Origin of the sequence: Saliniferula longa (assembly GCF_050789285.1) — a bacterium.
GTDB lineage: Bacteria > Pseudomonadota > Alphaproteobacteria > Rhodobacterales > Rhodobacteraceae > CAVPWP01.
Window position 1 is genome coordinate 383,723 of record NZ_JBOUVX010000003.1, and the last position, 108,390, is coordinate 492,112.

Annotated in this window: 111 protein-coding genes, 1 tRNA gene and 1 pseudogene (1 of these 113 running past the window's edge); 50 read left to right on the plus strand and 63 right to left on the minus strand. The window is 69.0% G+C overall.

Annotated features, from left to right (window positions below):
* The 3 genes from ACRDNQ_RS14905 to ACRDNQ_RS14915 form a co-directional block, all read left to right on the plus strand.
* Positions 1-610, plus strand: the 3' portion of a protein-coding gene (locus ACRDNQ_RS14905; RefSeq protein WP_431829482.1) for a glutamine synthetase family protein. Its footprint begins 752 nt before the window's first position; only the last 610 of its 1,362 coding nucleotides appear in the window; its start codon lies off the left edge, out of view; the stop codon is at positions 608-610.
* A gap of 69 nt (positions 611-679) precedes the next feature.
* A complete protein-coding gene (locus tag ACRDNQ_RS14910) occupies positions 680-1,987 on the plus strand; it encodes an NAD(P)/FAD-dependent oxidoreductase (protein ID WP_431829483.1) in 1,308 nt (435 codons plus the stop codon).
* 138 nt (positions 1,988-2,125) lie between these two features.
* Positions 2,126-3,325, plus strand: a complete 1,200-nt coding sequence (locus tag ACRDNQ_RS14915; protein ID WP_431829801.1) for a DegT/DnrJ/EryC1/StrS family aminotransferase — start codon at positions 2,126-2,128, stop codon at positions 3,323-3,325.
* Here the strand turns inward: ACRDNQ_RS14915 and ACRDNQ_RS14920 are convergent.
* Positions 3,299-4,264, minus strand: coding sequence for a LysR family transcriptional regulator (locus ACRDNQ_RS14920; protein ID WP_431829484.1), 966 nt, complete (start codon positions 4,262-4,264; stop codon positions 3,299-3,301). The genes ACRDNQ_RS14915 and ACRDNQ_RS14920 overlap by 27 nt on opposite strands.
* A gap of 93 nt (positions 4,265-4,357) precedes the next feature.
* Here ACRDNQ_RS14920 and ACRDNQ_RS14925 point away from each other — a divergent pair, with 93 nt between their 5' ends.
* On the plus strand, positions 4,358-4,762 hold the full coding sequence (locus ACRDNQ_RS14925) for a GFA family protein (protein WP_431829485.1): 405 nt from the start codon (positions 4,358-4,360) through the stop codon (positions 4,760-4,762).
* Positions 4,763-4,766: 4 nt separating this feature from the next.
* On the opposite strand, the gene phaR is transcribed toward ACRDNQ_RS14925, so the two are convergent.
* The 3 genes from phaR to phaC form a co-directional block, all read right to left on the minus strand.
* Complete coding sequence (phaR, locus tag ACRDNQ_RS14930; protein ID WP_431829486.1) at positions 4,767-5,327, minus strand: polyhydroxyalkanoate synthesis repressor PhaR; 561 nt, start codon at positions 5,325-5,327, stop codon at positions 4,767-4,769.
* A 137-nt stretch (positions 5,328-5,464) separates the two neighbouring features.
* Positions 5,465-5,914, minus strand: coding sequence for a phasin, PhaP (locus ACRDNQ_RS14935; RefSeq protein ID WP_431829487.1), 450 nt, complete (start codon positions 5,912-5,914; stop codon positions 5,465-5,467).
* A 129-nt stretch (positions 5,915-6,043) separates the two neighbouring features.
* The gene (gene phaC, locus ACRDNQ_RS14940) at positions 6,044-7,855 is read right to left on the minus strand and encodes a class I poly(R)-hydroxyalkanoic acid synthase (RefSeq protein ID WP_431829488.1); all 1,812 of its coding nucleotides are present in this window, start codon (positions 7,853-7,855) and stop codon (positions 6,044-6,046) included.
* Between the two features lie 132 nt (positions 7,856-7,987).
* Here phaC and phaZ point away from each other — a divergent pair, with 132 nt between their 5' ends.
* A complete protein-coding gene (gene phaZ / locus ACRDNQ_RS14945) occupies positions 7,988-9,256 on the plus strand; it encodes a polyhydroxyalkanoate depolymerase (protein ID WP_431829489.1) in 1,269 nt (422 codons plus the stop codon).
* Positions 9,257-9,275: 19 nt separating this feature from the next.
* On the opposite strand, the gene ACRDNQ_RS14950 is transcribed toward phaZ, so the two are convergent.
* The 3 genes from ACRDNQ_RS14950 to ACRDNQ_RS14960 all read right to left on the minus strand — a co-directional run bounded on the left by ACRDNQ_RS14950 (position 9,276) and on the right by ACRDNQ_RS14960 (position 11,651).
* Positions 9,276-10,535: a SulP family inorganic anion transporter gene (locus ACRDNQ_RS14950; protein WP_431829490.1), complete on the minus strand. Its 1,260-nt coding sequence runs from the start codon at positions 10,533-10,535 to the stop codon at positions 9,276-9,278.
* Positions 10,536-10,624: 89 nt separating this feature from the next.
* Positions 10,625-11,335 carry an alpha/beta fold hydrolase gene (locus ACRDNQ_RS14955; RefSeq protein WP_431829491.1) on the minus strand — a complete coding sequence of 237 codons (711 nt, stop codon included), beginning with the start codon at positions 11,333-11,335 and terminating at the stop codon, positions 10,625-10,627.
* Positions 11,336-11,372: 37 nt separating this feature from the next.
* Entirely contained in the window at positions 11,373-11,651 is a 279-nt protein-coding gene (locus ACRDNQ_RS14960; RefSeq protein ID WP_431829492.1) for a DUF3572 domain-containing protein, read from the minus strand.
* 114 nt (positions 11,652-11,765) lie between these two features.
* On the opposite strand from ACRDNQ_RS14960, the gene ACRDNQ_RS14965 reads away from it, so the two are divergent.
* Complete coding sequence (locus ACRDNQ_RS14965; RefSeq protein WP_431829493.1) at positions 11,766-13,169, plus strand: diguanylate cyclase; 1,404 nt, start codon at positions 11,766-11,768, stop codon at positions 13,167-13,169.
* 38 nt (positions 13,170-13,207) lie between these two features.
* Here ACRDNQ_RS14965 and ACRDNQ_RS14970 read toward each other — a convergent pair whose 3' ends face one another.
* From ACRDNQ_RS14970 to ACRDNQ_RS14985, 4 genes are all read right to left on the minus strand, one after another.
* Entirely contained in the window at positions 13,208-13,726 is a 519-nt protein-coding gene (locus tag ACRDNQ_RS14970; RefSeq protein ID WP_431829494.1) for a periplasmic heavy metal sensor, read from the minus strand.
* A gap of 3 nt (positions 13,727-13,729) precedes the next feature.
* The gene (locus tag ACRDNQ_RS14975) at positions 13,730-14,140 is read right to left on the minus strand and encodes a dihydroorotate dehydrogenase (RefSeq protein ID WP_431829495.1); all 411 of its coding nucleotides are present in this window, start codon (positions 14,138-14,140) and stop codon (positions 13,730-13,732) included.
* The gene (locus ACRDNQ_RS14980) at positions 14,133-14,720 is read right to left on the minus strand and encodes an RNA polymerase sigma factor (protein WP_431829802.1); all 588 of its coding nucleotides are present in this window, start codon (positions 14,718-14,720) and stop codon (positions 14,133-14,135) included. The genes ACRDNQ_RS14975 and ACRDNQ_RS14980 overlap by 8 nt, the downstream gene beginning before the upstream one ends.
* Before the next feature lie 77 nt (positions 14,721-14,797).
* On the minus strand, positions 14,798-15,394 hold the full coding sequence (locus ACRDNQ_RS14985) for an EF-hand domain-containing protein (RefSeq protein ID WP_431829496.1): 597 nt from the start codon (positions 15,392-15,394) through the stop codon (positions 14,798-14,800).
* Between the two features lie 248 nt (positions 15,395-15,642).
* On the opposite strand from ACRDNQ_RS14985, the gene ACRDNQ_RS14990 reads away from it, so the two are divergent.
* Positions 15,643-15,990: a DUF983 domain-containing protein gene (locus ACRDNQ_RS14990; protein WP_431829803.1), complete on the plus strand. Its 348-nt coding sequence runs from the start codon at positions 15,643-15,645 to the stop codon at positions 15,988-15,990.
* The gene (locus tag ACRDNQ_RS14995) at positions 15,962-16,693 is read left to right on the plus strand and encodes an NUDIX hydrolase (RefSeq protein WP_431829497.1); all 732 of its coding nucleotides are present in this window, start codon (positions 15,962-15,964) and stop codon (positions 16,691-16,693) included. The genes ACRDNQ_RS14990 and ACRDNQ_RS14995 overlap by 29 nt, the downstream gene beginning before the upstream one ends.
* Before the next feature lie 9 nt (positions 16,694-16,702).
* Here ACRDNQ_RS14995 and ACRDNQ_RS15000 read toward each other — a convergent pair whose 3' ends face one another.
* The 4 genes from ACRDNQ_RS15000 to ACRDNQ_RS15015 form a co-directional block, all read right to left on the minus strand.
* Entirely contained in the window at positions 16,703-17,605 is a 903-nt protein-coding gene (locus tag ACRDNQ_RS15000) for an EamA family transporter (protein WP_431829498.1), read from the minus strand.
* Positions 17,606-17,676: 71 nt separating this feature from the next.
* Complete coding sequence (locus ACRDNQ_RS15005) at positions 17,677-18,222, minus strand: lipocalin family protein (RefSeq protein ID WP_431829499.1); 546 nt, start codon at positions 18,220-18,222, stop codon at positions 17,677-17,679.
* A 15-nt stretch (positions 18,223-18,237) separates the two neighbouring features.
* Positions 18,238-18,588 carry a hypothetical protein gene (locus tag ACRDNQ_RS15010; RefSeq protein ID WP_431829500.1) on the minus strand — a complete coding sequence of 117 codons (351 nt, stop codon included), beginning with the start codon at positions 18,586-18,588 and terminating at the stop codon, positions 18,238-18,240.
* Between the two features lie 104 nt (positions 18,589-18,692).
* On the minus strand, positions 18,693-19,736 hold the full coding sequence (locus tag ACRDNQ_RS15015) for an aldo/keto reductase (RefSeq protein WP_431829501.1): 1,044 nt from the start codon (positions 19,734-19,736) through the stop codon (positions 18,693-18,695).
* 136 nt (positions 19,737-19,872) lie between these two features.
* On the opposite strand from ACRDNQ_RS15015, the gene ACRDNQ_RS15020 reads away from it, so the two are divergent.
* The 5 genes from ACRDNQ_RS15020 (at position 19,873) to ACRDNQ_RS15040 (ending at position 24,766) form a co-directional block, all read left to right on the plus strand.
* The gene (locus tag ACRDNQ_RS15020; protein WP_431829502.1) at positions 19,873-20,499 is read left to right on the plus strand and encodes an ImuA family protein; all 627 of its coding nucleotides are present in this window, start codon (positions 19,873-19,875) and stop codon (positions 20,497-20,499) included.
* Between the two features lie 179 nt (positions 20,500-20,678).
* The gene (locus ACRDNQ_RS15025) at positions 20,679-21,248 is read left to right on the plus strand and encodes a YceI family protein (protein ID WP_431829503.1); all 570 of its coding nucleotides are present in this window, start codon (positions 20,679-20,681) and stop codon (positions 21,246-21,248) included.
* Positions 21,249-21,319: 71 nt separating this feature from the next.
* Positions 21,320-22,612 (plus strand): MFS transporter, encoded by a 1,293-nt coding sequence (locus tag ACRDNQ_RS15030; RefSeq protein WP_431829504.1) that lies wholly within the window; start codon positions 21,320-21,322, stop codon positions 22,610-22,612.
* 68 nt (positions 22,613-22,680) lie between these two features.
* Positions 22,681-24,399: a methionine--tRNA ligase gene (gene metG / locus ACRDNQ_RS15035; protein WP_431829505.1), complete on the plus strand. Its 1,719-nt coding sequence runs from the start codon at positions 22,681-22,683 to the stop codon at positions 24,397-24,399.
* A 73-nt stretch (positions 24,400-24,472) separates the two neighbouring features.
* Entirely contained in the window at positions 24,473-24,766 is a 294-nt protein-coding gene (locus ACRDNQ_RS15040) for a hypothetical protein (protein ID WP_431829506.1), read from the plus strand.
* A 37-nt stretch (positions 24,767-24,803) separates the two neighbouring features.
* Here the strand turns inward: ACRDNQ_RS15040 and ACRDNQ_RS15045 are convergent, their stop codons facing one another.
* Positions 24,804-26,774 carry a hypothetical protein gene (locus ACRDNQ_RS15045; protein ID WP_431829507.1) on the minus strand — a complete coding sequence of 657 codons (1,971 nt, stop codon included), beginning with the start codon at positions 26,772-26,774 and terminating at the stop codon, positions 24,804-24,806.
* Between the two features lie 232 nt (positions 26,775-27,006).
* Here ACRDNQ_RS15045 and ACRDNQ_RS15050 point away from each other — a divergent pair, with 232 nt between their 5' ends.
* Positions 27,007-28,566 (plus strand): ATP-binding protein, encoded by a 1,560-nt coding sequence (locus ACRDNQ_RS15050; RefSeq protein WP_431829508.1) that lies wholly within the window; start codon positions 27,007-27,009, stop codon positions 28,564-28,566.
* 33 nt (positions 28,567-28,599) lie between these two features.
* On the opposite strand, the gene ACRDNQ_RS15055 is transcribed toward ACRDNQ_RS15050, so the two are convergent.
* Together ACRDNQ_RS15055 and ACRDNQ_RS15060 are read right to left on the minus strand one after the other, a co-directional pair.
* A tRNA-Leu gene (locus ACRDNQ_RS15055) sits at positions 28,600-28,686 on the minus strand.
* A 105-nt stretch (positions 28,687-28,791) separates the two neighbouring features.
* Positions 28,792-29,337, minus strand: a complete 546-nt coding sequence (locus tag ACRDNQ_RS15060; RefSeq protein WP_431829509.1) for a tetratricopeptide repeat protein — start codon at positions 29,335-29,337, stop codon at positions 28,792-28,794.
* Positions 29,338-29,478: 141 nt separating this feature from the next.
* Here ACRDNQ_RS15060 and ACRDNQ_RS15065 point away from each other — a divergent pair, with 141 nt between their 5' ends.
* Both ACRDNQ_RS15065 and ACRDNQ_RS15070 read left to right on the plus strand, forming a co-directional pair.
* Positions 29,479-30,216, plus strand: a complete 738-nt coding sequence (locus tag ACRDNQ_RS15065) for a rhomboid family intramembrane serine protease (RefSeq protein WP_431829510.1) — start codon at positions 29,479-29,481, stop codon at positions 30,214-30,216.
* Positions 30,213-30,611 (plus strand): GFA family protein, encoded by a 399-nt coding sequence (locus tag ACRDNQ_RS15070; protein ID WP_431829511.1) that lies wholly within the window; start codon positions 30,213-30,215, stop codon positions 30,609-30,611. Before ACRDNQ_RS15065 ends, ACRDNQ_RS15070 begins: the two co-directional genes overlap by 4 nt.
* Before the next feature lie 20 nt (positions 30,612-30,631).
* Here the strand turns inward: ACRDNQ_RS15070 and ACRDNQ_RS15075 are convergent, their stop codons facing one another.
* Positions 30,632-31,420 (minus strand): inositol monophosphatase family protein, encoded by a 789-nt coding sequence (locus ACRDNQ_RS15075; protein ID WP_431829512.1) that lies wholly within the window; start codon positions 31,418-31,420, stop codon positions 30,632-30,634.
* 224 nt (positions 31,421-31,644) lie between these two features.
* On the opposite strand from ACRDNQ_RS15075, the gene ACRDNQ_RS15080 reads away from it, so the two are divergent.
* The 4 genes from ACRDNQ_RS15080 (at position 31,645) to ACRDNQ_RS15095 (ending at position 34,601) form a co-directional block, all read left to right on the plus strand.
* On the plus strand, positions 31,645-31,812 hold the full coding sequence (locus tag ACRDNQ_RS15080; protein ID WP_431829513.1) for a carbohydrate-binding module family 14 protein: 168 nt from the start codon (positions 31,645-31,647) through the stop codon (positions 31,810-31,812).
* A gap of 94 nt (positions 31,813-31,906) precedes the next feature.
* Complete coding sequence (locus tag ACRDNQ_RS15085; RefSeq protein WP_431829514.1) at positions 31,907-32,443, plus strand: tetratricopeptide repeat protein; 537 nt, start codon at positions 31,907-31,909, stop codon at positions 32,441-32,443.
* Positions 32,444-32,603: 160 nt separating this feature from the next.
* Positions 32,604-33,608: a flagellar motor switch protein FliG gene (locus ACRDNQ_RS15090; protein WP_431829515.1), complete on the plus strand. Its 1,005-nt coding sequence runs from the start codon at positions 32,604-32,606 to the stop codon at positions 33,606-33,608.
* A gap of 117 nt (positions 33,609-33,725) precedes the next feature.
* Positions 33,726-34,601, plus strand: coding sequence for a lysophospholipid acyltransferase family protein (locus ACRDNQ_RS15095; protein WP_431829516.1), 876 nt, complete (start codon positions 33,726-33,728; stop codon positions 34,599-34,601).
* Between the two features lie 23 nt (positions 34,602-34,624).
* Here the strand turns inward: ACRDNQ_RS15095 and ACRDNQ_RS15100 are convergent, their stop codons facing one another.
* On the minus strand, positions 34,625-35,320 hold the full coding sequence (locus tag ACRDNQ_RS15100; protein WP_431829517.1) for a DUF1223 domain-containing protein: 696 nt from the start codon (positions 35,318-35,320) through the stop codon (positions 34,625-34,627).
* Positions 35,321-35,553: 233 nt separating this feature from the next.
* On the opposite strand from ACRDNQ_RS15100, the gene acnA reads away from it, so the two are divergent.
* A complete protein-coding gene (acnA, locus tag ACRDNQ_RS15105; RefSeq protein ID WP_431829518.1) occupies positions 35,554-38,301 on the plus strand; it encodes an aconitate hydratase AcnA in 2,748 nt (915 codons plus the stop codon).
* Positions 38,302-38,392: 91 nt separating this feature from the next.
* On the opposite strand, the gene ACRDNQ_RS15110 is transcribed toward acnA, so the two are convergent.
* Entirely contained in the window at positions 38,393-39,217 is an 825-nt protein-coding gene (locus ACRDNQ_RS15110; RefSeq protein ID WP_431829519.1) for a sulfite exporter TauE/SafE family protein, read from the minus strand.
* A 103-nt stretch (positions 39,218-39,320) separates the two neighbouring features.
* Positions 39,321-40,322: a tRNA dihydrouridine(20/20a) synthase DusA gene (gene dusA, locus ACRDNQ_RS15115; RefSeq protein WP_431829520.1), complete on the minus strand. Its 1,002-nt coding sequence runs from the start codon at positions 40,320-40,322 to the stop codon at positions 39,321-39,323.
* Between the two features lie 211 nt (positions 40,323-40,533).
* Here dusA and ACRDNQ_RS15120 point away from each other — a divergent pair, with 211 nt between their 5' ends.
* The 5 genes from ACRDNQ_RS15120 (at position 40,534) to ACRDNQ_RS15140 (ending at position 44,143) form a co-directional block, all read left to right on the plus strand.
* The gene (locus ACRDNQ_RS15120) at positions 40,534-41,538 is read left to right on the plus strand and encodes an AraC family transcriptional regulator (protein WP_431829521.1); all 1,005 of its coding nucleotides are present in this window, start codon (positions 40,534-40,536) and stop codon (positions 41,536-41,538) included.
* Between the two features lie 109 nt (positions 41,539-41,647).
* Positions 41,648-42,475 carry an NAD(P)H-binding protein gene (locus ACRDNQ_RS15125; RefSeq protein WP_431829522.1) on the plus strand — a complete coding sequence of 276 codons (828 nt, stop codon included), beginning with the start codon at positions 41,648-41,650 and terminating at the stop codon, positions 42,473-42,475.
* Between the two features lie 34 nt (positions 42,476-42,509).
* Positions 42,510-42,926, plus strand: a complete 417-nt coding sequence (locus tag ACRDNQ_RS15130) for a DUF4345 domain-containing protein (protein WP_431829523.1) — start codon at positions 42,510-42,512, stop codon at positions 42,924-42,926.
* Between the two features lie 70 nt (positions 42,927-42,996).
* Positions 42,997-43,506, plus strand: a complete 510-nt coding sequence (locus ACRDNQ_RS15135) for an anthrone oxygenase family protein (RefSeq protein ID WP_431829524.1) — start codon at positions 42,997-42,999, stop codon at positions 43,504-43,506.
* Positions 43,507-43,633: 127 nt separating this feature from the next.
* Entirely contained in the window at positions 43,634-44,143 is a 510-nt protein-coding gene (locus ACRDNQ_RS15140; protein ID WP_431829525.1) for an AAA family ATPase, read from the plus strand.
* Between the two features lie 124 nt (positions 44,144-44,267).
* Here ACRDNQ_RS15140 and ACRDNQ_RS15145 read toward each other — a convergent pair whose 3' ends face one another.
* The 7 genes from ACRDNQ_RS15145 to ACRDNQ_RS15175 form a co-directional block, all read right to left on the minus strand.
* On the minus strand, positions 44,268-45,278 hold the full coding sequence (locus tag ACRDNQ_RS15145) for an alpha/beta fold hydrolase (protein ID WP_431829526.1): 1,011 nt from the start codon (positions 45,276-45,278) through the stop codon (positions 44,268-44,270).
* Positions 45,279-45,299: 21 nt separating this feature from the next.
* Entirely contained in the window at positions 45,300-45,962 is a 663-nt protein-coding gene (locus ACRDNQ_RS15150; RefSeq protein ID WP_431829527.1) for a hypothetical protein, read from the minus strand.
* A gap of 25 nt (positions 45,963-45,987) precedes the next feature.
* Entirely contained in the window at positions 45,988-46,842 is an 855-nt protein-coding gene (locus ACRDNQ_RS15155; RefSeq protein WP_431829528.1) for an SDR family oxidoreductase, read from the minus strand.
* A gap of 25 nt (positions 46,843-46,867) precedes the next feature.
* Positions 46,868-47,242 carry a hypothetical protein gene (locus tag ACRDNQ_RS15160; RefSeq protein WP_431829529.1) on the minus strand — a complete coding sequence of 125 codons (375 nt, stop codon included), beginning with the start codon at positions 47,240-47,242 and terminating at the stop codon, positions 46,868-46,870.
* A 44-nt stretch (positions 47,243-47,286) separates the two neighbouring features.
* Positions 47,287-47,481, minus strand: coding sequence for a hypothetical protein (locus ACRDNQ_RS15165; RefSeq protein ID WP_431829530.1), 195 nt, complete (start codon positions 47,479-47,481; stop codon positions 47,287-47,289).
* 35 nt (positions 47,482-47,516) lie between these two features.
* Positions 47,517-47,879: a glycine zipper family protein gene (locus tag ACRDNQ_RS15170; protein ID WP_431829531.1), complete on the minus strand. Its 363-nt coding sequence runs from the start codon at positions 47,877-47,879 to the stop codon at positions 47,517-47,519.
* A 96-nt stretch (positions 47,880-47,975) separates the two neighbouring features.
* Positions 47,976-48,965, minus strand: coding sequence for a GlxA family transcriptional regulator (locus ACRDNQ_RS15175; protein WP_431829532.1), 990 nt, complete (start codon positions 48,963-48,965; stop codon positions 47,976-47,978).
* A gap of 350 nt (positions 48,966-49,315) precedes the next feature.
* On the opposite strand from ACRDNQ_RS15175, the gene ACRDNQ_RS15180 reads away from it, so the two are divergent.
* Positions 49,316-50,833 (plus strand): malonate--CoA ligase, encoded by a 1,518-nt coding sequence (locus tag ACRDNQ_RS15180; protein WP_431829533.1) that lies wholly within the window; start codon positions 49,316-49,318, stop codon positions 50,831-50,833.
* A gap of 27 nt (positions 50,834-50,860) precedes the next feature.
* On the opposite strand, the gene ACRDNQ_RS15185 is transcribed toward ACRDNQ_RS15180, so the two are convergent.
* Positions 50,861-53,371 carry a cation:proton antiporter gene (locus ACRDNQ_RS15185; RefSeq protein WP_431829534.1) on the minus strand — a complete coding sequence of 837 codons (2,511 nt, stop codon included), beginning with the start codon at positions 53,369-53,371 and terminating at the stop codon, positions 50,861-50,863.
* Between the two features lie 674 nt (positions 53,372-54,045).
* Between ACRDNQ_RS15185 and ACRDNQ_RS15190 the strand changes: the two genes are divergently transcribed.
* The 5 genes from ACRDNQ_RS15190 (at position 54,046) to ACRDNQ_RS15210 (ending at position 61,047) form a co-directional block, all read left to right on the plus strand.
* A complete protein-coding gene (locus ACRDNQ_RS15190; RefSeq protein WP_431829535.1) occupies positions 54,046-55,257 on the plus strand; it encodes an ABC transporter substrate-binding protein in 1,212 nt (403 codons plus the stop codon).
* Between the two features lie 135 nt (positions 55,258-55,392).
* Positions 55,393-57,060 carry an ABC transporter permease gene (locus ACRDNQ_RS15195; protein WP_431829804.1) on the plus strand — a complete coding sequence of 556 codons (1,668 nt, stop codon included), beginning with the start codon at positions 55,393-55,395 and terminating at the stop codon, positions 57,058-57,060.
* Complete coding sequence (locus tag ACRDNQ_RS15200; protein WP_431829536.1) at positions 57,053-57,697, plus strand: ATP-binding cassette domain-containing protein; 645 nt, start codon at positions 57,053-57,055, stop codon at positions 57,695-57,697. The genes ACRDNQ_RS15195 and ACRDNQ_RS15200 overlap by 8 nt, the downstream gene beginning before the upstream one ends.
* A gap of 167 nt (positions 57,698-57,864) precedes the next feature.
* On the plus strand, positions 57,865-58,440 hold the full coding sequence (locus ACRDNQ_RS15205) for a hypothetical protein (RefSeq protein WP_431829537.1): 576 nt from the start codon (positions 57,865-57,867) through the stop codon (positions 58,438-58,440).
* Positions 58,441-58,470: 30 nt separating this feature from the next.
* Positions 58,471-61,047, plus strand: a complete 2,577-nt coding sequence (locus ACRDNQ_RS15210) for a methyl-accepting chemotaxis protein (RefSeq protein WP_431829538.1) — start codon at positions 58,471-58,473, stop codon at positions 61,045-61,047.
* A gap of 58 nt (positions 61,048-61,105) precedes the next feature.
* On the opposite strand, the gene ACRDNQ_RS15215 is transcribed toward ACRDNQ_RS15210, so the two are convergent.
* Entirely contained in the window at positions 61,106-62,392 is a 1,287-nt protein-coding gene (locus tag ACRDNQ_RS15215) for a urate hydroxylase PuuD (protein WP_431829539.1), read from the minus strand.
* Positions 62,392-62,748 (minus strand): hydroxyisourate hydrolase, encoded by a 357-nt coding sequence (gene uraH, locus ACRDNQ_RS15220; RefSeq protein ID WP_431829540.1) that lies wholly within the window; start codon positions 62,746-62,748, stop codon positions 62,392-62,394. The genes ACRDNQ_RS15215 and uraH overlap by 1 nt, the downstream gene beginning before the upstream one ends.
* A 70-nt stretch (positions 62,749-62,818) precedes the next feature.
* Between uraH and puuE the strand changes: the two genes are divergently transcribed.
* The 3 genes from puuE to ACRDNQ_RS15235 are packed head-to-tail and all read left to right on the plus strand — an operon-like array spanning position 62,819 to position 66,165.
* The gene (puuE, locus tag ACRDNQ_RS15225; RefSeq protein ID WP_431829541.1) at positions 62,819-64,231 is read left to right on the plus strand and encodes an allantoinase PuuE; all 1,413 of its coding nucleotides are present in this window, start codon (positions 62,819-62,821) and stop codon (positions 64,229-64,231) included.
* A complete protein-coding gene (locus ACRDNQ_RS15230) occupies positions 64,228-64,719 on the plus strand; it encodes an ureidoglycolate lyase (RefSeq protein ID WP_431829542.1) in 492 nt (163 codons plus the stop codon). The genes puuE and ACRDNQ_RS15230 overlap by 4 nt, the downstream gene beginning before the upstream one ends.
* 3 nt (positions 64,720-64,722) lie before the next feature.
* On the plus strand, positions 64,723-66,165 hold the full coding sequence (locus ACRDNQ_RS15235) for an aldehyde dehydrogenase family protein (RefSeq protein WP_431829543.1): 1,443 nt from the start codon (positions 64,723-64,725) through the stop codon (positions 66,163-66,165).
* 1 nt (position 66,166) lies between these two features.
* Here ACRDNQ_RS15235 and ACRDNQ_RS15240 read toward each other — a convergent pair whose 3' ends face one another.
* The 3 genes from ACRDNQ_RS15240 to ACRDNQ_RS15250 all read right to left on the minus strand — a co-directional run bounded on the left by ACRDNQ_RS15240 (position 66,167) and on the right by ACRDNQ_RS15250 (position 68,918).
* Positions 66,167-66,991, minus strand: coding sequence for a bifunctional allantoicase/(S)-ureidoglycine aminohydrolase (locus ACRDNQ_RS15240; protein ID WP_431829544.1), 825 nt, complete (start codon positions 66,989-66,991; stop codon positions 66,167-66,169).
* Between the two features lie 116 nt (positions 66,992-67,107).
* Positions 67,108-68,208: a Gfo/Idh/MocA family protein gene (locus tag ACRDNQ_RS15245; RefSeq protein WP_431829545.1), complete on the minus strand. Its 1,101-nt coding sequence runs from the start codon at positions 68,206-68,208 to the stop codon at positions 67,108-67,110.
* 8 nt (positions 68,209-68,216) lie between these two features.
* Positions 68,217-68,918 (minus strand): GntR family transcriptional regulator, encoded by a 702-nt coding sequence (locus ACRDNQ_RS15250; RefSeq protein WP_431829546.1) that lies wholly within the window; start codon positions 68,916-68,918, stop codon positions 68,217-68,219.
* A gap of 91 nt (positions 68,919-69,009) precedes the next feature.
* On the opposite strand from ACRDNQ_RS15250, the gene ACRDNQ_RS15255 reads away from it, so the two are divergent.
* The 7 genes from ACRDNQ_RS15255 (at position 69,010) to ACRDNQ_RS15285 (ending at position 75,139) form a co-directional block, all read left to right on the plus strand.
* Positions 69,010-70,167 (plus strand): LLM class flavin-dependent oxidoreductase, encoded by a 1,158-nt coding sequence (locus tag ACRDNQ_RS15255; protein WP_431829547.1) that lies wholly within the window; start codon positions 69,010-69,012, stop codon positions 70,165-70,167.
* The gene (locus tag ACRDNQ_RS15260) at positions 70,167-71,054 is read left to right on the plus strand and encodes an aldo/keto reductase (RefSeq protein ID WP_431829548.1); all 888 of its coding nucleotides are present in this window, start codon (positions 70,167-70,169) and stop codon (positions 71,052-71,054) included. The genes ACRDNQ_RS15255 and ACRDNQ_RS15260 overlap by 1 nt, the downstream gene beginning before the upstream one ends.
* 2 nt (positions 71,055-71,056) lie before the next feature.
* On the plus strand, positions 71,057-71,578 hold the full coding sequence (locus ACRDNQ_RS15265) for a flavin reductase family protein (protein ID WP_431829549.1): 522 nt from the start codon (positions 71,057-71,059) through the stop codon (positions 71,576-71,578).
* Positions 71,579-71,670: 92 nt separating this feature from the next.
* Entirely contained in the window at positions 71,671-72,264 is a 594-nt protein-coding gene (locus ACRDNQ_RS15270; protein WP_431829550.1) for a TRAP transporter small permease, read from the plus strand.
* A gap of 4 nt (positions 72,265-72,268) precedes the next feature.
* Positions 72,269-73,741, plus strand: a complete 1,473-nt coding sequence (locus ACRDNQ_RS15275; protein WP_431829551.1) for a TRAP transporter large permease — start codon at positions 72,269-72,271, stop codon at positions 73,739-73,741.
* A gap of 36 nt (positions 73,742-73,777) precedes the next feature.
* Positions 73,778-74,842: a TRAP transporter substrate-binding protein gene (locus ACRDNQ_RS15280; RefSeq protein WP_431829552.1), complete on the plus strand. Its 1,065-nt coding sequence runs from the start codon at positions 73,778-73,780 to the stop codon at positions 74,840-74,842.
* 171 nt (positions 74,843-75,013) lie between these two features.
* Positions 75,014-75,139 (plus strand): hypothetical protein, encoded by a 126-nt coding sequence (locus tag ACRDNQ_RS15285; protein WP_431829553.1) that lies wholly within the window; start codon positions 75,014-75,016, stop codon positions 75,137-75,139.
* Positions 75,140-75,149: 10 nt separating this feature from the next.
* Here the strand turns inward: ACRDNQ_RS15285 and ACRDNQ_RS15290 are convergent, their stop codons facing one another.
* The 10 genes from ACRDNQ_RS15290 to yajC are packed head-to-tail and all read right to left on the minus strand — an operon-like array spanning position 75,150 to position 82,020.
* Complete coding sequence (locus ACRDNQ_RS15290) at positions 75,150-75,698, minus strand: DsbE family thiol:disulfide interchange protein (RefSeq protein ID WP_431829554.1); 549 nt, start codon at positions 75,696-75,698, stop codon at positions 75,150-75,152.
* Positions 75,691-75,843: a heme exporter protein CcmD gene (gene ccmD, locus ACRDNQ_RS15295; protein ID WP_431829555.1), complete on the minus strand. Its 153-nt coding sequence runs from the start codon at positions 75,841-75,843 to the stop codon at positions 75,691-75,693. Before ccmD ends, ACRDNQ_RS15290 begins: the two co-directional genes overlap by 8 nt.
* Positions 75,843-76,571, minus strand: a complete 729-nt coding sequence (locus tag ACRDNQ_RS15300) for a heme ABC transporter permease (RefSeq protein ID WP_431829556.1) — start codon at positions 76,569-76,571, stop codon at positions 75,843-75,845. The genes ccmD and ACRDNQ_RS15300 overlap by 1 nt, the downstream gene beginning before the upstream one ends.
* A gap of 55 nt (positions 76,572-76,626) precedes the next feature.
* Positions 76,627-77,283 carry a heme exporter protein CcmB gene (gene ccmB, locus ACRDNQ_RS15305; protein ID WP_431829557.1) on the minus strand — a complete coding sequence of 219 codons (657 nt, stop codon included), beginning with the start codon at positions 77,281-77,283 and terminating at the stop codon, positions 76,627-76,629.
* On the minus strand, positions 77,280-77,915 hold the full coding sequence (gene ccmA / locus ACRDNQ_RS15310) for a heme ABC exporter ATP-binding protein CcmA (protein ID WP_431829558.1): 636 nt from the start codon (positions 77,913-77,915) through the stop codon (positions 77,280-77,282). The genes ccmB and ccmA overlap by 4 nt, the downstream gene beginning before the upstream one ends.
* A gap of 14 nt (positions 77,916-77,929) precedes the next feature.
* Positions 77,930-78,283: an Mth938-like domain-containing protein gene (locus ACRDNQ_RS15315; RefSeq protein ID WP_431829559.1), complete on the minus strand. Its 354-nt coding sequence runs from the start codon at positions 78,281-78,283 to the stop codon at positions 77,930-77,932.
* A gap of 14 nt (positions 78,284-78,297) precedes the next feature.
* Positions 78,298-79,050, minus strand: coding sequence for a sulfite exporter TauE/SafE family protein (locus ACRDNQ_RS15320; RefSeq protein WP_431829560.1), 753 nt, complete (start codon positions 79,048-79,050; stop codon positions 78,298-78,300).
* Positions 79,043-80,011, minus strand: coding sequence for a protein translocase subunit SecF (gene secF, locus ACRDNQ_RS15325; protein ID WP_431829561.1), 969 nt, complete (start codon positions 80,009-80,011; stop codon positions 79,043-79,045). The genes ACRDNQ_RS15320 and secF overlap by 8 nt, the downstream gene beginning before the upstream one ends.
* Positions 80,012-80,015: 4 nt before the next feature.
* Positions 80,016-81,677 (minus strand): protein translocase subunit SecD, encoded by a 1,662-nt coding sequence (secD, locus tag ACRDNQ_RS15330; RefSeq protein WP_431829562.1) that lies wholly within the window; start codon positions 81,675-81,677, stop codon positions 80,016-80,018.
* Between the two features lie 16 nt (positions 81,678-81,693).
* On the minus strand, positions 81,694-82,020 hold the full coding sequence (gene yajC / locus ACRDNQ_RS15335) for a preprotein translocase subunit YajC (protein WP_431829563.1): 327 nt from the start codon (positions 82,018-82,020) through the stop codon (positions 81,694-81,696).
* Between the two features lie 206 nt (positions 82,021-82,226).
* Here yajC and serS point away from each other — a divergent pair, with 206 nt between their 5' ends.
* Positions 82,227-83,519, plus strand: coding sequence for a serine--tRNA ligase (gene serS / locus ACRDNQ_RS15340; protein ID WP_431829564.1), 1,293 nt, complete (start codon positions 82,227-82,229; stop codon positions 83,517-83,519).
* A gap of 34 nt (positions 83,520-83,553) precedes the next feature.
* On the opposite strand, the gene ACRDNQ_RS15345 is transcribed toward serS, so the two are convergent.
* From ACRDNQ_RS15345 to ACRDNQ_RS15385, 9 genes and pseudogenes are all read right to left on the minus strand, one after another.
* Complete coding sequence (locus tag ACRDNQ_RS15345) at positions 83,554-84,072, minus strand: DUF3299 domain-containing protein (protein WP_431829565.1); 519 nt, start codon at positions 84,070-84,072, stop codon at positions 83,554-83,556.
* Between the two features lie 10 nt (positions 84,073-84,082).
* Positions 84,083-85,120 (minus strand): hypothetical protein, encoded by a 1,038-nt coding sequence (locus tag ACRDNQ_RS15350; protein ID WP_431829566.1) that lies wholly within the window; start codon positions 85,118-85,120, stop codon positions 84,083-84,085.
* Positions 85,121-85,163: 43 nt separating this feature from the next.
* A complete protein-coding gene (locus ACRDNQ_RS15355; protein ID WP_431829567.1) occupies positions 85,164-86,417 on the minus strand; it encodes an ABC transporter permease in 1,254 nt (417 codons plus the stop codon).
* Positions 86,414-87,031: an ABC transporter ATP-binding protein gene (locus ACRDNQ_RS15360; RefSeq protein ID WP_431829568.1), complete on the minus strand. Its 618-nt coding sequence runs from the start codon at positions 87,029-87,031 to the stop codon at positions 86,414-86,416. Before ACRDNQ_RS15360 ends, ACRDNQ_RS15355 begins: the two co-directional genes overlap by 4 nt.
* A gap of 74 nt (positions 87,032-87,105) precedes the next feature.
* Positions 87,106-87,711: a DUF2796 domain-containing protein gene (locus tag ACRDNQ_RS15365; protein ID WP_431829569.1), complete on the minus strand. Its 606-nt coding sequence runs from the start codon at positions 87,709-87,711 to the stop codon at positions 87,106-87,108.
* Between the two features lie 96 nt (positions 87,712-87,807).
* A pseudogene (locus ACRDNQ_RS15370) lies at positions 87,808-88,623 on the minus strand (ABC transporter permease); the annotation flags it as partial.
* A 43-nt stretch (positions 88,624-88,666) separates the two neighbouring features.
* Positions 88,667-90,292, minus strand: a complete 1,626-nt coding sequence (locus ACRDNQ_RS15375) for an ABC transporter permease (RefSeq protein ID WP_431829805.1) — start codon at positions 90,290-90,292, stop codon at positions 88,667-88,669.
* 105 nt (positions 90,293-90,397) lie between these two features.
* Positions 90,398-91,507: an extracellular solute-binding protein gene (locus ACRDNQ_RS15380; RefSeq protein WP_431829570.1), complete on the minus strand. Its 1,110-nt coding sequence runs from the start codon at positions 91,505-91,507 to the stop codon at positions 90,398-90,400.
* Positions 91,508-91,580: 73 nt separating this feature from the next.
* Positions 91,581-92,687 carry an ABC transporter ATP-binding protein gene (locus tag ACRDNQ_RS15385; protein WP_431829571.1) on the minus strand — a complete coding sequence of 369 codons (1,107 nt, stop codon included), beginning with the start codon at positions 92,685-92,687 and terminating at the stop codon, positions 91,581-91,583.
* A 202-nt stretch (positions 92,688-92,889) separates the two neighbouring features.
* Between ACRDNQ_RS15385 and ACRDNQ_RS15390 the strand changes: the two genes are divergently transcribed.
* Positions 92,890-94,074, plus strand: coding sequence for a M24 family metallopeptidase (locus ACRDNQ_RS15390; protein ID WP_431829572.1), 1,185 nt, complete (start codon positions 92,890-92,892; stop codon positions 94,072-94,074).
* Positions 94,075-94,076: 2 nt separating this feature from the next.
* On the plus strand, positions 94,077-95,240 hold the full coding sequence (gene argE / locus ACRDNQ_RS15395) for an acetylornithine deacetylase (protein ID WP_431829573.1): 1,164 nt from the start codon (positions 94,077-94,079) through the stop codon (positions 95,238-95,240).
* Between the two features lie 2 nt (positions 95,241-95,242).
* Here argE and ACRDNQ_RS15400 read toward each other — a convergent pair whose 3' ends face one another.
* From ACRDNQ_RS15400 to ACRDNQ_RS15425, 6 genes are all read right to left on the minus strand, one after another.
* On the minus strand, positions 95,243-96,247 hold the full coding sequence (locus ACRDNQ_RS15400) for an ABC transporter ATP-binding protein (protein WP_431829574.1): 1,005 nt from the start codon (positions 96,245-96,247) through the stop codon (positions 95,243-95,245).
* A gap of 10 nt (positions 96,248-96,257) precedes the next feature.
* Positions 96,258-97,274: a Gfo/Idh/MocA family protein gene (locus ACRDNQ_RS15405; protein WP_431829575.1), complete on the minus strand. Its 1,017-nt coding sequence runs from the start codon at positions 97,272-97,274 to the stop codon at positions 96,258-96,260.
* Positions 97,271-98,110, minus strand: coding sequence for a carbohydrate ABC transporter permease (locus tag ACRDNQ_RS15410; RefSeq protein WP_431829576.1), 840 nt, complete (start codon positions 98,108-98,110; stop codon positions 97,271-97,273). The genes ACRDNQ_RS15405 and ACRDNQ_RS15410 overlap by 4 nt, the downstream gene beginning before the upstream one ends.
* A gap of 13 nt (positions 98,111-98,123) precedes the next feature.
* Complete coding sequence (locus ACRDNQ_RS15415) at positions 98,124-99,038, minus strand: carbohydrate ABC transporter permease (protein ID WP_431829577.1); 915 nt, start codon at positions 99,036-99,038, stop codon at positions 98,124-98,126.
* 95 nt (positions 99,039-99,133) lie between these two features.
* The gene (locus ACRDNQ_RS15420; RefSeq protein WP_431829578.1) at positions 99,134-100,390 is read right to left on the minus strand and encodes an ABC transporter substrate-binding protein; all 1,257 of its coding nucleotides are present in this window, start codon (positions 100,388-100,390) and stop codon (positions 99,134-99,136) included.
* A 35-nt stretch (positions 100,391-100,425) separates the two neighbouring features.
* Positions 100,426-101,319 carry an N-acetylmuramic acid 6-phosphate etherase gene (locus tag ACRDNQ_RS15425; RefSeq protein ID WP_431829579.1) on the minus strand — a complete coding sequence of 298 codons (894 nt, stop codon included), beginning with the start codon at positions 101,317-101,319 and terminating at the stop codon, positions 100,426-100,428.
* A 178-nt stretch (positions 101,320-101,497) separates the two neighbouring features.
* Between ACRDNQ_RS15425 and ACRDNQ_RS15430 the strand changes: the two genes are divergently transcribed.
* The 4 genes from ACRDNQ_RS15430 to nagA are packed head-to-tail and all read left to right on the plus strand — an operon-like array spanning position 101,498 to position 105,281.
* Entirely contained in the window at positions 101,498-102,346 is an 849-nt protein-coding gene (locus tag ACRDNQ_RS15430; protein WP_431829580.1) for a glucosamine kinase nucleotide-binding domain-containing protein, read from the plus strand.
* The gene (locus ACRDNQ_RS15435; protein WP_431829581.1) at positions 102,343-103,101 is read left to right on the plus strand and encodes a GntR family transcriptional regulator; all 759 of its coding nucleotides are present in this window, start codon (positions 102,343-102,345) and stop codon (positions 103,099-103,101) included. Before ACRDNQ_RS15430 ends, ACRDNQ_RS15435 begins: the two co-directional genes overlap by 4 nt.
* Before the next feature lie 9 nt (positions 103,102-103,110).
* The gene (locus ACRDNQ_RS15440) at positions 103,111-104,142 is read left to right on the plus strand and encodes an SIS domain-containing protein (RefSeq protein ID WP_431829582.1); all 1,032 of its coding nucleotides are present in this window, start codon (positions 103,111-103,113) and stop codon (positions 104,140-104,142) included.
* Positions 104,139-105,281 carry an N-acetylglucosamine-6-phosphate deacetylase gene (nagA, locus tag ACRDNQ_RS15445; protein WP_431829583.1) on the plus strand — a complete coding sequence of 381 codons (1,143 nt, stop codon included), beginning with the start codon at positions 104,139-104,141 and terminating at the stop codon, positions 105,279-105,281. The genes ACRDNQ_RS15440 and nagA overlap by 4 nt, the downstream gene beginning before the upstream one ends.
* 19 nt (positions 105,282-105,300) lie before the next feature.
* On the opposite strand, the gene ACRDNQ_RS15450 is transcribed toward nagA, so the two are convergent.
* Positions 105,301-106,449, minus strand: coding sequence for an alpha-D-ribose 1-methylphosphonate 5-triphosphate diphosphatase (locus tag ACRDNQ_RS15450; RefSeq protein ID WP_431829584.1), 1,149 nt, complete (start codon positions 106,447-106,449; stop codon positions 105,301-105,303).
* A 50-nt stretch (positions 106,450-106,499) separates the two neighbouring features.
* On the opposite strand from ACRDNQ_RS15450, the gene ACRDNQ_RS15455 reads away from it, so the two are divergent.
* On the plus strand, positions 106,500-107,180 hold the full coding sequence (locus tag ACRDNQ_RS15455) for a DUF1045 domain-containing protein (RefSeq protein WP_431829585.1): 681 nt from the start codon (positions 106,500-106,502) through the stop codon (positions 107,178-107,180).
* On the opposite strand, the gene phnN is transcribed toward ACRDNQ_RS15455, so the two are convergent.
* The gene (phnN, locus tag ACRDNQ_RS15460) at positions 107,147-107,707 is read right to left on the minus strand and encodes a phosphonate metabolism protein/1,5-bisphosphokinase (PRPP-forming) PhnN (RefSeq protein WP_431829586.1); all 561 of its coding nucleotides are present in this window, start codon (positions 107,705-107,707) and stop codon (positions 107,147-107,149) included. The genes ACRDNQ_RS15455 and phnN overlap by 34 nt on opposite strands.
* Positions 107,704-108,384, minus strand: coding sequence for a phosphonate C-P lyase system protein PhnL (phnL, locus tag ACRDNQ_RS15465; protein ID WP_431829587.1), 681 nt, complete (start codon positions 108,382-108,384; stop codon positions 107,704-107,706). Before phnL ends, phnN begins: the two co-directional genes overlap by 4 nt.
* Between the last annotated feature and the right edge of the window lie 6 nt (positions 108,385-108,390).

Consider the following 108,390-nt stretch of genomic DNA (forward strand, 5'->3'; position numbering starts at 1 on the left):
ACCCATCGAGGGCGAACCGGGAAGCGCCATGCACGTCCACCATTCGGTGGTCGACAAGGCCACCGGCAAGAACATCTTCGCCGGGCCGCAGGGCGGCGAGACGGATGCCTTCTTCCACTTCATCGGAGGGTTGCAGACGCATCTGCCGCAGGTGATCGCGGTGCTGGCGCCCTACGTGAACAGTTACCGCCGCTATGTGAAGGACCATGCCGCCCCGATCAACCTGGCCTGGGGGCGCGATAACCGGACGACGGGCCTGCGTATCCCGATCTCGGAACCCGAGGGCCGCCGTGTCGAGAACCGGCTGGCAGGCATGGACTGCAACCCCTACCTCGGCATCGCGGCCTCGCTCGCCTGCGGCTATCTCGGTCTGATGAACGACATCTGGCCGACGCAATCCTTCAAGGGCGACGCCTACGACGGCGGCGAGGAAGAACTGCCGAAGGTCATGCACGACGCGCTCGATCTCTTCGCCGAGGCCAAGGAAATCCGCGAGATCCTCGACCCCGAGTTCTGCCGTGTCTACGAGATCGTGAAACGCACCGAGTATGACGAGTTCCTTCAGGTCATCAGCCCCTGGGAACGCGAACATCTGCTGCTGAACGTCTGACCCCTAGCCCTTGCCGCCCCGGCGGCGGGGGCGCTGCACCGAAACAAAGCCAAAGCCGGGTCCCGCGCCATGACTGCCCTTTTCCGCAACGACAAACCCGGGGAATACCCCGACAGCTGGTACACCGCCTCGACCGAGATCCCGCCCGAGCGACCATCGCTGAAGGGCGAGGTCACGGCGGATGTCTGCGTGATCGGCGCGGGCTTCACCGGGTTGTCGGCGGCGCTTTATCTGGCCGAACGCGGCCTGTCGGTCACCGTGCTCGAGGCGCATCGCGCGGGCTTCGGCGCCTCGGGGCGCAACGGCGGGCAGGTCGGATCGGGCTTCAACAAGGGCCAGCGCTGGATCGAGGCGAAGGTCGGCCGTGACGCCGCGCGCGCACTTTGGGACATGGCAGAGGCGGCTAAGGCGCAGGTGCGCGACCTGTCGGCGAAGCACGCGCCCGAGGCGCGCTATCTTCCCGGCGTCGCGCACGGCGAATACTCGGCCTCCGAGGCGGGCGAGGTACGTGCAGAAATCGAACATCTGCATCGCGCCTACGGCTACGACCAGGTCGATATCCTGTCGCAATCCGACATCCAGGCGCTTGTGAAGACGAAGCTCTACAAGGGTGGCGTGCTGGACCGGGGCGCGGGCCACATCCACCCGCTGCGCTATGCCTTGGGCCTTGCGCGCGCAGCCGAGGCGGCCGGTGCCACGATCCTCGAACGCTCGCCCGTGACCGAGGTGGTGCATGGCACGCCCAGCCGGATCTACACCGCCGGGGGCACCGTGCTGGCGCAGCACGTCATCTTCGCCGGCAACGGCTATCTGCCCGCGAACCTCGAGCGCCGGATCTCGGCGCGCGTCATGCCGATCAACAGCTTCATCGCCGCGACCGAACCGCTGGGCGACCGCTGGACCGAGATCCTTGCCCGCGACATCGCGGTGGCGGATTCGAAGTTCGTCGTGAACTACTACCGCATGTCCGAGGATCGCCGCTTCCTGTTCGGCGGGCGCGAAAGCTACACCCTTGGTTTTCCCAGCGACATCACCACGAAACTGCGTGAGCGCATGGTCACGCTTTTCCCACAGCTTGGCGACGTGAAGATCGACTATGTCTGGGGCGGCACGCTGGGCATCACGATGACGCGCGTGCCGGCGGTGATGCGCGTTGCGCCGAACGCGATGGCGGCCGCGGGATTCTCAGGCCATGGCGTGGCGCTGTCGGGGTTCGCCGGGCGGGTGATGGCCGAGGCGATCGCCGGTCAGGCCGAACGCTTCGACATCCTGTCGAAGCTGCCCACGCCGCCCTTCCCGGGGGGATCGGCCCTGAGGGCGCCGCTGCTGACGCTGGCGATGACATGGTATTCCCTGCGCGACCGCCTGGGCGTCTGACCGGCACGCCCTTCTTCCCCCTTGCCTGACGGGCGTCGCCGCGCGGCGGCGTCATCGACGTGTTACAACAAAAGTTTCGCCTTTGCCGGCGCAATGGGCTACGTTTTTCCCGAAGAACAGTTTCGGGAAATCGAAAAGATGAGCAGCCTGCCGAACACCTACGACGCCGAACCCATCCCCGACGCCGCGCGGGCCGAGGTGGAGCGCCTGCTGCAGTCGGGCGACCTCTTCCGCTATACCGCGCCGGGGGACGCGCCGGTGGCGCTGCTCGAACGCGAGTTCGCCGATCTTCTGGGCGTGGATTACGCGCTTGCGGTGGCGTCCTGTTCGGCGGCGCTGTTCTTGTCGATGAAGGCGCTCGACCTGCCGCGCGGCACGAAGGTGCTGATCCCCGCCTTCACCTTCGCCGCCGTGCCCTCGTCCGTCCTGCATGCCGAATGCGAGCCGGTGCTGGTCGAAGTGGGCGAGAACTACCGCATCGACATGGCCGACTTCGCCGCGAAACTGACCCCCGACATCGGCGCCGTCCTCATCAGCCACATGCGCGGCCACACCTCGGACATGGACGCGATCATGGCGCTGTGCGAATCCGCGGGGGTGCCCGTGATCGAGGACGCGGCCCATTCCTTGGGCACCACCTGGGGCGGGCGCACCATCGGCACCATCGGCCGCATCGGCTGCTTTTCGTTCCAGTCCTACAAGCTTCTGAACGCGGGCGAAGGCGGCATCCTCGTCACCGACGACGCCGACCTCATGGCGCGCGCGGTGATCATGTCGGGCGCGTACGAGCATAACTGGAAGAAGCACCCGGTCCTGCACGAAGCCTTCGCGCGGTGGCAGAACAGGCTGCCGCTTTACAACACGCGGCTCAACAACCTGTCGGCGGCAGTGATCCGCCCGCAACTGCCCGAGCTTGCGCGCCGCATCCGCGACGGCCGGCGCAACCACGACCACGTCGCCGCGCGCCTGAACACCTCGCCCTGGCTGCACGTTCCCGAGAAGCTTGCACCCGAGGAGCGCGCCCCCGACTCGATCCAGTTCAACCTTGTCGGCGTCTCGGACGACGACACGCTGGCCTTCCAGGAGACCGCGAAGGCGCGCGGCGTGCCGGTTCAGGTCTTCGGGATGAGCACCGACAACGCCCGCGCCTTCTGGAACTGGCAGTTCCTTGGCGCCCTGCCCGAGCTTCCTCGGACGCGCGCCATGCTGATGCGCGCCTGCGACGCACGCCTGCCCGCGCGGCTGACGCTGGCCGACTGCGATGCCATTGCCGGGGCGCTGATCGCCGCGGCGGACGAGGTCATGGGCGCCTCACAGAACGCGAAAGCTGTCGCCTAGCCAGGGCATCCGGCCCAGCGCGGGGCGCACGATCAGGTCGGCCAACAGCGGCCGGAGGCGCCCGGCCACGCGCCCAGGCAGGTCCAGAAGCACCTCGCGCCGCGCAGTCAGCGAGATCGTGCGGCTGAGCGGCGCGAACGGCAGCGGAAGGACATCGGCCCGGTCGCGGAACCGCCCCGCCCGCAGGAAGCCCAGCGGGGTCAAGATCGTCCAGCCCGCGCCTTCGGCCACCATCGCCATGATCGCGTGATAGCTGTCGAGTTCGAAGCGGTGGCTCAGCGTCAGGTTCTGGCGCGACAGGTGTCCCGCGATCTGGCGCCCCATGTAGTGCCGCGCGGTGTACTGAATGAGCGGCAGCGCCTGCAGCGTGGCAAGAAGATCCGCCCCTTCCGCCACGGCGCCCTTCGGCACGGCGGCGACGAAGGGTTCCTCGAACAGGGGATGGACTTCCATCCACTCGGCCGCGGGGCCAAGATCGGCGGCGACGATCACGTCAAGCGTGCGCGCTTCGAGCAGATCGTAAAGCCGGTGGCTGGCCCCGGTTTCCAGCAGAAAGCGCGTGGCCGGCAGGTCGTCTGCAAGCCCGGAAAGCAGCGCCGGCGTTACGTCGGCGTCGAAATCCTCGATCACGCCAAGGTTGAAGCGCGACAGCCGCGCGAGATCGCGCATCGCCAGCTCGGCGCGCGCCTCGGCCGCTTCGTTCAGAATCGCCTGGGCGCGGGCGCGGAAAAGCTGGCCGGCAGGCGTGACCATCAGCGGCCGCCCCCCGCGATCGAGAAGCGTCGCGCCCAGCGCGGCCTCGAGGTTGCTCAGCTGCTGGCTGACCGAAGAAGGGCTGACGCCCAGTCGCCGCGCCGCAGCCGAGATCGAGCCTTCCTCGACCGCCGCCGCGAAGACCTCGATGCCCCAGAGGGTGACCTTGCCCGGTGTGTCGACCATTCGGTGCCTGCCTCCGCCGCCACGCTAGTCGTATTGACCGGGGCCGGCAACGCCGCGCAGACTGCCGGCGCGAACTGACGCGGAACCGACCCGATGCCCCAGACCCATGGCCGATGCCTGTGCGGCGCCGTCCGTTTCACCTTCGATCCCGCGGGGGTCGTCGACGCCTCGCACTGTCACTGCGAAAGCTGCCGCAGGGCCTGTTCGGCGCCGATCACCACCACGCTTGCGATCCGCGACACGGCCTGGCGCTGGGTCGGCGCGGAGCCAGCCGAGTTCCGGTCGTCGCCCGGGGTCGTGCGGATGTTCTGCAGCACCTGCGGCTCACCCATGGCGTATCGCTCGGCCGCGTTCCCCGGCGAGACGGGGTTCTACGCGGCCTGCCTCGAGGATCCGGCGGAATTCACCCCGCAAAGCCACACCTTCTGGGCCGAGCGTCTGCCCTGGCTTCGGCTGGCCGACGACCTGCCGAAACACGCAGGCATGCCGGGGGACTAGGCCGCTATGTACGGCCGATCTTCGCAAGCTGCGCCTGTAGGTCGGCAAGCTGCTTGCGGATTTCTCCAAGATCATCCGATTTGGGGGCGGCGTCGGCCTCGTCGTCGTCAGCCGCGGGGCCGGAGTTCCAGTTCGCCATGCCCCCGGTCATGGCCTTCAGGAAGGCCTCCTGCTGCGCGCGCATCGCGTCGAAGGCGGGCACGCCGGTCATCGGCTTGGTGAGGTTTTCCATCATCTTCGCCTGCCCCTCGCGCAGCATCTCGAAGCTCATCGCAAGGAATTGCGGCACCACCGACTGCGCCTGCGTGGTGTAGCTGCGCACAAGGTCCGTCAGCACGTCGAGCGGCAGCACGTTCTCGCCACGGCTTTCGTGCTCGGCGATGATCTGAAGCAGGTATTGCCGGGTGAGGTCGTCGCCCGACTTCAGGTCGACGATCTGGACTTCGCGGCCGGCCCGGATGAAGCCGGCGATATCCTCGAGCGTCACGTAGTCGCTGGTTTCGGTGTTGTAGAGGCGCCGGCTGGCGTAGCGCTTGATGAGAAGAGGCGCGTTGGCGTCGGACAAATCCGTCTTCCTTCTTGTCGCGGTGCAGCGAAGCTTACGCGCGGCCCGCACAAAAAGAAAGGGCGGGCTCGGAGAGCCCGCCCAAGGATGATGCCGACAGGGAGGAGGCCGGCGATCAGATCCTGGTCACCACCTACTCACTTGGCAGCGGCAGCAGCTTTCTTGGCGGCGGCGGTCACGTCGGCGGTCGCCTTCTTGACGGCGGCGGTCGCGTCCTCGCTGATGTCCTTGCCGGTGGCGAGCATCAGTTCGACCGTCTCCATCTGGACCTTCTTCGCGACTTCGGCGAAGGCGGCCATGTTCTCGGCGGCCATTTCGGCCTGGGCCGAGGCGAAATCGGTCATCGCCTTGCCGTAGTCAGCCGGCTCTTCCTTGACGGCGGTGACGGTCGACAGCTTGGCAAGCGTGTCCTTCGTCCACTTCGCGGAAATCTCGGTCGACTTCTCGGCGGCCTCGAAGGCCACTTTCGACATCTTGTCGGCAAGGGCGGCCTGCGTCTTGAAGGCGTCCTGCATCGCGGACATGTCAACCGGGAACGCGCCCATCATGTCCTTCATCATCTTGGTGTAGTCTTGGGTCTTCGCCATTGTCTTCGCTCCACGATCCTGCGGGACCGGGCCCGCGTTTCTGCATCTGCGAAGAATATGCCTCCTGCGCCGCAGCATTTCAAGAGGGAAAATGCTGCAGTGCAGAAAATCTCTGCGGACCCTTGGAAATCAGGACTTCGGAACCTCGACCACATAGGAACCGGGCGCGTCGGCCAGGGGTTTGTGCCGGGCGTCGCCGGGCTGCCGGGCGGGAACCCGCTTGCCCGACCGCGCCTCAAGCCACGCGCCCCAGCGCGGCCACCACGATCCTTCGTGGAAGGCGGCCCCCGCGCGCCAGTCATCATGCGACAGCGTCAGGTCGTCGTTCGTGTAGTGGCCGTATTTCTTCTTGGACGGCGGGTTGATGATCCCCGCGATGTGGCCCGACTCCGACAGGATGAAGGTCTTGTCGTCCGACCCCATCTGCCGGATGCCGTCATAGCTCGATTTCCAGGCCGCGATGTGGTCGGTCTCGCAGGCGATCGCGCACAGCGGCACGTCGACATCGCCGATGCGCAACGTCTCGCCGCAGAAGTCGACGCCCTCGGGGCTGGCGAAGCGGTTCTCCTGACACAGCCAGCGCAGGTATTCCATCGCCATGCGCGCGGGCAGGTTCGTGCCGTCGCCATTCCAGAACAGCAGGTCGAAGGCGGGCGGCGCCTCGCCCATCATGTAGCTGCGGATGGCGGGCGTGTAGATCAGGTCGTTCGAGCGCAGGAAACTGAAGGTCCGGCTCATGAAGAAGGACGACAGGATGCCCCGGTCGGACACCTCGCGCTCGATCCCGTCGACGAAATCGTCGTCGAGGAACACGCCCACCTCGCCCTGGTCGCTGAAGTCGGTGAGCGTGGTGAAGAAGGTGGCGCTTTTCACCGACTTGTCCTTGCGCTTCTTCAGAAGCGACAGCACCAGCGACAGCGTGGTGCCCGCGATGCAGTAGCCCACCACGTTGACCTTCGCTTCCCCGGTGATCGCCTTCACCTCGTCGATGGCGGCCAGATAGCCCTCCTCGACATAGGTATCGAGTCCCACGTCGCGATAGCTCGGGTCGGGGTTCTTCCAGCTGACCACGAACAGCGTGAAGCCCTGATCGACGATCCAGCGGATCAGGCTGTTCTGCGGCTTGAGGTCCATGATGTAGAACTTGTTGATCCAGGGCGGGAAGATCACCAGGGGCGTCTTGTGCACGGTCTCGGTGCGCGGCGCGTACTGGATCAGCTCGAACATGCGGTTGCGGAAGACGACCTTGCCTTCGGTCGTGGCGATGTTGCCGCCGACCTGGAAGGCGTCCTTGTCGGCCAGCGTCACCAGCAGATCGCCATCGTTCGACTCGATGTCGCGCACCAGGTTCTGAAGGCCCTTCACAAGGCTTTCGCCCTCGGTCTCGACGGCCTTGGCAAGGGCTTCGGGGTTGGTGCCCAGGAAATTCGCCGGGCTGAACATGTCCATCAACTGACGGCTGAAATACTCGACCCGCTTGCGGTCCTTGTCGTCAAGCCCCTCGAGATCGGCCACGGCGTTGGCGATGGCTTCGGAGGAAAACAGGTACTGCTGCTTGAGGTAGTTGAAGTAGGGGTGCGTTTCCCACAGCGGGTTGGCGAAGCGGCGGTCCTTGGGGCTGCGGTCCTCGGGCGCGGCGATCTTGCCCTGCGCAAGCGTGTGCTGCGCCTCGACCGCGTGCTTGAGCGCCTTGCCCCAGTACGAGATCTGGTGCTCGAGTATCTTCGAGGGGTTGGCCATCATCTCGGCCATGTAGGCGGCGGCGGCCTTCATCATCAGGTCGTGGCTGGGGGCCTGAAGGCTGTGGTCCACCTGCTTCTTGTGCGCGATCGCATTGACCAGCCGTTGCGACAGTTCCTCGATCAGGACAAGGTTCTCGGCCAGCCGATCGGCGTGGCCGGGGTCCGAAGTGTCAACCTTACCCGTTTCTTCAGTTGTCATATTCGGCCTTCCGGATTACTTTGCGCCTGCAGCATCACATATGTGATCGCCATGTGTGGTGCCCGAGTTTACCGTCGCGACTTCCGGGGGGCAAAGCGACTTTTGCGCCGGGGCGTCCCGGGAAGGAGACCCATGCGCTACATGCTCACGTACGACTTCATGGAGTCGATGCGCAACACCAATCAATGGCTCGGCGCAAGCGCCAAGGCCATGGCCTCCTACCCTGCGACGGGCCTCGTGCCGCATCCGGCGTTCCAGCTGATGCGCGCCTGGGGCGAGGTGACCGAGCGCGCGTTCGAACGGATGGTCGCCAAACCCGACTGGAACGTCTCGATCGTGGTGGGCGAGGACGGGCGCGATCACCTTGTCCAGATCCAGACCGAAGTGTCGCGCCCCTTCGGGGACCTGATCCGGTTCCGCGTGACCGGACGGCCCGAAAAACCGCGCCGCGTGCTGCTGGTGGCGCCGATGTCGGGCCATTACGCGACCCTTCTGCGGTCGACCGTCAAAAGCCTTCTGGTCGACTGCGAGGTCTGGGTCACCGACTGGCACAACGCCCGCGACATTCCCGTCAGTGCCGGCAAGTTCGACATCGAGGACTACACCCTCTACCTGATGGACTTCATGCGCCACATGGGCCCCGACACCCACGTGATCGCGATCTGCCAGCCCGCGCCGCTTGCTCTGGCCGCGACCGCCTACCTGGCCGAGCTTGAACCCGACGCGCAGCCCCGCACGCTGACGCTGATCGGCGGGCCGATCGACCCCGACGCTGCCCCGACGGATGTCACCGACTTCGGGCGCCGGGTGACCATGGGCCAGCTCGAACACCTTGCGCTGCAGCGCGTGGGCTTCAAGTACCCCGGCGTCGGGCGTATGGTCTATCCGGGCCTTGCCCAGTTGACGTCGTTCGTATCGATGAACGCCGAGACCCATTCCAAGGCCTTCTTTGAACAGATCGTCCGCGTCGCCAAGGGCGAGGCGTCCGAGAACGACCGCCACAACAAGTTCTACGACGAATACCTCGCCGTGATGGACATGACCGCCGAGTTCTACCTGTCGACGGTCGAGCGTATCTTCAAGGAACGCGAGATTGCCCGGAACCGCTTCATCGTGGCCGGCCACCAGGTCGACATCGGCAAGATCAACTCGGTCGCCGTCAAGGTCGTCGAGGGCGAGAAGGACGATATCTCGGCCCCCGGCCAGTGCCTAGCCGCGCTTGACCTCTGCACCGGCCTGCCCCCCGAGAAGAAGGCGTTTCACCGCGAACCCGGCGCCGGGCACTATGGCATCTTCGCCGGCCGCAGCTGGCGAAACAACATCCGGCCGCTGGTGCTCAACTTCATCGACGCCAATTCCGGCGGTCCGCGCCGGGGCGGCCCCTTCAAGGTCGTCGGCTGACAGCGCGCGGGCGCGCGCCTCAGCGTTCCGGTGGGGTCCAGTCCGCCGGCGGAACGCCCCGCCTGCGCAGACGCAGCGCAAGGCCCAGCGCCACCCCGACGCCGATCGCCACCGTCAGGTCGGCCAGCACGGTCAGCACCAGCGTCAGCCCCATCAGCACCTGATCGGACCGACGGTCCTTCAGATAGCCGCGCCAGCGGTGCGGCTCGCTCATGTTCCAGGCGGTCAGGATCAGCAGCGCGGCCAGCGCCGGCATGGCCAGTTGCCCCGCCAGCGGCGAAGCCACAAGCAGGATGACAAGGATCGCAAGCGCATGGACGATGCCCGCGACCGGGCTGCGTGCGCCCGCGCGGATGTTGGTGGCCGTGCGCGCGATGGCGCCGGTCGCGGGCAGGCCGGCGAACAGCGCCGAGCCGATGTTCGCCGCGCCCTGGGCCAGGATCTCGGCGTTGGGGCGGTGGCGGTCGTCGATCATGCGGTCGGCGACCATGGCCGACAGAAGCGATTCGACGCCGGCGAGAAAGGCGATGATCAGGGCTGAAGGCAAAAGCTCGACCAGCCGCGCCGGGGTGATCTCGGGCAGGGCCGGCGCGGGAAGCCGGGCGGGCAGATCGCCGAAGCGCGACACGATGGTGTCGACCGGCAGCGCCATCAGCGCCACGGCGGCCGAGGTCAGCCCCACCGCCACGATCAGGCCCGGCAGGCGCGGCGCGGCGCGGCGGAAGACGACGATCAGAACCATCGTCACCAGGCCGACCGCCAGTGCCGCCGGCACGGTCTGGCCACGCGCCTCCCACAGGGCGGCAAGCTTGGGCAGGACCTCGGCCGGAACGTCGGCCCCGATGCCCAGAAGGTCCCTCAGCTGGCTCGTCGCGATGATGACGGCGATCCCGATGGTAAAGCCGTTGATGACCGGTTCGGGGACATAGCTCACCAGCCGCCCCGCCTTCAGAAACCCCGCGACGACGAGGATCACCCCGGCCATCAGCGTGGCCAGCACGAGCCCGTCATAACCGTATTCGGCGATCACCCCGAACACGACCACGATGAAGGCGCCGGTGGGCCCGCCGATCTGCACCCGGCTGCCCCCCAGAAGCGAAATCAGGAACCCCGCGACGATCGCCGTGACAAGCCCGGTGGCAGGTTCCGCGCCCGAGGCGATGGCGATCGCAAGGCTGAGCGGCAGCGCGACCATCGCCACGGTCAGCCCGGCGAAGACATCGGCCGCGAAGTCCGACGCCCGATAGCCGGGAAGCGTGCTCAGGATCTTGGGTTTCATGACGTCCGAAGGGTGGCGGCGCCGAAGGATTGTGCGAAAGCTTTCCCCGGATTGGCGGGGCATTACAAGAGGTCCCGCCGACGCCGGCGCTACTTCAGCAGAAGCGTTCCCGACAGCCAGCGTCGCAGCGCCTCGGTTGTCGCGTCAGGCTCCTCGAGCGTCGGCAGATGCCCGGCATCCTCGAGAATCTCGAGCGTCGCCCCCGGCACGAGGCCCGCCATCAGGTCGTGCCGCCGCACCGGACACAGCCCGTCGTGCCGCCCGCACAGGATCAGCGTCGGCACCTTCACGCCGCGCAGCGTCCGCTGCTGGTCGGGCCGGCGCTGCAGCGCGCGCGACTGGCGCACATAGACCCCGGGTCCCAGATCCAGCGCCATCTGCATCACGGACTTCAGCACCCTGGCCCGGCCGGGCCCTGGCGCAAGGTAGGCGGGCTTCATGTCCTCGGCCATGACTTCGGCCAGGCGCCCCGCCTTCGCGCGGGCGATCTGCGGTTCGCGGGCGGCGGCCTGCACCGGCGTCTCGCTCAGCGGCGTGGTGTCCATCAGCGCAAGCCGCGTCACCCGCATCGGCACCCGCCGCATGATCTCCATCGCGACGATCCCACCCATCGACAGGCCCGCCAGCGCGAATTTCGGCGGCGCGTGAAAGATGATCTGGTCGGCCATCGCTTCCACGGTGTCGGCACCGGTGAGGGCAGCGACCTGAACCGCACGCTCGCGCGACAGGGCCGCGATCTGCGCCGCGTAAAGACGCGCGTCGCACATCATGCCGGGAACAAGCAACAGCGGTTCGACCATCAGACGGCCCCCGCCCTGCCAAGGCGCCCCGCGCCGGTCATGTCCAATGCACGCTGTCGCCGCCCGGCAACGCCGCGCGCGCAGCGGCCGGTTCGGTGAAGGCGCGTCCCGTCGCGCGGCAGAAGCCGATCACCCAGGCATCGTCCATCAACAGGAAATCAAGGACCGAGGCCAGGAAGTCCGGCGTGTCGGCACGGCCGCGCAGGTCTGCGGGCGAGGCGCCCGTCGCGCCAAGAAAGACGCCCAGAAGGTCCTCCTGCGCCGCGATCCACGCCAGCGCCTCGGCGGCCAGCGTCTCGGCTCCCTCGCGCGTCATTGCCCTGCCCCTTTCCGGCCCAGGCGGTCGTGCCGCCGGTCGAAATCCATTCTTAACCTTTGTCAGCAAATGCTGAAGCAAACCAGATCAATTGGAGTCAAATCGGGTAAAGCGATGGCCGGCCGCATCCTCATCGTCGACGACCAGACCGGCGGGCGGCTTTGCCTGCGCGTCCGGCTGACCGAGGCACGCTATGACGTGACCGCGGCCGCGTCGGGTGCCGAGGCGCTTGCCGCGCTGGCCTCGGCGCCCGCCGACCTTGCGATCGTCGATGCCACACTGGGCGATGTGCCCGCGGCCGAGCTTTGCCGGCGGATGAAGGCCGACCCGGGCCTGCGCGACATTCCGGTGCTGATCCTGTCGGACAGCCGCGACCGCGCGGGCCGGATCGCGGCGCTTCGCGCCGGCGCCGAGGATGTCATGGCGAAGCCCGTTCTCGACGCCGCGTTGCTGGCGCGGGTGCGCAGTCTGTTGCGTGTGCGCGAGACGCGCAGCGAAACCCGGCGGCGCGACCAGACCGCCGCCGGCTTCGGCTTTGCCGAAGCGCCCGCCTCCTTCGAGGACCCCGGCCGCATCGCGCTGGTCGCGGCCGACGCCGCCACCGGCGACAGATGGCGTGACGGGCTTGGCGGCCTTGTCCCGGACCGGGTCGAGATGCTGTCGCCCGACGCCGCGCTGGACGAGGCGGACCGCGCGCGGGCGGCCGACGCCTTCGTGATCGACGCGGACCTGCCCCGCCCGGGCGGCGGGCTGTCGCTTGTCACCGATCTGCGCAGCCGCCCGGGCACGCGGCACGCCGCGATCCTCTTCGCCCATCGCGACGAGGATGCTGGCGCGGGCGCCGCGGCGCTTGATCTTGGCGCCAACGACCTTCTTCCGGTGCATGCCGATCCGGCCGAGATCGCGATCCGCCTGCGCGCCCAGCTTGACCGCAAGCGCGAATCCGACCGCCTGCGCCGCACCGTCGAGGATGGCCTGCGGCTGGCCGCCACCGACGCGCTGACCGGCCTTTTCAACCGGCGCTACGCGCTGGCCTATCTTGACCGGGTCGCGCGCGAGGCGGCGACGCGGGGCCAGCCCTATGCCGTGATGCTCGCCGACCTCGATCACTTCAAGCGCGTCAACGACACGCTCGGCCACGCCGCGGGCGATGTGGTGCTGCGCACCGTGGCCACGCGCATCCGCGACGCGCTGCGCGGCGCCGACATGGTCGCCCGGCTTGGCGGAGAGGAATTCCTGATCGTGATGCCCGAGACCGATTTCGCGCGCGCGCTGCCCGCAGCCGAACGGCTGTGCCGCGCGGTGGCCGACCAGCCGGTGCCACTTGCCCAGGGCGCGGGCGCGCAGGCCGCAAGCGTCCGGGTCACGGTCAGCATCGGGGTGGCCGTCGGCGGCGGGCCGGGCAGCGATCTGTTCGAGACGCCGCACGCGCTGATCGAAAAGGCGGACCGCGCGCTTTACCGAGCCAAGGCGCAGGGGCGAAACACCGTCACCGCCGACCGTCCCGAGGCGGCCTGAGGCGGCCTGAGGGACGTGTCCGGCCGGCCCGGCGGCCCTCAGTCGCCGTCAGAGTCGCGACGGGGGCCGCGGCGCAACGACGCTTCAAGCCGGTCGGCGAAGGCGGCACGCGCCTCGGGCGTCATCTGCGCCAGCTGTTCGACCAGCAACCGCTCGCCGATCATCTGCCGTTCGGTCGCCGCGCTGCGCTGCAACTGAAGAAGCGACTGCACCGCGAAGGGGTCGAAGGGATCGGCCCGCAGCGCGCCCAGAAGCGCCTCGAAGCGCAGGCGCAGCTCCTCGCGGTTCTGGCGCAGGGGTTCGTCCTCGCGCCGAAAGGCCTGGAACAGCGCGCGGCGATCGGCCGGCTCCAGGGCGCGGACGAAGGGCGTGGCGCCGATGTCGCGCGCGGCCTGGTCGATCCGGTCGTTGCGCGGCCCTTCGGGCGACAGCCAGGCGCCGCCGACAATCCCGAGGATCAGAAGATTGAGACCCAGCGAAGCGACAAGCGCCAGCTTGACCCAGCGCGCGGTCGGGGCGGTCTGTCGGGCGGTCTGCGAGGTCGGATCAGTGGCCATGGATCATCCGTTCCATTCGTCGGCGGCGACATAGCCGGGAAGAAGCCCGCCCAGGTCATAGGTGGCCTCGTCCGTCCCGGTGCCAAGCGTCATCGCGCCAAGGTGGGGCTGGGCATACCCGATCCACAGGCCCGCGACCGTCGCGGTGGCCAGACCCGCCACCGCCGGCCAGCCGCCGATCGCCGCCAGCCAGTCCCCCAACCAGACCCCCGACCGGCCCTGCCGGCCATTGGCACGCGCGGATGCCGGCCCGGGTCGTGCCCGCGCGGCGGCCGTCGCTTCGGCCTCGGCCGCGATGCGCGCCAGCAGGTCCACGCCCGGTTCGGGGCGCTGCGCGCGCGCGGCGGCGAAGAAGTGGTCGAGGTCCGCCGCGTCCGGCCCCGGTGCGCCTTCGTTCTGCGGTCGATCAGTCATCGTCATACCCCAATTCGGCCTTGCGACCTTCGAGCAGCGCCTGAAGCGCGCGTTTGCCCCGCGCCGTCAGACTTTCCACGGCCTCGACGCCGATGTCCATCACGGCGGCGATTTCGGGGTTGGTGAGCCCCTCGAGATGCCGCAGCACCACCGCCTCGCGCTGGCGATCGGGCAAGCGCAGAAGCGCCGCCTGAAGCGCCGCCGCCCGGTCGGCCTCGGCCAGCCGCGCCAGGGCGCCCGGATCGGGCGCGGGCGGGTCGGCGATCGCGTCGATCGGCAGCGTCCGGCCCGAACGGCGAAGCCGGTCGGTGCACAGGTTCGAGACCACGCGGTAGAGCCAGGTCGTCACCTTCGCCTCGCCCTGCCGCCAGTCGGGCGCGATCCGCCAGAGCCGCAGCATGGCCTCCTGCGCCACGTCCTCGGCCTCGGCCCGGTCGCCCAGCATGCGCGCGGCATGGGCCAGGGCGCGCGGGGTCAGGCGCAGCGTCAGCGCGCGGGCCGCGGCGACGTCGCCGTTGCCATAGGCCACCAGAAGCGCCTCGTCGGGCGCCCCGTCCAGCGCATCGTAGGACATCACCATGATCCGCGCTGCGTAGCCCGTCCGCCCGGTTCCCGCAATCGGCAGCGCGCGGCCCCAGCCCCGCGCCGCCGTCCCGCTCAGTTGCGGTGCCACCAGCCGCCATGGCCGTCGCCGCGGCCGTTGCCGTCGCCGCGGCCGTGGCCGCGACCCTCGCGCATTTCGGCCATGCGATCGGCCATGGCCTCGAATTCCGCGGCCGAGACCGCACCGTCGCCATCGGCGTCAAGCCGGGTCAGGATGCGCGCGCTCGGGCCGCTCCCGCGGGCCTCGAGCGCATCGCGGCCCAGCAGGCCATCGCCGTCGGCGTCGAGCGTGTCGAACATCGTGCCGGCCCGCTCGGCCGCGCGCGCGCTGGCCTCGGCCATGAATTCGGCGCGGCTGACCTGCCCGTCGCCGTCGGTGTCGAGCGCGGCAAAGCGTTCGGCCCGGCGCTGCTCGAAATCCTCGACGGTCAGCATGCCGTCGGCATTGGCGTCGAAGTCGGCGAAGCCGGGCCGGTCGCCCATGGCACCCATATCGCCCATCGCCCCCATGGACCCCATGCCGCCCATCATCCCCCGGTCGTCGGCCGAGGCCGCGGTGACGGCCAGGCTTCCGGCGGCAAGCGCCGTGACCGTGAGGATCATCAGAATGTCGGATTTCTTCATCGTCATCTCCAGTGTCTGTACTGACATCGCCGGCGGCGCATCGCCCGCCGATCTGAAGAGTCAAACGCGGCAGCCCGGGGAATCCGTCGCGCGACGGCGAAGTTTTTTGCGACATCGCGCCGCAAGGACACTTCGCGGGGTTTCGCCCGCGGCGCAGATGAATATGTCTGCGGCACTGGAAAGGCAGGCCCCCGATGTATGACGAGACCCGCGCCCTCGCGGCCGACCCGGCGCAGGACGATCCGCAGGCGGACACCCGCCGCGCACGCCCCGCTATGCTGCGCGGCTGGCGGCGCCGCTGTCCCGCATGCGGCCAGGGCCCGCTGCTGAAGGGCTATCTCAAGGTGCGCGACACCTGCCCGGTCTGCGGCGAGGCGTTCCACCACCACCGTGCCGACGATGGCCCGGCCTACCTGACGATCCTGATCGTCGGCCATCTCATGGCGCCGGTCCTGAAGATCGCCTATACCTCGTTCGAGCCCGATCCCCTGATCCTTGCCACCTCGCTTTCGGTTGGCTGCATCGCGGTGTCGCTCTACCTGTTGCCGCGCCTGAAGGGCGCGATCGTCGGCCTCCAGTGGGCCAAACGCATGCATGGCTTCGGGGGCGAGACGGCCTTGTGAGGCCCGCGGGAAGGAAGCCGTCTTGCCCAATACCGAGGTCCGCGACGCCGCAACCGTGATTCTCGTCCGCGACGCGGACGCGCGGCCGTCTGTTCTGATGGGCCAGCGCGGCAAGGCCGCGGCCTTCATGCCCGAGAAGTTCGTCTTTCCGGGGGGCGCGCTCGATCCCTCCGACGTGGCCGTGCCGCTGGTCGCGCCGCTTGCACCGGGCTGCGCGGCGCGGCTGGCCGACGGCTGCGCGCCGGACCTGGCCACGGCCCTGCCGGCCACCGCGATCCGCGAGTTGTGGGAGGAAACCGGCCTTGTCCTTGGCGCGTCCGGGGTCTGGGACGCGCCGCCACCCGGCTGGGCCGGCTTTGCCGCGACCGGCCACCGGCCCTCGGCACGGGGACTGTCCTTCGTCTTCCGCGCGATCACGCCGCCAGGCCGCCCGCGCCGCTTCGACGCGCGCTTCTTTCTTGCCGATGCCTCGGCGGTCCGGGGCGACCCCGACGACTTCTCGCGCGCCACGGACGAGCTTTCGGCGCTCCAGTGGGTCCCGATCGCCGAGGCGCGCCGGTTCGACCTGCCCTTCATCACCCGCGTCGTGCTGGCCGAGGTCGCGGCCCGGTTGCCCGACCTCAGGCCGCCAGCGACCGTGCCCTTCTTCCGCAACGACGACGAGGAAAGCCTGTTTCTTCGGATCGGCGGCACAGCCCCCTAGACCGGCACTTCAGGCGAGCGCCACCAGCACTACGACCGAGAGCGCCAGAAGCGCCATCCCGGCGGTTTCCCGCGCCCCGATCCGCTCGCCGAAAAGAAGGACCGAGGCGAGGATCGAGAAGATCAGCTCGACCTGGCCGAGGGCAAAGACATAGGCCGCGCTTTGCAGGGCGAAGGCCGCGAACCAGCCGTAGCTGCCCAGAACCGACAGCAGCCCGACAAGCGCTACGATGCGCCAGGCGGCAAGGACCTTCGTCACCTGACCGGGCTCGCGCCAGCGCATCCAGCCGACCATGACCAGGGTCTGGAAGGCCGTGACCAGCGCCATCGTCACCCCCGCCCGAAGGGCTACGTCGCCCGCCGGCAGCGCCAGCACCGCCCCGCGATAGCCCACTGCCGAGATCGCGAAGAACACGCCCGACGCCAGCCCCAGCGCGGCCGCGCGGTTGGTGATGCGGGCAGGCCAGCGCCCCGTCGCGCCGGGCGTCTCGGACAGAAGCAGAACCGCAACGAAGCCAAGACCAAGCGCCGCCGCCCCGACCGGCGACACCGCGTCGCCAAGGACAAGAAATCCCGCAAGCGCGGTCAGCATCACCTCGGTCTTCTTGAAGGCGATGCCGACGGCGAAATTGCGTTCGGCGAAAATCGCCACCACGCACATCGTGGCAAGGATCTGCGCCAACCCGCCGACCAGCGCGAAGCCCCAGAACCGGGGCGGGGTCGCCGGCAACGCCTGCCCGGTCGCCGCCGCGTAGGCCAGGATCCCCAGACCCACCGCGGGCGCCGAGAAGACGAAGCGCGCCAGCGTCGCGCCCGAGGTCGACAGGCCGGTGGCCTTGAGGTGGCGCTGCGCCATGAAGCGCAGCGTCTGCGCCGCGGCCGCGGCGATGGTGATCGGGATCCAGGCGTCCATCCCCGCCTCTTGCCACGGGCGCCTGCCCTGCGACAGGCGTTTCCCGTCGGTCGGGCGTCAGGGCTGGGGCGTCAGGGTTGGGGCGTCGTCCGCAGCTGTGACAGGTCGTAGCCGTTGAACTCGAGGATCCGGCGCGCCGCCTCAAGCCGGTCGGGCGGGATCTCCGGGTCCCGGTTCAGGATCCAGCCCGCCCGTCCCGAGGGCGTGCCCACCACCGCCGTGCGGTAGTCGGCATCGACCCAGAGCACCCAGTAGGGCGCGTTCACGAAGGGCACGCTGTCGAATCTGACCTCAAGCCGGCCGGGGCCGACCACGATCGCCTCGCCCGCGATCTGGCGAACGGGCCCGTTCACGACCCCTTCGCGGCAGGTGTTCAGCACGCCCAGCGTGCCGTCCGGGCGCGGGGTGTAGTCCGCTGTCGTCGCCACGCAGCCTTCCTGGAAGGGCACGGGGAAGCGGGCGATCTCGTACCAGCGCCCGGCATAGCGCGCGACGTCAAGGCTTGCCACGGACGAAATCGGCACGCTGGTATCGCGAAAGCCCTGCACGTTGGCGCAGGCGGCAAGCAGCGCCAGCGCAAGGGCGGACAGGATGGTGGCCGGTCGGAACGGGGACATGGGTCCCTCCCCTTGTCAGTCGATGCAGAGCGTCTGCGCAACGCCGTCCGAATTCAAGACCTCGTGGCAGCCGAAGAACGGCGTCACCGGCGCACAGGTGCGCGAGCGTGCCAGGCACAGCCCCCTGCAATCGCCGTCCGAGGCGCAGAACTGGTTGGCGTCGGGCGTCACCCGGTAACAGACGAAGGCGCCCGACTTGCCGCCCACGCCCCAGCGGCCGCCCTCGGCCTCGCATTCGGACTTGAGGCGGGTGGCGAGGTTCGGGTCGAAGGTTCCCGGCGCGGTCGTCGCCGGATCGTCCGACCGGCAGGACGCCAGAACCAGGGCCAGAAGGCCCAGCACAAGGGCGCGCGTCACGATTCCCATCTACGGTCCTCCACGCCCCCCAGGCGGGTCGTCCGTCTGCGCGCAGCGAACGCGATTCGGCGCGCCACGGCAAGGGCCCCCGGAGACGGCGCGGCGGACGCGGGTCAGAACGGAAGCGGATGCGCCCGATGCGCGGCCTCGATCTCGGCCAGCACCTCGGGCGACAGACCCATGGCCTCGGCCCCAAGCTGCTCGGCAAGCTGCGCGGCCGTGGTCGCCCCCAGGATCGGGATGATCGGGAAGGGCCGGGTCAGGCACCAGGCGATCGCCATCCGCACCGGATCAAGTCCGTGCCGCGCCGCGATGCCAAGATAGGCGTCGACCGCACCGAACACGCGGTCGGTCTTGCGCCCTCCCAGATCGCCATTCGTGGCCATGCGCGAGGCCGCGGGCACCGCCCCGTTCTGGTACTTGCCGGTCAGAAGTCCCGCCGCCAGCGGCGAATAGGCCAGAAGCGTGATGTCCTCGGCCAGGCAGGTCTCGGCCATGTCGGTGTCGTAAAGCCGGCAGAGAAGCGAATACTCGTTCTGCATCGCTGCGATCCGCGGCCCGCCCGTGGCCCCGGCCGCGCGCAGCCATTCCATCGTGCCCCAGGCGGTCTCGTTCGACAGGCCGAAGGCGCGGATCTTGCCCTCGGCGACAAGGTCCTTCAGCGTCTCCATCACCGCGACCATGTTGGCGCGGATCGCCGGAATGTCGCGGCCGCGCGCGTCGAAACCCCACATCTGGCGGAAATGGTACGACCCGCGGTTCGGCCAGTGCAGCTGGTAGAGATCGACGTAGTCGGTCCTGAGCCGCCGCAGCGAGGCGTCAAGCGCCGCGCGCACAGCCGCCGGCGTGACGTCCTGCCCCTGCCGGACGAAGGCCGCGTTGCGGCCGGTGATCTTGGTCGCGATCACCCAGTCGTCCCGCCGTCCGGTCTTCGCGATCCAGGACCCGACGATGGCCTCGGTCACGCCGACGGTCTCGGCGCGGACCGGGTTCACCGGGTACATCTCGGCGGTGTCCATGAAGGTGATGCCATGATCGAGCGCCATGTCGATCTGGCGGTGGGCGTCGTCCTCGCCGGTCTGGTTGCCCCAGGTCATGGTGCCAAGGCAGATCTCGGTCACCTCGATGCCGGTCCGGCCGAGTGTCGTCGTCTTCATGCTGTCCCTCGTGTCCTGCTTGTCCTGCGCGTCGCGGTCGCGGTCGCGGTCTCGGTCGCGGCGGACCCTAGCGGCCGGACACTGGAAGGCAAGGGAAAGACTTGAGAACATAAAGTGAACATTCTATCCTCCAGTCATGCCCCGTCACGCGGCCCCTCACCTTGTCGAACGCTCGGCCCGCCATCCGGCGGTGGCCGCCGCCCCGGCCCAGCGGCTTCTGGGCGCGCTGACCCTCGCCCCCGGCCGGGTGCACGAATTCTGCGGCCCTGCCCGACGCACGTTGGCACTGGCGCTGGCCCGGGCGACGACCGGGCCGGTGGTCTGGATCGCCCCGGCCTGGACGCCCGACCGCCTGAACCCCGAAGGCGTGCTGTCCTTCCTCGATCCCGGGCGGCTGCTTCTGGTCAGCCCGCGCCGGGCCGAGGACCTGCTGTGGTCGATGGAAGAGACGCTGCGCGCAGGCGCCGTGCCGCTTGTCGTGGCCGACCTGCCCGCGCCCCCCGCCCTGACCCCGGTCCGCCGTCTCCAGCTTGCCGCTGAAACCGGCGCGGCCGAGGGGGGGCTGGTGCCGCTGGGGCTGCTTCTGACCCCCGGTCGGGGTGGCGCGGCGGGGGCCGAAAGCCGGTGGGAGATCCGCCCCCGCCATCAGGGCACGACGCGGGCGGCACGGGCCTGGGCGCTTTACCGCCGCCGCGCGCGCACCGCGCCCGAGGCCGACTGGACGCTGTGCTGGGGCGCGGACGGCTTGCAGCTCGCGCCCTAGCGCGCCGTCCGCCTCCGGCGGAGGTATTTGGGGCCAGAAGACCTTCCGAAACGCCCTCGGCTTCTTCTGGCGGAAAATACCTCGGGGGTCCGGGGGCAGCGCCCCCGGCCCTTTCCCCTCCGCGCGCCGCTCACCGAAAGATGAACGACGTCGCCCCGCCGCGGCGCTAGAGTGCACCGATGCGGCTGCTCCTCGTCCTTGCCCTTCTTCTTTCCACGGCGCTTGCCGCCGCCGCGGACCCCGTGCCCTACCGCCTGCAGCCCGAACTTTCGACCGTCGGCTTCGCCTATGTCATGGCCGGGCAGCCGGTGAACGGGCGCATGCCGGTGGAAAGCGCGGAGATCGTGCTCGATTTCGACCGGCCCGCGAACAGCCGTGTCGCCGCGGTGATGCGGGCTGACCAGGCTGACGCGGGACCCGACTACGCGACGCTGGCGATGAAGGGCCCCGAGGTGCTCGACGCCGCGCGGTTTCCCGCCATCAGCTTCCGCTCGACCGGCGTCACCGAGACGCCCACCGGCGCGCTGGTGGACGGCGAGATCACGATCCGCGGCGTCACGCAGCCCATCCAGCTTCAGGCCCAGTTCTTCCGACAGCAGGGAACCGAGGCGGGCGACCGCAACCGGATGTCGATCGTCCTGAAGGGCGCGCTGAGCCGGCAGGCCTTCGGCGCGGCGGGCTTCGGCGGGCTTGTGGGCGACCGCATCGACCTGACCATCCTCGCCCGGATCGAACGCGCCGCGGGCTGACCGCCCGAACGCGGCGCTTGCGCCGGGTCGCGCTTCCGGGGCACACCGGGCGCAGGACCTTCCGGCGACACATGCGACTGCTGCTTTCCTTTTCCGCCCTCTTCCTGTCGGTCGCACTCCTGCAGCTTGGCGTGGGCGGCATCGCGCCGCTCGACGCGTTGTCGGGGGTCGCGCTCGACTTCACCACGACGCAGATCGGCCTTCTGGGCTCGGCCCATTTCGTGGGCTTCTTCCTGGGCTGCTGGTGGGCGCCCCGGCTGATGGGCGATGTCGGCCATTCCCGCGCCTTCGCCGCCTTCGTCACCTTCGGCACGATCGGCACGCTGACGCACATGATCTTCGTCGATCCCTATGCCTGGGCCCTTATGCGGATGCTCACGGGCTTCTGCGTCGCGGGTTGCTACACGATCATCGAAAGCTGGCTTCAGGCCCGCGTCACGAACGAGACGCGCGGCCGCGCCATGGGCACCTACCGTGTCGTCGATATCCTGGCCTCGCTTGGCGCGCAGCTTCTGATCGGGGTGCTCGAACCGGCCGCCTACGTCTCGTACAACGTGCTTGCGATCTTCTGCTGCGCCGCCATGCTGCCGTTCGCGCTGACCCGTGTGCGCGAACCCGAAACGCCCCCGGCCCCCCGCCTGCGCCCGCGCCTGGCCTGGGACCGGTCACCCCTGGCGTCGGCCGGGGTGATCGTCTCGGGCGTCACTACCTCCGCGTTCCGGATGGTCGGGCCGGTCTACGGGATCGAGGTGGGGCTCAGCGCCGACCAGATCGCCCTCTTCCTTGCCGCCTTCGTGGCCGGCGGCGCGCTCAGCCAGTACCCCGCGGGCTGGGCGGCGGACGCCTACGACCGGCGCTGGGTGCTGATCTGGCTGTCGATCCTGGCAACCGCATCCTGCGCGGTGACGGTGCTAGTCAGCGGGGCCGGGACGCTGCCCGTGTTCGCGGCGGCCGCGTTGTTCGGCGCGACGACCTTTCCGATCTACTCGGTCGCGACGGCCCATGCCCATGACTTCGCGGAAAGCCACGAACGGGTCGAGCTTTCGGCCGCGCTCATGTTCCTCTACGCGGTTGGCGCCATCGCCTCGCCGCTGGTGGTGTCGGGCCTCATCGCCACGTTCGGGCCCGGGGCGATGTTCGCCTTCGTCTCGGCCGCGCATCTCCTGCTGATCGTCTTCGGGCTTCTGCGCATGCGCCAGCGTCCGGCCGCGACGCGCACGCGCTATGTCTATTCGCCGCGGACCTCGTTCGTGATCGGCCGGCTGCTGGGCCGCCAGCGGGAAGAGCCCGCCCGCGGCGCCCCGCCGCCGGACGACGAACCGCCCGCGGCGCCGGGGGGTGGCAGGGGTCAAGGTCGGGGGTGACGGGCGGGGGTGACGGGCCGCGCGGCTTGGGCTAAGGAACCGCCCTGTCAGCATCAGGCAAGGGCCCCATGGCACGCATCCTCATCACCTCGGCGATCCCCTACATCAACGGGATCAAGCATCTGGGCAATCTTGTCGGCAGCCAGCTGCCCGCCGACCTTTATGCCCGCTACATGCGCGGCCGCGGCCACGAGGTGCTGTTTCTCTGCGCCACAGACGAGCACGGCACCCCGGCCGAGCTTGCCGCCGCGAAGGCCGGACTGCCGGTGGCGGAGTACTGCGCGCGGATGCACGAGGTCCAGAAAGAGCTGTCCGAGGGCTTTCGGCTGAGCTTCGACAAGTTCGGACGCTCGTCAAGCCCGCAGAACCACCGCCTGACCCAGCATTTCGCCGGCCGGCTCGCCGACAACGGACTGATCGGGGAAGTGATCGAAAAGCAGGTCTATTCGGTGGCCGACGGCCGCTTCCTGCCCGACCGCTACATCGAGGGCACCTGCCCCAACTGCGGCTATGACAAGGCGCGCGGCGACCAGTGCGAGAACTGCACCAAGCAGCTTGACCCCACCGACCTGATCAACCCGCGCTCGGCCATCTCGGGATCGACCGACCTCGAGGTTCGTGAGACGAAGCACCTCTACCTGCGCCAGTCGGCGCTGCGCAGGGACCTGTCGGACTGGATCGACAGCAAGACCGACTGGCCGATCCTGACCACCTCGATCGCCCGCAAGTGGCTGGACGACGGCGCCGGGCTTCAGGACCGCGGGATCACGCGCGATCTCGACTGGGGCATCCCGGTCAGGCGCGGCGACGCGGACTGGCCGGGGATGGAGGGGAAGGTCTTCTACGTCTGGTTCGACGCGCCGATCGAATACATCGCCTGCGCGAAGGAATGGTCCGATGAACAGGGCCGCCCCGACGCCGACTGGGAGCGCTGGTGGCGCACCGACAAGGGCGCGGACGACGTGCGTTACGTCCAGTTCATGGGCAAGGACAACGTGCCCTTCCACACCCTGAGCTTTCCCGCCACGATCATCGGATCTAGCGAGCCGTGGAAGCTTGTCGATTACATCAAGTCGTTCAACTACCTCAATTACGACGGCGGCCAGTTCTCGACCAGCCAGGGCCGCGGCGTCTTCATGGACCAGGCCCTGTCGATCCTGCCCGCCGACTATTGGCGCTGGTGGCTTCTGAGCCATGCCCCCGAAAGCTCGGACAGCGAATTCACCTGGGAAAACTTCCAGGCCAGCGTGAACAAGGACCTTGCCGACGTCCTGGGCAACTTCGTCAGCCGGGTGACCAAGTTCTGCCGCTCGAAGTTCGGCGAAGAGGTGCCGGCGGGCGGCGCGTGGGGCGACGAGGAGGCCGCCCTGATCGACCGGCTGAAGACCGAGCTTGCGGCCTACGAAGGCCACATGGAGGCGATCGAGGTGCGCAAGGCGGCCGCATCGCTGCGGGCGCTTTGGGTGCTGGGCAACGAATACCTGCAATCCGCCGCGCCCTGGACGGCGGTCAAGACCGACCCGGATCGGGCGGCGGCGATCACGCGGCTCGCGCTCAATCTCATCCGCTTCTACGCGGTGATCTCGCGCCCGTTCATCCCCGACGCGTCCGACGCGATGCTGGCGGCGATGCAGACCGACGATGCGGACTGGCCCGAGGATGTGGACACGGCGCTGACCGCGCTGCCCCCGGGCCACGCCTTCACCGTGCCCGAGGTGCTGTTTCGCAAGATCACCGACGAGGAACGCGCCGACTGGCAGTCGCGCTTCGCGGGCGTGCGGACCTGACCCCGGCTTGGGACTTGGGCTTTTTGTCCGCCGGTGCTATGCCTGACCGGTCAAACGTGAAGGGAACACCGGCATGAGGCGCAGCCTGGCAATCATTGCCCTTGCCCTTGCGATGCCGTCGCAAACGGTCGCGCAGGCAGGGTCTGAGGACGCACTCGAGCGCGCACGCGCGGTCGACGCCTGCGCGGGGCGCCCGGTGCTGTCGGCAGAATATGCCGAGGGCGGGCGTCTCAACGTGACCTGCGGCGAAGGCGACGGCGGCGGCGGTGGCCTGTCCGCGGGGGGCGGAGGCGCGATCCTTGGCGTGCTGCTTCTTCTTGGCCTCGCGGCCGGGGGCGGCGGCGGGTCGTCGGACGCAACCAACTGAGACGGCCTGGCACGGCGCGCACCGTGCCCGCGTCACGTCACGGCCAGGCGCAGCGCCCATCCACGATCGGAACGCGGATCGCGCCCGGCGTTCCGGGCTCTCCGCGCCAGCAGTAGCCAACGGGCTGCGGCGGCGGAGGCGGCGCCGGTGCGGGCGCGGGTGCGGGCGCGGCGCGCACCGCGACCGGGGCGCGGACCGGCTCGGGCGCAGGCGCGGGTTCCCCCTTGAGCCAGACCTCGACGGTTCCCTCGGGCGGCTGCGGCCGGAACCCGGTGAAATCGCGCGCGGGCCCGCCCACCGCATCGGCGATCAGCGCAGCGGCGGCGGCATCCTCGGGGTGGTAGAAGCGCACTTGCGTCTGGCGGATCGTGACCCCGACCTGGGCCGGGTCGCGGCTGAGGTATCCGGTCGCCCCGATCCGTTCCAGCACCGCATCTGCCCCACCCGGCGCCGCGTCGCGCGGGACCAGGATGTGCACAAGCACTGCATCTGCCCGCGGCGGCGGAACGGCAGCCGGCGCGGCCGCGGGCGTGTCGGCGGGCCCGTCCGGCGCGGCTGAAGAGGCCACCGCCTCGGGCTGTGTCTCCTCTGGCCGGGCCTCATCTACTAGCGCCGGGGCGGCGGTCGGCAGGGGCGCAGGGGCGTCGACCGACAGCGCGGGGGCGGCCTCGGCGATGGGCGCCGCGACGGGGGAGAGGGCCAACGGCCGGGGCGCGGGAAGGGCCAGGGTGAGCGGTGCAAGTTCGGGCGCTGCGTCGCCCTCGGGCAGCCCCGCGAAGGCGGCAGGAACCAGCGCCGCGACGACACCGCCGGCCGGATCGGGCAGCCGGGCCGGGATCGCCTCGGCCAACGGCGGGACAAGCGCGGCAGACCCCGTGGGCGTGGCTTGCGGCGCGGCGGCTGAAGGGCGGGCAAGGCCCACGACCTCTGCTCCGTCCGGCACCTGGGGTCCCGGCCGCGCCGACGGCGCACTGACCTGCGCGCGCACCCCCAGCCCCGCGAGGACCGGATCATCGGGCGGCAGAAGCGGTGGCGGCGCGAAACTGCGCGGGGCGCGCGCATCGACCAGGCCGGCCAGCGCTCCGGCGACCGAGGGCTCGGCTGCGGGAGGTGCGCCCAGAGCAATCGCATTCAGCGCCGCAAGGTCGATCGCGCGCGGCGGATCAAGCACGACCTCGGGTTGCGGGGTCGCCTCGTCCTGAAGAGAGGCCGCTTCGGTGGGCTGAGCGGCAGGCGAAGCGGGGGGCGCACTGACCGGCGGCGCGGGCGGCGGGGTCATCACCGGCTCGGCCGCCTCGGCCAAGGGCGCGGGCGCGGGCGTTGCGGCGGTAGGTGCCGTCACCGGGGCATCGGCGCCGCCCGACGGCTGGGCGGCATCAGGTCCCAGACCCGCCTCACCGCCCATGAAAAGCACCCCAAGCGCCACGAGACCGCCGATGGCAAAGCCTCCGACAAGCGCAAGAGGGCCGACCCGCCGCCGGCGGGCAAGCGTTTGGGTCTCGGGATCGGGCGCGCGCTCCACCGGGAACTCCAGCGGTAGCGGCGGCTGCGTCTGCGGCGTTCCCGAGGCCGCCGCGACCGCCGACTCGAAGCTTGACGCGGGCCGGTCGGGGGCATCGGGGGCATCGGAGTCGGGCAGCGCCTCGGGCGACCTGGGCACAAGACGCAGGACACGGCTCGCGGGCTGGGCGGGTGGCGCCGGCGGTTGCCCCTGGACCTGCGTGGGAACCTGCACCGGGTCCTGCACGCTCGGCTGCGGAGCGGCATCCGAGGGAACATCGGCAGCGGGGCCCAGCGGCCCCGCGCCCTCGTCCTCCCAGGGACGGCGCGAGATCAGGGTCTGCCCCGGAGCCTCGCCGCGCGCCCGCTTTTCGGACAGCACCTGCGCCCGCCGCGCCCGTGCCGCCTCGAGCCGCTTGTCCCAGCGCGCCTGGCGCAGCGGGTCGTCGTCCGCCCGCCGGTCGGACGGGCGCTGCCGGATCACGCGCGAGATCTTGTCGTCGGACATAACCAAAGCTCCGGGCGTCCGTGCCCCCGGGAACGTTCAGCGCCTGCCGCCGCCGGTCCCCACGACGTCTGCCCATCATGCGTCAAAGCCGTGGCCGATGACAATCGGCCAGCGTCGCCGACGGCCCCTCGCCTGCGACAATCTTCCACCCACGCGCCGGGAAGAATTACCTTGGGTTGTAGGTGTTAAACTCACTATACTTCCGATTGTATTTCGGCAGCGGATCATGGTCGTGCCCGACAAACTCATCGACTACTGGGCCTCGACCCCGGGCGCCGGCGGGGCGTTCCCTGCGTTCCTCGCCTCGGCGCCAGTCTTCATGGAAGTGCTGGCACCGGACGGGACCATCCTTGCCGTCAGCTATTTCTGGGCCGCGTTCCTGGGCCATACACCCGACGAGATGCTGGGACGACCCGGCACGGCCTTCCTTGGCGAAGGCCAAACCACCTGGACGCCCCGGTTCGACGCAAGCGGGCATTGCCACGACGTCCCGCTCGACGCCCGCCGCAAGGACGGCACCATTGTCCCGATGCTGTTCTCGGCCACGAAGATATCGGACGCCGAAGGCCGGCACCTGCACAGCGTCGCGATCCTGTTCGACAATTCGCGCGCCAAGGCCGTGGAACGCGAACTCGTGCGCACGGCGCGGGCCGCCGAAGAGGCAAGCCGCGCCAAGTCGCGCTTCCTTGCCGCGATGAGCCACGAGATCCGAACGCCCATGAACGCGATCATGGGGTTCGCGCAACTTCTGCGGCTGTCCTCGCTTGACGCCAAGCGCACCTCGCATGTCGACGCGATCCTGAAGGCGGGCGGCGTGCTGATGAACCTGCTGACCGATCTTCTGGACCTCAGCCATCTCGAGGAGGGGCGGATGCGCATCGACGCCCGTCCCATCGACCTTTTCGTGCTGATCGACCAGATCGCCGACTGGTGGCATTCAAGCGCGCAGAACAAGGGACTGAAGCTGTCGGTCACGGTCGACCGCGCCCTGCCCCGCTTCGTGCGGGCCGACCCGACCCGGTTGCAGCAGGTGCTCAACAACTTCCTTGGCAACGCCGTGAAGTTCACCGAGACCGGCCATGTCGCGCTGAAGGTCGACCAGGTCGCGCGCGACGGCGATGCGACGCGCCTTCGCTTCGAGGTCGAGGACACCGGCCCTGGCATGACGCCCGACCAGATCGACCGCCTGTTCAAGCCCTTCGTGCAGATCGAGACCGACTTCGGCAAGGATCGCGGAGGCTGGGGGCTTGGCCTGTCGATCTGCGCCAATATCGCGCGCCGCCTCGACGCCGAGATCGGCGTGACCAGCACCCCCGGCGAAGGATCGGTGTTCTTCTTCGAGGTGACCTTGCCCCTGGCGCCGACGGCCGCCCCGGACCGGGCCGAACCCGTGCCCCCGCAGAAACGCGCCACGCGTCCCCTGTCGGTGCTTCTGGCCGAGGACGATATCCTGAACCAGGCGATGATGCGCGACTTCCTCGAGGGGCTTGGGCACAAGGTCACGATCGCCTCGAACGGGTTCCAGGCGGTCGAGGCGGCCATGCGCACGCCCTACGACCTGATCCTGATGGATGTCATGATGCCGGGCATGGACGGCGTCAGTGCCGCCGAACAGATCCGCGCGGGCGAGGCGCCGATGTGCGACGTTCCGATCATCGCCTGCAGCGCCCATGTCGGCGACGAGGCGCAAGAGAAATACGCCCGCGTCGGCATGCACGACTTCCTGCCCAAGCCGATCGACCGGCACCGGCTCGAGGCGGCTCTCGACCGCGTCGCGCGCGCCGCCGGATAGGTCCGGCGCGACCCGGCTGCAGACGCGGCCCCTTGGTGCGGGCGGTGGGACTTGAACCCACACGGGGTTGCCCCCTCCGGATTTTAAGTCCGGTATGTCTACCGATTCCATCACGCCCGCACGGCGCGGGGTTGGCGCGCGCCCCGACCGGGCGCTGTGCGAACCGCTTCGGCGTGGGTAAGTCAGCGGGACGGGGCGTGGCAAGCCCCGTGGCCTCCGGTGCCGCTAGAGTTCTTCACCGGGCGGCTCGTCCAGAAGTGCACGTTCGCTGAGCCAGGGGTTGAGCTCAAGCGCCTCTCGCAGAACCTCCTGCCCGGCCCGAAGTTCGCCTAGGCCGAAAAGCGTCATCGCCTTCCCGGACATCGCCGCCACGTGGCGCGGCGCCCGCTCGAGCGCCAGGTCGAGGTCGGCCAGCGCCAGCCGGTAGTTTCCTTGCAGGAAGTTGGCGAAGGCGCGCTGGTTGTAGCCTTCGGCATAGTCCGGGCAATAGGCGACAAGATCGTCCAGCGCCGCGACCGCCCCGGGGTAGTCGGCCCTGCGGATGCGCGCCATGCCCTGGTCGAGCATTTCTTGCGCGCGGGCGTCGGGGGCCTGTGTCCAGAGCGCCCACATGCGCTCGGCGACGGGCCGCGCGAACCGTTCGGTGGGCGCCGCGCGCGCCTCGTCGATCAGGCTGTCGAGATCGGCGGCGATATCCGGCGCGGGGGGGCACGCCTCGGCCAGCGCCGGGGCGGCGGCAAGAAGGGCAAGAGCCGTCAGGACCGCTTTCATGCCCGAAAGGGTGGCACGGCGCGCGCGGCTGTCAAGTCCGCGCGATCAGAGGCGACAAGAAGGGACTCAGGGGCTAAGTCTGGACGAAGCGCCGGGCAAGGCCCTGCCCCGCGTGCCCCGCCTTCAGACCACGGACCAGCGATGTTCCCGATCCGCGACCACAACCCCTCGCAGCGCCGGCCCCTGGTGACCTACGCGCTGATCGGGCTCAACGTTCTGGTGTTCCTGTCCTATGTCTCGCTCTTCGGCGATGCCCGGGCGCTGAACGAATTCTTCTATACCTGGGGGCTTGTCCCGGCCTGGGTCGGCGAGGTGCCGGGGACCATGCTGACCTCGATGTTCCTGCACGGAGGGTTCATGCACCTGGCCGGCAACATGCTGTTCCTGTGGGTCTTCGGCGACAACATGGAAGACCGCATGGGGCACGTTGGCTTTCTTGCCTTCTACCTGGCCGGCGGGCTTGGCGCGGCGGCCATCCAGATCCTTGCGGACCCCGCTTCGACGATTCCGATGGTCGGGGCCTCGGGCGCGATCGCGGCGGTTCTGGGTGGCTATCTGCTCTTGTTTCCAAAGGCGAGGGTGGATGTGCTGTTCTTTTTCGTCGTGATCATCCGGGTGGTGCCGATCCCGGCGGCCTTCGTGCTGGGCGCGTGGTTCGGGATCCAGATCCTGGGCGGCCTCGGGGCGCCAAGCGACGAGGGCGGCGTGGCCTACTGGGCGCACACCGGGGGCTTCGCGGCCGGGCTTCTGCTGACGCTCCCGGTCTGGCTGCGCCTTGGCGGCCCGGCCTTCTGGCGGCGGACGCAGGGACATCCCGCCCACCCCGAGGCACACTACCGCTGGCAGCGCACCGGCGTGCCACGGGTGCCCCGGCGATGACTGACCGCCCTGCCCCGAAGCCGCACCCCGTCCGCGTCACCTGCCACTGCGGCGGGGTGGTGATCGAGGCGCGGCTGTCGGCGGGGCTGTCCACGGCGCGGCGCTGCGACTGTTCGTACTGCCGGCGGCGCGGGACGGTCGTCGTCTCGGCCCCGCTCGACGGACTGCGCGTGGTGCGGGGCTCCGAACGCCTGACGCTTTACCAGTGGGGAACGATGACGGCCGAGCATTACTTCTGCGCGGTCTGCGGCACCCATACCCACCACCGCCGAAGGTCGAACCCGAACGAATACGGCGTGAACCTGGGCGCGATCGAGGGCGTGAACCCGCGCGACCTTGGGCCGATCCCCTGGGCCGACGGGGTCAACCACCCTTCCGACAGGACGCCCGGCTGACACCGCGCGCCCCCGGCGGATCACGCGTTGCGGATCACCTTGGCGAAGGCGTCGAAGACCTGCGCGTTCGCGGCGACGATCTCGCCATCCCCAAGCATCGAGGCCCCGGCCCGGATCGGCTCGGCCAGTCCGCCGGCCTCGCGCACGATCAAAAGCCCAGCGGCCAGGTCCCAGGCGTGCACGCCGCGCTCCCAGTAGCCGTCAAGGCGGCCGGCGGCGACATAGGCCAAGTCAAGCGCCGCCGCCCCCCAGCGCCGCACCCCTGCCGTCGCCGGCAGAAGCCGCGCGAGGTCCTGAAGCGTCGCCGGAAGGTCGGTCCGGCCGCCGAAGGGCAGGCCCGTGGCGAAGATCGACTCGATCAGGTGGCGGCGGTCCGAGACGCGCAGCCGGCTTTCGTTCAGCCAGGCGCCCGCGCCCTTCTCGGCCACGAACATCTCGTCCTTGGCCGGATCGAAGACCACCGCGGACACGATCTCGCCCTTGTGTTCCAGGGCGATCGACACGCCCCAATGGGGCAGGCCGTGCAGGAAGTTCGTGGTCCCGTCGAGCGGATCGACGATCCAGCGCCGGGTGGGATCGGTGCCGGGGATTTCGCCCTCTTCCTCGGCCAGCCAGCCATAGTTCGGGCGCGCGCCCAGAAGCTCGTCCTTCAGGGTCTTCTCGGCGGCGATGTCGGCGCGGCTGACGAAGTCGCCCGCGCCTTTCGAGGACACCTGCAGGTTCTCGACCTCGCGGAAGTCCTTGACAAGGCCACGGCCCGCCTTGCGCGCGGCCTTGATCATGATGTTGAGGTTCGCGCTGCCCTGCATGGGTCGTCTCCGCCGAAGATCAGGGCGCGCGTATACGCGGACTGACCGCCGAAGCCAAGGGCCGGCGCGCCGGAGGCGGGCCCGAGAGGGTGGCGGCGGGGCGGCAGAGGGGCGTTGGGGGGCGGGCTGCCAGGACGGCGGCGTTTCGCTTCTGCCTAATCTACGGGCTTTGACCTTTGTCGGGGCAGTGCTACCTTCGGATGCGTGCAACAGGAGAGAGACCTATGAAGATCAAATTGCTTCTGGCCGCTCTGGCCATAAGTGCCGCACCCAGCCTTGCGATCGCCCAGTGCAGTGCCGGGAAGGCCCACGAAACCACCGCGATGTCCTGTGTCGAAGGCTTGACCTGGGACGCGGCGACGCAGGCCTGCGTGCCTGTGACCAGCAGCTGAGACCTGCCCGCCACCATCGGATCGGGCGGCGTCCTGCCGCCCTTTTCTTTTGGCCGCGCCTTTCATCCCTGATGCCCCATCCCGGAGCCCTTCGATGCGTTCTGCCCTGATCGCCCTTGCCCTCGCCCTGCCCTCGGCCGCCCTTGCCGTGGGAACCGAAGACGGCACCAGCCCACCGACGCCGACCGAAACGACGCAACGCTGCGCCGAAGGTCAGATCTGGGACGCCGACGCGCAAAGCTGCGTGGCGCCGAAGGACGCGCGTCTGGACGACGACACCCGCTACGACGCGGTGCGCGAGCTTGCCTATGCGGGCCGCTACGACGAAGCGCTCGCGGTGCTGGCCGCGATGACCGACCAGACCGAAGGGCGCGTGCTGACCTACCTGGGCTTCGTCCATCGCCGCCTGGGCGAGGTCGACACCGGCATGGCCTACTACCGGCAGGCGCTGGCGGCGGACCCCGACAACCTTCTGGCGCGGTCCTACATGGGGCAGGCGCTGGTCGAAGCGGGCGACACCCCGGCCGCCCACGTCCAGCTGGCCGAGATCCAGGCCCGCGGCGGCAGCGGAAGCTGGGCCGAGATCGCGCTGGCGCGGGCGATTTCCGAAGGGCGCACCTTCGGCTACTGAACCGGCGTTGGGGCTTCGTTAAGCCTGATCTGCCACAGGTCAGGCAGCAGGAAGGACGCCCAAGCCGATGTCAGCGATGCCGCCCAACGATCTGATTCTGTCCGGCGCAGGTTCCGCCCCTGCCCTGTCGCAGCCGTTGGCTCAGACGCTGTCGCAGGGGATGCCGCAGACAACGCCCCTGTCGCGCCGGCGCAAGGCGGCGATCGTGGTGCGGTTCCTGCTGTCCCAGGGTCACAAGCTGCCGCTGGGCGGCTTGCCGCAGGACCTCCAGATCGCGCTGACGCACGAGCTTGCCGGGATGCGGGCGATCGACCGCGCCACGCTTGACGCGGTGATCGCCGAATTCGTGGACGAGGTCGATCATCTGGGCCTGGCCTTCCCCTCGGGCATCGACCACGCGCTCGACATCCTCGACGGCTCCATCAGCGAGGCGGCGGCGGCCCGGGTCCGGCACGAGGCCGGCCTCGACACCCGCCGCGACCCGTGGGAGCGGATCACCGATCTTGACCCCGCCGCCCTTCTGCCCGTGCTGGACTCCGAAAGCGTCGAGGTGGCGGCGGTGGTGCTGTCGAAGCTCAAGGTCTCGAAGGCGGCCGAGCTTCTGGGGATGCTGCCGGGCGAACGGGCGCGCCGCATCACCTACGCGGTGTCGCGCACCGGCGCGGTCGGTCCGGCCACGGTCCGGCGGATCGGTGAGGCACTTCTTGCCCAGCTCGATGCCGAACGCGCCAGCGCCTTCGCCGAGGGGCCGGTCGACCGAGTCGGCGCGATCCTGAACTTCGCCCCCGCGACCACGCGCGAAGAGGTGCTGAGCGGCCTCGACGAGACCGACGGCGTCTTCGCCGAAAAGGTGCGCCGGGCGATCTTCACCTTCGCCAACATCCCCGCCCGGATCGACGCGCGCGACGTGCCCCGGATCCTGCGCGACATCGACCAGACGGCACTGGCCCGCGCCATCGCCGCCTCGGTCGAGGCCGACTCGGCGACGGCCGAATTCCTGCTGGGCCACATGTCCCAGCGGATGGCCGACGCCCTGCGCGAGGCGGCCGCCGAGACACCGCCGATGACGCCGGCCGAGGCCGATGCCGCGAAGGTCGAGGTCGTGCGGGTGATCCGCGCGCTGGAAGCCGCGGGCGAGGTGTTCCTGCTGGCCGAGGACGGCTGAGCGCACGCCTGGGGCCACGCCTGAGCGCCCTGCGCGCGGGCGCGCCGCTTGTGGGAGGGGGCCGAAGCCACTAAGTGCTCGGGTCACGTCAACCTTGCCCGAGGGCGCGCCCCCCGTATGGCCGACACCAGGCCCACCCTTGCCGACCGTATGACCGACGCCGCCGCGCGCGGGCTGATCGGGCTTGGCCGGCTGCTGCCCTACCGACGCCGGGTTCCGGTGATGGGTTGGATCACCAGCCGGCTTCTTGCACCGCTCACCGGCTGGAACCGGCGCGTGCGCAAGAACCTGGCCCTGATCCTGCCCGACCTGGCGCCGGCCGACGTGCGCCGCATCTGCCGCGAGGCCACCGGAAACGGCGGCCGTCTGATCATCGAAACCTATTCCGGCGCCGAGATGGCCGCCAATGTCGGCGCGGTGCCGATGGTCGGGCCGGGGGCACCGGCGCTGCTTGACGCCTGCGCGTCGGACCGGGCGGTGCTGATCGTGAGCGGTCATTTCGGCAACTACGAGGCGATCGCGGTCGCGCTGAAGCAGGCCGGGCACGAGATGGCGGTGCTTTACCGGCCGATGAAGAACCGGCTGTTCAACGCGCATTATGTCAAGGCGCTCGAGGATTACGCCGCGCCACCGATCCCGACCGACCGCCGCGGCATCACCCAGGTCGTGCGCATCCTGCGCGACGGCGGGACGATCGGCATCCTGATCGACCTGCGCAACAGTTCGGGCGCGCCGCTGCAGTTCATGGGACACACCGCACTGACCTCGACCGCGGCGGCGGAATGGGCTGTGAAGTACAACGCCCTGCTTGTGCCGGCCTATGGCATCCGGCAGCCCGACGGGATCGGATTCGAGGTCTTCGTCGACACCCCCGTCCCGCATTCCGACGATCCCGCCGCGATGACCCAGGCGCTGAACGACAGCCTGGAACGGCAGGTCCGCGCAAGGCCCGGACAGTGGTTCTGGATGCATCGCCGCTGGAGCACGCCCTAGCGGCGGACGCCTGGGGGGGGCCCCTAGCGAACCCGGCTTGCCGCGAGGATCGCGCCGGGTCCTGCCTCCTGCACGATGACCGCCGCAGGGTCTTTGCCGCCAAGGGTCACCGTGGCCGAAAAGACACCGGAGCCGTCCCAGGTGCCGACCCGGGACCAGGACGCCACGATATTGTGGTAATCGAGCGTGCGGCCCGCATTCTCGCCCCGCGAGATATCGACGGTGCGGCGCGGAATGTAGGTGACCAGATCGACGACCAGCGGCGCCCGCCGCACGGCGTTCGACGCCTCGATCCGGATCAGCCCACCCTCGCGCGTCACAGACAACGTCACGCCGGGGGCCCGCCCCTCATGCGTCTGGATCAGGTCGGCCAGCTTCATCGGCTTGACCCCGACCAGAACGTCACGGCCGCCGACGATCATCTGCGGCGTATAGACCGACGGCTTGTCGTGCGCGCGGGCATAGGTCTTCTGGCGCTCGGTGAAGGCGGGACTGGCGAATTCGTCGGCCCAGCCGATGTAATCCCAATAGTCCACATGCAATGCCAGCGCGAGCACGTCGTCCCGTTGCGCCAGTTCGGCAAAGATGTCGTCGGCGGGCGGGCAGGACGAACATCCTTGCGAGGTGAACAGCTCGACCACCACAAGGTTGTCGTCGGCCGCCGCGGGCATGCTCAGCGCCAGCCAGCACGCAAGGATCGCTTTCGCCAGGTTCCGCATGGGCAGATGAGACTCCGTCTTCGACCGTCTCGTGTTAGTTGACCCGCCTGGGCGTTGCCAATCAAGGTTTCGAGAGACGACGTTACAGTGGCCGGGCAGTGACGGCTCCCCCTTGCGGGCATTTTGTGCACCATGGTATACAAAATTGCCGCACCCCCTCGCCACCCCCTTGCCTGACAGGGCGCGACCGGTCTAGGTGCGGTCAAGCCAGTCCGTCAGCCAGAGGGAAGCACATGCCCATCATCGTCGGTAATGACACAAGCGGAACCCGCGCGACCCTTGCCGTCGCCGGCAAGCGCATCAACTACTACTCGATCCCCAAGGCCGAGGCGGCGGGGCTGGGCGATTTCTCGCGGTTGCCTGCGGCGCTCAAGGTCGTGCTCGAGAACATGCTGCGATTCGAGGATGGCAAGACCGTCACCGTCGATGACATCCGCGCCTTCGCCGACTGGGCCAGCCTGGGCGGCAAGAACCCGCGCGAGATCGCCTATCGCCCCGCGCGCGTGCTGATGCAGGATTTCACCGGCGTGCCTGCGGTGGTCGACCTGGCCGCGATGCGCGACGGGATCGTCGCGCTGGGCGGCGACGCGCGCAAGATCAACCCGCTGAACCCCGTCGATCTTGTCATCGACCACTCGGTGATGATCGACGAGTTCGGCAACCCGCGCGCGTTCCAGATGAACGTCGACCGCGAGTACGAGCGCAACATGGAGCGCTACACCTTCCTGAAGTGGGGACAGTCGGCCTTCGACAACTTCCGCGTCGTGCCGCCGGGAACCGGCATCTGCCACCAGGTGAACCTCGAATACCTCGCGCAGGCGGTCTGGACCGACACCGACCAGACCGGCGCGACGGTCGCCTACCCCGACACGCTTGTGGGCACCGACAGCCACACCACGATGGTCAACGGCCTTGCCGTTCTGGGCTGGGGCGTCGGCGGGATCGAGGCCGAGGCCGCGATGCTGGGGCAGCCGATCTCGATGCTGATCCCCGAGGTCGTGGGCTTCAAGCTGACCGGCCGCATGGTCGAAGGCACCACGGCCACCGACCTTGTGCTGAAGGTCGTGCAGATGCTGCGCAAGAAGGGCGTGGTGGGCAAGTTCGTCGAATTCTACGGCGAAGGCCTTGACCGCCTGCCCCTTGCCGACCGGGCGACGATCGCAAACATGGCGCCCGAATACGGCGCGACCTGCGGCTTCTTCCCGGTCGACGAGGAAACGCTGCGCTACCTGCGCCAAACCGGGCGCGACGAGGACCGCATCGCCCTGGTCGAGGCCTATGCCAAGGAAAACGGCTTCTGGCGCGGGGCGGACTACGACCCGATCTACACCGACACGCTGCACCTCGACATGGGCGAGATCGTGCCCGCGATCTCGGGGCCGAAGCGTCCGCAGGACTACACGCCGCTGACCAGATCGGCCGAGGGCTTCTACAAGGTCGTGAGCGAATACCGCGGCCTCGACATCAGCGCGCCGGCCAGCGACATGGCGGCCGAGGGCGACCTGCTGACCGCTCCGAACGACATCCGCAAGACCGCCAAGGTCGCGGGCGAAAGCTATACGCTGCGCGACGGGTCGGTGGTGATCGCCTCGATCACGTCCTGCACCAACACGTCGAACCCCTACGTGATGATCGGCGCCGGTCTTGTCGCGCGCAAGGCGCGCGCGCTTGGCCTGACCCGCAAGCCCTGGGTCAAGACCTCGCTCGCGCCGGGCAGCCAGGTGGTCAGCGAATACCTCGAGGCGGCGGGACTTCAGGAAGACCTCGACGCCATCGGCTTCAACCTTGTCGGCTATGGCTGCACCACCTGCATCGGCAACTCGGGCCCGCTGCAGCCCGAGATCTCGAAGGCGATCAACGAGAACGACCTGATCGCGGTGTCCGTGCTGTCGGGCAACCGCAACTTCGAAGGCCGGATCAGCCCCGACGTGCGCGCGAACTACCTTGCCTCGCCGCCGCTGGTGGTGGCCTATGCCATCGCGGGCGACATGAACATCGACCTGACGACCGAACCGCTGGGCGAGACGCCCGACGGCAAGCCGGTGTTCCTCAAGGACATCTGGCCCTCGAACAAGGAGATCGCCGACCTCGTCCATGCCACGGTCACGCGCGAGGCGTTCCGGAAGAAATACGCCGACGTCTTCAAGGGCGACGAGAAGTGGCAGGGGGTCGAGACGACCGACAGCCTGACCTACGACTGGCCGCCGACGTCGACCTACATCCAGAACCCGCCCTACTTCCAGGGCATGGGGCATGAGCCCGGCAAGATCGCCAACATCGACGGCGCCAGGATCCTTGCGATCCTGGGCGACATGGTCACCACCGACCACATCAGCCCGGCCGGGTCCTTCAAGGACACGACACCCGCCGGCCGCTACCTGACCGAGCGTCAGGTCGTCCCGCGCGAGTTCAACTCCTACGGGTCGCGCCGCGGCAACCACGAGGTGATGATGCGTGGCACCTTCGCCAACATCCGCATCCGGAACGAGATGCTCGACGGCGTCGAGGGTGGCTATACCCTTGGCCCCGACGGCGCGCAGACCTCGATCTTCGATGCGGCGATGGCCTGGGCGGAACACGGCACGCCGCTGATCGTGGTGGCCGGCGTCGAATACGGCGCGGGCTCGTCACGCGACTGGGCCGCGAAGGGCACGGCCCTTCTGGGCGTGAAGGCGGTCATCGCCGAAAGCTTCGAGCGCATCCACCGTTCGAACCTGGTCGGCATGGGCGTCATTCCCTTCGAGTTCACCGGCGGCGACACCCGCAAGTCCCTGGGCCTCAAGGGCGACGAGAGCATCGCGATCGCCGGCCTCGACACGATCCAGCCGCTGCAGGAGGTGCCCTGCACCATCACCTACGGCGACGGCACGGTTAAGACGATCACGCTGAAGTGCCGGATCGATACCGCGGTCGAGATCGAATACATCGAGAACGGTGGCGTGCTGCACTACGTGCTGCGCAATCTCGCCAAGGCGGGCTGACCGCGACCGGAAAAGCAAGTATGGAGAACCGGCGCCGACGCGCCGGTTTTTCTTTTGGATCAGTGCGTTGCAGCGGAAGGCCGAGGCGCGGTCAGAAGCCTGCCACCTTCCGAAGCATGTTGAGTGCGACAAGGACCAGGAACACCGCGAAGACCCGTTTCAGTGGCCGCGCGTCCATCCGGTGGGCAAGCCCGACACCCATGGGGGTGGTGATCAGCGTCATCGCGATCACCACCACGAAGGCCACAAGGTTGACGGCACCCACCGTATACGGCGGGCGTGCCTCGGGCGCGATCGGGACGAAGAGAAACCCCACGACCGACGGCAGCGCGATGGTCACGCCGAAGCCCGCCGCGGTGGCGACGGCGCGGTGGATCGGCACGCCGAAAAGCGTCATCAGCGGCACCCCGAAGGACCCGCCGCCGATCCCCATCAGCACCGACAAAAGCCCCACGGCCGGCGACAGGATCGCCCGGCCGATACCCGTGGGCATCGCGTCGCCCAACCGCCAGCGGTCGCGCCCGAAGCCAAGGTAAAGGCCCACGACTAACGCCAGCACGCCGAAGATGCCCTGCAGCACCGTCGATCGCAGCGCGGCCACCACAAGCACGCCCAGCACCGCGCCCAGCGCGATCCCCGGCGCCCATCCCCGCAGGATGGCCCAGTCGACCGCGCCCTTGCGGTTGTGGCTGGCCAGCGACCGCAGCGAGGTGACGATGATCGTCGCCAGGGACGTGGCCAGGCACATCCGCATCAGCTCGTCGCTGCCATAGCCGAGCGCGGTGAAGACGTAGAAGAAGGCCGGCACCAGGATGATCCCGCCGCCCACGCCCAGAAGCCCCGCGATGACCCCGGCGAAGGCGCCCACGGCCATGAGGAAGGCCAGCATGGGCAGGAGGTGGGCAAGATCGGGCATGGGAGGGATCCTTCAGACGTTGCCCGGGCGGCATACCCGGCCCGGCGGTCAGGCTCCAGTGGGGATGGGCCGGTCGCCTTGGGCCGCGCGCCGCGGCGGGGCGTCAGGCCGCAAGCGGCGTGACCTCGGCCAGCGCCCGTTCGACCAGTTCGGGCCCGGCACCCGGCCGGTGCGCCCCTTCCGACAGGATCCGCCGCCAGGCCCGGGCCCCGGGCCGCCCGGCGAAAAGCCCCAGCATGTGCCGCGTGACCTGGTTCAGCCGCCCGCCTTCGGCGAGGTGGGCCGCAATATAGGGCAGCATGTCGCGGGCGACGTCCTCGGCCGTCCGGCCCGAGGGCGGGTCGCCCCAGATCCGCGCGTCGGCATCCATCAGGATCATTGCCGGCGCGTGATAGGCCGCCCGCCCGATCATCACCCCGTCCAGCCCCTGCGCGAGAAACGCCTCGGCCTGATCCAGCGTCTCGATCCCGCCGTTGATCGACACGTGCAGGTCGGGAAACGCGCGTTTCATCGCCAGGACGAGGTCGTAGTCAAGCGGCGGGACCGTGCGGTTTTCCTTTGGGCTCAGCCCGGCGAGCCAGGCCTTGCGCGCGTGGATCGCCACGCGCCGGATCCCCACGCCCCGAACCCGCTCGAGAAAGGCGGGAAGCACCTCGTGCGGGTCCTGCTCGTCGACGCCGATGCGGCATTTCACCGTCACCTCGACGCTGGAGGCCTCGATCATCGCGGCAAGGCAGTCGGCGACGAGGTCGGGCGATTTCATCAGGACGGCGCCGAAACAGCCCGACTGCACGCGGTCCGACGGACAGCCGACGTTCAGGTTCACTTCGTCGTAGCCCGCCGCACAGGCGATCCGCGTGGCGGCCGAAAGCTCGTCGGGGTCCGAGCCCCCCAGTTGCACCGCCACGGGGTGCTCGGCCGGGTCATGGCGCAGAAGCGCCGCGGCATCGCCATGCAGAAGCGCCGGCGCCGTCACCATTTCGGTGTAAAGCAGCGCGCGCCGCGACATCAGCCGGTGCAGGTACCGGCAATGGCGGTCGGTCCAGTCCATCATCGGGGCCACGGACAAACGCCATGGCATGAGGTTCTGCGATCTGGTGCTCATTCTTTCGACCTACACCGGGGGCGCGGCTACGGCCAGCGGCGGGTTCATGTGTCACATCCGTCCTGTCTTGACCAGTCAGCCTCTGGGCATCGGGCCGCCCGGCGGGTCCAGCCGATCCGGACCCGATACCCCGGTCGCAGCCGGGCCATCGCCGCGGCGTTTCGGTCCGGGGTGTTTGGAACCTGGCCCATCTTTGGATAAGCTGCCCCGCGTGGGCTATGTTACGTCACTCTTCGCGCGAAAGATGGTCGCCGCGGCGGGGTCTCAGGTCGATGCCCCCGCCCTGCTCGCATCGGCGGGTATCGACCCCGACGGGCCCTGGGACCCGAAGGCGATGATTCCTGCCGCCACCTACTACGACATGCTCGAGCGCATCGCCCGGCAGGTCGACGTGACCGATCTTCCGGTGCGGACCGGCGCGTCCATGCGGCTGGACGAATACGGCGCGCTGGGTCTGGCCTTCAAGGCGGCGACGACGCTGGGCGCATCCTATGCGCGGGTGGAACGTTATGCCCGGCTGTGGACCAGCGTGGTGGGCTACGAGTTGCGGCCTGTCCCGACGGGCACGCTTTTCATCCTGCACCGTCCGGGTGAACGACGCCTTGGCATGCGGCTGTCGAACGAAGCGACGCTGGCCAGTGCGGTGTCGATCGGCCGGCAGGTCTGCCCGGTGCCCTTTGCCCCCCTGGAAGTCCTCGTCCGGCATTCCGCCCCGAAATCGGTCGATGCCCACGAGCGATGGTTCGGCTGCCCGGTTCGGTTCGATGCGCCTCTCGACGCGATCCTGCTGTCGCCCGAGTCCCTGGCGCAGCCGAACATCCTTGGGGACGAGGGGATCTCGCGCTACCTGATCTCGCATCTCGACGCCGAACTTCTGGAGATCGCGGACAAGGTCCCCCTTGTCGCGCGCGCCAAGGACGCCATCGCGCAGGCGCTCAGCGAAGGCGCGCCGAAGATGGCGGACATCGCGCGCGGCCTCGGCCTCAGCGTGCGGTCGTTTCACCGGCGATTGTCCGAGCACGGGATGAATTTCCAAAGCCTGACCGAGGAAACCCGTCGCGAACTTGCCGAGGGGCTCTTGCGCGACGAACGGCATTCGCTGGCCGAGATCGCCTTCCTGACCGGGTTTTCCGAACAAAGCTCGTTCACCCGTGCGTTCAAGCGCTGGGTGGGCACGACCCCGGCAAGCTATCGCAAGGCGCAGCAGGGCCGTTAAGCCCCGAAGTGGCAGCCACGGTCAAAACCCTGGCAACGCCGGTCAATACCGTCGCGGGCGGCAGCGACTAGCCCTTGGCCATCGACACGACAGCCAAGGAGTTTGTCCCATGCAAGCGAAACCCACCCTCGTCATCGGCGCGACCGGCAAGACCGGCAGCCGCGTCGCGGCAAAGCTGGACGCCAAGGGGGTCCGCGTCCGCCGCGGCTCGCGCGGTTCGGCCATTCCCTTCGACTGGGAGGCGCCTGAAACCTGGGCGCCCGCGCTGACGGGCGTCCGCGCCGCCTATGTCACCTATTTTCCCGATCTTGCATTCCCCGGCGCCGTGGAAAAGCTGGAGTCCCTGTGCGAGACGGCCAGGGACGCGGGCGTTGAACGCCTTGTCCTGCTGTCGGGCCGCGGCGAACATCATGCCCGCCAGGGCGAAGAGGTCGTGCGCACCTCGGGCGTCGACTTCACCATCGTGCGCGCCGCGTGGTTCGCGCAGAACTTCTCGGAAGGCTATCTGCGCGACCCGATCCTTGCCGGCGTCTTGCCGATGCCCGGTGGCGATATCGCCGAGCCCATCCTCGACATCGAGGATATCGCGGACGTCGCGGTGGCGGCGCTGACCGAGGACGGCCACGGGGGCGCACTTTACGAGGTGACGGGTCCGCGGCTGATGACCTTCGCCGCGATGGCGGCAGAACTGTCGTCGGCCATCGGTCGCCCGATCCGGCATGTCCCGATCAGTTTCGATGCGTTCCACGCCAACATCGCCCAGTCCGGCGGGCCATTCGTGGCCGACGTGTTCACCGCCATCGCGCGCGAGACTCTGGACGGGCGCAACGCCCATGTCGCTGACGGCGTGGCCCGTGCGCTGGGCCGCCCCCCGCGCGACTTCTCCGACTTCGCCGCAGCCGCCGCACGGTCGGGCGCATGGCCCGTCGCCGCATGAGACCCACCGCCCTCGACACCGAAAGGAGGATCACATGACATTGAATCGCATCCAGAAACTTGCGCTTGGCCTTTCCGGCGCGACCTCACTCGGCATCGGCGCCGCCATCCTTGCCGCGCCGCATGCCTTCTACGCAAGCTACGGGATCGTGCTCGGGCCCGACCCGAGCCTTCTGAGCGAACTGCGCGCGCCCGGCGCGGGCCTTGTGGCCTCGGGCGCGATCATGCTGGCCGGGATCGTCCGGCAGGCGCTGGCGCAGGTCGCGGTCGCCTTCGCGCTGGCGGTCTTCCTGGCCTTCCCCGCCGGGCGGCTCGTCAGCCTTGCCGTGGACGGACTTCCGTCGTCCGGCATCCTCGCGGCGCTGGCGCTGGAACTCGCGATCGCGGTGTTCTGCCTGTTCGCCTTCCGCGCCGGCCCCCGCCCCGCACGGACGCGCGTGGCCCTGCGCTGACCGGCCACCCCCACAGGCGGGACGGACGCACCTTCCCGCCAAATCCCCTGACCCGAAAGGAGACCGCCCGATGTCGCCCTTCTTCTTCCTCCTCATGCAAGTCGCCGTCCTCGCCTATGCGCTGGTCGGCGGCGTCTTCCTTGCCTTCTCGGACTTCATCATGCGGGCGCTGTCGCTCACCGGCGGCATCGGCGGGGTCGAGGCCATGCAAGTCATCAATCGCGAGGTTTTTCGCTGGATCTTCATGGCGCTGTTTCTCGGCATGACGGTGGCATCGCTTGTGATCGCAGCCTATGGCGGGATCTTCGTTGGCGGCGGTCCGGGCCTGCTGATGACGATCGCGGGCCTCGTCTACGTCTTCGGCTGCTTCGGCGTCACGGCCGCCTTCAACGTGCCCATGAACGACGCGCTTGCCGGCATGGACCTGACGTCCGAGACCACGCGCGCCTACTGGACGGGCAGCTATCTGCCGCGCTGGACCTTCTGGAACACCGTGCGGACGCTGGCCTGCGTCGTGTCGTCCGCGCTGCTCCTGTTCGGGCTTTTGTGGATGACCCAAGCGCAGGCGCAGGCGGCCTGACCCACCCCCGGGTGGCGGCGCGGGGCCAGGCCGCCCGCGCGCCCCGCCCATGTCCGTGCGCGCTTGAATTCACGGCCTGTGCCAAGAACACTGCCCCCGGACAGGATCAAACCGACGAGACAACCCCATGGCGGACAACGGCGAGACGACACTCTACCTTCTTTGCGGAAAGATCGCCTCGGGCAAATCGACCTGGGCAAGGGCGTTGGCCCGCAGGCCGTCGACGGTGCTGATCGACATGGATCGATGGATGTCGATCCTGTTTCCCACCGAGAATGCCTCGGTCGAGGATTTCGTGCGGCTGTCGGCGCGACTGCGCGTCGCGATGCAGCCCCTGGTGGTGGATATCCTGCGAAGCGGACCGTCGGTCGTTCTGGATTTTCCAGCCAATACCGTCGGATGGCGGGCATGGATGAAAGGCATCGTTTCCGAGGCCGATGTGGCGCACGAGCTTCACGTCTTCGATGTGCCAGACGAGGTTTGCAAGGCCCGTCTGCGCAGGCGGAACCAGTCCGGGGACCACGCCTATGTCGTCGATGAACGGACCTTCGATCTTATTGGCCGTCACTTCGTTCCGCCGTCGCCGGACGAGGGGTTCAACGTCATCGTGCATCGGTCCGAGGCCCTGCCCGACTGATCCTGCGCCCTCCTGCCCGTCCGGTTGCGGGTCGCTGAGCGCGCGGTCGCGGGTCGGGGCGAAGGGCGAGGACGGGTCAGGCGTAGCGATCCGAACCACAGCATTGCCGCCGGGCGTGTCGGCGTCACTCCTCGGGGACTTCGGAGGGCTTGGCGAGAAATGTCCGGATCACGGACAAGGCTGCCTCCGGGTTGTCCCAGATCACATCATGGCCGGCATCGGGCAGCACCTCCAGGCGCGCATCGGCAAACCGCGACGCATGGCGCGCCTGAAGCGGCGCGCCGATCCAGTCGTTGCAGGCCCCCGCCATCAGCAGCACCGGCCCGTCAAAGGCGGCGGCGCCCATGGCGATCCGGTCGATCTCTGACGCCGGAGCATCGCTCAGCGTTTCGCTTGACAACGCTCCGAACCGCCAGCTTGGCGCACCGTAACCCTTGCCGCAATGATAGGGGTTATCAGGATGGTTCGCGAAGTGGTGGACCATGCGCCCGATCAGAAAATCCTGTCGCGCGGCCGCGTCCGGCCCATCGACATGCATCGCCCTGACCGAGCTCACGATTGCCGGGCCGAGGAACGCGGGGGCGGACAGGTATCGGCGGCTCTCCCCCTGCCACAGGTCGCGGCCGGCGGCATCGAGGAAACCGGGTTCGATCAGGACCGCACGGTCGATGCGGTCCGGGTCTTGCCCAAGATAGGCAACGGCCAGCATCGCGCCCCAGGAATGCCCGATCAAGCTGACCCGTTCGCCCTGCGTGACATGGTCGATCATCGCGCCCAGTTCCGTCAGGTGCCCCTCCAGGGTCAGCGCCGAGGGCGGCACCCGCTGCGACAACCCCGCGCCACGCTGGTCGTAGAAGACCACGCGATGGGTGTCGGACAGGGCGGCGAGCGCTTGCAGCGATCTGAAATCGCCGCCCGGTCCGCCATGAAGAACAAGGACCGTGGCCGCGCCGGGTGGGCCATCGACCACGCGGGCATGCAGCCTGTGCCCGGCGATCTTCAGGAAGGGAAGCGACGGATCGTCGGTCACAAGGACCGGGACGGGATAGTCGCCCCGCGTCGCCATGAAGAGAGCGAGAATGGACAGGGCGGCGACCGCGATCAGGCCGCCCGCCCAGGTCGCGACGCGTCTCATCCGCTGTCCTCCCTTGCCAGGTCAGGGCGTGCGGCGGTCGGCGAAAAGCGCCGCGCCCACGCCCAGAAACCACACGATGGCGCCAAGGCCGAAAACCGCGCCGGCGGTCTCGCCAAGGGGGGGCAGGACGGTCGCCAGACCTCCGATCCCGGTCAGAAGGCCCAGAATCGCGACGGGCCGCGCCAGGCTTTGTCCGACAAGGCCCGCGATGCTGACACCCAGGATCCAGACCCCGCCCGCGATCTCGTTGCCGCCGCCCAGGCCAAGTTCGACCGCATGCAGAACGCCCCAGAGCTCGGCGGCGGCGTCCGGATCGGACGGATAAAGCTGCGCGGCGCGTTCGATCGCGACATTGGCGATCATGCCTGCGCCCAGCACCAGCGTGGCCCAGATCAGACCGAAGCCCTGGGTCACGGCGGACCACCCCGGCGTCGCCCGGGCCAGCCGCTGTGACAGCGCCACGACCAGCACCGCAAGGGCCAGCGCGTTCACGATGTAGATCGTCGTGTTCCACGCGATCAGAAGACCGGGGCCCGCGCCGATGAAATCGACGACCGCGCGCGCGTCGATCTCGTCCGTGCCGTATCCAAGGGAGGCAAAACGTGTGACCAGAAGCGCAAATCCAACGAGATAGGTTGCGCCGCAGACCAGCGCGCTCAGGCCGCCGATGCGTTGAAGTGTCATGGGTCTCTCCGTTCTGTTCCTTGACCTAGCCATGCCCCTGCGCCGCAAGTTCCGCGAAATGGTCATCGAGGTGCCGGGTCCCCTGCGGGGCGGCGACCATGTCGCGCCCTAGCGCCGAAAGGAAGAATTCGGCCGGACCATGGATACGGCGCGGGGTCAGGCGCGGCAGCACCACAAGGGCGGCCCGGCGCAGCCAGTCGGGCAGGCGGGTGATTTTCGCCGGCCGGCCGATGGCGGCAATCGCCGCCTGCGCGATGTCGTTCTGGCTGAGAATGTCGGGCCCGCCCACGTCCAGCCAGGTCAGCCCGCGGTCGACGGCATCCGCCGTGGCCGTGGCAAGATCGGCCCCATGGATCGGATTGATCCGCTGCGCGCCCGACCCGAACAGCCACACCCGGCCAGACCGCGCCATCGCCAGAACATCGGCCATGTCCGAGAAATAGCCCGACGGCGCGATCACCGTCGAGGCGATGTCGGCCGCCTGCAGGGCGCGCACGAAAGCCGCCTTTGCCGCGACCAGCGGCACATCGGACATCTGCCCGGCATTCAGGACGTGGACATAGGCAAAGCGCCCGGCGCGCGCCCGCAGGGCCTCGTCCAGAAGGTTCAGATTCGCCTGATAGTCGACGTCCCAGTATCCAAGGCCGTCCGGTTGCCGGGTGATGCCAAGGGCGGAAATGACCAGATCGGCCCCGTCCATGACCCCCGCAAGGGTCTGCGGTCGGGTCGCCTCGGCCTGACACATTTCGTGGGCAGGCAGGTCCTGCGCCCGACGCAGGTCGCGCACCAGCGCGCGGACGCGCCAGCCCCGGGCACGATACTCGGCGCAAAGATGACGGCCGAGATAGCCGGTGGCGCCTGCGATGAACACGGTTTGCATGGGGTCTCTTTCCGCTTGTGTCGGTTCAGACAAACGCCGTCCCGAGGGCGCTTGCGACCATTCCCAGGGTGACCGGGGTCCAGACCCGCCGCTCGGGGCGCGACGGGCTTGCGGCGTTGGCAAGGAACGTCAGCAGGGTCAGACCCACGACCGGCCAGAACAGGCCCGCCGGAAGCCCGCTGGACAGGGCACCGCCCCGGTCAAGGACGACAAGCGCCATCCCGGCAAGAAGCCCCGCCTGGACCAGCGCAAGACCCCGCCAGAGCGGTGGCAGGCGGCCCGGAAATCGCCCGCCGACCGTGAACCGCCCCAGGGGCGCGCCTGCGGCAAGCGCGATGTGCATGGCGGCAGGAAGGGCCGCAAGGGCCGCATAGAGAATGGCAAGGGCCTGGGTCGTCATGGCACTCCTCCGTGATCGATAGGGTCGCAGACCGCCGCCGAAGGTCAAAGCCTCCGGCCGAAAAACGCATGGATCGGCGGCTCGGGGTCGATCTCGGGCAAGCCGATATCGCGCCGAAGCCGGGACGCGGTCGGCAGCGAAGGCGACCGATTGACCGAAAGCGTGCGGCCCACCGTCAGACCGAACAGAGCCCGGAACCCGGCAAGGCGGTTGCGGGGACGAGAGAGAAGACTGGACATGTCATGGTCCTTTCGTGACGTGGAAGGATGGCCGCTCAGCCGACGACAGGGTGGCCGCGGCCCCGCAGGCATTCGACGACGATGGCTTCGCGGCGCTCGCTGGCGTGAACGGCGCCCGCCGCGCCCCCGGCCAAGGCCCCCACGATCGCGCCACCCGCCGCGTCGGCGTCGTCGTCCGCAGCCCCCAGAAGCGCCCCGGCCCCGGCCCCAAGCACGGTCGCGCCGGCGGTCTCCTGGTCGAACTGACGCTGATCGCGGGCAAGGCGCTGACACGCCGAGAGATCGGCCTGGAAGGCCGCGTTCGGCGGGCCATCGAGAAGCGGCGTGTAGTCGGCGCCACTGTCCGCACAGGCGGCAAGAACGGCAGGCAAGAAGACAGCAAGACAGATCGGTTTCATCAGGGGGCTCTGTGACTGTGAGAAATGGGGGCTTGGTCGCGCAAACGCGGTGTCAGCGACGCATCGGGTTGGATTGGCGTTGGGATCGGGCGTCGGTCAGTCGGGGCCGTCGCGGATCAGGGGCGCGGGCTGCGACCCGCGAAACCGCTCTCGATAGTCGGCCGGCGAGACGCCGAGATGCCGTTGAAATGCCCGTCGCATCCGCTCGGCGTTGTGAAATCCGGCTTGTCGCGCAATCTGTTCGACACCGATGGTCGTCGTCTCAAGCGCCACGCGCGCCGCCTGGACCCGGGCCGTTTCGACATAGGCGGCCGGGGTCATCTCCGTCTCGTCCCTGAACCGCCGCGCGAACGTGCGCTCCGACAGGCCGGCGCGCGCGGCAAGGGCCGTCACGGTCAGCGGATCGCGAGGGTTGGAAAGGATGTGATCGAGTGCCGCGTTGATCGCCGGGTCTTCGGCGCGTTGCGCGACAAGATGCGCGCTGAACTGGGACTGCCCGCCGGGGCGCATCATGTACATGACGTTGTAGCGGGCAACCTGCAGGGCAATCTCGTGGCCGAAATCCATCTCGACCAAGGCCAGCGCCAGGTCCATCCCGGCGGTCACGCCGGCAGAGGTCCAGATATCGCCGTCACGGACGAAGATCGCATCACGATCGACGACAACATCCGGGTAGCGCTGTTCCAGGATCGGGCACCAGAACCAATGGGTACTGGCCCGCTTGCCATCCAGAAGGCCGATCTCGGCCAGGATCATGGCGCCTGTGCAGATCGACACGATCCGGCGCGACCGCGCCGCGGCATGGCGCACGAAGTCGAGCAGCCCTGCATCCCCGATCGCATCCATGGTGCCGTGGCCGCCGCTCACGATCAGCGTGTCGATCGGGTCGGTGTCCTTGATGGCCTCGGCGAAGGCCCTGTGGGCGATCAGGCTTATCCCGGACGTCGTCGGCACGGGACCGGCGCTCGACGCCACAACCGTGACCGCATAGGGCTCCGGGCCGTCGGGAAGGAAGAACTTCGCGCCTGTCAGCACCTCGAGCGGCCCGACGACATCAAGCACATGCGCCTGCGGGTAGGTCACCATCACCACGCTGCGTGTCCGGCGCCCCGTCTGACATGTGTGTTCCTGTGTCATTGTCAGACTTTAACGCAGTCGCCGCGCTGACCGTTAGGACAAAGACCCCTCGTTTTCCGCCATTCGCGCGGGGATGGGGCAGCCAGACCCACGGGTGTCCGCCCCGGGTTTCGATCCTGCCGGTTTGGGGATTGCACCGCGCGGATGATGCGATGCGCCAATCCCCCGCAACTCGCGGCGGACGAGCCACCGGTGCGCCACACGGCGCCGCAGCGCATGGACCGGCCGCGCCCGGTGTGCCGCCCTGCCCCGAAGCAGCGTGGACTTCAGGGGCGGGATGCGGCACATCTCGGGCCATCATGACGAACCCGCTTTTCGAGACTCTCTTCGCCCCCCACGCGGGCAGCGCGCGGCCATTCCTGACCCTCGCGGACGGGCGCGGCGTGACCTACGCCGCGTTCCTGACGCAGGCCGGCCGCGCCGCCCGCGCGCTGACCGACCTTGGCCTTGTCCCGGGCGACCGTGTCGCGGCACAGGTCGGGAAATCGCCCGAGGCGCTGGTGCTTTACGCCGCCTGCGTTCAGGCGGGCCTCGTCTTCCTCCCGCTGAACACCGCCTATACGCCGGCCGAACTGGACTATTTCATCGGCAACAGCGGGGCCGCGCTGGTCGTGACCGACAGTCGCGCCCGTTCGGCACTCGCGCCCGTCGTCCAGCGCCTTGGCGCACGGATCGAGACGCTTGACGCCGACGGCACGGGCAGCCTGCCGGCGCTGTGGGAAGCGGCAGAGGCGGACGTCGCGCCTGCCGCGCGCGGGCCCGACGACCTTGCCGCGCTGCTTTACACCTCGGGGACGACGGGGCGCTCGAAGGGCGCGATGCTGACGCAGGCCAACCTTCTGTCGAACGCGCAGACGCTGGCGCGCGAATGGCAGTTCACCGACCGCGACGTGCTGCTGCACGCGTTGCCGATCTTTCACACGCACGGGCTCTTCGTGGCCACCAACGTGGTGCTCGCCACCGGCGGCGCGATGATCTTCCTGCCGCGCTTCGACCTTGACGCGGTGGTCGCCGCCCTGCCCCGCGCGACGGCGATGATGGGCGTGCCCACCTTCTATACCCGGCTGCTGGACGATGCGCGCCTGACGCGGGACCTGGTGGCGCACATGCGGCTGTTCGTGTCGGGCTCGGCGCCGCTTCTGAAGGAGACGCACCGCCAGTTCGCCGCCCGGACCGGCCACGCGATCCTCGAACGCTACGGCATGACCGAGACGAACATGAACACATCGAACCCCTACGCGGGCGCGCGGCGGCCGGGCACGGTGGGCAAGCCCCTGCCGGGGGTCGAGTTGCGCGTCTGCGCGCCCGGCACCGCAAACGAGGTCGCGCCGGGCGAGATCGGCATGATCGAGGTGCGCGGCCCCAATGTCTTCAAGGGCTACTGGCAGATGCCCGACAAGACCGCCGAGGACCTGCGCCCGGACGGCTGGTTCATCACCGGCGACCTGGGTCAAATCGACGAGGACGGCTATGTCCATATCGTCGGACGCGGCAAGGACCTGATCATCTCGGGCGGGCTGAACATCTATCCCAAGGAGGTCGAGCTTCTGCTCGACGCCCAGCCCGGCGTGGCCGAAAGCGCCGTGATCGGCGTGCCGCATCCCGACTTCGGCGAGGCGGTGCTTGCCGTTCTGGTGCCAGAGGTTGGGCGCGCGCCGGACATTCCGGCGATCGAGGCCGTGGTGGGCAAAAGCCTTGCCCGGTTCAAGCACCCGCGCCGCTACATCCTGGTCGACGCGCTGCCGCGCAACACGATGGGCAAGGTCCAGAAGGCCGAGATGCGCAAGACCTACGCCGATCTCTTCGCGATGGTCTGACGCCTGCGGACCGCGCCAACGCGCGCCTCAGGCGACGGCCGAAGACTCGAGCAGCGCCTCTGGCGGGATGCCGCGCTTGGCCGCGCTTTCGCGCACCGCCTCGCGCAGGTTCGGGCTGCGCGCCAGAAGCCGGCGGAAGCGCGTCTCGTCCAGTACCAGAAGCGTCGAGGGCGCGATCGCACGCACCTCGGTCCGGCGCGGCCGGCGCATCAGGATCGCAAGCTGTCCGAACATCTCGCCCCGGCCCAGAAGCGTGGCCTGGCCCGCGGTCTCGGCCTCGACCGCGCCCGAGGCGATGAAGAACACGCTGCGCGCGGGTTCGTCGCGGCGCAAGATCACCTCGCCCTCGTCGGCATAGCGCGTGCGCAGCGCCCGGCTCAGACGCCTCAGCGAGCGGTCGTCGAGATCGGCGAAAACCGGCACCTGCTGCACCAGTTCGGCGCGGCGCATCGCGAGGTCAAGCTTCGGGCGCGCCTCGGCGGCGGCGCGAAGCTCGGCGATGTCCTCCATCAGCGCGCTGTGCAGTTCATCCCCGATCAGGCCGTCCTCGTGCATCGCCGCGTATTCGCGTTCCTCAAGCCGCAGCGCCGTGCGCCGGATGAAGCGGCGCTCCAGTTCCTCGGCATAGCCGGGATACTGCAGCCGCAGTCCTTCCAGCGCCGTGTCGACGGCGTCGCGCCGCCTCTCCAGAAGTTCCTGCAGAAGCTCCGCCACCCGGCGGCCGTGGATGCGCCGGATGCGGCCGTCGATGAACCCGTCAAGATCGCGCAGGATCAACCGCTGCGCCAGCAGCGTCTCGAACCGGTCCGCGGTCATCCGCGCCAGCGGCGGGGAGATCCCGACCCGGTCGTGCAGCCGGACCGCGGCCCGGAACCCGCGCCCGTAGCCCACGCTGCGCCGGGCGGCGCGCTGATACCCCGTGCGGCCCCCGGCCCGCGTCGCCTCGATCAGCTGGTCGGCGTTCGACAGCAGCTTTTCGGACAGGCGCGAGGCGATCGTGCGCTCGCGCATCCGGGCAAGGATGGTGTCGCGCTCGGCGCCGGCCAGCGCGATCAGCCCCAGCGTGATCCGGTCGCGGTCGAGGATTTCGGCGTTCTCCTCGGCGGCCTTGACCGCTTCATCCAGCCTTTCGCCAAAGCGCTTGGCCTCGGACCGCACGATCTCACGGGTCAGTTCGTAGGTCTCGGTGGTCCGTGCCACGTCCTCGCGCACGGTCTGAAGCGCAACCGCGATGACCTGGTTCGACAGCGCCTGGTCGATGGGCGACAGCGTGTCGAGGCCAAGCCGCCGGATCACCCAGCGCAGCGTCGTGCCCTGCCCGATCAGCGTGAACAGGGTGAACCCGGTGGCAAGGATCGCGACCAGGCGCTTGATCTCGACCGGGATGGCCTGGCTTTCGGTGACGGCAAGCGCCAGCGCCAGCGTCACCGCCCCGCGCAGACCGCCCCACAGGATCGCCACGCGGTAGGGCCGTTCGACCACCGGCGACAGGCGCAGCGCGCTCAGCAGCGGCAAGAGCCCGAACAGGATCACCACCCGCGCCGCGATGGCGGCCAGCGTCACGACGGCGATCAGAAGCACGTCGCCCAGCCGCGTGCCTTCAAGAATGCGCGGCACCAGAAGCGCGGCGAGGATGAAGATGAAGGCCCCGGCCCAGTGCGCCAGCAGGTCCCAGACATAGCGCAACTCGCCCCAGGCCTGGGGCGGCAGGCGCGCCGGACCGGTCAGGTTCAGCGTCAGGCCGGCCGCCACCACCGCGATCACGCCCGAGGCGCCGACGATCTGCTCGGCCCCGATATAGGCAAGGTAGGGAAGCGCCACCGAGACCGAGATCTGCGCCAGCTGGAAGCGCTCGAAGATCGCCATGACCCAGACCGCGACGCGCGCTGCGACCCAGCCCGTCAGCGCCCCTCCGGCCATCACCAGCGGGAACCTCGCCAACGCGTCGCCCAGCCGCGGATCCGGCACGCCCAGCATCACGAAGCCCATGAACAGGCCGAAAAGCGCGATCGCGGCGGCGTCGTTCAGCAGGCTTTCCCCTTCGATGATGCGCGCCAGCCGCTGCGGCGCCGAGATCGAGCGGAAGATGCTGACCACCGCCGAGGGATCGGTCGTCGAGACGATCGCCCCGATCAGCAGGCAGGCCATCAGCGGCAGCGCGCTGGCCCAGTAAAGCGCATAGCCCACCGACACCGTCGCCACGACGACCGCGACCACGGCCAGAACAAGGATCGGCACCCAGTCGTCCAGCATCCGGCGCAGATTCATGCCCAGCGTCGCCTGGAAAAGCAGCGTCGGCAGAAGGACATAAAGAAAGACGTTCGACCGGATCGGCAGGCCGAGGATCGCCTCGGCGACCGGATTGAGCGCATCGGTCAGCTCGGTGCGCAGGAAGAACGCCGACCCCGCCCCGATCAGGATGCCGAGCGCGGCAAGGATCACGCTGAACGGCAGCCTGAGCCGTGCCGCAAAGGGCTCGGCCGCGCCGATCACGAAGAACAGCGCCGCGACGATCGCCGTGAGAAGAATGATATCCATCGCAGGCAAGAATAAGCGCATAACCGTTTGCGGGAAATGACTTCTCCACCCGAGGGCGATGTTTCGTCGCGCCCGCGGGGCGGCACAGCCCCGCAGGCCTTTTCCCGTGTCGGAAGTCCGACAGATGACGATGACAGACGCCCCTTGCGGCAGGCACAGGCGGATCGCGGATGACCGAAAACCAGCAACGCAGGACGACCCGGACGGGCGGAACCCCGGCCGGGGTCTTGGCCGTCTTCCTCAGGCTCGGGTTGACCTCGTTCGGCGGCCCGATGGCGCATCCGGGCTGATTGCGCGTCGAGGTCGCCCCCACCGACGCTGGCTGACCGACGCGGCCCTTGCCGATCTCTCGGCGGGGGCGGTGGCGCTTGCGGCGATCTTCCAGCCGGGCTTTCTGATCCTTGTCGGCGGCCTTCCCTTCCGGGACCGCCTGCGGCGCGAGGTGCGGGCGCATTCGGCGGTCCGGCCGATTTCGCCCCGGCGCTGTCCTGTGTCGTGATCCTCGTCGTCTGGACCGAGCCGCCCTGGGCGGTCGTGGGGATCGGCGCGGCGGGGGGCGTGGCCCTGCCGCGCTGCCGCTCTGGACCCGGGGCGACGCAAACGCATAATTTACTTCCCTCTCCGGCGCCGACCGCTAGCTTGCGCCGGACCTGACGCAGACCGACGAGAGACCGATGTTCCGCCGCCTGACCACGACGCTGTCCGCCCTTCTTTTGGCGTCCGCCGCCACCGCGCAGTCGCCCGACCCCGCCGACTGGGACGCGGTCCTGGCCGAAGCGCGGGACCAGACGGTCTATTGGCACGCCTGGGGCGGATCGACGCTGACCAACGACTTCATCGCCTGGGCCGGCGGCGAAGTTGCCGACCGTTTCGGCGTCACGGTCAAGCAGGTGAAGCTTTCCGACACGGCCGAGGCCGTCAGCCGCGTGATCGCCGAGAAGGCCGCCGGCAAGGACGAGGGCGGCGCGGTCGACCTCATCTGGATCAACGGCAAGAACTTCGCCGCGATGAAGGAACAGGACCTGCTTTTCGGCCCCTGGGCCGAGGCGCTTCCGAACTGGGCCCTTGTCGACCCCGTCGCGAACCCCGCGGTGGCCTATGACTTCACCGTTCCGACCGTGGGCTTCGAGGCGCCCTGGGGCATGGCGCAGATCGTCTTCTTCCACGACACCTCCCGCCTGCCCGAGCCGCCCCGGTCGATGGCGGCCCTGCTGGACTGGGCGGCCGCCAACCCTGGCCGCTTCGCCTTCCCCCAGCCACCCGACTTCCTGGGTTCGACCTTCCTCAAGCAGGCGCTTTACGAACTGACGCCCGATCCGGCGATCCTGCAGGCGCCGGTGGATCAGGCGGATTACGACGCCGCGACCGCCCCCTTCTGGGCCTTTCTCGAGGCGCTGACCCCGAACCTCTGGCGCGGCGGCGCGGCCTATCCGCAAAGCGGGCCGCGGCTGATCCAGCTGATGGCCGATGGCGAGATCGACCTGGCGCTCAGCTTCAACCCGAACGAGGCGTCGAACGCGATCGCGAATTCCGAGCTTCCGGAGACGGTGCGGACCTATGTCCTTGACGCCGGCACGATCGGCAACGCCAGCTTCGTCGCGATCCCCTACAACGCCACCGCCAAGGCCGGCGCGATGGTGCTGGCGAATTTCCTGATGTCGCCCGAGGCACAGGCGCGGATGCAGGACCCGTCCGTCTGGGGCGTGGGCACGGTGCTGTCGATGGACCGCCTGCCTCCCGAGGACCGCGCGCGCTTCGACGCGCTGTCGCTGGGCGTCGCGACGCTGCCGCCGGACGCGCTTGGCCAGCCCCTGCCCGAGCCGCACCCAAGCTGGATGGTCCGGCTCGAAGGCGACTGGATCGCCCGCTTCGGCGTCAGCGAATGACCAGGGCCGAAGACCGGCCGCGCTGCACGACGGCGACCGCGTGAGAGGGATCGCATGACCCAGGCGGGCTCTGCGACGCTTGTTGCCCCGCAAGCGCGCCGGCGCCTGTCGGGGCGCCTCCTGCCCTGGGCGCCGATGCTGACGATCGCGCTGATGCTCGGGCCGGTGGCGGCAGGCGTTCTGGGCACGCTGGCCCCGGCCCTGGGCTGGATGCCCGCCCTTGGGGGCACGCGCCTTGGGCTTGGCGCCGTGGCCGAGCTTTTCGCCTGGCCCGGTCTGCCGCGCGCGGTGGGACTGAGCCTTGGGGTGGGTCTTGTCTCGACCCTGGTGTCGCTTGCGATCGTCACGTTGATCGTGGCGGGGTGGCAGGGCACGCGCGCCTTCGCCCTGATCGAGCGCGCCTTGTCGCCCCTTCTGTCGGTGCCCCATGCCGCCGCCGCCTTCGGCCTGGCCTTCCTGATCGCGCCGTCGGGGTGGATCGCGCGGGCGGTCTCGCCCTGGGCGACCGGGTGGGACCAGCCCCCCGACCTTCTCATCGTGCAGGACCCATGGGGCATGGCGCTTGTGATGGGGCTTGTCGCCAAGGAAGTGCCGTTCCTTCTGCTCATGACGCTGGCCGCCCTGGCGCAGGCCCGTCCCGGCCGCAGCCGGCTGGTGGCCGGCGCGCTGGGCTATCGGCCTGTCACCGGCTGGCTCAAGACCGTCTTTCCGCAGGTCTATCGCCAGATCCGCCTGCCGGTCTTCGCGGTTCTCGCCTTTTCGATGACGACCGTCGATGTCGCGATCATCCTTGGCCCGAACACCCCGCCGCCCTTGTCGGTGCAGGTGGTGCGCTGGATGAACGATCCCGACCTCGCGCTGCGCTTCCGCGCCGCGGCGGGCGCGATGCTGCAACTTGCCCTGGTGATCGGCGCGCTGGCGCTCTGGAGGCTGGCCGAGATCGCCCTTGCCCGGCTGGGCTGCCGATGGATCGAACGCGGCGGACGCGGCCATCGGGCGGTCGAGGGCGGCCTGAGGGCCGTCTCGCTTGGCCTGGGCGTCGCCTCGGCGCTTGCAGTCTTTGCGGGGTTGGCGGGACTGGCCATCTGGTCGGTGGCGGGGCTTTGGCCCTTTCCTGACGCGCTGCCCTCGGACGTCACCTTGCGCGGCTGGCACCGCCACGGCCCCGGCCTTGGCGCGCCGCTGGCCGAGACGCTGATCCTTGGCGCCGCCGTCACGCTAATCGCGCTTGTGCTGACCATCGCCTGCCTAGAGGCCGAGCATCGCCACGGCCTGCGCCCGGCCACCCGGGCGCTTTGGCTTCTTTACCTGCCGCTCATCGTGCCGCAGGTGGCCTTCCTCATGGGATTTCAGACGCTGGCGCTGAGCGCCGGTGTGGACGGCGGCCGCGCGGCCGTGATCCTGGCCCACCTGGTCTTCGTGCTTCCCTATGTCTTCCTGTCGCTGGCCGATCCGTGGCGGGCCTGGGACAGCCGGCAGGACACCGTCGCGCGGGCGCTTGGCGCGGGTGCAGACCGCGTGCTCTGGGCCGTCCGGCTGCCGATGCTGCTGCGCCCGGTGCTGACCGCGGCCGCGGTGGGCTTTGCCGTATCGGTCGGGCAGTACCTGCCCACGCTTCTTGTGGGCGCCGGGCGCGTTCAGACCCTGACGACCGAGGCGGTGGCCCTTGCCGCGGGCGGGGACCGCCGCCTGATCGGCATCCATGCCCTGGCACAGACCGGGGCGGCGCTGGCCCCCTTCCTTCTGGCGATCCTTCTGCCACGGATCCTGTGGCGCAACCGGCAGGGGGTTCAGGGTGGCTGAGAACACCGACCTTGGGCTGCGTCTGGAAGGCGTCACCATCGCGCTGGACGGGCGGCGGCTTCTGGGCATCGACACGCGCATCGCCCCGGGCGAGGTGCTGACCGTCATGGGACCCTCGGGGTCGGGCAAGTCGACGCTTCTTGCCGCGATCACCGGGACGCTGCCACCGGCCTTCGCCATGACGGGGCGGGTGCGCCTTGACGGCGAGGACGTGACCGATCGTCCGACCGAGGCGCGGCGGATCGGCATCCTGTTCCAGGACGAATTGCTCTTCCCTCACCTCTCGGTCGGCGGGAACCTCGCCTTCGGGCTTTCGCCGCAGGTCAAGGGGCGCGCGGCGCGGCGCGCGCGGATCGACGCGGCGCTGTCGGACATCGGGCTTGAAGGTTTCGCCGGGCGTGATCCGGCCACCCTTTCGGGGGGGCAGCGGGCGCGGGTGGCGCTGATGCGGATGCTTCTGTCCGACCCGCGCGCGCTGCTGCTGGACGAAGCCTTCTCGAAGCTCGACGCCGAGCTGCGCGGCCAGATCCGCGATCTGGTCTTCGGCATCGCACGCGCGCGGCGTCTGCCGGTTCTTCAGGTGACCCACGACGCCGCCGACGCCGCCGCCGGGGGCGGTCCGATCGTCGCGCTCTAGCGGCAGTTCGGGGAAATCGCCGTTTTTCATCATTTTCCGGCGCGGCATTAAACCGGCCGAAAGAGGTGTGTCTTTAGCTGCTGACCCGACCGCCCGGGCCAGATGGCCGGTCCGGGCCGTGACCTCTCCGGCAGGCCCCTGCCTTCTTCGACGCAAAGGACACAGCCATGAAGCCCTTGATCCCTGCCGCCGCGCTTGTTCTCGTGCTGGCAGGCAGCGCGCGCGCCGCCGACGACTTCGCCCCTGCCATGCAGCGATACCTCGACGCCGAGATCCGGGCCTGGGCGCAGGATCCGCGCATCATCGACGCGGTCCGCGCGCAGAACCTGCGCCATGCGGGCCTGACCCCTGCCGAGATCGACAGTCTTGACCAAAGCTGGCGCGCCGAGGTGGGCAGCGGATCGACGCCGACCCTCACCCCGGTTCTCGGCAATACCGCGTCGGACTTCCTTCGCGCGCGGGTCGAGGCCGCGGGCGGAACGATCACCGAAGTCTTCGTGATGGACGCCCACGGGCTGAACGTGGCGGCCAGCGAACCGACGTCCGACTACTGGCAGGGCGACGAGGCGAAGTTCACCGAAACCTTCGGCAAGGGCCCCGGCGCCGTTCACTTCGGCGAGGTCGCATTCGACGAATCGAGCCAGCGCTACCAGGCCCAGGTCTCGATCGCGCTGGTCGATCCCGTCACCCAAACCGTCGTCGGCGCGATGACCATCGGCCTTGATGCCGAGTCGCTGTTCTGAGGCCGGCGCCGCCTCTGCAAGGAGTTTCCCATGCACGATCCTGCACGGCGCGGACGCGGTCCGCTCGTCTTCTCGGTCTTCCTGCGCTGCGCCGCGATCGTGGCGGTCATGACGGCGATCGTCGCGACGGCGCTGTCGTTCAAGACCTCGATCACCGCGCGAACCGCGGCGGTCGACGGTGTGCGCGAGCTTGCCGCGGGCATCACGCCCTTCGCGGCCACGCAGATCGGCGGCGCGGTCCGCTTTTCCAAGCCCGAGGATGCCGTCAAGGTCCTCGGACGCCTCATCGAACAGGCCGACGGCATCGCCACCGGGGCGATCGTGCTTGACGCGGGCGGGACGCTGTTCGCCCAAGCCGGCCGGCCGGCAGACGACGGCGACCCAGTGCTCGACCTTGGGCGTGCCGCGCTTGGCGGGGCGACACAATGGGCGGATGACGGCCGCATCGCGCTGGCCGTGCCGGTGATCCAGGGCGCGGGCGGCGACATCGTTGGCGCGCTCGTCACCGTCTGGACGCCCGAACCGGCCCTGGCGCGGATCGCCGCGGCCAACCGCCAGGGCTATCTGATCGCCGCGGGACTGTTCCTGGGGCTTCTCGGGGTGGCCGCCGTCGCGCTGCGAACGGGCGTCTCGCAGCCGCTTCGGCAGGTCGGCGCCGCCATGTCGGCGGTCGCCTCCGGGGACTACGACCGTGCCATCCCGGCGCAGGACCGGCGCGACGAAATCGGCGAAATCGCGGGCCAGCTTGACCAACTGCGCCGCCAGCTGGCGAAGGCCCGCGCCGCCACCGAAGACTCGGTCTTCAAGGGCGGGGGGTTCGAAGGCAGTTCGGCAGCGCTCCTTCTCGCCGACGCGACCGGCACCATCCGCTTCGCCAACACCGCCTTCCATCGCCTCGCCCGCGAGGCGCTTCAAGCGGATCCAGCGGGCGATCCGTCCGGCGAGACCGCGATCGCGGGGCGTCCCCTTTCAGGCCTTGCCGCGGAACTTGCCGGGCTCGACCGACGCCTTGCGTCGGGCGCCGGCTTCCCCTGGCAGCTCGAGATCCTGCGTGGCGAGCGGCGGATCAGCCTTGTGGTGAACCCGATCCACGACGGCACGGGCGCGCGGGCGGGGGCGGTCGTCGAATGGGACGACGTGACCGAACGCCGGATGAACGGCGCGGCGGTGGCGGCGCTGCATGCCAATCAGGCCGTCGCCGAGCTGACGACCGATGGGCGGATCGTCGCCGCGAACGCGAACTTCGCCACCCTGATTGGCCGGACGCCTGAGCAATTGACAGAGGCGCGACTGTCGGACCTGACCCCCGGCAACGGGGCCGACAGCGACTTGTCCGCCGCCGTCGGCGCGGGCCAGACCCTGGTCGGACGCTTCACCGTCCGGCGGCACGACGGCGGCGAGTCGGTGATCGACGGCAGCTGCCTGCCGGTCCTTGACGGCGAAGGCCGGGCCTTCCGCATGCTTCTCATCGGCAACGACGTCACCGCGTCCGAACAAGCCATCGCCGCAGCCGAAGCGCACCGCCTGCGGCTTGCGGCCGAGCAACGCGAGGTCGTCGACGCCCTGCGCGCGGCCCTGGCCCGGCTGTCCGAAGGCGATCTTGGGGTGACGATCGACACCCCCTTCTCGGCCGATTACGACCAGCTTCGCCACGATTTCAACCGCGCGGCCGGCACGCTTGAAACGGCCATCCAGGCGGTGGCGGACCACGCGCGGTCGATCCTTGGGGAAGCGGCCGAAATCACCTCGGCGGCCGACGACCTGTCGCGGCGGACAGAACACCAGGCCGCGACCCTGGAACAGACGGCGGCGGCAGTCGCGCAACTGACCGCCTCGGTCGGATCGGCGGCCGATGGCGCACGCAAGGCTGACGAAGTCGTCGCCGACGCGCGGCGCCGGGCCGAGGATTCAGGCGGGGTCGTGGAGCAGGCGGTCACGGCCATGGGCGAGATCGAGGCCTCGTCCGCGCGGATCTCGAAGATCATCGGGGTGATCGACGACATCGCCTTCCAGACCAATCTTCTCGCGCTCAACGCGGGCGTCGAGGCCGCGCGCGCGGGCGATGCCGGGCGGGGATTCGCGGTCGTCGCCTCGGAGGTGCGGGCGCTGGCGCAGCGCTCTTCGGACGCAGCGCGCGAGATCAACGAACTGATTTCGGCCTCGGGTCAGAATGTCGGGCGCGGCGTGGCGCTTGTCGGCGATGCCGGGGCGGCGCTGAAGCGGATCGTGGCCTCGGTCGGCGACATTTCGGCCCATGTCTCGACCATCGCGGCCTCGGCGCAGGAGCAATCCGCAGGCCTGGGCCAGATCAACGCGGCCATGAGCCAGCTTGACCAGGTCACGCAGCAGAACGCGGCGATGTTCGAGGAAACCACCGCGGCCAGCCATGCGCTGGCCCGCGAAGCCGAGACGCTGACGGCGACCACCGCACGCTTCCGCACCTCGGCGCGCTCGGGGGACGCGCCGGCCGCCGTCCAGTCGTCGCGCCGCCCACCCGCCCCGGCGACCGCCGCTGCCGGCGCACGGCCCCTGCTGCGCGGGGCAACCGCCCCCGCGCTTGCGACGGCCGCCCCCGCGACGGCCGACGATGATTGGGAGGATTTCTGATCCGCAGGCCCCCGCGCGGGGCGCGACTGCCCCCGCGGCCTGGTCCCGGGCGGGCGGCCTAGCCCCCTGCCCCGGCACCTGAGCCTGACCCTGACATCGCACCGGTCACGCCCCCCATCCCGGCCCCGGCCCCTGCCCGATACCAGCGCACAAGCGCCGCGCGTTCCTCGTCGGTGATCAAGGACAGGTTGCCGGGCGGCATCGCATGGGTGATGCCGGCCTGAAGATAGATCTCGCGCGCGTGGCGGGCGATGTCGGGCGCGGTGTCGAGCAGGACGCCTTTCGGCGCCACCGACAGCCCGTCCCAGAAGACCTCGCGTCCGTGGCACATCGAACAGCGGCCCAGCACGATCTCCTGCGCCTCGTCAAAGCCCTCGGCCGCGGCGAAGCGCTCCTCGACCCGGCTCATCGGCCGCGCCTCGGCATCTTCGTGGCTTTGCCACATCGGCGCGGTCGAGAGCCACATGATGACCAGAAACAGGATCGCCGTCGCCGCCCAGGTCCACCATGGCCGGCCCTTGCGCGCATGCATCGAGTTGAAGAAATGCCGGATCGTCACGCCCATGAGGAAGACGAGGCTTGCGATCACCCAGTTCCACTGGCTCGCGAAGGCGAGCGGATAGTGGTTCGACAGCATCAGGAAGATGACCGGCAGCGTCAGGTAGTTGTTGTGGGTCGAGCGCAGCTTGGCGATCTTGCCGTATTTCGGGTCGGGCGCCCGGCCGGCCTTGAGGTCGGCCACCACGATCTTCTGGTTCGGGATGATGATGAAGAAGACGTTGGCCGACATGATCGTCGCGGTGAAGGCGCCCAGATGCAGAAGCGCCGCGCGCCCGGTAAAGACCTGGGCATAGCCCCAGGCCATCGCCACCAGAACGCCGAAGAGCAGCAGCATCAGCACCGTCGGCCGGTCGCCCAGCGGCGACTTGCAGAGCAGATCGTAGATCACCCAGCCCACGGCAAGCGAGGCGGCCGACAGCGCGATCGCCTGCCAGGGCAGCAGCTCGGCCTTCGTCGGGTCGATCAGGAACAGCTCGGCCCCCGCCCAATAAACGATCGCCAGAAGTGCGGCCCCCGACAGCCAGGTCGCGTAACTTTCCCACTTGAACCAGGTCAGATGGTCGGGCAACGCCTCGGGCGCCACGAGGTACTTCTGAATGTGGTAGAAGCCGCCGCCATGGACCTGCCATTCCTCGCCATCGGCCGGGCCGGGGATGTCGCGGTTCAGGCCCAGGTCGAGCGCGATGAAATAGAACGACGACCCGATCCAGGCGATGGCGGTGATCACGTGCAGCCAGCGCACCGCGAAGGCCAGCCATTCCCAGAAGATCGCGAGGTCGGCCATCAGCTGCCCCGGTAGGTCGAGTAGCCGAAGGGCGACAGCAGAAGCGGCACGTGGTAATGGGTGTCTTCGGCCATGCCGAAGCGGATCGGCACCTCGTCGAGAAAGAGCACCCCGTCCCCCGCCTGCCCAGAGGCACGCAGATAGTCGCCCGCATGGAACACCAGTTCGTAGGTCCCGGGCCGGAACGTCCCCTTCGGCAGGATCGGCGCGTCGGTGCGCCCGTCGGCGTTGGTCACCGCCTCGGCGATCTTGCGGTGGCTCATGCCAGAGATGCGGTAAAGGGTGATCTTCACGCCCTGGGCCGGTATGCCGCGCGCGGTATCGAGCACATGCGTCGTCAGGAAGCCTTCCGCCATCGGCGCGCGCCCCGTCTTGTCACCTTGTTCCCCTCCGGTCTAAGTCGGAGCGGCGGCAAAGGAAAGAGCGATGGCTGACGCACCCCGATACCCCCGAGACCTGCGCGGCTACGGCCCGACCCCACCCGAGGCGAACTGGCCCGGCGGCGCACGCATCGCCGTGCAGTTCGTGATCAACTATGAAGAGGGCGGCGAGAACTGCCTGCTGCATGGCGACCCGGCCTCCGAGGCCTTCCTGTCCGAGATCGTCGGCGCCGCCCCCTGGCCGGGCCAGCGCCACTGGAACATGGAATCGATCTATGAGTACGGCGCACGTGCCGGATTCTGGCGGCTCCATCGCCTGTTCACCGGCATGGGCATCCCGGCCACGGTCTATGGCGTGGCGACCGCCCTTGCCCGCAGCCCCGAGCAGGTCGCCGCGATGACCGAGGCGGGTTGGGAAATCGCCAGCCACGGGCTGAAGTGGATCGAATACAAGGACATGCCCGAGGCCGAGGAACGCGCGCATCTGGCCGAGGCGATCCTGCTTCACGCCGAGGTCACGGGCGCGCGCCCGCGCGGCTGGTACCTGGGCCGTGCGTCGATGAACACCGTCCGCCTTGTCGCCGAAGAAGGCGGGTTCGAGTACATATCCGACAGCTATGCCGACGACCTGCCCTACTGGAGCACGGTCGCGGGGCGCGATCAACTGATCATCCCCTACACGCTTGACGCCAACGACATGCGCTTCGCCACGCCGCAGGGGTTCAACGCGGGCGACCAGTTCGAGGCCTACCTGAAGGACAGTTTCGATGCGCTTTACGCCGAGGGCGGGCGGATGATGTCGGTGGGCCTGCATTGCCGCCTTGTCGGCCGGCCGGGCCGGATCATGGCGCTCAGGCGGTTCATGGACTATGCCGCGGGCCACGCAGGCGTCTGGTTCCCGCGCCGCATCGACATCGCCCGCCACTGGGCCGCGCATCACCCGCCCGCCCCACGCCCGCGCCCCTCGGACATGACGAAGGCCGACTTCGTCTCCGCCTACGGCGGCATCTTCGAACATTCGGCCTGGATCGCCGAACGCGCCTGGGCGCTGGAGCTCGGCCCCGCGCACGACAGCGCGGCCGGGCTGCACACCGCGCTGGCGCGCGTGTTTCGCGGGGCCTCGGACGCCGAACGCCTGGCCGTTCTCAACGCCCACCCCAACCTTGCCGGAAAGCTTGCCGCCGCCCGCCGCCTGACGGCCGACTCGTCGGCCGAACAGGCCAGCGCGGGCCTCGACGCGCTGACCGACGCCGAACGGGACGCGTTCACGCACCTCAACACCGCCTATGTCGAGCGTTTCGGCTTTCCCTTCATCATCGCCGTGCGCGATCACGACAAGGCGGGCATCCTGGCAGCCTTCCGGGCGCGGCTTGGAAACGACCACGACACCGAATTCGCCGAGGCCTGCCGTCAGGTCGAACGGATCGCCCAACTGCGCCTTCAGGCCGTCCTGCCATGAGCCGCGAGATCGCGACCGAGCCGCTCACCGCCACGGCCTTCGCGCCCTTCGGCGAAGTGCTCGACACCTCGGGCGATCCCGACAGGCTGATCAACCAGGGGCTTTGCGGGCGCTATCACGATCGCGCGCGGCTGGATTTCTCGGACGGTCGGGCGGGCATCAGCCTGTTCGACGCCGAACCGCGACGCCTGCCCTATAGGCTTGACATGGTCGAACGCCACCCCGAGGGCACCCAGGCCTTCCTGCCGATGACGCCCGCGCCCTTCCTGGTGATCGTGGCGCCGGACGACGGCGGACGCCCGGGCCGCCCCCGCGCCTTCCTGACCGCGCCGGGTCAGGGCATCAACCTTGCGCGCGGCACCTGGCACGGCGTGCTCACGCCGCTTCACGCGCCGGGCCTGTTCGCCGTGGTCGACCGGATCGGGCCGGGCGCGAACCTTGAAGAGCACTGGTTCGACAGCCCCTGGACCGTGGTGACGAAGGACTGAACGATGCAGGACCTCTACCTCAACTGGATCGACGGCGCCTGGGCCGAGGGCGGCGCGGGCCGCATGACCGTCGAGAACCCCGGCACGGGGCAGGCACTGGCCGAACAGGCGCTCGCCGATGCAGCCGACGTGGATCGTGCCGTCACGGCGGCACGCCGCGTGCATGAAAGCGGGGTGTTGACGGCCCTTCGACCGGTCGAGCGCGGGAGGATGGTGCGCGCGATGGGCGCCTGGCTGCTGGACCACCACGAGGACCTGGCCCGGTTGCTGACGCTGGAACAGGGCAAGGCCCTGTGGGAGGCGCGCAACGAGATCCGCAACGCCGCGCGCTATTTCGAGTACTACGGCAACCAGGCCGAGACGCTGGAAGGCCGGCAGATCCCGCTGGGGGCGGGATACATGGACTTCACGGTGCTCGAGCCTTACGGCGTCTCGGCCCAGATCATCCCGTGGAACTTCCCCATGGAAATCGCCGCGCGCTCGATCGCGGCCGGGATCGCCACAGGCAATGCCTGCGTGGTGAAGACCTCCGAGATGACGCCGCTCACGTCCCACGCCTTCGGGCTGGCGGCCAAGGCCGCGGGCCTGCCGCCGGGGGCGGTCAACGTGCTGACCGGCTGGGGGCACGAGGCGGGCGCCGCGCTTGCGTCGCACCCGGGCGTGAACCAGATCGTCTTCACCGGGTCGGTTGGCACCGGATCGGCCATCGCGCAGGCGGCGGCGCGCAACATCGTGCCCTGCGTGCTGGAACTGGGCGGCAAGTCGGCGGCCATCGTCCATGCCGACGCCGATCTCGATGCCTTTCTGGGCGACGTGCGTCGGGGCATTTTCATGAACGCAGGCCAGATCTGTTCGGCGATGAGCCGCATCGTCGTGCACCGCGCGGTCCACGACGACCTTGTCGAGCGCATCGCGGGTCTGGCCAGGTCCATTGACGTGGGGCCGGGCATCGACCGGGACGCGCCGCTGAAGGGCATGGGCGCCATGGCCTCGGGGCCGCAGCTTGACCGTGCGCTGGCCCTGACCGCGCGGGCCGAGGCCGAGGGCGCGCGGCTTGTGACCGGGGGGCGGCGGCTGAACATTCCGGGGCATTTCATGGACCCCACGGTGCTGGCCGGCGTCGATCCCGCCAGCGAGATCGGCCAGACCGAGGTCTTCGGCCCGGTTGTCTCGGTCATGGCCTTCGAGGACGAGGCCGAGGCGATCGCCATCGCCAATGGCACGGACTACGGGCTTGTCGCCGGCGTCTTCACCCGCGACCTCGACCGGGCGACGCGGGCGGCGGGCCGGCTGCGCGCGGGCCAGGTTTTCGTCAACGAATGGTTCGCGGGCGGGGTCGAAACCCCCTTCGGCGGCTATGGCAAGTCGGGCTACGGGCGCGAGAAGGGCCGCGAGGCACTGTGGAACTACGTCCAGACCAAGAACGTGGCGATCCGGCTGCGCTGACCTAGCCGAAGGGCCGAAGCTTCGGGTGGCGGTTCACGTCCTTGTAAAGAAGATAGCGGAACCGCCCCGGCCCGCCGGCATAGCAGGCCTGCGGGCAGAAGGCGCGCAGCCACATGAAGTCGCCAGCCTCGACCTCGACCCAGTCGCCGTTCAGCCGGTAGACGCCCTTGCCTTCCAGGACGTAAAGCCCGTGCTCCATCACGTGGGTCTCGGCGAAGGGGATCGCGCCGCCGGGCTCGAAGGTGACGATGTTGACGTGCATGTCGTGCGCAAGGTCGGCGGGGTCGACGAAGCGTGTCGTCGTCCAGCGCCCGTCCGTGCCGGGCATGGCGATGGGGGCAACCTCCGCCTCGCGGGTGACGAAGGACGGCGGCGGCGTGATCCCTTCCGCCGGCTCCCAGGCCTTGCGGATCCAGTGGAAGCCCGCCGGGACGGTGCCGGGATTGACCACCGACCAGTCCGCCCCCGGAGCCAGGAACGCGTAGCCGCCCGGACCCATGGCGTGATGCTCGGCCCCCAGCCGCAGCGACAGCGTGCCCGAGGTGACGAAGATCACGCCCTCGGCCCCGGCGTCGGGTTCGGGCCGATCGCTGCCGCCGCCGGGGGCAAGTTCCATGACGAGCTGGGCGAAGGTCTCGGCAAAGCCGCTGAGCGGGCGCGCGAGGATCCAGGCGCGGGCGCCGTGCCAGCCCGGCAGGGCCGAGGTGACGATGTCGGTCATCACCCCGCGCGGGATGACGGCATAGGCCGTGGTGAAGATGGCGCGGCCGGTCAGAAGCTGCGTCTCGGGCGGCAGGCCGCCGGGGGGGGTGGCATAGGTGCTCATGCCCGGCATCCAAGACGCGGGCGGGCGGGGGGATCAAGGGGGAATCGCGCGGGGCAGGCCCCGCGCGATGCCTCCGGCGGGGATATTTGGACCAAGAAGAAGCGCAAGGGGGGCGCTCAGAGCGGGGGAAGGGCCACGACCGTGCCGCTGCGCGCGGCCTCCTGCGCGGCCAGGCCCATGGCCACGGCGCGGGCGCCGTCGCGCAAGCTGACCTCGACCTGCCCCTGGCCGCGCACCACCGCGTTGAATCTGGCGTGCTGGTAGTAGGTCGATCCGTTGTGATCGCCCGCCGCCAGAAGCGCCGGGTCCACCGGGATCTCGAGCGTCACCGGCCCCTTCGGCTCGCGCGGGCTGACGATGACCTGCGGCACCGGCGGCGCGCCCAGACGGGCGGGCCAGAAGCGCCCGGGCCCGGGCACGAGGCATTCGATCTTGCCGGTGGGCCCCACCGCCGACAGTTCCTCCTGATAGCGCGATCCTTCGGCGTACATGCACAGCTCGAGCATGGCGCGGGCGCCGCCCTCGAAGTCGACGATGACATAGGCGGTGTCCCAGATGTCGGGCACCTCGCCGTCGTAGCGTTCGTCGCGGTGGTTGACCTCCTGGCCGGCGCTGGCCATCACGCGCAGCGGCTCGGCCCGAAGGGTCAGGCGCATGAGGTCGAAGAAGTGGCAGCATTTCTCGACCAGCGTGCCGCCGGTCTGGCGGTTGAAGCGGTTCCAGTCGCCGACCTTCCTGAGGAAGGGAAAGCGGTGCTCGCGGATCGTCAGCATCCGGATGCCGCCCGTCGCCGCCGCCGACTGCGCGAGGAAGGTCGCGACCGGCGGCATGTAGCGGTATTCCATCGCCACCCAGATCGGCGCGCCGAACCCGGCGTCGAGCCGGGCGATGCGCGCGGCGTCTTCGGGTGTGGTGTAAAGCGGTTTTTCGACCAGCACGGGCAGGCTGCGCAGGGCTGCGATTTCCTCGAGCTGGGCGACATGGCAGTGGTTGGGGCTTGCGATCAGCAGACAGTCGACGCCCGGGTCGGTCACCACCTCGCGCACCGAGGCCGCGGCGCGCGCCCCCGGCGCGAGCGCAAGCGCGCCCGCCATCATCCCCGCGTCGGGCTCGTAGATGGCGGCGACGCGCGCACCGGGCAGAAGGGCGATGTTGCGCAGGTGTTCCTGCCCCATCATGCCGCAGCCGATGATGCCGTAGGTGACGATATCCGACATTTGGTCCTCTATTTCAGGCGGGAGATGTAGCGCACCTTGTCCGGATCGAACCAGGTGCGCGAATATTCGCAAGGCTGGCCGTCCTGGCCGCGGGCGATGCGCTCGATGAAGCCGCAGGGGCTGCCCGGCGCGGGCGGGAAGGCCGGAACGCGCCAGTCGGGCACGCGCCCCACCCCCACGCGGTCTTCGGCGCGGGTGATCCAGAGGCCCAGACGCTCGCGGTAGAAGAGGTAGAGGGATTCCGACAGGTCGCCGGCCTCGATCCGGTCGGCATGGCCGGCGTCGAGCCAGATCTCTTCGAGCGCGGCGGGAACCCCGCCCAGCCGGCGCAGGCGGCGGAAGCGGTGCCCCTCGGGCGCGGCGCCGAATTCGGGGAAATCCGCGGGTTTGGGCAGGCGGCGGACATCGAGCACCTCGGCTGTGGGCAGGCCGCCGCCGTCGGCCAGTTCGATGCGCAGAAAGGCATAGACGCCCGCGGCCTCGGGCGGGTGGCGCACGTAGTTGCCCGAGCCCTGCACCCGGTCGAGATACCCCTTCGCGGTCAGGTCGGCGAGCGCCTTGCGCAGCGTGCCGACCGAGGTGGCAAGGTCCTTCGCCATGTCGCGTTCGGGCGGCAGACGCTCGCCCTCGAGAAGCCTGCCCGCGGCGATCTCGCGGATCAGCATCTCGGCGATCTGGACATAGATCGGAAGGGCGTTCGGGTTGGCCATGGGAGGAGTCGCGGAAAAATTGATACACTATTGATGCATGTCAAGGCGGATGCTACGCAAGGGGAAAATTCGCGACCGGGAGGAGATTCGCATGACCGTGGTTCCCGTGACCTCCGCCGACCTCGACGCGGCCGAGGTGTCGTGGTTTTCCGCGCTCTGCTCGGACGACTACGCCTATCTGGGCGTGCCCGACGGCGCGCTGAGATCAAGCTGGGAGCATTGCCGCGACATCGTCCTCGAGGCCGAGCGCCAGGGGTTCCGCAACATCCTGTGCCCGTCGTCCTATCAGGTAGGCCAGGACACGCTGAGCTTCGTGGCCGGGTGCGCGCCCCTGACCGAGCGGATCAACTTCCTGGCCGCCGTCCGCTGCGGCGAGATGCAGCCGATCATGCTGGCGCGCACGATCGCGACGCTGGATCACATGCTGAAGGGGCGGCTCACGATCAACATCATCTCGTCGGACTTCCCCGGCGAGGTCGCCGACAGCGCCTATCGCTATCGCCGCTCGCGCGAGGTGGTCGAGATCCTGCGCCAGGCCTGGACGCGGGACACGATCGACCACGAGGGCGAGGTCTACAGCTTCAAGGGCGTGACCACCGACCCCGCGCGCCCCTATCAGCAGAACGGCGGGCCGCTGATGTATTTCGGCGGCTATTCCCCCGATGCGCTCGATCTTTGCGCGCAGCATTGCGATGTCTACCTGATGTGGCCCGAGCCGAAAGAGACGATCGCCCAGCGCATGAAGGACGTGCATGCCCGCGCGGCCGAGTATGGCCGCACGCTGGACTACGGTCTGCGGGTGCACATGATCGTGCGCGACACCGAGGCCGAGGCCAGGGACTACGCCGAGCACCTCGTTTCGAAGCTTGACGACGACTACGGCAAGCTGATCCGCGACCGGGCGCATGACTCGATCAGCCTTGGCGTGGCGCATCAGGCCAAGGCGCGCGAACTGGCCGACAAGTTCGGCTATGTCGAGCCGCATCTGTGGACGGGCGTCGGCCGCGCGCGGTCGGGCTGCGGTGCGGCGCTTGTGGGGTCAACCGACCAGGTCCTGAGCGAGATCGAAGCTTATCAAAAGATGGGCATTCGCGCCTTCATCTTCTCGGGCTATCCGCATATCGACGAAGCCGTCCACTTCGGCACGCGGGTGCTGCCGCAGCTCAGGACCTGTTCGCTGCCCGAGGCCTATGGCCGGGTGCCGGCCGACCCGCCGGCGACGCCGCTGGCCGTGGGGGCGCGCCGCTGATGGACCGTATCGCGATCACCGAAGACCTCAGCTTCAGCCGCATCGTCTATGGCATGTGGCGGCTCGATGAAGACGCCGACACCTCGCCCGCCCACGTGCGCGCCAAGATCGAAGCCTGCCTCGATCAGGGGATCACCACGATCGATCAGGCCGATATCTATGGCGGCTATGCCTCCGAGGCGCTGCTGGGTGCGGCGCTGAAGGGCACCGACCTTGCCCGACAGGTCGAGATCGTCACCAAGACCGATATCGTCGTGCGCTCGGACCGGTTCCCGGACGCACGCGTAAAACACTATGACACTTCGCGCGCGCACATCACCGCGGCGGTCGAGACCTCGCTGACCCTCATGGGGGTCGAGCGGATCGACCTTCTTCTGATCCACCGCCCCGATCCGCTGATGGACCACAACGAGACCGGCGAAACGCTGGATGACCTTGTTGCGGCGGGCAAGGTGCGCGCGGTCGGCGTGTCGAACTTCCGGCCCTGGGACCTGTCGCTTCTGCAATCGGCGATGGAGACCGGCCTTGCGGTCAACCAGATCGAGCTGAGCCTGACCTGCCACGACGCCTTCACCAACGGCGATCTGGCCTTCCTGCAGGAAAACGACATCGTGCCGATGGCCTGGTCGCCGCTGGGCGGCGGCGGGCTGCTGGCGGGCGGCGGGGCTGTCCAGGCGAAACTGCGCGAGGTGGCGGGACGCACCGGCGCCGATCCCGCGGCGGTGGCGGTGGCATGGCTTCTTGCCCATCCCGCAGGAATCCTACCTGTAATGGGAACCAACCGCCTCGACCGTATCCGGGCATTCTCGGACGCGCTCGAGGTTCCTATGGACCGGCAGACATGGTTCGAGCTTTACACGGCTGCCCTTGGACGCGAGGTTGCCTGACCATGGCCGACGGAGGAGTGCACAGCACGATGGAGATCTTCACCCCCGGTCCCGAGACCGCGCGCAGTTTCCGCGACGCGCTTGGGCAATTCGCGACCGGGGTGACGGTGATCACCTGCGCCGGCCCCGATGGACCGGTCGGCATCACCGCCAACAGCTTTGCCAGCGTCTCGCTCGACCCGCCGCTGGTGCTCTGGTCGCCGGCGCGCGCCTCACGGCGCTTTCCGTTCTTCGAGGCGGCCGAGCGCTATGCGATCCACGTGCTTGGCGCCGAACAGGCCGACGTCTGCCAGGCCTTCGTCCGCGACGGAGCCGCCTTCGAGGCCGTCGACTGGACCATGGGCGATGCCGGCGTACCGCTGATCGACGGGTGCCTTGCGCGCTTCGAGTGCCGGCGCGAGGCCGTGCATGAAGGTGGCGATCACCTGATCGTCGTCGGCCGGGTCCTGCGTGCGGCCTGGCGCCCGGGCGCGCCGCTGGTGTTCTCGGCGGGGGCTTACGGACGCTTTACGGATGCCGCCTGACCGCCCGGCCTGACCGGCTGGCCCGACGGCACGGACTGACCGCGCGAAGACCCGGACAACGGGCGCGCTGCAAAAGGGGAGGAGGACGGCGCATGGCGCTGCTCTTTGGACTGCTGTGGCCGATCCAACTGTGGAACGACACCGTTCTGAAGCTGGGCCGCGCCATCGCCATCGTCGCGATCGGACTGATGGTCGTGGCGATCCTCGTTCAGGTGTTCTTCCGCTATTTCCTGGGCAACGCCCTGTCCTGGCCGGACGAGGCGGCGCGCTTCTTCATGCTGTGGATGACCGGCTTCATGGCGCCGCTGGCCTATCGGCGCGGCGGCTTCGTGGCGATCGACATGGTTCTGGTCGCGATGCCGCCACGGCTGGGTGCCATCGTGTCGCTGCTGCTTCTTCTGATCTCGGGCGTGGTGCTGTGGTACGCCGTGGTCATCGGCTGGGCCGAGATCACGGGCTTCGGCGGCCGCTTCACCACCGACGCGCTCTACCTGCCGACCAGCCTGACCTTCGACAGCTGGTTCCGCGTGCCACGGTCGTGGATGATGGCCTCGCTCTTCGTCGGCGTGGTCCTTCTCTTCATCGTCAATCTCGAGCTGATCCTGAGGACGTGCATCACCCTTCTGGGCGGCGAAGACCGGCTGACGCCGATCGCGGCCGGCGCCGAAGAAATCAGGGCGGAGTAAGGCGATGCTAATCTGGTTCCTGCCCGTCTTCCTGCTGTTCCTGATGATCGGGCTGCCCGTCTTCTTCGGGCTGCTCGCCGCGCCCGGGATCCTGCTGTGGCTGAACGGGCAGGAACGCGACATCACGCTGCTGTACCGCAACGTCTACAACGGGATGGACAGCTTCCCGCTGATGGCGATCCCGTTCTTCATGCTCGCCGGCGAGATGATGAACCGGGGCGGCATCACCATCCGCCTGGTCGAGTTCAGCCAGGCGCTGATGGGGCATCTGCGGGGCGGGCTTGCCCATGTGAACATTCTGTCGTCGATCCTGTTCGCGGGGCTTTCGGGCTCGGCCGTGGCCGATACCTCGGCCCTGGGGTCGATGCTGATCCCGGCGATGGAGAAGCAGGGCTATACCCGCCGCTTCGCCGCCGCGATCACGGCGGCCAGCTCGGTCATCGGCCCGATCATCCCGCCCTCGGGCATCATGATCATCTACGCCTATGTCATGGGCGAAAGCGTGGCTGCGCTGTTCCTGGCGGGGATCGTGCCGGGGCTTCTGGTGGGCATCGGACTGATGATCATGGTCCGGCTCATGGCCGACCGCTATGACCTGCCCAAGGCCGAGCGGATCGTGCAGAAGAACCAGACCATCTCGCCCGTCGAAGGCGGGTTCTCTTTCGTCCTTCTGCGGCTGAACCTGGCCGCGATCCTGTGGCTTCTGGGCGGCCTCGTTGCCGAGGTGCCGCTGCCCGCGTGGTCGGTGTTCCTGTTCTGGCTTGCCATCGCGCATGGGCTTCTGATGTGGCTGCGCGGGCGGGTCGGGTCGGATTTCCGCATCATCTGCAAGAAGGCGGTCGTGCCGCTTCAGACGCCGATCATCATCATGGGCGGCATCCTTCTTGGCGTCTTCACCCCGACCGAGGCCGCCGCCATCGCCGTCTTCTATGCGATCATAATCGCCTTCTTCATCCTGCGCACCATGACGCTGGCCGATCTGCCCGCCGTCCTGTCGCGCGCGGCGATGACCTCGGCCGTGGTGCTGCTGCTGGTGGGGGCGGCGATGGCCTTCAAGACCGTCGTGTCGCTGTCATACGCGCCGCAGATACTGGCCGAGTTCATCCTGGGCCTGAGCGACAATCCGTTGATGCTTCTGTTTCTCATCAACGTGCTCTTGTTCATCGTCGGCATGTTCCTCGACGCCGGGCCGGCGATCATCATCCTTGGCCCGATCCTGGGGCCGATCTTCATCGACATGGGCGTGCACCCGGTGCACTTCGCCATCATCATGAGCGTGAACCTGACCGTGGGGCTGGCGACGCCACCCATGGGACTTGTGCTGTTCGTGGCCTCGTCCGTCTCGGGCGAGCGGGTCGAGACCATCTCGAAGGCCATCCTGCCGTTTCTGGCCGTGGAGGTTCTGGTGATCTTCCTGATCACCTACATCCCGGCCATCTCGATGACGATCCCGCGCTGGGCCGGGTTCGTCCAATGACCCTCAAAGCTTCAAACCGAAAAGGGAGGTACTGACATGCTTACGGGACTGACGAGGTCGCTTCTGGTGGCGACCCTTCTGGCGGGGGCGCCACTGGCGGCCACCGCGCAGGACTTCACCCTGCGGGCGACCGCCAACTCGAACGAGGACGACGAGGACTATGACGGTCTGGTCGTCTTCAAGAATTACGTCGAGCAGGCCTCGAACGGCCGCATCGCCGTCGAGATGTTCATCGGGACGCAGCTGTGCTCGACCGGGGCCGAATGCATGCAGGGCGTCGCCGACGGCGCCATCGACATCTATATCTCGACCTCGGGCGGCACGGCGGGCATCTTCCCCTTCGTGCAGGTGCTCGACCTGCCCTACCTGATGCCCGACGACCGCGTGGCCGAAGCGGCGCTGTCGAACGGCACGCCCTTCATGCAGGCGATGCAGCAGAAGGTGCTGGAAACCTCGGGCGGCTCGATCCGGCTGATGACGGTGGGCAACACCGGCGGCTGGCGCAACTTCGCCAACACCGAGCGCCGCATCGAGACGCCCTCCGACCTGGCCGGGCTCAAGATCCGCACGGTGCAGGCCGACCTGCCGCAGGTCCTTGTCCGCTCGATGGACGCCTCGCCGACGCCGATCGCCTGGCCCGAGCTGTTCACCTCGCTCCAGACGCGGGTGGTCGAGGGCACGCAGAACGGCATCACCGACATCATGAACATGAAGTTCCCCGAAGCCGGGCTTCAGTACATCACGCTGGACGGGCATTCGTACATGGGCGCGTTGTGGTTCATGAACAACGAGCGTTTCCAGGCGATGCCCGACGACCTCAAGCGCGTCGTGGTCGATGGGTTCTACCAGCTGCAGCAGGCGACCTTCGCCTCGCCGAAGCGCAAGTCGATCCAGGCCTACCAGGACTTCGTGGCCGGCGGCGGCGACATCTACGTGCCCTCGCCCGACCAGAAGCAGGCCTTCCTCGAAGCGTCGGCCCCGGTCTACGACTGGTTCATCGAGAACGTCGATGGCGGCGAAGAGATGCTGGCCGCCCTGCGCGAGACCGTGGCCCAGGTCAGCGCCGACATCGACGCCGCCCGCGCAGCCGACATGCAGTGACGTCCCCGGGGGCGGACGGCAGGACCGCCCGCCCCCACCCTGCCCGGCCATGGCCTGGGCCACGGCCAAAGCCTGTTCGACGGGATACTGGCCGACCGCCGCAAACGCTCTGTTTCCTCGCAATGCGACACCGACTCGGGCATACTTTCCCCACAGGGATGGGGTGTTGGTATGAGTTTCGAGAAAGCTGCCTTGCGGGTCCGGGTTCTTGCCCGGCGGTTTCCCGCATCGCTGCCTCCGATGGAGGCAGGTCTTCTGATCCTGATGATCGTGCTGGCGATGGCCGGGTCGCTTTAAGACCCGGGCGTCACGAATCGCCCGCGCCGCGGGCCGCCTCGATCGCGGGGCGGATCTGGCTTTCAAGCGATCTCTGGGTGATCGGTCCGGCGAAGCGCAGCACCACATTGCCCTCACCGTCGATCACATAGGTCTCGGGCACGCCGTAAAGCCCCCAGTCAAGCGCCACGCGCCCGCTTTCGTCCGCCCCCATCGCCACGTAGGGATTGCCAAGCTCGGCCAGGAAGGCCAGCGCCTTCTCGGGATCGTCCTTGTAGTTGATCCCGTAGATGGGAATGCCCTCGTCCGCCAGAAGCTGAAGGTTCGGGTGCTCGGCCCGGCAGGGCGCGCACCAACTGGCCCAGTAGTTGACCAGCTTCACCCCTGGCGCGCGCAGCGCCTCGTCGGTGAAGGGGGCCTCCGCGCCCAGCTGGGTCAGCGCCACGGGCGGCGCGGGTGCCCCGATCCTGACCGAGGGCAGCGCATCGGGATCCTCGCGCTGCATCCCAAGATAGAACATCAGCGCCAGCCCGGCGAAGAACGCCGGCGGCGCCGCCAGAAGGGGAGAGAATCTAGCCATCTTTCCTGCGCGCCTCCGCTTCGGCGAGTTGCCGCTTCACCCGCTTGCCCTGCCAGACGCTGAGCCCCACAAGCGCGGCAAGCAGCGCAAGCGACACGCCGTAGGCCAGCGTCACATAGGTCGCATAGGGGCCAAGATCCGGCATCAGGCCATCCTCTCGCGCAGTTCCAGCGCATGCAGGCGGCGGGCGCGGATCTCGGTCCGGGTGCGGTAAAAGACCAGCGCCACGAACAGCAGCACGAAGCCCGCGATCGAGACCAGCAGCGGGAACCAGAACACGTCGGCGATGTTCTCTTCCTTGTCCATCGACAGCGTCGCGCCCTGGTGCAGCCCCTGGTTCCAGAAGTTCACCGCATAGCGCGACAGAAGCGCGAAGACCGATCCCACAAGGCACAGGACCGACGTCAGGTCCGCCGCGGTGTCGGGGTCCTCGATCGCGGCCCAAAGGGCGATGTAGCCGACGTAGAACAGGAACAGGATCAGGAACGATGTAAGACGCGGGTCCCAGGCCCACCAGGTGCCCCACATCGGCTGGCCCCAGATCGCCCCGGTGGCCAGCGCGATCAGCGTCATCGTGATGCCCACCGGCGCCGCGGCCTTGGCGGCCAGCGCACTGACGTGGTGCCGCCGGATCAGCCAGATCAGCGAGGCCACCAGCATCATGATCCAGGCGTTGATCGCCATCATGGCCGAAGGCACGTGCAGATAGATGATCTTGACGGTCGAGCCCTGCCGGAAATCGTCGGGCGTGAAGAAGAAGCCCCAGGCAAGGCCCAGGGCCATCGCCACGCCTGCGGTCGCGAAAAGCCACGGCATCCACCGGTCGGTGAAGGCCATGAAGCGGCGCGGATTGGCATATTCCCAGATCGACATGCGTGGTATCTAGCCGTCCCTTCGCCCCGTCTCAAGACACATGGCCGTCAGCCCCTCAGCGCAGATTGACGCGGAGCGCCGCGGCGGCCGCGAACGGCAGAAGCGCAAGGCAGCCCAGCGTGATGCCCGCCAGCATCAGAACGGGCGTCGCCACGTCGAGCCCCGCCGCCGCCCGACGCACCGCGTCCGAGCCGAAGATCAGCGTCGGCACGTAAAGCGGCAGCACCAGGATCGACAGAAGAAGCCCGCCCCGCTTCAGCCCCACGGTCAGCGCCGCGCCGAAGGCGCCGATCATCGACAGGGCCGGCGTTCCCAGCGCCAGCGTCGCCACCAGCCAGCCATAGGCCGGCGCGGGCAGGTTGAGGAAGATGCCGAACACCGGCGCGGCCAGGGTCAGCGGCAGCCCCGTGGTCAGCCAATGCGCCAGCGCCTTGACGGCGACCACGCCCTCCAGCGGCACCGGCGCGGTGGCCAGCAGGTCAAGCGATCCGTCCTCGTGGTCGGTCGCGAAGATCCGGTCAAGCGACAGAAGGCAGGCCAGAAGCGCGCCGACCCACAGCACGCCGCGCGCAATCACGCTGAGCGTGCCGGCCTCGGGTCCGACGCCGAAGGGCACAAGCACCGTCACGATCAGGAAAAAGGCCAGCGCAAGCCCGAAGCCGCCCCCCGCGCGCAGCGCAAGGCGCAGGTCGCGCAGAAGAAGCGCGCTCATGCGAAGGCCTCGTCAAAGGCGCCGCCCTGCTGCGGGGCCGCCTTGAAGGGCGCCACGTCCAGCAGCCGCGCTTCGATCCCAAGGTCGATATGCGTGGCGATCAGCGCCGATCCCCCCGCCGCCACATGCGCGTCCACCGCGCGGGCGAACAGCCCCACGCTTGCCGCGTCAAGCGAGACGGTGGGCTCGTCCAGCGCCCACACAGGCCGCCCGGTGACCATCAGCCGCGCAAGACCCAGACGCCGTTTCTGCCCGGCCGACAGGTTCTGCGCCGCGCGGTCGCGCAAGGCGGCAAGGTCGAAGGCCCGAAGCGCCGTCTCGATCCCCGAGGTGCCATAGATCGCCGCCCAGAAGCGCAGGTTCTCGGCCACGCTCAGTGTGCCCTTCAGCCCGTCGGCGTGCCCGGCATAGGCGATGGCGTCCGGCTGGGCCAGGATCTCGCCCGTCACGGGGGGCTGAAGCCGGGCGATCGTGCGCAGAAGCGTGGTCTTGCCCGACCCGTTCGGCCCCCGCAGCACAAGGACCTCGCCCGGGTCCAGCCGGAAGCTGACGCCGGCAAGCACCGGCACGCCCCCCCGGGCGCAGGTCAGGTCGCGGACCTCGAGGGTCCCTGCACCGGTTGCTGCCGTCACCCGCGCCCCCGCCGTCAGACCGGGATCAGCGCAAGGCCGACGCGGCGGCCTTCGGCAAGAAGCACGTTGTAGGTGCGGCAGGCCGCGGGCGAGGCCATGATCTCGACCCCCACACCCGCGCCCTCCAGCGTGGCGCGGAAGGCCGAAGGGATCTGCGCGATCTCGGCCCCGGTTCCGACGAAGAGAACGTCGATCTCGGCGGCGGCGGCGACAAGCGTCGCGGTGTCGTCATAGCCGCCCCACGCCCGGATGCCGCCGGGCAGGATCGACACCGCCCCTTCCAGGACCTTGCCGCCGATGCGGAAGAAGCCCGGCCCGTAGCCGTCGATGGGACGCGCCTCGGAATAGGTGATTTCGGTCAGGCGCATGGGCGCGGTTCCTTTCAGGACCAGAGCGGCAGGCCAAGAAGCGCCGCCGCCCCGATGATGCCATAGGCCACGCGACGATACAGGCCCGCGCGCGCGGGATCAAACAGCCTGCGCCCCAGCAGCGCGCCAAGGCCATAGGGGGCGGCCATGGCAAGGCCGAAGGTCAGCGCCTCGGGCGGAAACGCGCCCTGCGCGGCGATCATCGGACCATAGGCCGCGCTCGACACCGTCAGCACCACGATGGCGTTGGCGCGGGTGCGGTCGACGCTGTCGGACCCGCCCAACTGGAACAGCACCATCGCCGGGCCGTTCAGGCCGACCGACCCGCCCAGGAACCCGACCGCGCCGCCCACCGCCAGCCACGCCGGAACGCCCGGGCTTTGCCGGTAGCGCCAGCCGGTCACCAGGGCCGCAAGCGTCGCCAGCACCACCGCCGATACCGCCCAGCGCAGCATCACGGGATCGCCGGTGCGCAGCACCCAGACCCCCAATGGCAGCACGGCCAGCGCGGCGGCCAGCATGGTCAGCGTGGCCCGCCGGTCCGAGGCGCGCCAGGCCTGCGGCAGGACGGTGAAGATGGCGCTGAGCGAAGCGATGGCGAAGGCTGCCACCGCCAGAAGCGGGGCCACGACGATGGTGGCAAGCGGCATGAAGATCAGCGCCGACCCGAAGCCCGCGAAGCCGTAGACGACGCCGGCAAGCCCCGCGAGCGCCATCAGCCAGGGCAGACCGGGCTGCGTGAGCCCGGCCAGGGCCCAGTCAGGCATCCGCCTTCCCGAACTGCGTTCCCGCGCCGGCGTCGGGCTTCGACCAGTCGCGCTTGGTGCCCAGCATCAGAACCACGTTCTTGGCGACATAGACCGACGAATAGGTTCCGACGACCACGCCCCAGGTGATCGCGAAGACGAAGCCCCGGATCACGTCGCCGCCCAGGATCAGCAGGGCGATCAGCGCCAGAAGCGTGGTGCCCGAGGTCATCAGCGTGCGACTCAGCGTCTCGTTCACGCTGAGGTTCATCACGTCGCGCAAAGCCATCTTCTTGTACTTGATCAGGTTCTCGCGCAGGCGGTCGAAGATCACCACGGTGTCGTTGATCGAATAGCCGACGATCGTCAGAAGCGCCGCGATGGTCGCAAGGTCGAACCGGATCTGCAGCAGGCTGAAGATGCCGATGGTCAGCAGCACGTCGTGGATCAGCGCCACAACCGCGCCGATGGCGAACTGCCATTCAAAGCGCAGCCAGATGTAGACGAGGATCGCCCCCATCGCCGCGATCACGGCGATGACCGCGGTGCGGATCAACTCGCCCGAGACCTTGGGCCCGACGGATTCGACCGAAGTGAACGAAATCGCCGGGTCCACGGCCTGCAACGCCACCTCGACGGAATTGACGACCGCGGGCGAGACGCTTTCCTCGCCCTCCTGCGCCTGGATGCGGATCATCGCCACATGCCGGTCGGCGCCGAAGGTCGGGTCGAAGACCTCGGTGATCGACACGTCGCCCAGGCCGAGGGGCGCGATCGCCTCGCGGTAGGTGCCCACGTTGACGGCCTGCGTGCTTTCGGTGCGGATCGTGGTGCCGCCCCGGAAGTCGATCCCGAAGTTCAGCCCCATGGTCAGGAACAGCACCAACGACACGATCATGGCGACGATCGAGATGCCGAAGGTGGCCTTCCAGAAGCGGAAGAAATCGATGTTCGTGGTCTCGGGAACAAGTCGCAGCCGCATGGGGTCAGACCTCGATTGTGCGCGGGCGGCGCCGTTCGAACCACAGCACGATCAACAGCCGCGTCACGAAGATCGCGGTGAAGACCGACGTCAGGATGCCCAGGCCCAGGGTGATCGCGAAGCCCCTTACCGGGCCCGAGCCCAGCGCGAACAGGATTCCCGCGGTGATGAACGTGGTGATGTTGGCATCGACGATGGCCGAAAGCGCCTTCTCGTACCCAAGCTCGATCGCGCGGGCCGGGCCCTTTGCGGTCTTCAGCTCTTCGCGGATCCGTTCGAAGACCAGCACGTTGGCATCCACCGCCATGCCGATGGTCAGAACGATCCCCGCGATGCCCGGCAGCGTCAGTGTCGCCCCGATCACCGACAGAAGCCCGAACATCATCGCCACGTTCAGGATCAGCGCGAGATTGGCGAAAAGACCGAACAGGCCATAGCTCGCCGCCATGAAGACCATGACCGCCACGAAAGCGACAAGCGCCGCGATCCGTCCCGCATCGATCGAATCCTGGCCAAGTTCGGGGCCGATCGTGCGTTCTTCCAGGAAGACTAGTTCGGCCGGAAGCGCGCCGGCGCGCAGAAGCACGGCGAGGTTGGTCGATTCCTCGACCGAGAAGCTGCCGGTGATGATCCCCGATCCGCCGGGGATATGGCTTTGGATGACCGGCGCCGACACGACTTCGTCGTCCAGCACGATCGCGAAGGGAGAGCCGATGTTCTCGGCGGTGTAGTCGCCGAACTTGCGCGCACCGGTCGGGTTGAAGCGGAAGTTCACCGCCGGCCGCCCGTTCTGGTCGAAGGCCGGCTGCGCGTCGACAAGTTCCTCGCCCGTGACCACGGGCGTGCGCTCGACAATGTAGAAGACGCCGGGTTCGTCCATCGACGGCAGGAGCAGGTTGCCGGCGCCGAGGTCGCCTCCGGCCTCGCCCGTGCGGCCGACGACCGGGTGGAAGGTCAGCTGCGCGGTGGTGCCGATCAGCGCCTTCAGTTCGTCGGCCGACCCGATACCCGGCACCTGGATCAGGACGCGGTCCTCGCCCTGGCGCTGGATCGTGGGTTCGCGCGTGCCGACCTCGTCGACGCGGCGGCGGATGATCTCGAGCGACTGCTGGATGGTGCGGTCGTCTGTGGCCTGACGCTCGGCCTCGGACAGCCGCACGATGATCTCGTCACCGTCGCCGGCGACCTCGATATCGCTGGCGCCCACCCCGGTCAGCGTGGCGACCGGCCGCGCCAGTCCGCGCACCGTCTCAAGCGCGACGGCAAGGCCCGCGGGTTCCGAGATGCGCACCCGCAGTTCGTCGGGCGGCGACGGCTGGCGCCGGACCGAACCCACGGCGGCGCGCTGATCGCGCAGCGCATCGCGCACCTCGGGCCAAAGCCCATCCATCCGCCCCTCATAGACGTCGGCCACCTGAACCTCGGCCAGAAGATGCGCCCCGCCCCGCAGGTCGAGCCCAAGGTTGACCAGCGACGACGGCATCCAGTTCGGCCACAGCGCCAGATCGGCCTCGCGCTCGGGCGTGGCGCCCAGCGCCTCGATCTCGGCGGCGGCGTCGTTGTGCCGTTCGACCCGCTCGTAGAAGAGGTTCGGCGTCGAAAAGATCAGGCCCGCGGCAAGCGCGGACCAGATCAGAACCCGCTTCCAGAGGGCGATTTGCAGCATCGGCCGGCCCCGGACGTCAGTTCGCGTTCGCGGGTTCGGTCTTGCTCAGAACCTGTGCGACGGTGTTGCGGACGACGCGGACCTTCACGCCCTCGGCGATCTCGACCTCGAGTTCGCCGTCTTCCTTCACTTTGGAAACCTTGCCGATCAGCCCGCCCTGGGTGACGATCTGGTCGCCCCGGCGCAGAGCCTGCACCATCTTCTGGTGCTCCTTGATCTTCTTCTGCTGGGGACGGATCAGCAGAAAATACATGATCGCGAAGATCAGGATCAGGGGAACGAAGCTGGCGACGGCGCTTCCCGCCCCCCCGGCCGCTTGCGCATAGGCAGGCGTGACAAACATGTGGTGACCCCGTTAGCTCGATGGGGCCGTCGCGCGGCCCACGGTTCTGAATTGGCGCGCACCCTATAGTCGGGTGCGGGGCTTGGCAAGCAGAGCCCCGGGGGACGCGCGCAAGGCGCATTTCCCGGTTCAAACTTCCCCGCCTTTGCGCCATATGGGGGCGGCGAAGTGCCGATCAACCCGGATTTCAGACCACAGGCCGACCCATGCACGATATCCGCGCCATCCGCGAGAACCCCGAGGCTTTCGACCGCGTCATGCGCCGGCGCGGGCTGGACGGCATCGCCGCCGAAGTGCTGGCCATCGACGAGGCGCGGCGCGCCCGCATCATGGCTGCCGAGACCGCGCTGGCCGACCGCAACGCCGCCTCGAAGGACGTGGGCGCGGCCAAGGCCAGGGGCGACACGGCAGAGTTCGAGCGTCTGCGCGCCCTGGTGGCCGAAAAGAAGGACGAAATCGCCCGTCTCGAAGCCGAGGCGAAGGAACAGGACGACCGCCTGACCGAGTTCCTGATGGGCCTGCCCAACGCGCCGCTCGACGAGGTGCCCGACGGCGAAGACGAACACGACAACGTCGAGATCCGCCGCTGGGGCACCCCGCGGAACTCCGGGTTCAAGCCCAAGGAGCATTTCGAGATCGCGGGCGCGGCGAAGGGCCTTGATTTCGAAACCGCGGCGAAGCTGTCGGGGGCGCGCTTCGTCGTGCTGAAGGGCGCGGTGGCGCGCATTCACCGGGCACTGGCGCAGTTCATGCTCGACATCCACACCGCCGAGAACGGCCTGACCGAGATGGCGACGCCGGTCCTGGTGCGCGACGAGGCGATGTACGGCACCAACCAGCTTCCGAAATTCGCCGAGGACAGCTATCGCACGACGAATGGCTGGTGGCTGATCCCCACTTCGGAGGTCACGCTGACGAACACCGTCGCGGGCGATATCCTTGACGAAGCCAGCCTGCCGATCCGCATGACCGCGCACACGCTCTGCTTCCGGTCCGAGGCGGGCAGCGCGGGCAAGGACACCGCCGGGATGCTGCGCCAGCACCAGTTCGAGAAGGTCGAGATGGTGTCGATCACCCACCCCGACCGCTCGCTCGAGGAACACGCCCGCATGACGCGCTGCGCCGAAGGCATCCTTGAACGGCTTGGCCTGCCCTACCGCACCGTGGTCCTGTGCACCGGCGACATGGGCTTTGGCGCGCGCAAGACCCATGACATCGAGGTCTGGCTGCCCGGCCAGAACACCTACCGCGAAATCAGCTCGGTCTCGGTCTGCGGCGACTTCCAGGCCCGGCGCATGAACGCGCGCTTCCGCCCCGAGGGCGGCGGCAAGCCCGAGTTCGTGCATACGCTCAACGGCTCGGGCCTGGCCGTGGGCCGCACGCTGATCGCGGTGCTCGAGAACGGCCAGCAGGAAGACGGATCGGTCACCTTGCCCGAGGCGCTGGTGCCGTGGCTGGGCGGCAAGTCGCGCCTGACGCCCGCGGGCGATCTGGTTTAGGGTCGGCCGCTCTGGCGTCCGCCGCGGCGCCCGGTCAGAACTCGTAGGGCTCGACCGTCTCGGCGGCGATGGCATAGCCCACTTCGGCAAACTGGGTCGTGGCCGCCATCGAGGTCATCGTCCCGGTGACGCTGACCGGCTCGAACAGCCCGTCGCTTTCATAGGGCGCGTCCGTGGTGACGAGGATCAGCTGATTCGGCGGCGGTGGCGGGACATGAATGCAGGCCCCGACATAGGGCACCAGCAGGAAGTCCGTCACGCCCGTCCCCGAGAAGTCGAGCGGCAGAAGGAAGCCCGGGATTCGCACCCGCTTGCCGTCATAGGCATGGGTGATCTGGCCGCCAAGCTCCTGGTCGAAGGGGGTGTCGAGCTGGCCGTGCTCCACCACGCCCAGCGCGCGCAGCCGCTCCATCTCGGTGCCGCCAAGGGAGGGGGCAAGGTCGCTCCAGTCAAGCACGACCACCGCGTCGTCAAGGGCGCGGGCCGCGCGGGCGGTGGCCGCCGCCGCCACAGCGGAAAGAAGCGATGTCAGAAAATCCCTTCGAAACCACATGGTCCGCCCCCTAGTTCCCTTCCCGCGCGAACATCACGTACTGGCTAACCGCCATCATGTCGGCGATCGCCCCCACCTTCCGTTCGTTCATCAATCCGGCCAGCGGTTCATGCTGGCTGAAGTCGCCGCGCATCCCGAACTGCCGCGCGACGGGGCCGGCAAGGTCCGGTGCCTCGGCCAGCGCCCTGCCGATCGCCGCGCGCGCCGCCGCGCCGGTTTCGGGCGCCCCGCTCTGACTGTGAAGGGCGAAGGCCTCGACCACCAGTTCGCGCTTCTCGATGGGCAGATCGGCGTTCAGCAGAACGTCGTCCACAAGGCGGTTTGCGGTGGCCACGCCGCCCAGTTCGATCAGCGCGGTGGCATAGGCGCCAAGCACCGCGCCGTCGCTGGCAAGCGCCCGCCCGAAGGCCGGCCAGAGATAGGCCTCGGCGCGCGGGTCGGCCGACAGCCCCAGCAGCAGAATGCGGATCGGCCGCAGGTCGCCCTGGGCGGGGTCGTCGATCCGCGCCAGAGCCGGCTCGACCAGGTCGGGGAACGGCAGGCGGCGCAGAAGCGAGTAATCGGCCAGGTCGACCTCGCGCAGCGCCGCCTCGGACAGGTCGGGGTCCGGGTCAGCCACATGGGCGGCAAAGAGCGAAAACCGCCCCATGTCCCCGGCCAGTTCCCAGTCGGGCAGGCGCGCCATGACCTTGTCCAGGACACCTCGGAACCCCGGGCCGACATAGGAGATCCGCGTCCAGGGGCCATAGGCCTCTTCCCGCGCGAAGAGGACCGCGTCGTCCGGGTTGGCCTGAAGCCGGGCCAGCGTCGCGGGGTCGACCGCCTCGGGGATCGCCACGTCGTCGCCCGGCCCCTCGAGTGCTTCGACCACGGCGAACACCGTCGGATCGGCCGGGTCGGGACGCACCAGCACGATGTGTTCGCTGGCCATCAGCCGGTCAACAAGCCCGCTGCCCGGCGCATAGTTGTGGAAGGCGCAGGCCAGGGCGACCTGCGCGGCAAGCGCGGTCGAAAGCAGGAACGGGGCGATCAGGCGGGTCGGGTGCATCCGGTCTCGGGTTCGGTCGGTGGGCGGGTGGGTCGGGGCGCCTTCATTGCCGGGGGATCATACCGTCCGCGACCGACATCCGGTAGGCCCGAAGCGCGGGCAGCAGGCTCACGATCGCGGCAGCGGCGAGGATCGCCGCCAGCATCTGAAACTCGCGCCGGCCCGGCGGGTCGATCGGCAGGTAAAGACCATAGGCCGCGTCCAGCCACGGACGAAGGGCCCAAAGCCCAAGGTAGAGGATCGCAAGGCCAAGGATGGCCCCGGCCAGCGCCATCAGCACCGCCTCGCCCATCAGAAGGCCCATCACGGTGCGCGGCCCCGCCCCCATCGCACGCAGGATCGCCATTTCGCGCCGCCGCTCGGTCAGGCCCGACAGGATCATCGCCGCCATGCCCAGAAGCGCGGTCGCCACGACCATGGCCGAAACCGCGAACAGCGCGGTTTCCGCCACCCCGACGAGTCCCCACAACTCTTGCAGCGCGACCCCCGGCAGGATCGCCAGCAGCGGTTCCTCGGGATAGTCGTTGACCCAGCGCTGCAGGCGGAAGATCTGAACCGGCGACTGCACGCCCACGAGGACGGCGGTGATCGCCTTGGGCGCCAGATCCATGGCCCGGATCGCCTCGACCGGGGTCGGATCGCCGGGGCGCTGCGCGCCGCCCTGCCAATCGACATGAATCGCCTCGATCGCCTCGAGGCTGACGATCACCGTGCGGTCGACCGGGGTGCCGGTCTTGGCAAGCACGCCCGAGACGCGGAAGGGCGTATCGGAATGTTCGGTAAAGGACGCAAGCCCGTGGGACACGACGATCGCATCGCCCAGGCGGTAGCCAAGCGTCGCCGCCACGTCGGCCCCCACCACGGCGTCGAAAAGATCGACCATGGGCGCGCCCTGGGCGAAGTCCAGGGTCCGCCCGCCGCGATATCGGTATCTCTCGAAGAAGCCGGTCGTCGTGCCCATCACCCGGAACTGCCGGTGGCTGTCACCCAGCGAGATCGGCACCGCCCAGTCCACGCCGGGCTGGGCGATGAGGTCCTGGTAGCTGGCCCAGGTCACGTTGTTGGTGGCGTTGCCGATACGGAACACGGAATACAGCAGCAGTTGCACGCCCCCGGTCCGCGCCCCCACGATCAGGTCGGTCCCGGAAATCGTGTCGGCGAAGCTTGTCTTGGCGCCGCTCCGCAGCTTCTCGACCCCCAGAAACAGCGCCACCGACAGGGCGATGGCGAAGATCGTCAGACCCACCGTCAGGCGCCGCCCCCACAGCGACAGCAGGGCAAGGCGCAGCAGGCTCATGCCGCCGCCCGCACGACCGCGCCCATGTCGAGCACCCGGTCGAAGCGCCCGGCAAGCCGGTCGTCGTGGCTGACCATCAGAAGCGCCGCGCCGGTCGCCGCGCATTGCTCGAACAGAAGCGACAGGAAATCGCCCTGCGCGGCGGCATCCAGCGCCGAGGTCGGCTCGTCCGCAAGGATGATCGGTGGGCGGCCGATCATCGCGCGCGCGACGGCGACGCGCTGCTGCTGGCCCACGCTAAGCCGCGCGGCGGGCGCGCGGCGCATCAGGTCCTCGGGCAGGCCCAGCGCGGACAGAAGGCGCAGTGCCTCGGCCGCCGGATCGGGGCAGCGGCTGCGGCGGGCCGGCGCGAAACCGAGGGGCAAAAGCACATTGTCCAGACCCGTGGCGAAGGGCAGCAGGTTGAATTGCTGGAAGATGATGCCGAAGCTTTCGCCCCTCAGCCGGTCCATCGCCGCACCGCTCACGGAAGCAAGGTCCCGCCCCAGAAGCGTGACCTGCCCCGCCCCCGGCCGGATCGTGCCCGACACGAGGCCAAGAAGCGTCGACTTCCCCGACCCGCTGCGCCCCAGCAGCAGCAGCCGTTCCCCCGCCGCCAGCCGGAACTCGGGCACGTCCAGCGAAAAACCCGACCCGGGCCAGGCGAAGCTGACCCCATGAAGCGCAAGAACGGGATCGGTCGCGTCGCTCAGAAGAGTGCCCCCAGATCGATCTCGGGCGCGTCGCGCCCGACCGTGACGGCCTGTGCCGGGCCAGCGCCCACGATCTGGACGGCAAGCCGTTGCGCGCCCGCGAAACGGTCGAAATAGCGGAAGTCGATCCGGTCGAGCGCCTCGGGCGCGGCACAGGTCAGGGTGTAGTCGGCGTGGAACTCGGTGTGGTCCCCTGCCCCATGGTCGTCCCCATGCTCATCCCCGTGGTCATGCCCATGGTCATTGCCGTGGCCGTGGCCATCGTCCGCCTCGTCGCCGCCCTGAAGCGACACCTCGGCCATCGTCACCGTGCAGCCCGCCGCGTCCGGAAGCACGAAAAGGTCAAGCGGCCGCGCCAGATCGGCGATCGCGGCCTCGATCGCCGCGCGATCCTCGGCCGTCGCGGCCCTATGCTCGAAACCCACGATGTCGGCACCTGGTGCGGCCAGGATCAGCGTGACCGTCCCGCCGTCGATGGCGATGTCGAGGGTCCCCTCGCCGTGAACATGGGCGTCCAGCGCGCGCCGCTCGTCGGCGCCGGAAGCGGAGGCCGCCGACAGGGTCAGAAGGCAGACAAGAAGACTGCGGGCAGTCCTGGGCATGGGCGGCTCCGGATCGATGCGGGCGGACCGTCCGCCCGGATGTCTCGGAAGGTTATAGTATAACAGGATGGCGCGGCAAGCGGCCCGGCCCTGCGATCATCCCGGGCTGAGCCCGCGCAGACGCTCGGACCGCCGCCGCAGGATCTCGACCGTGGCCAGAAGGAAGATCGAGATCACCACCAGGATCGTCGCAACCGCCAGGATCGTCGGGCTGATCTGCTCGCGCAGGCCGGTGAACATCCGCCAGGGCAGCGTCTGCTGGTTGGCCGAACCGACGAACAGCACCACCACGACCTCGTCGAACGAGGTGATGAAGGCGAATAGCCCGCCCGAGATCACGCCGGGCAGAATCAACGGCATCTGCACCTTGAAGAAGGTCGTGACCGGGTTCGCCCCCAGGCTTGCCGCCGCCCGCGTGAGCGATCGGTCGAAGCCCACCAGCGTCGCCGTCACGGTGATGATGACGAAGGGAATGCCCAGCGCGGCATGGGCCAGCACCACGCCCCAGTAGGTGCCCTGCAGCCCGATGCGGCTGTAGAAGAAATACATGCCCGCGGCGGAAATGATCAGCGGCACGATCATGGGCGAAATCAGGATCGCCATGATCGCGCGCTTGAAGGGCACATGCGCCTGGCTCAGCCCGATCGCGGCCAGCGTGCCAAGCGACACCGACAGGAAGGTCGCCATCGGCGCGATCTTGAGCGAGTTCCAAAGCGCCTGCTGCCAGGCCTCGCTGGTGAAGAAGTCGCGGTAATGCTTGAGCGAATAGCCCTCGGGGTCGAAGGCCAGCATCTCGGGCGTGAAGGTGAAGAAGTCCTGCGCGTTGAAGCTCAGCGGGATGATCGTCAGGATCGGCGCGATCAGGAAGAAGAAGATCACCCCGCAGATCACGCGGAAGGCGTAGTACCAGATGCGCTCGCCCGTGCCGGCATAGATCGGTGGTCCGCTCATCGCCTCACCCCAGGCTCACGTTGTCGATGCCGACGATCCGGTCGTAGACCCAGTAAAGGATCAGAACCACCGCCAGAAGAATCGTCCCGAGCGCCGCCGCAAGTCCCCAGTTCAGCGAGGACGAGATGTGGAAGGCGATGCGGTTCGAAATGAAGGTGCCCGAAGTGCCGCCGACCAGTTCGGGGGTGATGTAATAGCCGATGGCAAGGATGAAGACGAGGATGCAGCCCGCCCCGATGCCCGGAACCGATTGCGGGAAATAGACCCGCCAGAACGCGGTCCAGTTGGTCGCGCCCAGCGAGCGCGCCGCGCGCACGTAGGACGGCGGGATCGTCTTCATCACCGAGTAAAGCGGCAGGATCATGAACGGCAGCAGGATATGGGTCATCGCGATGATCGTGCCGGTCTGGTTGTTGATCATCACCAGCCGGTTGGCATTGTCGATCAGCCCGCTCCACACCAGGATGTCGTTGATCACGCCCTGCTGCTGCAACAGCACCTTCCAGGCCGAGGTCCGCACCAGAAGCGAGGTCCAGAACGGCAGAAGAACAAGGATCATCAGAAGGTTGGCCTGGCGCATCGGCAGGCTCGCCAGCAGGTAGGCGATGGGATAGCCCAGAAGGACGCAGGCGCCCATGATCACGAGGCTCATGAACAGCGTGCGCTGGAACAGCAGAAGATAGATGCGCTGCGTTTCGTCCTGCCGCTCGACCCCGTCGGGGGTCAGCTTCAGGTCGACGGCCGACAGGAAGTAGCCGGGCGTGTATTCGGGCGCAAAGGCCTTGAGCGTGCCCCAGACCTTCGGGTCGCCCCATTCCTCGTCGATGTCGAGGAAGGCGTCGCGCACCGGCACCGCCTCGAACCCGGCCACGGCGGCCTGCGCGGCGCGCAGCCGGTCGGCGCCTGGTCCGTCCCAGGCCTGAAGCGCGGCCGGATCGACGCGCATGAGGTCGCGGTAAAGCGCGAGATGAACCGCGCTCCACGGCTCTTCGGTCGCCGGATCGTCGCCGTCCTCGTCCAGAAGCGTGCGCGCGAACGAGGTATAGGCATCCGCCGTCTCGGGCATCAGCGCGGCAAAGTCGGGCGCAGCCTCGAAGGGGGCGGGATGGCTCCAGTCCGGTGCGGCGACCATCGCCGCCCAGTCCGCGCCCTCGTCCCAGGCGGGATCGAGGTCCTTGAACTGGTCGAGGTAGATCTCGCCGATGTCGCCCACCTCGCGCCCGCTTTTCCGGAACAGCGAGGACATGCCGCTGGTTTCATAGTTCAGCCGCGACCCAAGGCGCGTGTGTGCCTTGCGCTCTTCCGCCTCGACCAGATCATAGGCCAGGGCGACGAAGGCGGCCTCGCCCGGCAGATCCGAGGCGGAGGTGTCCCAGTCCTCCAGCGCCTCCGTCGTGCGCGGCAGCGTCTCGGACACGATCTGGTTCTCGACCGAACGGAACAGCATGTCCGCGATCGGGGCGATGAAGGTGACAAGCACGAACAGAAGAAGCGGCGCCACCAGAAGGAAGGCGCGCAGCTTTTGCCGGCGCAGCGACCGCTGGAGCGACCGCTTGAGCGGCATGCCGTCCGCCGCCAGAAGCGGCGCGGGCCGGCCGCGGCCCTGATCGGGGGCCTTGGGCTGGGTCATCCCACCGTCTGCGGAAGCGTCGGTCATCGGGCCGTCCTTCGGGGTCTTTCAGTCGGTCCGGGGGAACGGCCTGCGCCCCCCCGGACCCGTGTCATGCGGCGGCCGTTACTGGGCCAGCCAGGCGGCGAAGCGCTCTTCCAGGTCGTCCTGGTTGTCGGCCCACCACTCGATGTTGTTCACCAGATAGTTCTGCTGGTTCGCCGGGTTCGTGGGCATGTGCGGCGCCATCTCGATGCCAAGTTCGGCATGGGTCGAGACAAGCGGCTGCGACGAGGCGCGCGCCGGGCCGTACGAGATGTACTTGGCCTGATCGGCAAGGCGCTGGGTGTCGGTCGCAAAGCGGACGAAGTCCATCACGCGGGCCAGTCGGTCCTCGGGCAGGTCGGCGGGAATGATCCAGCCGTCGAAGTCGAAGACCTGCCAGTCCCACAGCATCGCCACGGGCTGTTTCTGCTCTTCGATCACCGAGAAGAGGCGCCCGTTGTAGGTCGAGCCCATGACCACTTCCTTGTCGGCCAGAAGCTGCGGCGTCTCGGCGCCGGCCGACCACCACACGGTCTGGTCCTTGATCGTGTCAAGCTTGGCCAGCGCACGCTCGACGCCCTCGGGCGTCTCGAGCACGGTGTAAAGGTCTTCCTTGGCGACGCCGTCGCACAGCAGCGCCCATTCGAGGTTCTTCTTCGGGCGCTTCTCGAGCGACCGCTTGCCGGGGAAGTTCTCGAGGTCGAAGACCGCGCAGAGGCTGTCCGGCGTGCGGCCTTCCCACTCGGCCACGTCGGTGCGGTAGCCGAAGGTGGTCGAGAAGACGATCTGCGGGATGAAGCAATCGTTGATCAGGCTGTCGCCGAAGTCCGCGCTGGGCGTGGACCCGTCGTCGCCGGCCGCCAGGATTTCGTCGAAGTCGACTTCCATCGCCAGGCCTTCGTCGCACAGGCGCTGGGAATCCGGGCCCTCAACGTCGACCAGGTCCCAAGTCACGTTGCCGGCCTCGAACATGGCGCGCAGCTTGGCCACTGCCTCGTTCGAGCTTTCGTCCCAGACGAAGCTCACGCCGTTCGCGGCGGCGTAGGGTTCGGAGTAGGCCTTCTGCTGCGAGTTCTGGTAGGCGCCGCCCCAGCTGACCACGGTCATCGAATTGGCCATGTCCTGGGCGATCGCCCCGGAAGCCGCGACGCAGGCCGCCCCCGTTGTCATCAGGATTTTGCGAAGTTTCATTCAGGTCTCCCGTCGTTGCCCTTTTTCAGATCGGCCGTCGCCCCGGGCAGACTGGGGGCGAAGGCCCAAGCCGTCACGCGTCAAGCGCCCGGCAATCCTGCGGCATCCAGCCCACCTCGATCCGCTCGCCCGGCTGAAGCCGGCGCTGGTCGGGGGCGTTGCGCGTCTTGATGATGAAATCCTCGTTGCCCGCGACCCGCAGCCGCGTGCGGTAGATGTCACCCATGTAGATGAACTCGAGCACTTCGGCGTGAAGAGTATGCGCCCCCTCCTGAAGCCGGCCCTTGTTGTATTCGACCCGCTCGGGCCGGATCGACACCCGCGTGCGTTCGCCCGGGCGCGAGACGTTGATCGGCTTGCAGTCGATGATCTCGCCGTCGTCCAGACGCACCGTGGCCAGGCCGTCCGCGATCTCCTGCACGGTGCCTTCCAGGGTGTTGTTCTCGCCGATGAACTGGGCGACGAAACTGTTCTCGGGCTCTTCGTACAGCATGTCGGGCGGGGCAAGCTGCTGGATCACCCCGTCGTTGAAGACCGCGACCCGGTCCGACATGGTCAGGGCCTCGGTCTGGTCGTGGGTGACATAGACCGTGGTGATGCCCAGGTCGTGCGCAAGCCGCGTGATCTCGAACTGCATCCGTTCGCGCAGCTGCTTGTCGAGCGCGCCGAGAGGTTCGTCCATCAGGACAAGGTCGGGCTCGAACACCAGCGCGCGGGCAAGGGCCACGCGCTGCTGCTGCCCGCCCGAAAGCTGCGCTGGCCGGCGACCGCCGAATTCGCCCATCTGCACCATCTCGAGCGCGCGCTTGACCTTGGCCTCGCGCTCGGTCTTGCCGACCTTGCGGACCTCCAGCGGGAAGGACAGGTTCTCGGCCACCGTCATATGCGGGAACAGCGCATAGTTCTGGAACACCATCCCGATCCCGCGCTTGTGCGGCGAGATGTTGTTGATCGGATGCCCGTCCAGAAGGATCTCGCCGTGCGTCGCCGTCTCGAATCCGGCCAGCATCATCAGGCAGGTCGTCTTGCCCGATCCCGACGGCCCGAGCATCGTCAGGAATTCGCCCTTGGCGATGCTGAGGTTCAGGTCTTTGACGACAAGCGTCTCGCCGTCATAACTTTTCTGGACCCGGTCGAAGACGACGAAATCGGGCTTTCCCAGAGATCTGCTGCTATCCACGCCACCTCCCCGAGTGGTCATTTGTCGCCGACCCTAGCACCCGCATCCGGGTATGCAACCACTTCGCCCAACGGTTCACGCACGGGGCGATCCAGTGCGACGATTCCGGTCCGATGCCACTGCCTTCGCCCAGCGAACGAGCAACGCCGGCTTGACCCCGACCCGCCGCCGGGGATTGACTGGGCGCCGGAGACCCAAAGCCATGACCGACACCATACCCCCCTTTTCGCCCGACGAATACGACCGCAGGCTCGCGCTGACGCGGGCCGAGATGGCGCGGCGCGGAATCGATGTGCTGATCGCCACCGATCCGTCGAACCAGGCCTGGCTGACCGGCTATGACGGCTGGTCCTTCTATGTCCACCAGGCGGTGATCCTGCCGCTTGACGGGCGGCCCGTCTGGTGGGGCCGCAACCAGGACACGAACGGCGCGGTCCGCACCGTCGACACCGCGCGGACGGGCGTCGTGGGCTATCCCGACGGCTTCGTCCAGTCGACCGAACGCCACCCGATGCAGCACCTCGCGGCGACGCTCGACGAGCTGGGTCTTGGCCACGCCCGGGTCGGCGTCGAGATGGACAACTACTACTACTCGGCCAAGGCGCATGCCGAACTCGTGCATGCCCTGCCGCGCGCCACCTTCGCGGACGCGACCGCACTCGTGAACTGGCAGCGGGCGGTGAAGTCGGACGAGGAACTGGCCTTCATGCGCCGCGCCGCGCGGATCACGGAAAGGATCCACCGGCTGGCCCTCGACCTTGCGCGGCCGGGGCTGAGGAAGAACGAACTGGCCGCCGAGGTCAGTCGCGCGGGACTTCTTGGGGCGGGCGACGACTGGGGCGACTATCCTGCGATCGTCCCGCTCATGCCCTCGGGCTCGGACGCGGCCGCGCCGCACCTGACCTGGGACGGACGCCCGATGCGGACGGGCGAGGCCACGTTCTTCGAACTGGCCGGCTGCTACCGCCGCTATCACGTGCCGCTGTCGCGCACCGTCTTCCTGGGCCAGCCGACCGACCGCTTCCGCCGCGCGGAAGAGGCGCTGCTGAGGGGCCTCGAAGCCGGGATCGAGGCCGCGCGCGCCGGCAACCGCGCCTGCGACATCGCAGACGCCCTTGGGGCCGAGATGGAGAAGGCCGGGATCGAGCGCGGCGCGCGCTGCGGCTATCCGATTGGCCTGTCCTACCCGCCGGACTGGGGCGAGCGGACAATCTCGCTGCGGGCCGAGGACCAGACGGTGCTGGAACCGGGCATGACCTTCCACTTCATGCCCGGCATCTGGCAGGACGACTGGGGCCTCGAGATCACCGAAAGCATCCTGATCCGCGACAGCGGTCCGGCCGAACCCTTCTGCGCGATCCCCCGCAAGCTGTTCGTCAAGGACTAGGCGTGGACACCCTTTCCGCCTGCGTCGAAACCCTGCGCCGCCTCGTGGCCTTCCCCACCGTATCGTCAGACGGCAACCGTGACCTGATTGCGTTCCTTGCCGAGCGGGCCGAGGCAGCGGGCGCGCGGGTCGAAGTCATGACCGACGCGACGGGCGCCAAGGCGAACCTCTGGGCGACCTTCGGGCCCGAGGTCGACGGCGGGCTGGTCCTGTCGGGCCACACCGACGTCGTCCCGGTCGAGGGACAGGACTGGTCGTCCGATCCCTTCGTCCTGCGCGAGGCCGGGGGCCGCCTTTACGCGCGCGGCACCTGCGACATGAAGGGGTTCATCGCGGCGGTGATGACCGTCCTGCCCGATCTGGCCGCCTCGGCACGGGTCCGCCCCATCCACCTTGCCTTCACCTATGACGAGGAAGTCGGCTGTTTCGGCGCGCGGCACCTCGTCGAGATTCTGCGCCCCCGCGCCACGCGCCCGGCCATGGCCATCGTGGGCGAGCCGACGTCGCTGCGGATCATCGACGGCCACAAGGGCTGCTGCGAATACACCACGCGCTTCACCGGCCTCGACGGGCACGGCTCGCGCCCCGATCTGGGCGTCAACGCCATCGACTATGCCCTGCGCTATGCCACGCGGCTGCTGGCGCTGGGCGACGACCTCGCCAGCCGCCCGCCCCCCGGCAGCGCCTTCTCCCCGCCCTGGACCACCGTCAACATCGGCCGGATCGAGGGCGGCACCGCCCGCAACGTCATCGCGGGGCAGGCGCAACTCGAGTGGGAAATGCGGCCCGTCGACTGGGCCGACGCGGCCTGGGTCAAGGAGGCCCTGGCCCGCTATTGCGAGGCGACGCTTCTGCCCGCGATGCGCACGATCGCGCCGCAGGCCGCCATCGAGACCGAGGTGGTGGGCGAGGTGCGTGGCCTCGACCCCCGCAACGACAACCCGGCCCGCGACCTTGTCGCCAGCGTCCTTGGCGCGAACGGCACCGACCTTGCCGCCTTCGGCACCGAAGCGGGCTTGTTTCAGGACCTGGGCCTTTCGGTCGTCTTGTGCGGGCCGGGCCGCATCGACGAGGCGCACAAGCCCGACGAGTTCATCGAGATCGCCCAGCTTGACCGCGCGCTTCACACGCTGCGCGGGGTCGCCGCCGCCTTCGCACGGGGCTGAGGTCAGGCGGCGCGCAGCCGCCGCCCCTCGGCGTCGAACCACAGGCCGTGCCGGTCGTCGAAATCCAGCCGCACGGCCGCGTCGGGCGCGATGTCGTGCTGGCCGAAAAGCCGCAGCGTGATCGCCGTGCCGTCGTCGACCGCGACCATCACGTTGGTGTCGCTGCCCAGACGCTCGACATGGGTGACCTTGCCGCCGATCCGGCCGCCCTCGACGATGCGCAGGTACTCGGGCCGGACGCCGACCACGTGTCCCTTCGGACCGCCCAGCGTTTCGGCGGGAAGGAAGTTCATCGCGGGCGATCCGATGAAGCCCGCCACGAAGCGGTTGGCGGGATCGTTGTAAAGCTCCATCGGGCTGCCAATCTGCTCGACCCGGCCATCGCGCAGCACCACGATCTTGTCGGCCAGCGTCATCGCCTCGACCTGGTCGTGGGTGACGTAGATCATGCTGGCGCCCAGCGTGCGGTGCAGGTTGGCGATCTCGACCCGCGTGTTCATGCGAAGCGCGGCGTCAAGGTTCGACAGCGGCTCGTCGAACAGAAACAGCTTCGGCTCGCGCACGATGGCCCGCCCGATCGCCACGCGCTGGCGCTGGCCACCCGAAAGCTCGGCCGGGCGGCGGTCGAGATAGGCGTCGAGCGACAGCATCCGGCTGGCCTCGGCGATCCGCGCGTCGATCACGGCCTTGGGCTGGCCTTCCTGCTTCAGCCCCAGCGCCATGTTCCCGCGCACCGTCAGGTGCGGGTAAAGCGCGTAGGACTGGAACACCATCGCGATCCCGCGCTTGGCGGGGGGCGTGTCGTTCACGACCTGCCCGGCGATCTCGACCGTGCCCGAGGTCGCGTCCTCAAGCCCCGCGATCACCCGCAGAAGCGTGGACTTGCCGCAGCCCGAGGGGCCGACGAAGACGACGAATTCGCCTTCGACCACCTCAAGGTCGATGTTCTTGAGCACCTCGACCTTGCCGAAGGACTTGCAGACTTTGGTCAGGCTGAGAGCGGTCATGGTCGGTCCTTCAAAGCTCGATCACGCGGTCGGTGCGGATGCTTTCGTCGGCGGCAAGGCAGATGCGCAGCGATTGCACCGCGTCGGTCATGTGGCGGGTCAGGTCGATGTCCTCGGCGATGGCGCGCAGGATATAGGCCTGCTCGGCCTCGCAAAGCTCCTGGTGGCCGGGCTCTCCCGGCATCTCGATCAGCCGGTCGTCGCCGGGGCGGTGGACAAGGATCGCGCCGACGGCGGTATGGCCATCGACGCTGTCGCTGTCGGACTTGCCCTTGTCGGTGATCGAGACCGCGCCGTTGGGGCTGACTATGTCCTTCACGAAGAAGGCGGTCTCTGACATCATCGGGCCCCAGCCGGCCTCGTACCAGCCGACCGAGCCATCGGCGAAGATCACCTGGAACTGGCCGTAATTGTACATGTCGGGCGCGATCTCGTCCGACAGGCGCAGGCCCATGCCGTGCACGCGCACCGGGGCCGCGTCGGTGATCTGGCACATGACGTCGACGTAATGCACCCCGCAGTCGACGATGGGACTGGTGGTCTGCATCAGCGCCTTGTGCGTCTCCCACGTCGCGCCTTCGGACTGCTGGTTCAGGTTCAGCCGGAACACGTAGGGCCCGCCCAGCCCCCGCGCCTCGGCGATGAGCCGCATCCACGAGGGATGATGGCGCAGGATGTAGCCCACGACGAGCTTGCGCCCGGTCTCCTTCGCCTTGGCGACCACGCGCTCGGCATCCGCCACGGTCGTGGCCAGCGGCTTTTCGACGAAGACATGCGCGCCCGCCTCCATCGCCGCCACGGCGTAGTCGGCATGACTGTCCGAATAGGTGGCGATCACGACGAGGTCGGGCTTCGTCGTCATGCCATCCTCGAAGGTGCGGAACCGGGGATAGCCCGACAACTCGTCGGGCAGATCGACGGGCGAGCGGTTGACCAGCCCCACGACCTCGGCCCCCGGCAGACGGTGATGGGCCAGTGCGTGGTTCATCCCCATATTGCCCAGACCTGCGATCAGAACCTTCGTCATTTCACCGCTCCCGACGTGATCCCGCGGATCAGTTGCCGCGAAAAGAGGACGTAAAGGACCATGACCGGCAGGATCGCGAGGCTCAGCGCGGACAGAACCGCGTTCCAGTCGGTCACGAACTGCCCGATGAAGACCTGGCTGCCCAGCGTCAGCGTCTTGGTCTCTTCCGCCGGGGCAAGGATCAGCGGGAACCACAGGTCGTTCCAGATCGGGATCATGTTGAAAACCGCCACCGTCGCCATCGCCGGGCGCACCAGCGGCAGCACGAGACGGAAGAAGATCGTGTATTCGCTCAGCCCGTCGATCCGCCCCGCGTTCTTCAGATCGTCGCTGACCTGCCGCATGAATTCCGACAGGATGAACACCGCCAGCGGCAGACCTTGCGCGGTATAGACAAGGATCAGCGCCCACAGCGTGTTCACAAGCCCGGTGGCCACCATCATCTCGAGGATCGCGACCGTGCCGATGCGGATCGGGATCATGATGCCCAGCGCGAGGTACAGCCCCATCAGCGTGTTGCCGCGGAAGCGGTATTCGCTCAGCGCGAAGGCCGCCATCGCGCCGAACAGAAGGATGAAGAACAGCGACGCCACCGTGACGATCAGCGAATTCTGGAAGTAGCCGAAGAAATCGCCCTGCTGCATCACCGTCTGGTACCCGATGAGCGAGAAGGTCTCGGCGTTCGGCAGGGCCAGGGGCTCGGCGAAGATCGCGCGGCGGGACTTGAAGCTGTTGATCAGGATGACGAAGACGGGGAACAGCGCGATGATCGTGTAAACGATCAGCGCCCCATGCATCAGCGCCATGTTCAGCGGGTTGCGGCGGGCCTTGTTCATCTCTCCGCCCCCCTCAGAACTGGTAGCGCCGGATGCGCGTCTGGATCCCGAACAGGTAGATGCAGACGCCGATCAGGATGATCGCGAACATCGCCGTGGCAATCGCCGAGCCCATGTGCGGGTCGCCCAGTTGAAGCTGGAACCCGAAGAAGGTGCGGTAGAGGAAGGTGCCCAGGATGTCGGACGAAAAATTCGGCCCGGCCAGCGCGCCTTGCGCCGCATAAATCAGGTCGAAGGCGTTGAAGTTGCCCACGAAGGTCAGGATCGAGATGATCCCGATCGACGGCAGGATCAGCGGCAGCTTGATCTTCCAGAAGGCCGACAGGCCGGTGATGCCTTCGGTTTCGGCCGCTTCCAGGATCTCTTCGGGGATCGACAGGAGGGCGGCGTAGATCAGCATCATGGGGATGCCCACGAACTGCCAGACCGAGACCAGCGCCAGCGTCGTCAGCGCGTATTCCTCGCGCCCGAGCCAGGGCTGGAAAAGGCTTTTCAGGCCGACCGCGTCCAGCATCGAGGGCGCGATGCCCCAGATCGGCGACAGGATCAGTTTCCAGGCGAAGCCCACGATCACGAAACTCAGGATCGTCGGCACGAAGATGGCCGAGCGATAAAGCGCGGCGAAGCGCAGGCGCGGATGGCTCAGGATCGCGGCCAGTGCGATGCCGATGGGGTTCTGCACCAGCATGTGGATGAAGAAGAACCAGAAGTTGTTGCCCAGCGCGTTCCAGAACGACTCGGACCAGCGCGGATCGCCGAACAGCGTCTGGAAGTTCTGCAGGCCGACGAAGACGCGCTCTTGTCCGAACTCGGTGTAAAGAGCAAGCCGCAAGGTATTGAAAAGCGGGAAGATCATCACGGCCGTATAGACCAGCACCGCGGGTGCCAGGAACACGACGATGTGCCATTTGATCCGTGACTTGCGCATCTGCGATCCCTCACCGCTCGGCCCTCCCGATCGGGGCCGGTTCAAGGGCGCCCGGGCGAAGCCTTCGCCCGGGGCCATGTCAGGGTGCCGTCAGGTCACTGCTGCGGCGCGTACCAGGAGGCAAGGCCCTCCTGAAGGCGGGCGCCGGCGGCCTCGGGCGTCTCTTCGCCCTTGATCACCTGCGCCGAGGCGTTCCAGGTCTCGTTCTCGAGGTTCGGCGTGCCGCGTGACAGGATCTGGTAGGTCGAGCGGATCGTCGATTCGCAGTCGCCGCGCCAGGACACGAACTCCTGCGCCAGCGGGTCTTCCATCGGCACGTCGAAGTTCGAAAGCGAGAAGAAGCCCGGCAGGGCGTTCGCATAGATCGTCGCGAATTCCTCGGACGCGACCCAGCTCAGGAAGGTGCGCGCGGCCTCGGCATTGGGCGAAGCGGCGTTCAGGCCGATCGCGATGTCGGTGTGGTCCGAGATATAGCAGGTGTCGCCCGCGGCCTGGACCGGCGGCGGGAAGGCGCCCATCTCGAACTCGGCCAGCGCGTTGAAGCCCGAGATCTCCCAGCTTCCGGCCGGATAGATCGCGGCGCGGCCCAGCGTGAACAGGTTCTGGCTGTCGGGATAGGTCTGCGCCTCGAAGCCGTCGCCCAGGTATTCGCCCCAGCGCGCCAGCTGGCGGAAGGGGGCGACCCAGGCTTCGTCGGTCAGGCTTTGCTCGCCGGCGATCAGCGCCAAACGGCCCTCTTCGCCGTTCCAGTAGTTCGGGCCGATGTTGTTGTAGCCCATCGTGGCCGCTTCCCACTGGTCGTTTGTGCCCATCGCCATCGGGATGTAGGTGCCGTCGGCCTTGATCGCGTCGAGAACGGCGAAGAACTCGTCGACGGTCGTCGGCACTTCAAGGCCAAGCTCGGCGAAGGCGTCCTTGTTGTAGATGAAGCCGTGGATGACCGAGGCCATCGGCACGCAGAACGTGGCCGAGCCGTCGTCGGTCTGCCAGGCCGATTTCGCCACGTCCGAGAAGTTCTCCATTCCCGACAGGTCGGACAGGTCGGCCAGCTTGCCGGCCTCGTAAAGCGCCAGCGACGCGTCGAAGGGGCGGCAGGTGATCAGGTCGCCGGCCGAGCCCGCGTCGAGCTTCGAGTTCAGCACGGCGTTGTATTCCGCCGGGGCCGAGGGCGTGAACTGCACCTTGATGCCCGGGTGCGCGGCCTCGAAAGCCGGGATGATCTCGCTTTGCCAAAGCGTCAGGTCGTCGTTGCGCCAGCTTTCGATCGTCAGCGTGACGTCCTGCGCCGCGGCGGCGCCGGCGGTCAGCATGGTCGTGGCCAGAAGCACGGCCCCGAGGTTGCGGTTTCTCATGTCAGTCTCCCTTCTGCATTGGACAGGCCCGGCCTTCAGGCCGGAGATTTCACGCGGCCAAGCGCCGCGCGCAGGTTTCCCCCGGTTTGCTCCAGAACCCTCAGGGCGGCCGGAAGCTCCACCCCCAGGGCGATCATGACGGCAGGCTTCACCTCGCCTCCCGCCTCGTCAAGCGCGGATGCCGCGGCCTCGGGCCCGACCCCGGCGATGCGCGCCACGATGCCCGCCGCGCGGGCGCGCAGCTTGGCGTTGTCGGCGCGCAGGTTGACCATCATGCCGTCGTGGACATGACCCAGCGCCACGCCCACCAGCGTCGACAGGATGTTGAGCGCGGCCTTCTGCGCCGTCCCCGCCCCCATCCGGGTCGACCCGGCGAGGACCTCGGGCGGGGTCGGCAGGCAGACGGCGACGTCGGCGTGCGCGAAAAGCGGCGCGCCGGGCACGTTGGCGATGCAGATCGTTGCCGCGCCGCGCGCGCGGGCCGCTTCGGCGAAGCCCAGCGCATAGGGCGTCGATCCGCTGGCTGCCACGACGATGGCCGCGTCCCCGGCGCTCACGGCCCCGGCGGCGCTTGCCCCGGCGCCGGCGTCGTCCTCGGTGCCGCCCGGCATGGTCGCGTCCTGCGGCAGCCCGCCGGCCATGTGGATCAGAGCCCGCGCCGGGTCGATCCCGAAGGTGCCCGCAAGCTCCATCGCGTCGGCCCCCGCCATCAGGCCCGACGATCCGGCGCCGGCATAATGCACACGGCCCGCGCCCGACAGGCAGCGCGCGATCCGGCCCGAGGCTTCGGCCAGGGCGGGAAGCGCCCCGCGCACGGCATCAAGCGCGGCCATCTGCCCGTCCAGAAGGATCGCCGCGATCTCGGCCGGCGGCCGGGCGTCAAGCCCGGCTGCGGCGTCGTGCATCGCTTCGGTCCGGCGAATCTGCATCGAAATCCCCTTGCTGCCATCACCATACCTTTCTAATACCTCTTGTCCACCCGTTTCTGTTGTGGCCGCGGAATATCTGAGATTCATGGCTATTCCTGGCAGTTTTGCGCAAGTTCTGCTACCAATCCCGAAAATAGGTATTATAAAGGTATCAATGAACGAGTCGTGCGCAAACAGGATGATCGGCATCGACGGCGGGGGGTCCTCCTGCCGCTTCGCGCTGCTCGACGGCGGCGCGCGGATCGAGGTTTCGCTTGGCGCGGCCAATGCCTTTTCCGACCGCCCGGGCACCATCGCGACCCTGCGCGACGGGATCGCGGCGCTTGCCGCCCGCGCCGGGCTCACCCCCGACGACATCGCCGGCGCGCGCCTGCACGCGGGCCTGGCCGGCATCATGACGCCCGCCGACGCGGCCGAGGTCGCCGCCGCCCTGCCCGTTCGCACCGCCCGCGTCACCGACGACCGCCCGACCACGCTGCGGGGCGCGCTTGGCGGGGCCGAGGGCACGCTTGCGGCGATCGGGACGGGGTCCTTCTTCGGCCGTCAGGCGGCCGGCCGCACCGGTTTCATCGGCGGCTGGGGCTTCCGGCTGGGGGACGAGGCGTCGGGCGCCTGGATCGGGCGCGCGCTTCTTGCCGCGACGCTTCACGCCGTCGACGGCGTGCGGCCGCGCACCGGCCTTGTCGACGCCACGCTGGCTGATTTCGGCAACAATCCCGCGGCCCTCGTCACGGCGGCGCAGGGCTTCGCCCCGCGCGACTTTGCGGCCTTCGCCGCCCGCGTGGTCGAGGCCGGCCTGCAGGGCGACCCGCTTGCCGAAGAGTTGATGCGCGAAGGCGCCGACTGGATCCTGAAGGCCGCCGCCGCCCTTGGCTGGCGGCGGGGCGAGGCGCTGTGCCTGACCGGCGGGCTTGGGCCGCATTACGCCCGCGTCCTTGACGCCGACGTGGTCGCGCCCAGGGGCACCGCCGTTGACGGCGCGCTGGCGCTTGCCGCCGATCTTCCGCGCGGCGGGGACGCGCCATGACCGTCACCGAGTACCTGCGCCCCGAACACTGGCGCCGCGAGGCCGAGGGCCCGCGCTACGTGCAGCTTCGCAAGCGGATCGAAGAGGCGATCGAGACCGGCGTGCTCTTGCCCGACGCGCCGCTTCCCCCCGAACGCGAGATCGCCGCCCTGACCGACCTCAGCCGCGTCACCGTGCGCAAGGCGATCCAGGAGCTTGTCGACCGTGGCCTTGTCGTGCAGCGGCAGGGATCGGGGTCGTTCGTGCGCGAGCGTCCGCTTCGCGTCGAACAGTCCCTGTCGCGGCTCACCTCGTTTTCCGAGGACATGGCCCGGCGCGGCCTGACCTCGACTTCGACCTGGCTCGAAAAGGGGATCTTCGTCCCCTCGCCCGACGAGGTCGTGGCGCTGGCGCTATCGTCGGGCGACGGGGTGTCGCGCATCACTCGCCTGCGCGAGGCCGGCGGCCGGCCCATGGCGATCGAGCGCGCGTCGCTTCCCGTCGACCTTCTGCCTGATCCCGAGGCGGTCACCCGGTCGCTTTACGAGGCGCTCGAACGCGACGGCAACCGACCGATCCGCGCGATCCAGAAGATCTCGGCCATCAACCTCGACGACGACACCGCCGCCCGCCTTGGCGTGCCTCCGGGCGCGGCGGGCCTGAAGATCGAGCGCACGTCCTACCTGCCGTCCGGCCGCGTGGTCGAATTCACCCGCTCGATCTATCGCGGCGATGCCTACGACTTCGTGGCGGAACTCCGCCTTCCTCCTGCCTGAGAGCTGCCGATGACCCCTGTCCAATCCCAGATGCGCACCGAAATCGCCGAAATCCCCGAGGCGGTCGAGCGCCTGCTGAGCAGGGGCAATGCGGCCATCGTGGCGGCGGCGGCCGAGGTGGCCGCGCGCAATCCGCGCTTCGCCGTGACCGTGGCGCGCGGATCGTCGGACCACATCTGCACCTACCTCAAATACGCCGCCGAAATCCTTCTGGGCGTGCCCGTCGCCTCGGTCGGGCCGTCGGTCGCCTCGCTCTATCACGCGCCGCTCAGGCTTCAGGGCGCGCTTTGCCTGACCGTGTCGCAATCGGGCAAAAGCCCCGACATCGTCGCCATGGCGCGCGCGGCCGCACAGGACGGCGCGCTGACGGTGGCCATCACCAACGATCCGGCCTCGCCGCTTGCGCAGGTGTCGGACCATGTCCTCGACATCCACGCGGGCCCCGAGAAAAGCGTGGCCGCGACCAAGACCTTCGTGACCTCGGCCGTCGCCGGCCTGATGCTGCTGGCCCACTGGAAGGGGGATGCCGCGCTTCTTGCCGCGCTTGCCGACCTGCCCGACCGGCTGTCCAGGGCCGTCGCCGTCGACTGGGCGGCGATGCGCGCGGGCCTGACCGGCAAGGAGTCGCTTTACACCCTTGGCCGCGGCCCGGTCTGGGCGATCTCGAACGAGGCGGCTCTGAAGTTCAAGGAAGTCTGCCAGATCCACGCCGAAAGCTATTCCTCGGCCGAGGTGCTGCATGGCCCGGTCTCGATCGTGGGCGAAGGCTTCCCGGTGATCGCCTTCGCCGCCGCAGACGCCGCGGAAGAGGCGCTGGCCCAGACCGCCGACCGGATGGCCGCGACGGGCGCCACCGTCTTTGCCACGACCGACCGCGTCCAGACCGCGACCCGGCTGGCCCATGTCCGCGCCGGGCACCCGCTTCTCGACCCGATCTGCCTGATCGCCAGTTTCTATGCCAACGTCGAACGGCTGGCCGTGGAACGCGGGATCGACCCCGACACCCCGCGCCACCTGCGCAAAGTGACGGAGACGCTGTGACCGCCCCCCTTGCCCTGACCGGCGCCGCCGTCTTCGACGGCGACCGCCTGCTGGCCCGCCACGCGGTCGTGCTGGGCGACGGCGTCGTCACCGAGGTCGTCCCCGAGGACGCCCTGCCCCCCGCGATGGACCGGCTGCCCCTGCCGGGCGGCACCCTGTCGCCCGGCTTCGTCGACCTTCAGGTGAACGGCGGCGGCGGCGTGATGTTCAACGAAGCGCCCAGCGTGGGCACCCTGCGCACCATCGCCGAAGCCCACGCCCGGCTCGGCGCGACCTCGATCCTGCCCACGCTGATCACTGACCGGGCCGACGTCACCGCCGCCGCCATCGCCGCCGCGATCGACGCGGTGGCCCGGGGCGTGCCGGGCATCGCGGGGCTGCACCTTGAAGGGCCGCACCTGTCGGTGGCGCGCAAGGGCGCGCATGACCCGGCCCTGATCCGCCCGATGGACGACGCGGACCTCGCCCGCCTGGTCGACGCGGCCGCGCACCTGCACGCGCTGATGGTGACGGTCGCGCCGGAATCGGTGAACCCGCAGCAGGTTGCGGCACTGGCCGGTGCGGGCATCCGCGTCTCGCTGGGCCATACCGACTGCGGCTTCGACGATGCGGTGGCCGCCGCCCATGCCGGCGCGGTCTGCGTCACGCATCTGTTCAACGCGATGAGCCAGCTTGGCAACCGCGAACCCGGCGTGGTCGGCGCGGCCCTTGCCACACCGGGGCTGTCGGCCGGCCTCATCGCCGACCTGATCCATGTCCACCCCGAGGTGATCCGCGCGGCGCTTGCCGCCAAGCGCGGGCCGGGCCGCGTCTTCCTTGTCAGCGACGCCATGGCGACGGCAGGCTCGGACATCGCCCACTTCACGCTGAACGGCCGCCGGATCGAGCGGCGCGACGGGCGGCTGACACTGGCCGACGGCACGCTTGCCGGGGCCGACCTCGACCTGGCCACGGCGGTGCGCAACATCGCAGGCCTTGGCGTGGCGCCGGAAACGGCGCTTGCGATGGCCACGACGATCCCCGCCGACCTGATCGGGCGCGAGGCGCGGCTTGCGCCGGGCGCGCCGGCGGACGTCCTGCATCTGAACGACGACGGGGCGCTGACAGCCGTCTGGCAGGGCGGGCGGCGGATCGTCTGACGGCGCCGACGCCGCCCCCTCAGGCCACTCGGCGTCCGTGGCTCCAGGTGGCCAGCGGAATCGGAACGCCGCCGGGCCCGCGCCGGAACCGCAGAAGGTCCGCGCGTCGGCCTTCGGCGATCTTGCCCCGGTCGGTCAGGCCCACGCTTTGCGCGGGCGTCCGCGTCACCGTGGCGATCCCGCGCGGCAGGTCGCCCCACAGATCGCCCAGCTGCACCGCCGCCAGCAGAAGCGAGGACGGCACATAGTCCGACGACAGGATGTCGAGCGCGTCGCGCTCGGCCAGCGTCCGGGCCGCCACGTTGCCCGAATGCGACCCGCCGCGCACAAGGTTCGGCGCCCCCATGATCACGTCGATGCCTGCGGCGACACAGGCTCCAGCCGCCTCTTCGGTCGTCGGAAACTCGGCGATTTCGACCCCGTGGCCCTGCGATACGCGCACCTGCGCTTCGGTGGTGTCGTCGTGGCTGGCCAGCACCGCGCCATAGCGGCGCGCCGCCGCCACTGCCTCGGCCTCGTGCAGCGCGCCCAGGCGTTCGCGCAGGGTCGTCAGGCGGATCACGTAATTGTCGAACTCGGGCTGGGTCAGCCCGTGCTTGCCCATCATGTAGTCGGCGTATTTCCCCAGGTTCGAGAACTGCCGCTGCCCCGGCGTGTGATCCATGAGCGACACGATGCCCACGCGGTCCTCGGGCCCGAACTCGCCCAGCTCCTCGACCAGCGTCTCGGAACAGACCTCGGCGCGCAAGTGCAGGTGATGGCTGATCCGCAGCGCGCCCGCCGCCCGCATCGCCAGGATCTCGTCGGCCAGGCTGCGGGCATAGCGGTTGTAGCCCTTGCCGGTCTCCGAGACGATCGAGCCGACCCGAAGCGCGTCGAAGACCGTGGTGATGCCGGTGCTGGCCAGTTCGGCGTCATGGGCGCTGATCGCGGCGTGGTGCGGCCAGTCCACCCGGGGCCGGGGGGCGATATGCCGCTCGAGGTTGTCGGTGTGCAGCTCGATCAGCCCCGGCGCAAGGTAGTCGCCGCCCAGGTCCTCGCCCCCCTTCGGCACCCCGGCGCCGGGCTCGACCGCCGCGATCGTGCCGTCGCGGATCAGCAGGCTTCCCGTCACCACCTCGTCGCCCAGAACCAGCGCGGCATTGGCAAGGATCGTCTCGTCTGTCATCTGCCTGTCATTCCCGTCTGCAAGGGACGCCGAAACACCCCGGAGGCGCCATGATCTTCCGCCGCTACGCCGTCTATTACACGCCCCCGCCCGGGCCGCTGGCCGAGTTCGGCGCGGCCTGGCTGGGCTGGGACATCGCGCGGGGACGCGCCGTGCCGCAGGCGCCCGCCGACCTGGCGGCCCTGCCCCGGCTGACCGAGACGCCGCGCCGCTATGGCTTTCACGCCACGATCAAGCCGCCCTTCGCGCTGGCCGCCGGCACCGAACCCGGGGCGCTTGGCACGGCGGTCGAGGCGCTTGCCCGCACCCTGCCCCCGGCCCGTGCCGCGGGGCTGCGCCTGTCGCGCATCGGCGCCTTCCTCGCGCTGGTCCCCGAGGGCGACAACACGGCCATCGACGCACTTGCCGCCGCCGTCGTCACCGGCCTCGACACCTTCCGCGCGCCGCCGTCCGAGGCCGACCTGGCGCGCCGCCGCGCCGCCGGCCTTTCCCCCGTCGAAGAGGCAAACCTGATGCGCTGGGGCTATCCCTACGTCCTCGACGCGTTCCGCTTCCACATGACCCTGTCCGGGGCGCTCGCCGACGCGGAGGCCGCCGAAGTCGAGCACGTCCTGCGCCCGCGGCTTGCGGGGGTCCTGCCCCGCCCCTTCGTCATCGGGGACATCACCCTTGCGGGCGAAGATGCCGAGGGGCGCTTTCATGAACTGAGCCGCCACGCGCTGTCGGGGTAAAGCGCGGCCAGCACCCTGGCCACGGTCGCCTCGACCGGCCCGTCGTTCGACACGCGGATCACGTCATCGCCTGCGACTTCATAGGCCCCGGCCCGCGCCAGCCGCCCGGCCACGTCCCCGGCGCTCTCGCGTCCCCGCGCGGCCAGCCGGGCGGCCAGAACGGCCGGACCCGCGGTCAGCGCCAGAACCGCCATCCCGGGAAAGACAGACCGTGCCCGGTCGAGGACCCCGCGCGACAGGTTGGCGACCGCGTCCTGCCCGGCGCCCAGAACCCCGTGCACCCCGGCGGGAATCCCATAGGCCAGGCCATGCGCGCGCCAGGACAGCGCATAGGCGCCCGCCGCCTCGGCCGCTGCGAACTCGGCCCGGCTCAGCGCCTCGAAGTCTTCTCCGACCGCCGCCGCCTCGCGCGTGATCGCGCGCCGCACCCGGAAGAGATCCGGCCGCGCGGCGCAAAGGCCGGCGATCACCGTGTCCTTGCCGACGCCCGAAGGCCCAACCACCGCGACGAGGCGCCCGGCCGTCATGCCGCCACCGGCGTGAAGCGGCCGACATCGACCTCGCGGTCGGCCACGCGCGCCCGCGCGCCTTCGTCGTGGAAGATGCCCACGATCGCCGCGCCGCGGGCCTTGGCCTCGTCGATCAGCGCCAGCACGGTCTCGCGGTTGGCGGCGTCAAGGCTCGCCGTCGGCTCGTCCAGAAGCAGCGCCGGATAGCCATGCACGAACCCGCGGGCGATGTTCACGCGCTGCTGCTCGCCGCCCGAAAAGGTCGTGGGGCTGAGCGCCCAAAGCGTCTCGGGGATGCGCAGCCGCGTCAGCAGCGCCGCCGCCCGCTGACGGGCCTCATCCGGTGGCACGCCCACCGCAAGCGCCGGCTCGGCCACGACATCAAGCGTCGGCACGCGCGGGACCACGCGCAGGAACTGGCTGACATATCCAAGGGTTGTTCGCCGCAACTCAAGCACCGCGCGCGGCTGGGCCCGGGCCACGTCGACCCCGCCCACCACGATCCGCCCCGCGGCGGCAAGATAGTTGCCATAGATCATGCGCATCAACGTCGACTTTCCCGCCCCCGACGGCCCGATCAGCGCCACGCACTCGCCGGGCGCGACCGACAGGCCCGCACCCTCCATCACCCGGATCACGGCCCCGCCCTGGTTCACCAGCCGGAAGGTCTTGGCCACACCCTCGATCTCGATCATGGTCGT

Excerpts from the sequence above, each read along its gene's own strand:
- ACRDNQ_RS15455 (WP_431829585.1), top strand. The coding sequence starts at position 106,500 with ATGATCTTCCGCCGCTACGCCGTCTATTACACGCCCCCGCCCGGGCCG.
- ACRDNQ_RS14995 (WP_431829497.1), top strand. The coding sequence starts at position 15,962 with ATGGCTTCGGGGGCGAGACGGCCTTGTGAGGCCCGCGGGAAGGAAGCC.
- ACRDNQ_RS15155 (WP_431829528.1), bottom strand. The coding sequence starts at position 46,842 with ATGCAAACCGTGTTCATCGCAGGCGCCACCGGCTATCTCGGCCGTCAT.
- phnL (WP_431829587.1), bottom strand. The coding sequence starts at position 108,384 with ATGATCGAGATCGAGGGTGTGGCCAAGACCTTCCGGCTGGTGAACCAG.
- ACRDNQ_RS14975 (WP_431829495.1), bottom strand. The coding sequence starts at position 14,140 with ATGACTGATCGACCGCAGAACGAAGGCGCACCGGGGCCGGACGCGGCG.
- phnN (WP_431829586.1), bottom strand. The coding sequence starts at position 107,707 with ATGACGGCCGGGCGCCTCGTCGCGGTGGTTGGGCCTTCGGGCGTCGGC.
- ACRDNQ_RS15245 (WP_431829545.1), bottom strand. The coding sequence starts at position 68,208 with ATGTCGGATATCGTCACCTACGGCATCATCGGCTGCGGCATGATGGGG.
- ACRDNQ_RS15185 (WP_431829534.1), bottom strand. The coding sequence starts at position 53,371 with ATGGATATCATTCTTCTCACGGCGATCGTCGCGGCGCTGTTCTTCGTG.
- ACRDNQ_RS15285 (WP_431829553.1), top strand. The coding sequence starts at position 75,014 with ATGAGTTTCGAGAAAGCTGCCTTGCGGGTCCGGGTTCTTGCCCGGCGG.
- ACRDNQ_RS15390 (WP_431829572.1), top strand. The coding sequence starts at position 92,890 with ATGACCGACACCATACCCCCCTTTTCGCCCGACGAATACGACCGCAGG.
- secF (WP_431829561.1), bottom strand. The coding sequence starts at position 80,011 with ATGCGGCTGCGACTTGTTCCCGAGACCACGAACATCGATTTCTTCCGC.
- ACRDNQ_RS15085 (WP_431829514.1), top strand. The coding sequence starts at position 31,907 with ATGCGTTCTGCCCTGATCGCCCTTGCCCTCGCCCTGCCCTCGGCCGCC.
- ACRDNQ_RS15275 (WP_431829551.1), top strand. The coding sequence starts at position 72,269 with ATGCTAATCTGGTTCCTGCCCGTCTTCCTGCTGTTCCTGATGATCGGG.
- ACRDNQ_RS15255 (WP_431829547.1), top strand. The coding sequence starts at position 69,010 with ATGACCGTGGTTCCCGTGACCTCCGCCGACCTCGACGCGGCCGAGGTG.
- ACRDNQ_RS15130 (WP_431829523.1), top strand. The coding sequence starts at position 42,510 with ATGACATTGAATCGCATCCAGAAACTTGCGCTTGGCCTTTCCGGCGCG.
- ACRDNQ_RS15180 (WP_431829533.1), top strand. The coding sequence starts at position 49,316 with ATGACGAACCCGCTTTTCGAGACTCTCTTCGCCCCCCACGCGGGCAGC.
- ACRDNQ_RS15140 (WP_431829525.1), top strand. The coding sequence starts at position 43,634 with ATGGCGGACAACGGCGAGACGACACTCTACCTTCTTTGCGGAAAGATC.
- ACRDNQ_RS15230 (WP_431829542.1), top strand. The coding sequence starts at position 64,228 with ATGAGCCGCGAGATCGCGACCGAGCCGCTCACCGCCACGGCCTTCGCG.
- ACRDNQ_RS14915 (WP_431829801.1), top strand. The coding sequence starts at position 2,126 with ATGAGCAGCCTGCCGAACACCTACGACGCCGAACCCATCCCCGACGCC.
- phaC (WP_431829488.1), bottom strand. The coding sequence starts at position 7,855 with ATGACAACTGAAGAAACGGGTAAGGTTGACACTTCGGACCCCGGCCAC.
- ACRDNQ_RS15210 (WP_431829538.1), top strand. The coding sequence starts at position 58,471 with ATGCACGATCCTGCACGGCGCGGACGCGGTCCGCTCGTCTTCTCGGTC.
- ACRDNQ_RS15020 (WP_431829502.1), top strand. The coding sequence starts at position 19,873 with ATGCCCCGTCACGCGGCCCCTCACCTTGTCGAACGCTCGGCCCGCCAT.
- puuE (WP_431829541.1), top strand. The coding sequence starts at position 62,819 with ATGGCTGACGCACCCCGATACCCCCGAGACCTGCGCGGCTACGGCCCG.
- ACRDNQ_RS15160 (WP_431829529.1), bottom strand. The coding sequence starts at position 47,242 with ATGACGACCCAGGCCCTTGCCATTCTCTATGCGGCCCTTGCGGCCCTT.
- ACRDNQ_RS15215 (WP_431829539.1), bottom strand. The coding sequence starts at position 62,392 with ATGGCCGACCTCGCGATCTTCTGGGAATGGCTGGCCTTCGCGGTGCGC.
- ACRDNQ_RS15090 (WP_431829515.1), top strand. The coding sequence starts at position 32,604 with ATGCCGCAGACAACGCCCCTGTCGCGCCGGCGCAAGGCGGCGATCGTG.
- ACRDNQ_RS15125 (WP_431829522.1), top strand. The coding sequence starts at position 41,648 with ATGCAAGCGAAACCCACCCTCGTCATCGGCGCGACCGGCAAGACCGGC.
- ACRDNQ_RS14990 (WP_431829803.1), top strand. The coding sequence starts at position 15,643 with ATGCTGCGCGGCTGGCGGCGCCGCTGTCCCGCATGCGGCCAGGGCCCG.
- ACRDNQ_RS14935 (WP_431829487.1), bottom strand. The coding sequence starts at position 5,914 with ATGGCGAAGACCCAAGACTACACCAAGATGATGAAGGACATGATGGGC.
- ACRDNQ_RS15300 (WP_431829556.1), bottom strand. The coding sequence starts at position 76,571 with ATGTCGATCTGGGAATATGCCAATCCGCGCCGCTTCATGGCCTTCACC.
- ACRDNQ_RS15280 (WP_431829552.1), top strand. The coding sequence starts at position 73,778 with ATGCTTACGGGACTGACGAGGTCGCTTCTGGTGGCGACCCTTCTGGCG.
- secD (WP_431829562.1), bottom strand. The coding sequence starts at position 81,677 with ATGCTGCAAATCGCCCTCTGGAAGCGGGTTCTGATCTGGTCCGCGCTT.
- metG (WP_431829505.1), top strand. The coding sequence starts at position 22,681 with ATGGCACGCATCCTCATCACCTCGGCGATCCCCTACATCAACGGGATC.
- ACRDNQ_RS15425 (WP_431829579.1), bottom strand. The coding sequence starts at position 101,319 with ATGCAGATTCGCCGGACCGAAGCGATGCACGACGCCGCAGCCGGGCTT.
- ACRDNQ_RS15040 (WP_431829506.1), top strand. The coding sequence starts at position 24,473 with ATGAGGCGCAGCCTGGCAATCATTGCCCTTGCCCTTGCGATGCCGTCG.
- ACRDNQ_RS15110 (WP_431829519.1), bottom strand. The coding sequence starts at position 39,217 with ATGCCCGATCTTGCCCACCTCCTGCCCATGCTGGCCTTCCTCATGGCC.
- ACRDNQ_RS14985 (WP_431829496.1), bottom strand. The coding sequence starts at position 15,394 with ATGTCAGTACAGACACTGGAGATGACGATGAAGAAATCCGACATTCTG.
- ACRDNQ_RS14980 (WP_431829802.1), bottom strand. The coding sequence starts at position 14,720 with ATGGTGATGTCCTACGATGCGCTGGACGGGGCGCCCGACGAGGCGCTT.
- ACRDNQ_RS15030 (WP_431829504.1), top strand. The coding sequence starts at position 21,320 with ATGCGACTGCTGCTTTCCTTTTCCGCCCTCTTCCTGTCGGTCGCACTC.
- ACRDNQ_RS15375 (WP_431829805.1), bottom strand. The coding sequence starts at position 90,292 with ATGACCCAGCCCAAGGCCCCCGATCAGGGCCGCGGCCGGCCCGCGCCG.
- ACRDNQ_RS15025 (WP_431829503.1), top strand. The coding sequence starts at position 20,679 with ATGCGGCTGCTCCTCGTCCTTGCCCTTCTTCTTTCCACGGCGCTTGCC.
- ACRDNQ_RS14950 (WP_431829490.1), bottom strand. The coding sequence starts at position 10,535 with ATGAAACCCAAGATCCTGAGCACGCTTCCCGGCTATCGGGCGTCGGAC.
- ACRDNQ_RS15240 (WP_431829544.1), bottom strand. The coding sequence starts at position 66,991 with ATGAGCACCTATGCCACCCCCCCCGGCGGCCTGCCGCCCGAGACGCAG.
- ACRDNQ_RS15190 (WP_431829535.1), top strand. The coding sequence starts at position 54,046 with ATGTTCCGCCGCCTGACCACGACGCTGTCCGCCCTTCTTTTGGCGTCC.
- ACRDNQ_RS15440 (WP_431829582.1), top strand. The coding sequence starts at position 103,111 with ATGACCCCTGTCCAATCCCAGATGCGCACCGAAATCGCCGAAATCCCC.
- ACRDNQ_RS15450 (WP_431829584.1), bottom strand. The coding sequence starts at position 106,449 with ATGACAGACGAGACGATCCTTGCCAATGCCGCGCTGGTTCTGGGCGAC.
- acnA (WP_431829518.1), top strand. The coding sequence starts at position 35,554 with ATGCCCATCATCGTCGGTAATGACACAAGCGGAACCCGCGCGACCCTT.
- phaZ (WP_431829489.1), top strand. The coding sequence starts at position 7,988 with ATGCGCTACATGCTCACGTACGACTTCATGGAGTCGATGCGCAACACC.
- ACRDNQ_RS15345 (WP_431829565.1), bottom strand. The coding sequence starts at position 84,072 with ATGTGGTTTCGAAGGGATTTTCTGACATCGCTTCTTTCCGCTGTGGCG.
- ACRDNQ_RS15165 (WP_431829530.1), bottom strand. The coding sequence starts at position 47,481 with ATGTCCAGTCTTCTCTCTCGTCCCCGCAACCGCCTTGCCGGGTTCCGG.
- ACRDNQ_RS15060 (WP_431829509.1), bottom strand. The coding sequence starts at position 29,337 with ATGAAAGCGGTCCTGACGGCTCTTGCCCTTCTTGCCGCCGCCCCGGCG.
- ACRDNQ_RS15045 (WP_431829507.1), bottom strand. The coding sequence starts at position 26,774 with ATGTCCGACGACAAGATCTCGCGCGTGATCCGGCAGCGCCCGTCCGAC.
- ACRDNQ_RS14955 (WP_431829491.1), bottom strand. The coding sequence starts at position 11,335 with ATGGTCGAACCGCTGTTGCTTGTTCCCGGCATGATGTGCGACGCGCGT.
- ccmD (WP_431829555.1), bottom strand. The coding sequence starts at position 75,843 with ATGCCGGATCTTGGCCCCTATGCGACCTATGTGACGCTGGCCTACGGC.
- ACRDNQ_RS15075 (WP_431829512.1), bottom strand. The coding sequence starts at position 31,420 with ATGCAGGGCAGCGCGAACCTCAACATCATGATCAAGGCCGCGCGCAAG.
- ACRDNQ_RS15435 (WP_431829581.1), top strand. The coding sequence starts at position 102,343 with ATGACCGTCACCGAGTACCTGCGCCCCGAACACTGGCGCCGCGAGGCC.
- ACRDNQ_RS15170 (WP_431829531.1), bottom strand. The coding sequence starts at position 47,879 with ATGAAACCGATCTGTCTTGCTGTCTTCTTGCCTGCCGTTCTTGCCGCC.
- ACRDNQ_RS14920 (WP_431829484.1), bottom strand. The coding sequence starts at position 4,264 with ATGGTCGACACACCGGGCAAGGTCACCCTCTGGGGCATCGAGGTCTTC.
- ACRDNQ_RS15010 (WP_431829500.1), bottom strand. The coding sequence starts at position 18,588 with ATGGGAATCGTGACGCGCGCCCTTGTGCTGGGCCTTCTGGCCCTGGTT.
- ACRDNQ_RS14910 (WP_431829483.1), top strand. The coding sequence starts at position 680 with ATGACTGCCCTTTTCCGCAACGACAAACCCGGGGAATACCCCGACAGC.
- ACRDNQ_RS15005 (WP_431829499.1), bottom strand. The coding sequence starts at position 18,222 with ATGTCCCCGTTCCGACCGGCCACCATCCTGTCCGCCCTTGCGCTGGCG.
- ACRDNQ_RS14965 (WP_431829493.1), top strand. The coding sequence starts at position 11,766 with ATGGCCGGCCGCATCCTCATCGTCGACGACCAGACCGGCGGGCGGCTT.
- ACRDNQ_RS15365 (WP_431829569.1), bottom strand. The coding sequence starts at position 87,711 with ATGCCCAGGACTGCCCGCAGTCTTCTTGTCTGCCTTCTGACCCTGTCG.
- ACRDNQ_RS15410 (WP_431829576.1), bottom strand. The coding sequence starts at position 98,110 with ATGAACAAGGCCCGCCGCAACCCGCTGAACATGGCGCTGATGCATGGG.
- ACRDNQ_RS15260 (WP_431829548.1), top strand. The coding sequence starts at position 70,167 with ATGGACCGTATCGCGATCACCGAAGACCTCAGCTTCAGCCGCATCGTC.
- ACRDNQ_RS15315 (WP_431829559.1), bottom strand. The coding sequence starts at position 78,283 with ATGCGCCTGACCGAAATCACCTATTCCGAGGCGCGTCCCATCGACGGC.
- ACRDNQ_RS15065 (WP_431829510.1), top strand. The coding sequence starts at position 29,479 with ATGTTCCCGATCCGCGACCACAACCCCTCGCAGCGCCGGCCCCTGGTG.
- dusA (WP_431829520.1), bottom strand. The coding sequence starts at position 40,322 with ATGAGCACCAGATCGCAGAACCTCATGCCATGGCGTTTGTCCGTGGCC.
- ACRDNQ_RS15270 (WP_431829550.1), top strand. The coding sequence starts at position 71,671 with ATGGCGCTGCTCTTTGGACTGCTGTGGCCGATCCAACTGTGGAACGAC.
- ACRDNQ_RS15150 (WP_431829527.1), bottom strand. The coding sequence starts at position 45,962 with ATGACACTTCAACGCATCGGCGGCCTGAGCGCGCTGGTCTGCGGCGCA.
- ACRDNQ_RS15000 (WP_431829498.1), bottom strand. The coding sequence starts at position 17,605 with ATGGACGCCTGGATCCCGATCACCATCGCCGCGGCCGCGGCGCAGACG.
- ACRDNQ_RS15235 (WP_431829543.1), top strand. The coding sequence starts at position 64,723 with ATGCAGGACCTCTACCTCAACTGGATCGACGGCGCCTGGGCCGAGGGC.
- ACRDNQ_RS15320 (WP_431829560.1), bottom strand. The coding sequence starts at position 79,050 with ATGCCTGACTGGGCCCTGGCCGGGCTCACGCAGCCCGGTCTGCCCTGG.
- serS (WP_431829564.1), top strand. The coding sequence starts at position 82,227 with ATGCACGATATCCGCGCCATCCGCGAGAACCCCGAGGCTTTCGACCGC.
- uraH (WP_431829540.1), bottom strand. The coding sequence starts at position 62,748 with ATGGCGGAAGGCTTCCTGACGACGCATGTGCTCGATACCGCGCGCGGC.
- ACRDNQ_RS15070 (WP_431829511.1), top strand. The coding sequence starts at position 30,213 with ATGACTGACCGCCCTGCCCCGAAGCCGCACCCCGTCCGCGTCACCTGC.
- ACRDNQ_RS15205 (WP_431829537.1), top strand. The coding sequence starts at position 57,865 with ATGAAGCCCTTGATCCCTGCCGCCGCGCTTGTTCTCGTGCTGGCAGGC.
- ACRDNQ_RS15420 (WP_431829578.1), bottom strand. The coding sequence starts at position 100,390 with ATGAGAAACCGCAACCTCGGGGCCGTGCTTCTGGCCACGACCATGCTG.
- ACRDNQ_RS15195 (WP_431829804.1), top strand. The coding sequence starts at position 55,393 with ATGCTGACGATCGCGCTGATGCTCGGGCCGGTGGCGGCAGGCGTTCTG.
- ACRDNQ_RS15265 (WP_431829549.1), top strand. The coding sequence starts at position 71,057 with ATGGCCGACGGAGGAGTGCACAGCACGATGGAGATCTTCACCCCCGGT.
- ACRDNQ_RS15250 (WP_431829546.1), bottom strand. The coding sequence starts at position 68,918 with ATGGCCAACCCGAACGCCCTTCCGATCTATGTCCAGATCGCCGAGATG.
- ACRDNQ_RS14960 (WP_431829492.1), bottom strand. The coding sequence starts at position 11,651 with ATGACGCGCGAGGGAGCCGAGACGCTGGCCGCCGAGGCGCTGGCGTGG.
- ACRDNQ_RS15145 (WP_431829526.1), bottom strand. The coding sequence starts at position 45,278 with ATGAGACGCGTCGCGACCTGGGCGGGCGGCCTGATCGCGGTCGCCGCC.
- ccmB (WP_431829557.1), bottom strand. The coding sequence starts at position 77,283 with ATGAGCGCGCTTCTTCTGCGCGACCTGCGCCTTGCGCTGCGCGCGGGG.
- ACRDNQ_RS15355 (WP_431829567.1), bottom strand. The coding sequence starts at position 86,417 with ATGAGCCTGCTGCGCCTTGCCCTGCTGTCGCTGTGGGGGCGGCGCCTG.
- ACRDNQ_RS15015 (WP_431829501.1), bottom strand. The coding sequence starts at position 19,736 with ATGAAGACGACGACACTCGGCCGGACCGGCATCGAGGTGACCGAGATC.
- yajC (WP_431829563.1), bottom strand. The coding sequence starts at position 82,020 with ATGTTTGTCACGCCTGCCTATGCGCAAGCGGCCGGGGGGGCGGGAAGC.
- ACRDNQ_RS15380 (WP_431829570.1), bottom strand. The coding sequence starts at position 91,507 with ATGAAACTTCGCAAAATCCTGATGACAACGGGGGCGGCCTGCGTCGCG.
- ACRDNQ_RS15350 (WP_431829566.1), bottom strand. The coding sequence starts at position 85,120 with ATGCACCCGACCCGCCTGATCGCCCCGTTCCTGCTTTCGACCGCGCTT.
- ACRDNQ_RS15095 (WP_431829516.1), top strand. The coding sequence starts at position 33,726 with ATGGCCGACACCAGGCCCACCCTTGCCGACCGTATGACCGACGCCGCC.
- ACRDNQ_RS15100 (WP_431829517.1), bottom strand. The coding sequence starts at position 35,320 with ATGCGGAACCTGGCGAAAGCGATCCTTGCGTGCTGGCTGGCGCTGAGC.
- ACRDNQ_RS15430 (WP_431829580.1), top strand. The coding sequence starts at position 101,498 with ATGATCGGCATCGACGGCGGGGGGTCCTCCTGCCGCTTCGCGCTGCTC.
- ACRDNQ_RS15135 (WP_431829524.1), top strand. The coding sequence starts at position 42,997 with ATGTCGCCCTTCTTCTTCCTCCTCATGCAAGTCGCCGTCCTCGCCTAT.
- ACRDNQ_RS15175 (WP_431829532.1), bottom strand. The coding sequence starts at position 48,965 with ATGGTGACCTACCCGCAGGCGCATGTGCTTGATGTCGTCGGGCCGCTC.
- ACRDNQ_RS15400 (WP_431829574.1), bottom strand. The coding sequence starts at position 96,247 with ATGACCGCTCTCAGCCTGACCAAAGTCTGCAAGTCCTTCGGCAAGGTC.
- ACRDNQ_RS15290 (WP_431829554.1), bottom strand. The coding sequence starts at position 75,698 with ATGGCTAGATTCTCTCCCCTTCTGGCGGCGCCGCCGGCGTTCTTCGCC.
- ACRDNQ_RS15405 (WP_431829575.1), bottom strand. The coding sequence starts at position 97,274 with ATGACGAAGGTTCTGATCGCAGGTCTGGGCAATATGGGGATGAACCAC.
- ACRDNQ_RS15415 (WP_431829577.1), bottom strand. The coding sequence starts at position 99,038 with ATGCGCAAGTCACGGATCAAATGGCACATCGTCGTGTTCCTGGCACCC.
- ACRDNQ_RS14925 (WP_431829485.1), top strand. The coding sequence starts at position 4,358 with ATGCCCCAGACCCATGGCCGATGCCTGTGCGGCGCCGTCCGTTTCACC.
- ACRDNQ_RS15080 (WP_431829513.1), top strand. The coding sequence starts at position 31,645 with ATGAAGATCAAATTGCTTCTGGCCGCTCTGGCCATAAGTGCCGCACCC.
- ACRDNQ_RS14970 (WP_431829494.1), bottom strand. The coding sequence starts at position 13,726 with ATGGCCACTGATCCGACCTCGCAGACCGCCCGACAGACCGCCCCGACC.